119 protein-coding genes and 1 tRNA gene (2 of these 120 running past the window's edge) are annotated in these 111,513 nt (G+C 58.9%); 82 read left to right on the top strand and 38 right to left on the bottom strand.

Annotated elements, in window-relative coordinates; translation table 11 throughout:
- On the top strand, positions 1-72 hold the 3' portion of the coding sequence (locus tag QRN20_RS00780; protein WP_285359867.1) for a hypothetical protein. 702 nt of this gene lie to the left of the window's left edge; 72 of the gene's 774 nt are visible here — the last part of the coding sequence; the start codon falls outside the window, past its left edge; its stop codon occupies positions 70-72.
- Between the two features lie 137 nt (positions 73-209).
- On the opposite strand, the gene QRN20_RS00785 is transcribed toward QRN20_RS00780, so the two are convergent.
- From QRN20_RS00785 to QRN20_RS00825, 9 genes are all read right to left on the bottom strand, one after another.
- On the bottom strand, positions 210-668 hold the full coding sequence (locus QRN20_RS00785; protein ID WP_285359868.1) for a hypothetical protein: 459 nt from the start codon (positions 666-668) through the stop codon (positions 210-212).
- Positions 665-904 (bottom strand): hypothetical protein, encoded by a 240-nt coding sequence (locus tag QRN20_RS00790; RefSeq protein WP_285359869.1) that lies wholly within the window; start codon positions 902-904, stop codon positions 665-667. Before QRN20_RS00790 ends, QRN20_RS00785 begins: the two co-directional genes overlap by 4 nt.
- Entirely contained in the window at positions 901-2,562 is a 1,662-nt protein-coding gene (locus QRN20_RS00795) for a YqaJ viral recombinase family protein (protein WP_122498908.1), read from the bottom strand. The genes QRN20_RS00790 and QRN20_RS00795 overlap by 4 nt, the downstream gene beginning before the upstream one ends.
- A complete protein-coding gene (gene recT, locus QRN20_RS00800; protein WP_285359873.1) occupies positions 2,559-3,446 on the bottom strand; it encodes a recombinase RecT in 888 nt (295 codons plus the stop codon). Before recT ends, QRN20_RS00795 begins: the two co-directional genes overlap by 4 nt.
- 165 nt (positions 3,447-3,611) lie before the next feature.
- Positions 3,612-3,806 (bottom strand): hypothetical protein, encoded by a 195-nt coding sequence (locus QRN20_RS00805; RefSeq protein ID WP_122503143.1) that lies wholly within the window; start codon positions 3,804-3,806, stop codon positions 3,612-3,614.
- Positions 3,803-4,018: a hypothetical protein gene (locus tag QRN20_RS00810; protein WP_285359876.1), complete on the bottom strand. Its 216-nt coding sequence runs from the start codon at positions 4,016-4,018 to the stop codon at positions 3,803-3,805. Before QRN20_RS00810 ends, QRN20_RS00805 begins: the two co-directional genes overlap by 4 nt.
- Positions 4,015-4,419, bottom strand: a complete 405-nt coding sequence (locus QRN20_RS00815; protein ID WP_285359878.1) for a hypothetical protein — start codon at positions 4,417-4,419, stop codon at positions 4,015-4,017. The genes QRN20_RS00810 and QRN20_RS00815 overlap by 4 nt, the downstream gene beginning before the upstream one ends.
- A gap of 313 nt (positions 4,420-4,732) precedes the next feature.
- Positions 4,733-4,954 carry a hypothetical protein gene (locus QRN20_RS00820; protein ID WP_122439833.1) on the bottom strand — a complete coding sequence of 74 codons (222 nt, stop codon included), beginning with the start codon at positions 4,952-4,954 and terminating at the stop codon, positions 4,733-4,735.
- Positions 4,955-5,405: 451 nt separating this feature from the next.
- On the bottom strand, positions 5,406-5,591 hold the full coding sequence (locus QRN20_RS00825) for a hypothetical protein (RefSeq protein ID WP_285359882.1): 186 nt from the start codon (positions 5,589-5,591) through the stop codon (positions 5,406-5,408).
- Positions 5,592-6,252: 661 nt separating this feature from the next.
- On the opposite strand from QRN20_RS00825, the gene QRN20_RS00830 reads away from it, so the two are divergent.
- Complete coding sequence (locus tag QRN20_RS00830) at positions 6,253-6,858, top strand: hypothetical protein (protein ID WP_285359884.1); 606 nt, start codon at positions 6,253-6,255, stop codon at positions 6,856-6,858.
- Positions 6,859-7,063: 205 nt separating this feature from the next.
- Here the strand turns inward: QRN20_RS00830 and QRN20_RS00835 are convergent, their stop codons facing one another.
- From QRN20_RS00835 to QRN20_RS00850, 4 genes are read right to left on the bottom strand one after another with little or no spacing between them, the layout of a single operon-like run.
- Complete coding sequence (locus QRN20_RS00835) at positions 7,064-7,603, bottom strand: hypothetical protein (RefSeq protein WP_285359885.1); 540 nt, start codon at positions 7,601-7,603, stop codon at positions 7,064-7,066.
- The gene (locus QRN20_RS00840) at positions 7,600-8,691 is read right to left on the bottom strand and encodes a hypothetical protein (RefSeq protein WP_285359886.1); all 1,092 of its coding nucleotides are present in this window, start codon (positions 8,689-8,691) and stop codon (positions 7,600-7,602) included. Before QRN20_RS00840 ends, QRN20_RS00835 begins: the two co-directional genes overlap by 4 nt.
- Positions 8,692-8,751: 60 nt before the next feature.
- A complete protein-coding gene (locus QRN20_RS00845; RefSeq protein ID WP_285359888.1) occupies positions 8,752-8,985 on the bottom strand; it encodes a hypothetical protein in 234 nt (77 codons plus the stop codon).
- Positions 8,986-9,025: 40 nt separating this feature from the next.
- Positions 9,026-9,658, bottom strand: coding sequence for a LexA family protein (locus tag QRN20_RS00850; RefSeq protein WP_502942000.1), 633 nt, complete (start codon positions 9,656-9,658; stop codon positions 9,026-9,028).
- A gap of 126 nt (positions 9,659-9,784) precedes the next feature.
- On the opposite strand from QRN20_RS00850, the gene QRN20_RS00855 reads away from it, so the two are divergent.
- The 9 genes from QRN20_RS00855 (at position 9,785) to QRN20_RS00895 (ending at position 14,501) form a co-directional block, all read left to right on the top strand.
- Positions 9,785-9,970: a hypothetical protein gene (locus tag QRN20_RS00855; protein WP_016567845.1), complete on the top strand. Its 186-nt coding sequence runs from the start codon at positions 9,785-9,787 to the stop codon at positions 9,968-9,970.
- 128 nt (positions 9,971-10,098) lie between these two features.
- Positions 10,099-10,521, top strand: coding sequence for a phage regulatory CII family protein (locus QRN20_RS00860; RefSeq protein WP_285359960.1), 423 nt, complete (start codon positions 10,099-10,101; stop codon positions 10,519-10,521).
- A 33-nt stretch (positions 10,522-10,554) separates the two neighbouring features.
- A complete protein-coding gene (locus tag QRN20_RS00865; protein ID WP_285359890.1) occupies positions 10,555-11,532 on the top strand; it encodes a phage replication protein in 978 nt (325 codons plus the stop codon).
- A complete protein-coding gene (locus tag QRN20_RS00870; RefSeq protein ID WP_285359891.1) occupies positions 11,519-12,316 on the top strand; it encodes a hypothetical protein in 798 nt (265 codons plus the stop codon). Before QRN20_RS00865 ends, QRN20_RS00870 begins: the two co-directional genes overlap by 14 nt.
- Complete coding sequence (locus tag QRN20_RS00875) at positions 12,313-12,558, top strand: phiTE_015 family protein (protein ID WP_285359892.1); 246 nt, start codon at positions 12,313-12,315, stop codon at positions 12,556-12,558. The genes QRN20_RS00870 and QRN20_RS00875 overlap by 4 nt, the downstream gene beginning before the upstream one ends.
- The gene (locus QRN20_RS00880) at positions 12,555-13,025 is read left to right on the top strand and encodes a hypothetical protein (protein WP_285359893.1); all 471 of its coding nucleotides are present in this window, start codon (positions 12,555-12,557) and stop codon (positions 13,023-13,025) included. The genes QRN20_RS00875 and QRN20_RS00880 overlap by 4 nt, the downstream gene beginning before the upstream one ends.
- Positions 13,022-13,345 (top strand): hypothetical protein, encoded by a 324-nt coding sequence (locus tag QRN20_RS00885; RefSeq protein WP_285359894.1) that lies wholly within the window; start codon positions 13,022-13,024, stop codon positions 13,343-13,345. The genes QRN20_RS00880 and QRN20_RS00885 overlap by 4 nt, the downstream gene beginning before the upstream one ends.
- Positions 13,336-13,923: a recombination protein NinG gene (locus QRN20_RS00890; protein ID WP_192061980.1), complete on the top strand. Its 588-nt coding sequence runs from the start codon at positions 13,336-13,338 to the stop codon at positions 13,921-13,923. The genes QRN20_RS00885 and QRN20_RS00890 overlap by 10 nt, the downstream gene beginning before the upstream one ends.
- Positions 13,920-14,501, top strand: coding sequence for a hypothetical protein (locus QRN20_RS00895; RefSeq protein WP_285359895.1), 582 nt, complete (start codon positions 13,920-13,922; stop codon positions 14,499-14,501). The genes QRN20_RS00890 and QRN20_RS00895 overlap by 4 nt, the downstream gene beginning before the upstream one ends.
- Before the next feature lie 125 nt (positions 14,502-14,626).
- Here the strand turns inward: QRN20_RS00895 and QRN20_RS00900 are convergent, their stop codons facing one another.
- Positions 14,627-14,983 (bottom strand): hypothetical protein, encoded by a 357-nt coding sequence (locus tag QRN20_RS00900; RefSeq protein WP_285359896.1) that lies wholly within the window; start codon positions 14,981-14,983, stop codon positions 14,627-14,629.
- Between the two features lie 169 nt (positions 14,984-15,152).
- Between QRN20_RS00900 and QRN20_RS00905 the strand changes: the two genes are divergently transcribed.
- The 3 genes from QRN20_RS00905 to QRN20_RS00915 all read left to right on the top strand — a co-directional run bounded on the left by QRN20_RS00905 (position 15,153) and on the right by QRN20_RS00915 (position 16,830).
- On the top strand, positions 15,153-15,524 hold the full coding sequence (locus tag QRN20_RS00905) for a DUF3450 domain-containing protein (RefSeq protein ID WP_025995758.1): 372 nt from the start codon (positions 15,153-15,155) through the stop codon (positions 15,522-15,524).
- Positions 15,524-15,862, top strand: coding sequence for a hypothetical protein (locus QRN20_RS00910; RefSeq protein WP_025995759.1), 339 nt, complete (start codon positions 15,524-15,526; stop codon positions 15,860-15,862). Before QRN20_RS00905 ends, QRN20_RS00910 begins: the two co-directional genes overlap by 1 nt.
- Before the next feature lie 521 nt (positions 15,863-16,383).
- A complete protein-coding gene (locus tag QRN20_RS00915; protein ID WP_285359897.1) occupies positions 16,384-16,830 on the top strand; it encodes an Ntn hydrolase family protein in 447 nt (148 codons plus the stop codon).
- 22 nt (positions 16,831-16,852) lie between these two features.
- Here the strand turns inward: QRN20_RS00915 and QRN20_RS00920 are convergent, their stop codons facing one another.
- Positions 16,853-17,107 carry a hypothetical protein gene (locus QRN20_RS00920; RefSeq protein ID WP_241090374.1) on the bottom strand — a complete coding sequence of 85 codons (255 nt, stop codon included), beginning with the start codon at positions 17,105-17,107 and terminating at the stop codon, positions 16,853-16,855.
- Positions 17,108-17,439: 332 nt separating this feature from the next.
- On the opposite strand from QRN20_RS00920, the gene QRN20_RS00925 reads away from it, so the two are divergent.
- From QRN20_RS00925 to QRN20_RS01060, 28 genes are all read left to right on the top strand, one after another.
- A complete protein-coding gene (locus QRN20_RS00925) occupies positions 17,440-18,063 on the top strand; it encodes a putative metallopeptidase (protein ID WP_285359898.1) in 624 nt (207 codons plus the stop codon).
- 31 nt (positions 18,064-18,094) lie between these two features.
- Positions 18,095-18,556 carry a DUF2280 domain-containing protein gene (locus QRN20_RS00930; protein WP_010430521.1) on the top strand — a complete coding sequence of 154 codons (462 nt, stop codon included), beginning with the start codon at positions 18,095-18,097 and terminating at the stop codon, positions 18,554-18,556.
- Positions 18,543-19,844 (top strand): terminase large subunit domain-containing protein, encoded by a 1,302-nt coding sequence (locus QRN20_RS00935; RefSeq protein ID WP_122863861.1) that lies wholly within the window; start codon positions 18,543-18,545, stop codon positions 19,842-19,844. Before QRN20_RS00930 ends, QRN20_RS00935 begins: the two co-directional genes overlap by 14 nt.
- A complete protein-coding gene (locus QRN20_RS00940) occupies positions 19,841-21,262 on the top strand; it encodes a DUF4055 domain-containing protein (RefSeq protein WP_285359899.1) in 1,422 nt (473 codons plus the stop codon). Before QRN20_RS00935 ends, QRN20_RS00940 begins: the two co-directional genes overlap by 4 nt.
- Complete coding sequence (locus QRN20_RS00945; protein ID WP_285359961.1) at positions 21,237-22,328, top strand: minor capsid protein; 1,092 nt, start codon at positions 21,237-21,239, stop codon at positions 22,326-22,328. Before QRN20_RS00940 ends, QRN20_RS00945 begins: the two co-directional genes overlap by 26 nt.
- 490 nt (positions 22,329-22,818) lie before the next feature.
- On the top strand, positions 22,819-23,547 hold the full coding sequence (locus QRN20_RS00950) for a beta-N-acetylhexosaminidase family protein (protein ID WP_025995769.1): 729 nt from the start codon (positions 22,819-22,821) through the stop codon (positions 23,545-23,547).
- Positions 23,548-23,559: 12 nt separating this feature from the next.
- Positions 23,560-24,510, top strand: coding sequence for a major capsid protein (locus QRN20_RS00955; protein WP_122414423.1), 951 nt, complete (start codon positions 23,560-23,562; stop codon positions 24,508-24,510).
- A gap of 45 nt (positions 24,511-24,555) precedes the next feature.
- Positions 24,556-24,984 carry a CTP synthase gene (locus QRN20_RS00960; protein WP_285359900.1) on the top strand — a complete coding sequence of 143 codons (429 nt, stop codon included), beginning with the start codon at positions 24,556-24,558 and terminating at the stop codon, positions 24,982-24,984.
- Positions 24,985-24,987: 3 nt separating this feature from the next.
- Positions 24,988-25,488, top strand: a complete 501-nt coding sequence (locus QRN20_RS00965) for a DnaT-like ssDNA-binding protein (protein WP_285359901.1) — start codon at positions 24,988-24,990, stop codon at positions 25,486-25,488.
- 36 nt (positions 25,489-25,524) lie between these two features.
- The gene (locus QRN20_RS00970; RefSeq protein WP_285359902.1) at positions 25,525-25,728 is read left to right on the top strand and encodes a hypothetical protein; all 204 of its coding nucleotides are present in this window, start codon (positions 25,525-25,527) and stop codon (positions 25,726-25,728) included.
- Between the two features lie 45 nt (positions 25,729-25,773).
- On the top strand, positions 25,774-26,142 hold the full coding sequence (locus QRN20_RS00975) for a hypothetical protein (protein WP_285359903.1): 369 nt from the start codon (positions 25,774-25,776) through the stop codon (positions 26,140-26,142).
- Positions 26,139-26,795 carry a hypothetical protein gene (locus QRN20_RS00980; protein ID WP_285359904.1) on the top strand — a complete coding sequence of 219 codons (657 nt, stop codon included), beginning with the start codon at positions 26,139-26,141 and terminating at the stop codon, positions 26,793-26,795. Before QRN20_RS00975 ends, QRN20_RS00980 begins: the two co-directional genes overlap by 4 nt.
- On the top strand, positions 26,792-27,202 hold the full coding sequence (locus tag QRN20_RS00985) for a phage tail terminator-like protein (protein WP_285359905.1): 411 nt from the start codon (positions 26,792-26,794) through the stop codon (positions 27,200-27,202). Before QRN20_RS00980 ends, QRN20_RS00985 begins: the two co-directional genes overlap by 4 nt.
- A 397-nt stretch (positions 27,203-27,599) precedes the next feature.
- Positions 27,600-28,253, top strand: a complete 654-nt coding sequence (locus QRN20_RS00990) for a phage tail protein (RefSeq protein ID WP_122569947.1) — start codon at positions 27,600-27,602, stop codon at positions 28,251-28,253.
- A gap of 3 nt (positions 28,254-28,256) precedes the next feature.
- Complete coding sequence (locus QRN20_RS00995) at positions 28,257-28,640, top strand: phage tail assembly chaperone (protein ID WP_122498939.1); 384 nt, start codon at positions 28,257-28,259, stop codon at positions 28,638-28,640.
- A 62-nt stretch (positions 28,641-28,702) separates the two neighbouring features.
- Positions 28,703-28,951, top strand: coding sequence for a DUF1799 domain-containing protein (locus QRN20_RS01000; protein WP_285359906.1), 249 nt, complete (start codon positions 28,703-28,705; stop codon positions 28,949-28,951).
- Between the two features lie 10 nt (positions 28,952-28,961).
- A complete protein-coding gene (locus QRN20_RS01005) occupies positions 28,962-32,447 on the top strand; it encodes a phage tail tape measure protein (protein ID WP_285359907.1) in 3,486 nt (1,161 codons plus the stop codon).
- A gap of 2 nt (positions 32,448-32,449) precedes the next feature.
- Complete coding sequence (locus QRN20_RS01010) at positions 32,450-32,788, top strand: phage tail protein (RefSeq protein ID WP_217669421.1); 339 nt, start codon at positions 32,450-32,452, stop codon at positions 32,786-32,788.
- A 9-nt stretch (positions 32,789-32,797) separates the two neighbouring features.
- Positions 32,798-33,547 (top strand): phage minor tail protein L, encoded by a 750-nt coding sequence (locus tag QRN20_RS01015; protein ID WP_285359908.1) that lies wholly within the window; start codon positions 32,798-32,800, stop codon positions 33,545-33,547.
- 2 nt (positions 33,548-33,549) lie between these two features.
- Positions 33,550-34,323, top strand: coding sequence for a C40 family peptidase (locus QRN20_RS01020; protein WP_285359909.1), 774 nt, complete (start codon positions 33,550-33,552; stop codon positions 34,321-34,323).
- 450 nt (positions 34,324-34,773) lie between these two features.
- Positions 34,774-35,121: a hypothetical protein gene (locus QRN20_RS01025; RefSeq protein WP_122863870.1), complete on the top strand. Its 348-nt coding sequence runs from the start codon at positions 34,774-34,776 to the stop codon at positions 35,119-35,121.
- 54 nt (positions 35,122-35,175) lie between these two features.
- Positions 35,176-35,763 carry a tail assembly protein gene (locus tag QRN20_RS01030; RefSeq protein ID WP_032632986.1) on the top strand — a complete coding sequence of 196 codons (588 nt, stop codon included), beginning with the start codon at positions 35,176-35,178 and terminating at the stop codon, positions 35,761-35,763.
- A 57-nt stretch (positions 35,764-35,820) separates the two neighbouring features.
- Positions 35,821-39,621 (top strand): TipJ family phage tail tip protein, encoded by a 3,801-nt coding sequence (locus QRN20_RS01035; protein WP_285359910.1) that lies wholly within the window; start codon positions 35,821-35,823, stop codon positions 39,619-39,621.
- Between the two features lie 8 nt (positions 39,622-39,629).
- Positions 39,630-39,938, top strand: coding sequence for a hypothetical protein (locus QRN20_RS01040; RefSeq protein WP_122418411.1), 309 nt, complete (start codon positions 39,630-39,632; stop codon positions 39,936-39,938).
- Positions 39,938-40,618 carry a hypothetical protein gene (locus QRN20_RS01045; RefSeq protein WP_285359911.1) on the top strand — a complete coding sequence of 227 codons (681 nt, stop codon included), beginning with the start codon at positions 39,938-39,940 and terminating at the stop codon, positions 40,616-40,618. The genes QRN20_RS01040 and QRN20_RS01045 overlap by 1 nt, the downstream gene beginning before the upstream one ends.
- Positions 40,619-40,642: 24 nt before the next feature.
- A complete protein-coding gene (locus tag QRN20_RS01050; RefSeq protein ID WP_285359912.1) occupies positions 40,643-41,971 on the top strand; it encodes a tail fiber domain-containing protein in 1,329 nt (442 codons plus the stop codon).
- Positions 41,972-42,068: 97 nt separating this feature from the next.
- The gene (locus QRN20_RS01055) at positions 42,069-42,614 is read left to right on the top strand and encodes a glycoside hydrolase family 19 protein (protein WP_285359913.1); all 546 of its coding nucleotides are present in this window, start codon (positions 42,069-42,071) and stop codon (positions 42,612-42,614) included.
- On the top strand, positions 42,611-43,156 hold the full coding sequence (locus QRN20_RS01060) for a DUF2514 domain-containing protein (protein WP_285359914.1): 546 nt from the start codon (positions 42,611-42,613) through the stop codon (positions 43,154-43,156). Before QRN20_RS01055 ends, QRN20_RS01060 begins: the two co-directional genes overlap by 4 nt.
- A gap of 147 nt (positions 43,157-43,303) precedes the next feature.
- Here QRN20_RS01060 and QRN20_RS01065 read toward each other — a convergent pair whose 3' ends face one another.
- On the bottom strand, positions 43,304-43,870 hold the full coding sequence (locus QRN20_RS01065; protein ID WP_285359915.1) for a hypothetical protein: 567 nt from the start codon (positions 43,868-43,870) through the stop codon (positions 43,304-43,306).
- Positions 43,871-43,898: 28 nt separating this feature from the next.
- Positions 43,899-44,420 carry a hypothetical protein gene (locus QRN20_RS01070; RefSeq protein WP_285359916.1) on the bottom strand — a complete coding sequence of 174 codons (522 nt, stop codon included), beginning with the start codon at positions 44,418-44,420 and terminating at the stop codon, positions 43,899-43,901.
- A 534-nt stretch (positions 44,421-44,954) separates the two neighbouring features.
- Between QRN20_RS01070 and QRN20_RS01075 the strand changes: the two genes are divergently transcribed.
- The gene (locus QRN20_RS01075) at positions 44,955-45,371 is read left to right on the top strand and encodes a hypothetical protein (RefSeq protein ID WP_285359917.1); all 417 of its coding nucleotides are present in this window, start codon (positions 44,955-44,957) and stop codon (positions 45,369-45,371) included.
- Positions 45,372-45,429: 58 nt separating this feature from the next.
- On the opposite strand, the gene QRN20_RS01080 is transcribed toward QRN20_RS01075, so the two are convergent.
- The 3 genes from QRN20_RS01080 to QRN20_RS01090 all read right to left on the bottom strand — a co-directional run bounded on the left by QRN20_RS01080 (position 45,430) and on the right by QRN20_RS01090 (position 47,148).
- Positions 45,430-46,125, bottom strand: a complete 696-nt coding sequence (locus tag QRN20_RS01080) for an SOS response-associated peptidase family protein (RefSeq protein WP_043303668.1) — start codon at positions 46,123-46,125, stop codon at positions 45,430-45,432.
- Positions 46,126-46,137: 12 nt separating this feature from the next.
- Positions 46,138-46,878 carry a hypothetical protein gene (locus QRN20_RS01085; protein WP_285359918.1) on the bottom strand — a complete coding sequence of 247 codons (741 nt, stop codon included), beginning with the start codon at positions 46,876-46,878 and terminating at the stop codon, positions 46,138-46,140.
- A 184-nt stretch (positions 46,879-47,062) separates the two neighbouring features.
- A tRNA-Leu gene (locus QRN20_RS01090) sits at positions 47,063-47,148 on the bottom strand.
- 435 nt (positions 47,149-47,583) lie between these two features.
- Here QRN20_RS01090 and QRN20_RS01095 point away from each other — a divergent pair.
- On the top strand, positions 47,584-47,979 hold the full coding sequence (locus tag QRN20_RS01095) for a helix-turn-helix domain-containing protein (RefSeq protein ID WP_029242159.1): 396 nt from the start codon (positions 47,584-47,586) through the stop codon (positions 47,977-47,979).
- Positions 47,980-48,004: 25 nt separating this feature from the next.
- Here the strand turns inward: QRN20_RS01095 and QRN20_RS01100 are convergent, their stop codons facing one another.
- The 4 genes from QRN20_RS01100 to modA all read right to left on the bottom strand — a co-directional run bounded on the left by QRN20_RS01100 (position 48,005) and on the right by modA (position 51,689).
- Entirely contained in the window at positions 48,005-49,060 is a 1,056-nt protein-coding gene (locus QRN20_RS01100) for a DNA topoisomerase IB (protein WP_122467808.1), read from the bottom strand.
- An 88-nt stretch (positions 49,061-49,148) separates the two neighbouring features.
- Positions 49,149-50,237, bottom strand: coding sequence for a molybdenum ABC transporter ATP-binding protein (modC, locus tag QRN20_RS01105; protein WP_285359919.1), 1,089 nt, complete (start codon positions 50,235-50,237; stop codon positions 49,149-49,151).
- 3 nt (positions 50,238-50,240) lie between these two features.
- Positions 50,241-50,921: a molybdate ABC transporter permease subunit gene (gene modB / locus QRN20_RS01110; RefSeq protein WP_004881900.1), complete on the bottom strand. Its 681-nt coding sequence runs from the start codon at positions 50,919-50,921 to the stop codon at positions 50,241-50,243.
- The gene (gene modA / locus QRN20_RS01115; RefSeq protein ID WP_122436473.1) at positions 50,922-51,689 is read right to left on the bottom strand and encodes a molybdate ABC transporter substrate-binding protein; all 768 of its coding nucleotides are present in this window, start codon (positions 51,687-51,689) and stop codon (positions 50,922-50,924) included.
- Positions 51,690-51,911: 222 nt separating this feature from the next.
- Here modA and acuR point away from each other — a divergent pair, with 222 nt between their 5' ends.
- The 13 genes from acuR to QRN20_RS01180 all read left to right on the top strand — a co-directional run bounded on the left by acuR (position 51,912) and on the right by QRN20_RS01180 (position 67,691).
- Positions 51,912-52,556, top strand: a complete 645-nt coding sequence (gene acuR, locus QRN20_RS01120; protein ID WP_057410172.1) for an acrylate utilization transcriptional regulator AcuR — start codon at positions 51,912-51,914, stop codon at positions 52,554-52,556.
- A gap of 46 nt (positions 52,557-52,602) precedes the next feature.
- Positions 52,603-53,598 (top strand): acrylyl-CoA reductase (NADPH), encoded by a 996-nt coding sequence (acuI, locus tag QRN20_RS01125; protein ID WP_029242153.1) that lies wholly within the window; start codon positions 52,603-52,605, stop codon positions 53,596-53,598.
- A gap of 429 nt (positions 53,599-54,027) precedes the next feature.
- Entirely contained in the window at positions 54,028-54,993 is a 966-nt protein-coding gene (locus QRN20_RS01130) for a site-specific integrase (RefSeq protein ID WP_029242552.1), read from the top strand.
- Positions 54,994-55,502: 509 nt separating this feature from the next.
- A complete protein-coding gene (locus tag QRN20_RS01135) occupies positions 55,503-55,895 on the top strand; it encodes a cupin domain-containing protein (RefSeq protein ID WP_285359920.1) in 393 nt (130 codons plus the stop codon).
- Entirely contained in the window at positions 55,888-57,387 is a 1,500-nt protein-coding gene (locus QRN20_RS01140; RefSeq protein ID WP_285359921.1) for a methionine--tRNA ligase, read from the top strand. The genes QRN20_RS01135 and QRN20_RS01140 overlap by 8 nt, the downstream gene beginning before the upstream one ends.
- 14 nt (positions 57,388-57,401) lie before the next feature.
- Positions 57,402-58,544 (top strand): NAD(P)/FAD-dependent oxidoreductase, encoded by a 1,143-nt coding sequence (locus QRN20_RS01145; RefSeq protein ID WP_058432771.1) that lies wholly within the window; start codon positions 57,402-57,404, stop codon positions 58,542-58,544.
- A complete protein-coding gene (locus QRN20_RS01150; protein ID WP_502942003.1) occupies positions 58,541-59,518 on the top strand; it encodes an ABC transporter substrate-binding protein in 978 nt (325 codons plus the stop codon). The genes QRN20_RS01145 and QRN20_RS01150 overlap by 4 nt, the downstream gene beginning before the upstream one ends.
- Positions 59,519-59,571: 53 nt before the next feature.
- Positions 59,572-60,894 carry a lysine N(6)-hydroxylase/L-ornithine N(5)-oxygenase family protein gene (locus QRN20_RS01155; protein WP_285359922.1) on the top strand — a complete coding sequence of 441 codons (1,323 nt, stop codon included), beginning with the start codon at positions 59,572-59,574 and terminating at the stop codon, positions 60,892-60,894.
- A gap of 5 nt (positions 60,895-60,899) precedes the next feature.
- On the top strand, positions 60,900-62,909 hold the full coding sequence (sbnB, locus tag QRN20_RS01160; RefSeq protein WP_285359923.1) for a 2,3-diaminopropionate biosynthesis protein SbnB: 2,010 nt from the start codon (positions 60,900-60,902) through the stop codon (positions 62,907-62,909).
- Positions 62,910-62,995: 86 nt separating this feature from the next.
- The gene (locus tag QRN20_RS01165; protein ID WP_285359963.1) at positions 62,996-64,717 is read left to right on the top strand and encodes an FAD/NAD(P)-binding protein; all 1,722 of its coding nucleotides are present in this window, start codon (positions 62,996-62,998) and stop codon (positions 64,715-64,717) included.
- A gap of 14 nt (positions 64,718-64,731) precedes the next feature.
- Positions 64,732-65,376, top strand: a complete 645-nt coding sequence (locus QRN20_RS01170) for a LysE family transporter (protein ID WP_025993601.1) — start codon at positions 64,732-64,734, stop codon at positions 65,374-65,376.
- 17 nt (positions 65,377-65,393) lie between these two features.
- Positions 65,394-66,548, top strand: a complete 1,155-nt coding sequence (locus tag QRN20_RS01175) for an iron-containing alcohol dehydrogenase (protein WP_285359924.1) — start codon at positions 65,394-65,396, stop codon at positions 66,546-66,548.
- A 3-nt stretch (positions 66,549-66,551) separates the two neighbouring features.
- Positions 66,552-67,691: a serine hydrolase domain-containing protein gene (locus tag QRN20_RS01180; protein WP_257118160.1), complete on the top strand. Its 1,140-nt coding sequence runs from the start codon at positions 66,552-66,554 to the stop codon at positions 67,689-67,691.
- A gap of 64 nt (positions 67,692-67,755) precedes the next feature.
- Here the strand turns inward: QRN20_RS01180 and ftrA are convergent, their stop codons facing one another.
- Positions 67,756-68,709 (bottom strand): transcriptional regulator FtrA, encoded by a 954-nt coding sequence (gene ftrA / locus QRN20_RS01185; RefSeq protein WP_004881915.1) that lies wholly within the window; start codon positions 68,707-68,709, stop codon positions 67,756-67,758.
- Positions 68,710-68,841: 132 nt separating this feature from the next.
- Between ftrA and QRN20_RS01190 the strand changes: the two genes are divergently transcribed.
- The 4 genes from QRN20_RS01190 to treS all read left to right on the top strand — a co-directional run bounded on the left by QRN20_RS01190 (position 68,842) and on the right by treS (position 72,878).
- Positions 68,842-69,447 (top strand): DJ-1/PfpI family protein, encoded by a 606-nt coding sequence (locus QRN20_RS01190; protein WP_029242560.1) that lies wholly within the window; start codon positions 68,842-68,844, stop codon positions 69,445-69,447.
- Between the two features lie 301 nt (positions 69,448-69,748).
- Positions 69,749-69,997 (top strand): LysR family transcriptional regulator, encoded by a 249-nt coding sequence (locus QRN20_RS01195; RefSeq protein WP_025993605.1) that lies wholly within the window; start codon positions 69,749-69,751, stop codon positions 69,995-69,997.
- Positions 69,994-70,614 (top strand): LysR family transcriptional regulator substrate-binding protein, encoded by a 621-nt coding sequence (locus QRN20_RS01200; RefSeq protein ID WP_080663320.1) that lies wholly within the window; start codon positions 69,994-69,996, stop codon positions 70,612-70,614. Before QRN20_RS01195 ends, QRN20_RS01200 begins: the two co-directional genes overlap by 4 nt.
- A gap of 197 nt (positions 70,615-70,811) precedes the next feature.
- A complete protein-coding gene (treS, locus tag QRN20_RS01205; RefSeq protein WP_004881919.1) occupies positions 70,812-72,878 on the top strand; it encodes a maltose alpha-D-glucosyltransferase in 2,067 nt (688 codons plus the stop codon).
- A gap of 327 nt (positions 72,879-73,205) precedes the next feature.
- Here treS and QRN20_RS01210 read toward each other — a convergent pair whose 3' ends face one another.
- Positions 73,206-74,963 carry a sigma-54-dependent Fis family transcriptional regulator gene (locus tag QRN20_RS01210; protein WP_122606780.1) on the bottom strand — a complete coding sequence of 586 codons (1,758 nt, stop codon included), beginning with the start codon at positions 74,961-74,963 and terminating at the stop codon, positions 73,206-73,208.
- Between the two features lie 278 nt (positions 74,964-75,241).
- Between QRN20_RS01210 and QRN20_RS01215 the strand changes: the two genes are divergently transcribed.
- From QRN20_RS01215 to QRN20_RS01225, 3 genes are all read left to right on the top strand, one after another.
- Positions 75,242-76,723, top strand: a complete 1,482-nt coding sequence (locus tag QRN20_RS01215) for a benzaldehyde dehydrogenase (RefSeq protein ID WP_058432437.1) — start codon at positions 75,242-75,244, stop codon at positions 76,721-76,723.
- Positions 76,724-76,781: 58 nt separating this feature from the next.
- Positions 76,782-77,549, top strand: coding sequence for a coniferyl-alcohol dehydrogenase (locus tag QRN20_RS01220; protein ID WP_029242564.1), 768 nt, complete (start codon positions 76,782-76,784; stop codon positions 77,547-77,549).
- Between the two features lie 85 nt (positions 77,550-77,634).
- On the top strand, positions 77,635-78,582 hold the full coding sequence (locus QRN20_RS01225) for a SphA family protein (RefSeq protein WP_122412061.1): 948 nt from the start codon (positions 77,635-77,637) through the stop codon (positions 78,580-78,582).
- Between the two features lie 526 nt (positions 78,583-79,108).
- Here the strand turns inward: QRN20_RS01225 and mhpT are convergent.
- The gene (gene mhpT, locus QRN20_RS01230) at positions 79,109-80,317 is read right to left on the bottom strand and encodes a 3-(3-hydroxy-phenyl)propionate transporter MhpT (protein ID WP_058432438.1); all 1,209 of its coding nucleotides are present in this window, start codon (positions 80,315-80,317) and stop codon (positions 79,109-79,111) included.
- Positions 80,318-80,648: 331 nt separating this feature from the next.
- Between mhpT and QRN20_RS01235 the strand changes: the two genes are divergently transcribed.
- Positions 80,649-81,971 carry an OprD family porin gene (locus QRN20_RS01235; protein ID WP_058432439.1) on the top strand — a complete coding sequence of 441 codons (1,323 nt, stop codon included), beginning with the start codon at positions 80,649-80,651 and terminating at the stop codon, positions 81,969-81,971.
- A gap of 54 nt (positions 81,972-82,025) precedes the next feature.
- Here QRN20_RS01235 and QRN20_RS01240 read toward each other — a convergent pair whose 3' ends face one another.
- Positions 82,026-82,514 (bottom strand): MarR family winged helix-turn-helix transcriptional regulator, encoded by a 489-nt coding sequence (locus QRN20_RS01240; protein WP_029242568.1) that lies wholly within the window; start codon positions 82,512-82,514, stop codon positions 82,026-82,028.
- Positions 82,515-82,723: 209 nt separating this feature from the next.
- On the opposite strand from QRN20_RS01240, the gene QRN20_RS01245 reads away from it, so the two are divergent.
- From QRN20_RS01245 to QRN20_RS01265, 5 genes are all read left to right on the top strand, one after another.
- Entirely contained in the window at positions 82,724-83,554 is an 831-nt protein-coding gene (locus tag QRN20_RS01245) for a p-hydroxycinnamoyl CoA hydratase/lyase (RefSeq protein ID WP_004882372.1), read from the top strand.
- Between the two features lie 100 nt (positions 83,555-83,654).
- Complete coding sequence (locus QRN20_RS01250) at positions 83,655-85,103, top strand: aldehyde dehydrogenase (protein ID WP_096766872.1); 1,449 nt, start codon at positions 83,655-83,657, stop codon at positions 85,101-85,103.
- A gap of 152 nt (positions 85,104-85,255) precedes the next feature.
- Positions 85,256-87,142, top strand: coding sequence for a feruloyl-CoA synthase (locus QRN20_RS01255; protein WP_122606784.1), 1,887 nt, complete (start codon positions 85,256-85,258; stop codon positions 87,140-87,142).
- Complete coding sequence (locus tag QRN20_RS01260; RefSeq protein WP_122467775.1) at positions 87,139-88,374, top strand: thiolase family protein; 1,236 nt, start codon at positions 87,139-87,141, stop codon at positions 88,372-88,374. Before QRN20_RS01255 ends, QRN20_RS01260 begins: the two co-directional genes overlap by 4 nt.
- A 148-nt stretch (positions 88,375-88,522) precedes the next feature.
- Positions 88,523-88,885 carry a hypothetical protein gene (locus tag QRN20_RS01265; RefSeq protein WP_029242572.1) on the top strand — a complete coding sequence of 121 codons (363 nt, stop codon included), beginning with the start codon at positions 88,523-88,525 and terminating at the stop codon, positions 88,883-88,885.
- A gap of 20 nt (positions 88,886-88,905) precedes the next feature.
- On the opposite strand, the gene QRN20_RS01270 is transcribed toward QRN20_RS01265, so the two are convergent.
- Positions 88,906-89,313 (bottom strand): RidA family protein, encoded by a 408-nt coding sequence (locus QRN20_RS01270; RefSeq protein WP_029242573.1) that lies wholly within the window; start codon positions 89,311-89,313, stop codon positions 88,906-88,908.
- Between the two features lie 142 nt (positions 89,314-89,455).
- Between QRN20_RS01270 and QRN20_RS01275 the strand changes: the two genes are divergently transcribed.
- Positions 89,456-90,373: a LysR family transcriptional regulator gene (locus QRN20_RS01275; protein WP_122501691.1), complete on the top strand. Its 918-nt coding sequence runs from the start codon at positions 89,456-89,458 to the stop codon at positions 90,371-90,373.
- Here the strand turns inward: QRN20_RS01275 and QRN20_RS01280 are convergent.
- Complete coding sequence (locus tag QRN20_RS01280) at positions 90,370-91,287, bottom strand: LysR family transcriptional regulator (RefSeq protein ID WP_122428253.1); 918 nt, start codon at positions 91,285-91,287, stop codon at positions 90,370-90,372. The two genes, QRN20_RS01275 and QRN20_RS01280, sit on opposite strands and share 4 nt — an antisense overlap.
- Positions 91,288-91,416: 129 nt before the next feature.
- Between QRN20_RS01280 and QRN20_RS01285 the strand changes: the two genes are divergently transcribed.
- The 3 genes from QRN20_RS01285 to QRN20_RS01295 all read left to right on the top strand — a co-directional run bounded on the left by QRN20_RS01285 (position 91,417) and on the right by QRN20_RS01295 (position 94,133).
- Entirely contained in the window at positions 91,417-92,175 is a 759-nt protein-coding gene (locus tag QRN20_RS01285; RefSeq protein ID WP_004882364.1) for a 5-oxoprolinase subunit PxpA, read from the top strand.
- 114 nt (positions 92,176-92,289) lie between these two features.
- The gene (locus tag QRN20_RS01290; protein ID WP_122501692.1) at positions 92,290-93,162 is read left to right on the top strand and encodes a 5-oxoprolinase subunit B family protein; all 873 of its coding nucleotides are present in this window, start codon (positions 92,290-92,292) and stop codon (positions 93,160-93,162) included.
- A complete protein-coding gene (locus tag QRN20_RS01295; RefSeq protein WP_285359925.1) occupies positions 93,159-94,133 on the top strand; it encodes a 5-oxoprolinase subunit C family protein in 975 nt (324 codons plus the stop codon). The genes QRN20_RS01290 and QRN20_RS01295 overlap by 4 nt, the downstream gene beginning before the upstream one ends.
- Positions 94,134-94,198: 65 nt before the next feature.
- Here the strand turns inward: QRN20_RS01295 and QRN20_RS01300 are convergent, their stop codons facing one another.
- Positions 94,199-94,771 carry a TetR/AcrR family transcriptional regulator gene (locus QRN20_RS01300; RefSeq protein WP_122428257.1) on the bottom strand — a complete coding sequence of 191 codons (573 nt, stop codon included), beginning with the start codon at positions 94,769-94,771 and terminating at the stop codon, positions 94,199-94,201.
- A 165-nt stretch (positions 94,772-94,936) separates the two neighbouring features.
- Between QRN20_RS01300 and QRN20_RS01305 the strand changes: the two genes are divergently transcribed.
- The 3 genes from QRN20_RS01305 to QRN20_RS01315 all read left to right on the top strand — a co-directional run bounded on the left by QRN20_RS01305 (position 94,937) and on the right by QRN20_RS01315 (position 97,222).
- Positions 94,937-95,725 carry an SDR family NAD(P)-dependent oxidoreductase gene (locus tag QRN20_RS01305; RefSeq protein ID WP_122428259.1) on the top strand — a complete coding sequence of 263 codons (789 nt, stop codon included), beginning with the start codon at positions 94,937-94,939 and terminating at the stop codon, positions 95,723-95,725.
- 62 nt (positions 95,726-95,787) lie between these two features.
- Positions 95,788-96,171: a hypothetical protein gene (locus tag QRN20_RS01310; RefSeq protein WP_122606788.1), complete on the top strand. Its 384-nt coding sequence runs from the start codon at positions 95,788-95,790 to the stop codon at positions 96,169-96,171.
- Between the two features lie 49 nt (positions 96,172-96,220).
- Positions 96,221-97,222, top strand: a complete 1,002-nt coding sequence (locus tag QRN20_RS01315) for an NADP-dependent oxidoreductase (protein WP_122606790.1) — start codon at positions 96,221-96,223, stop codon at positions 97,220-97,222.
- Between the two features lie 40 nt (positions 97,223-97,262).
- On the opposite strand, the gene QRN20_RS01320 is transcribed toward QRN20_RS01315, so the two are convergent.
- Both QRN20_RS01320 and QRN20_RS01325 read right to left on the bottom strand, forming a co-directional pair.
- A complete protein-coding gene (locus QRN20_RS01320) occupies positions 97,263-98,537 on the bottom strand; it encodes a glucarate dehydratase family protein (RefSeq protein ID WP_122606792.1) in 1,275 nt (424 codons plus the stop codon).
- Positions 98,538-98,556: 19 nt separating this feature from the next.
- Positions 98,557-99,900: an MFS transporter gene (locus QRN20_RS01325; RefSeq protein ID WP_285359964.1), complete on the bottom strand. Its 1,344-nt coding sequence runs from the start codon at positions 99,898-99,900 to the stop codon at positions 98,557-98,559.
- A 139-nt stretch (positions 99,901-100,039) separates the two neighbouring features.
- On the opposite strand from QRN20_RS01325, the gene QRN20_RS01330 reads away from it, so the two are divergent.
- Entirely contained in the window at positions 100,040-100,942 is a 903-nt protein-coding gene (locus QRN20_RS01330; RefSeq protein WP_122430408.1) for a LysR family transcriptional regulator, read from the top strand.
- Positions 100,943-101,092: 150 nt separating this feature from the next.
- On the top strand, positions 101,093-101,776 hold the full coding sequence (locus tag QRN20_RS01335) for an ATPase (RefSeq protein ID WP_122499085.1): 684 nt from the start codon (positions 101,093-101,095) through the stop codon (positions 101,774-101,776).
- A 15-nt stretch (positions 101,777-101,791) separates the two neighbouring features.
- Here QRN20_RS01335 and QRN20_RS01340 read toward each other — a convergent pair whose 3' ends face one another.
- Together QRN20_RS01340 and QRN20_RS01345 are read right to left on the bottom strand one after the other, a co-directional pair.
- Positions 101,792-103,555, bottom strand: coding sequence for a S8/S53 family peptidase (locus QRN20_RS01340; RefSeq protein WP_285359926.1), 1,764 nt, complete (start codon positions 103,553-103,555; stop codon positions 101,792-101,794).
- A gap of 123 nt (positions 103,556-103,678) precedes the next feature.
- Complete coding sequence (locus QRN20_RS01345; protein WP_122606798.1) at positions 103,679-104,683, bottom strand: nucleoside hydrolase; 1,005 nt, start codon at positions 104,681-104,683, stop codon at positions 103,679-103,681.
- 346 nt (positions 104,684-105,029) lie between these two features.
- Here QRN20_RS01345 and QRN20_RS01350 point away from each other — a divergent pair, with 346 nt between their 5' ends.
- Positions 105,030-106,973, top strand: coding sequence for a putative bifunctional diguanylate cyclase/phosphodiesterase (locus tag QRN20_RS01350; protein ID WP_122414659.1), 1,944 nt, complete (start codon positions 105,030-105,032; stop codon positions 106,971-106,973).
- Between the two features lie 87 nt (positions 106,974-107,060).
- Positions 107,061-107,771, top strand: coding sequence for a GntR family transcriptional regulator (locus tag QRN20_RS01355; RefSeq protein ID WP_029242589.1), 711 nt, complete (start codon positions 107,061-107,063; stop codon positions 107,769-107,771).
- Here QRN20_RS01355 and QRN20_RS01360 read toward each other — a convergent pair whose 3' ends face one another.
- From QRN20_RS01360 to QRN20_RS01370, 3 genes are all read right to left on the bottom strand, one after another.
- Positions 107,772-108,722, bottom strand: a complete 951-nt coding sequence (locus tag QRN20_RS01360; protein WP_058432945.1) for a PDR/VanB family oxidoreductase — start codon at positions 108,720-108,722, stop codon at positions 107,772-107,774.
- Between the two features lie 14 nt (positions 108,723-108,736).
- Positions 108,737-109,801 carry a Rieske 2Fe-2S domain-containing protein gene (locus QRN20_RS01365; protein ID WP_058432944.1) on the bottom strand — a complete coding sequence of 355 codons (1,065 nt, stop codon included), beginning with the start codon at positions 109,799-109,801 and terminating at the stop codon, positions 108,737-108,739.
- Positions 109,802-110,379: 578 nt separating this feature from the next.
- A complete protein-coding gene (locus QRN20_RS01370) occupies positions 110,380-111,255 on the bottom strand; it encodes a LysR family transcriptional regulator (protein WP_122606801.1) in 876 nt (291 codons plus the stop codon).
- 134 nt (positions 111,256-111,389) lie between these two features.
- On the opposite strand from QRN20_RS01370, the gene QRN20_RS01375 reads away from it, so the two are divergent.
- Positions 111,390-111,513, top strand: the 5' end (the start) of a protein-coding gene (locus QRN20_RS01375; RefSeq protein WP_096766884.1) for a gamma-glutamyl-gamma-aminobutyrate hydrolase family protein. It continues 638 nt past the right edge of the window; 124 of the gene's 762 nt are visible here — the first part of the coding sequence; its start codon is at positions 111,390-111,392; its stop codon lies off the right edge, out of view.

Here is a 111,513-nt window from a genome sequence, read left to right on the forward strand (position 1 = left end):
CCTGTCTTGCTCGCGGGCTTCGCTTTGTTTCACTTAGTTGAAAGCGAAGAGATTTTGAAAATTATTTTTTAATCGGATTGGCGCTGCCATTCAGCTCGGCGGTGTCTGTCGGTTTGGACATGGGCGTTGCTCCGTGGGCGTTATTCCGCTGGGTGGGATGTTGAGTTGGAGGGGGCGTCGGCGCTGATGGGGGCTTGAAAGCATCCTCCTCATGTCGCTTTCACCTGATGCCAGGCGCCGGCCTTGTAGAAGAGGTTTGCGGCTTGCGCTTCATTCAGGGAAAGCTCGGCAGGGATAGCAATCCAGCCCGAGGCCACGAACTGGGTCTGGTTGCAGCTCTCGCGCAGCTCCAGGTAGTAGTGCTCGATCGCATCGGCCAACTGTTCGACTTTGTAAAAGCCAGCTGGTGATATCTCCACAGATTTCACGTATTCGCCGCTGCGGCCGTCCCGGCACATGGCGCTGAGATAGATGGTCCAGTGATAGGAAAAGTCGAACAGTGCATTGGCGATCGCCAAGCTCCGGATCTGCTTGCAGCTTTTCCAATTCACCATGATCTGGGACCCGGTCGGATCGATGTTCACCACGGCGACATGGTTGGTGCTGAGCAGGGCTCGACAGTTGCGTTGGGCGCGGACGAAGCAGTTGTTCGCTTTGCGCCGTTTCATACTGAGGACGCCAGCTTGCGCAGGGTGACTCCCTCAGCTGGAGTGATCCGCGCTGGGCGGCGCCTGAGCACGGTTTCTGGATCAACGTAGTCTTTGCGACGGGGTGGCGGTGTTGGACGGTAGCCGCTCACGACCGCAATACGGCCGCCTCGGCTTTCAAATTCCGCCATTGCCTCAGCCAGCCGCGCCGACTCCACTTCATTTTTCTGGATTGCACTCAGTTCAGTGGTCATCATGCTGCGACCTGCTCCAGGGTAACCCCCGGCATCGTGAATGCAGCTCCCTGCGAATCAACGAGGTCGTCTAGGTTTTGCCAGTTGACTGTCAGGACCGAGATCGGAGCTTTACCGGCTGCGACGGCCTGCACCAGCGCTTCCAGATCCGTGACGTTCGCCTGAAGCTTCGTCGGTTTCGGCAGCACCTTCGCGGAAGGCGGCACGGCGGTCATCCTCGCGGCCGTTTTATTTACCGGTGTGGCAGCGATAACGGGGGCTACAGCCTTGGCGTTAGCTTCGGCTTCCGCTTCCGCATCTTTTCGCTTCGCCTCTGCGGCCTCCTTGAGTTTGACCGCTTCCTCTTCACGAATGCGCTGGCGTTGAGCTTCTTCCTTTTTGGCTTCAGTCTCCTTGTGCTCATTGATTCGGACTTTGATCAGCGATACCAGGTCATCATTGTTCTTGAGGACGATCTGCTGGGCATCGCTGAACAGAAACGGATACTCGGCGGCGAGCGTGCGCAGGCTTTCGAGATTGGCCCTGATGCTATCGCCGATCTGGCTGGCATCAATTTTCGCGCGGGCCAGCTCGGAGTCGGCTGCATCGCGCAGACTGGATACAGTCTTCTTGCCCTTGATCGCTCCCGCGAAGTCAGCGGGGATGTCAGGTAGCCGGACCTTGCCGCCGAATGAAGCGTTGATCTTGTCCAGGTGATCCCGCAGCGCAGCTTTTGCCTTCAGGACGATCTCGTCACGGATGGCGACCTTGCGAGCTTTCACGAGCTTGTCCAGCTCAAGACGCTTGCGACGCGCCTGCTCCGAAATTTCATCAATCGTGCGGAAGAGGGCGTCGATACTTTCGGTCTGGCTCAGCGCGTGCTGCTTGGCTGCCTCAAGCCGCTCTTCAACCTCGCCGCACCATTTGACTGTCTTCTCAGCATCAGCGAAGTGCTGATCGGTCTGCAGGTCGGTGTTGATGCTTTCAAAGACCGCGAGTGAGTGCGCCTTAAACTGCTCAAGGTTGCTGGCCGTGACCATGCCGGTGACTTCGATGCGCAGGGCGGGAAGCGCGTCGGGCGTTTTGCCCACGGCTTCGATCACTGCCTCTGTCGGCACGAATGCCTCTAGGTCAGCTTCGAACTGTTTCCAGCCGGCGACCAACTTCGCCGCCCGACCTTTCACCGGGAAGTACTCCATGGACACGAAGTTCTTTTCGGTACCGTCCGAGCAAACGAAAATCACCTTCTCTGCGCCAGATACCAGCAGTTGCTGTTCGAGCTGCCAGTAGTAATGAGCGTCAAGATCACCGGCGCGCACATCTGCGGCCAGTTGCTCGTTCCACATTTTATGTTCGAAGACGATCTCGCCCATCATGGTGCAGCCGTCCAGCGAAGCCAGCAGGTCGCCTTCAGTACCGACGACCGGGAACAAGTCTTCGCCGATGCTCGCCTCCAAAATCGGTCGGGCCAGAGCTTCGGCTTCATGGCCCTTGTCGAACAGGTACTTCTGGACCCACCACGAAATGTCGCGGTCCAGTCCGGTCTTTTTGGCATGGAGCAGCTCGGTGCGCTTCATCTGCTTGGAGGCGCCCATCATTACCGGCGCTTCCGATGCGGTGTGGTAGTTCGCGCGAAGGGCGTGCCACTCGACGCTGCCCTGGGTCACTTTATGGGTCTTCATGCGGTTTCTCCGGGAATGGGTGCCATCTTGTTGATGCGATCGAGCTGATCAGCGCTGAGGGTGTATTTCGATTCGAGGAAGGCGATCAGGCTTTCGGTGTCAGTCTTTCCGGTGTCGATGCCTTCCTGCCACTTTGGAAGCATGGTCTTGAACTTCTCTTCGTCGTAGGCCGGAAGCTCCGTTCCCGACTCCTCGCGTTGCGGCGAGACGTCTCGAAATCTCGGCGAGCTTTCTTCCAGCTCATCAGGGCTGTAAACGCCGAGGATGACGTCAGGGCAATACAGGCGAGACCAGCGCTTGGTCGCCAGATAGGCAAGCTGCTGGCGCGGATCGTCGGCCCACAGCGTGCTGTTGCGCGTCCGGGCCTGAGCCAGCAGGAGCTCCAGCACTCGCGGTTCGTCTTCACCGCGGAACGTTGCCCACACCTTTACGCCCAGGCCTTCTTCGTCGGCCAGCTTCCAGCCCGGTTGGCGGTATTCGCCTTTGTCGCCGGTCTTGATCACGAACCTGCCGATGACCTTGTCCCAGTCGCCGTACCACTCGTAATGCAGGCGATCGACGACCGGCGCGCAGGTGGTGATCACCGCGTTGACGAGCTGGGCCTCGTAGCCGAGAACACCATTCACCAGGTGCGTTTTCTGAGCGACAGCGAAGGGGTTCATCTTCCACTGCATGGCCTGCATCACGACGGCAAGACAATCAGCAGAGTTGCCGTTGAAATGCTTCGGCAGAGTGGCGCGGCCGGTGGCCATGACATCGGCCAGACGCATCATCTTGTCGAGGCTGTCGCCGTCCAGCACCAAGGCACTGGTCGACGTCGCGGCATGCGGCAGGACATGCAGGTGTTGCTCGTGCGTTACGGACGCAACGTTTCTTGCAGACATGGGAAATCCTCGCGCTCCGTGCGGGGCGCTGCGGTTGAGTCGAGAAAGGGGGTTATTGCGTCAGGTGCGAAGCGTAGGCGCTGGCCAGCATCCAGAGCGTTGTGAGGAGCAGAGCGACTCCTGATCCGCGCCAGTAAGCGATTCGGCGAGCTCGCTGGAAGCGGGTCACGACCGAACCCTCACAGCAATCCTGCGGCCCTTCATGGTCGGTGCCAGACGCTGCTTCAGATCGCACACCGGCATTTCTCGAGGCTTACCGATGACTTCGTTAAACGGCAGTCCGAACCCGAGGATGGCGATCTTGTTCTCGATCTCGTCGAGCTGCTCGTCGATCAGGGATTTCAAGATGGGCGTGGTCATGCAGCGACCCTCTTCAGATACGCGTTACGCTCGACGAACTTTGCGTCCAGCGCATCTCGGTAACGGTTGGCGGTATGGGTGTCAATCGATCCAGCGAACTCCGCCATTTCAATCATTCCCATCACGAAGGTGCGGTCAGGTCCCGGAGTCCAGGACCGCTTCATCCTTGCGATTTCGAGGCCCAGTCGGGCAAGGGCGGCTTGCGTATTCACTGCTCATCCTCCGCTTGGGCGATAAGTCCGTCGGCCGCCAATGGACGCAGCAAGCTCTCAGCAATCTCAGTAATTGCTCGTTTGCAGTCCGGCAGGCCAAGCGCTTCGACGAGGCCGTCCCGAGCCATCGAGACATTTCCGGTGATCACGCCGTGCATGACCATGCCCAGCGACCAGTTGCTGGAACCTGTTCGGCTCAGGCGCTCCATGAGCAACTCATCCAGTGCGTTGTGGAAGCGCTCCAGCGTGACGCCTTGTTCACTGTGCATGCGGCGCTTGAACTTCACATCCGCGCCCCTCATCAGGTATTCGGCGTGATTCTCGATCCACTGTTGCTCAGCGGGCGTGCACGGTTTTGCCGGCCTTTCCGTCAGAGGAAGGACCTTTGTTGCTGCATTCATGATCGCCTCCAGAGAGTGCGCAACCGCATTGGCCAGATGCCAGGCGCGGGTGACCAAACCCAGCCGTGAGACTGGCCTGGCACCTGCCGATGCGGTCGTATTGGTTTAGGGGAGGGGTGATGCAGGGGACCGACTTAACGGCTTGTACTCATCCGCATCGGGGTGTGATCTGCGCTTGTCATCGCAAGGACGCCCATTCAGTACCGGCTCAAGGCCTCAGCGCGCTGACAACGCGCCCGGTATGGAGTCGCCTTTCCAGATCACACTCCGATGCAGCCTGGCGATGGGGTGCCAAGGTATCGGGCAGTTTTCGTCAGGCTGACGCTGGTGCTGGTTGTTCTGGTGTGCGTTCCAGTTCACAGCATTGCTCGTAATGGGCCAATGCCATTGGCATGTGGTAGCTATCCAGCGGCCACTTGCTCACTTTGCAGCCTTGGCCTGAAGGGCAATGGAAGACAAATAGCTCGCAGGCTTCTTTGTCCATCTGCATGCTTACCTTGGCGCCGCCTGTGAAGTCGTCTTCGATGATGACCATCTGGTGTTGCTCCCGGTTGATAAGCGGTATCAGTAAATCTGTGGGTGTTGCACCGCGACTCGCTACTTGCGTCGGTCGCGGCATGAAATCAGGCGCCTGTTTTTGCAGGGTCAGGCTCCCTGTATCCTCGCTTTCCACAGTCGAGGGAAACCCATATGCTCCGGCCTCCACAGTCGAAACAAGGAATGTATTAATGGCGGAATTTATGGTGCGTGTTGAAATCTTCAAAGCTAACAGCGAAGACTACACAGGCCTTCACGAAGACATGGAAGCGCTTGGGCTTATGAGAACAGTCCAAGGCAACGAGGCTTTGAGCAGGATGCCGCCCGGGACCTATTTCGGAGTAAGCTCGCTAAGCGCTTATGCCCTCCGGGAAAGGATCAGGGTGATCGCCTTGCCTTTCTCAAGCCCGGTCGAGCCCTCGGTATTCGTCGCTCAGGTTAGCGATTGGTCAAGCTGGCTGCCTACGGCCTGATGATGAGCCGCCGCCAGATGCTTGGCGTCCCTTTGGCATTTCGCTCACCCAGTAAGCCAAGTGACTCGACGCGATTGCGAAAGCCTCATCAAAAGTAACCTTCTCGTCCGTCGAAATCTCTTGAACGATCTGACGAAACCGGTCGATCTGTTTTTCGTTCATCTCACTCTCCTGCTTTCCGCGTGGTCCTGAATAGGGACCACCTGGAGAGCATCCGGTCAGCACATGGCTGACCGGCAATCTCAGAATCTTTCTCACTGGCCGCGATTCACTCCGCCAGAACACTATTTTTGATCGCTTTACGCTGCGCGTCTTGGGTAGTGGCCACCCATCTGAGCCGTTAAGGCCGACTCATCGCTGCCTTCGAATCTGGGCCGGTGGTTATCCGGCAGGTCTGGTGCGGTGTGACTAAAGAGCTGGTCGATCCGCTGGGCCTGTTGAGTGGCTGATACGTGTCGATGAGCAAACAATACGCATACGTATTAATTTGGTCAATGCGTTGGCGTATTATTTTTTGCGCGCCCAGAAAAAAACGCTCAGTGGAGGGTTGGGCCAGATCGGGAAAGTTGTCTTCAGGGTGGGTTCAACTGACGGCTAAGGGGCGCTGATCGCTGAGGCAGGGCGGAAGCCTACCAAGGAAAGATCTCGTCAGCGGCGCCGGCCATGAGCGCGATAACGACTGGCAGTGCGAACATTCCGACCAACAAGGCTGTGGATTCAGTCCATGAACACTGGATAGGGAGTGAAAAAGACCGTCCGGTGGGGAGCACGGAAGCCAATCTCGCTCTGATACAATCGATAAACTCGGATTTTGGAGCTGGACATGAAACGGATGATCGCCTTATTGACGGCGGGCCTTGCTTTAGGTGGATGCGCGGGCTCGGTATGGAAAGCCACTGGCAGCACCGACGAATTCACAGACAAGAGCACCATGATAGTGACGACCGGTGACTTTTCTGCGGGTAGCAGCATCATCACGAGCACGCTGAAATTCTATCCAGTTGTGCGAAAGGAGGGCGGCCAAGTCTATGTAGGTGTGATGTCTGGCGGCCGGTTTAAGATCCCTGTAGGTACAGTGCAACTGCGGATCGATCAGAACGAAGCCTGGACTATCACGCCGCAGGAGACGCCAGTCAGTCTAATGCCCGCTGCGCCGCAGTACTTGCTGAACCTGCTACCGGAGCAGGCGGCCATCGTCAAAAATGCACAAGAGCAGGCCATGATCAACGCCGCCCAGATGATGAGCCCATACACGATTACGGGCGGCGATAAGGCCAAGAAGATTCTCAGGCAGATGCTTGCGGGAAAAGTTCTCAAATACCGGACCGTAGGCGTTAACCAGGCGGCCTCGACAACTGGCGAGGTTGCGCTCGATCCATCTCTGGCCGAATCCCTAAGGCTGGCCGGCATAGACGCTGCGTCGTTGTAGTGATTAAACGAGGCTGCTCATTGAGGAGCGGTTTAGATTAAAAAAGGGTGGGGCTTGAACGAAAAAGCCCGGCGCTTGGCCGGGCGATTCATGCACCTCACACTCGGCCGGTCTTCAGCTAGCTTGAATGTAAGCCGAGAAGAACGGCTGCCAGACAGATGCAAAAAAAGCCCTGTGCCGGGATAAAGGTAGGGGCCTAATGCTTCTACGATTTGCTTTCAAGGCGTTTAAGCAACGCTGCCTTCGCTTTACGCTCGGTGCTTCTATTGGTGATTTTCACTTCAAAGTTGTTTGTTTCAATTGTTTCCATCAATACGATGATAGATGTGGATATTGCAAAGCCTAGAAAAGCTCCCGCCACCCTTAGAGTAAACAGCGCAGTAATTGCACCATCAGGAATAGATGACGCGAAAAATAAGATGCCAATAGATGCTGCTGAGATGAAATAAATGAAAATAAGTAATAGGATTCTCAGTGTTTTAGCTTTTATGATGCTGCCGATCCTTCTTTTCTCGTCCCTGTTTAGGCCTTTTAACTTTTTTATATCTATTAGCTTAAATATTAAAGTTGTGGAAAGAGTTATAGGTGCTAGAAATATTGCCATTATGGTTATCGGCATTACTGGTTTGTCTATGGGCACTAACGGGGCTAAAAGCCCCAGCGCATAACCTCCAAGCACGCATAATAATATGGTGCAAGAAAAGCCCCATATCATCATGCCGTCTTGTCGGTTGCTGTTTCTCACTCTGCACTCTCTGTGGTTGCGTCTATTTCGGTAGTTGATATTTTTGATATCAGCCAAGTATGCATTTCATGAAAAAGTACACTTTCGTCTATCAGGCCATTCTCTAGGAACTTTACGCTTATGTTACCAGAAAGTTTTAGCTCGTCGCCTCTAATTTTCCCACCCCCCTGGAGATTGATTACGACGTCTGATTCAGGACTGTGGCGAAGGGATGTAGCTACCGAATCTATGATTTTTTGCCCGGCTTTGCTGGTTTTACGTAGGTAGGTAATCTCCAATGCTACGTGGATGTTTGCTTCGTCTAGGGAGTCTTCCAGATCAAGCTTCTCCAGAAATCCGGACGGAAGGGCAGCCCTTATCAACGATGCAGCCATTCCATGGGGAACGAATCTAACCTTGTTCGCGTGAGTTACCTCCTGATTAGGTGCGTACGTCGCCTCCTTTTTTGGGGTGGATGGGTCTGTATAAACCTCGGTTGTAAGCGGGGCCCCGATTTGAATGCTTTTTACCGGCTTGATCTCCATTTTTTTATAAACAGATTCTGCCGGCTTATCTCTTAGAATGAGCATTGAGTTTGGCGAGACGGCCGAAGAGCAAGTACCTAGAAGCCAAGATAAGTGAGCTTCCAGCTCTCTGCTCTTGAGGGCAGAGGACTGCATGATTATCATGTGATTGTCCAAAACACCAAAATACAGTATCGATTCTATAAATTCGCGCCGCTTTTTGGCGGAAGCTTCTTTTTCCAGCTTAGTAGTGCCTTGTTTCTCATCATCGATTTCCGGGATTTTTTCGGAGGATAGCGAACTTATTGAGTAAAATTCTGCCTCGTCATCAACGGTAATAAAAGTTTGTTTTTTACCTGATTCTAAGATAACAAGCTGACCAAAAGACATGCCGTTGTGTTTTTTAAATTTATTGATGAATATAACAGCGCTGTCGTCATCGTTTATTTTCTGCTGACGCTGACTAGGCTTAGCTATTTTGCTTGAAGAGCTAAGCGCTAGATCAAGAAGTGCTTGGATATTAGGCTCGCCACTTATGAATACGCTTTTATAATGGATAGCTTTAGATTTTGAAGTGCTTTTCATTTTGTAGGCTTCCGTTTCCTATTAATTGATATCCTGATTATTTGAGTTGTTACATTTTTTTTAAACCTTCACCCTGGCGATCAGCCCAGCCTTTACCTCATCCGCATACCCAGCCAGCTTGTCCTCGCCAGCATGGGACCCAGTGATTATCTTGAAGATGGCCTGAGCGTCAGGCTCATTGCCTACAAGGCTCAACCGCTCAGCGATCTGCATCAACTCTACCGACCATTTGAGGTTGGAGGCGAGGCCCTGCATGTCGCGTGCGAGTTCTTGATTCGGTTTTGTCAGCCCCATGTGATGCTCCTACAAATTCCCTCCGCCAGGTTGTTTACCATCATGCAAACTTCATCAGCGACCTAACCACCACCCCAATGATCCTGCAGTCGTCCGCGCATTGCACCGTGGGGTAGGCCGGGTTAAGGGGCTTCAAGAATCTGATGCCGCCATCTTCCACAAGCTTCTTGAAGGTCGCCTCATTGCTACCGGCTAGCTTCGCGATCACCAGCTTGCCTGGGCGCACGTCTGCGCGGGTGTCCACAAGGATCTGCGAGCCCTCTGGAATCGAAGGGGCAGTAGATGCCGTCATCGAGTCTCCTTTGACCTCCAGCCAGAATGCCGGGCCCTTGGCCTTGTATTCAGAAGCCTCGTAGTCGTCATAAGCTCCGGGCGCAAAAGGCTCAACCGCTTCCGACCACCCACCGGCCGTGACCCAGCTCACTACAGGGTAGCTGTACATGCGCGGTGGCTGGTCAACGTGAGCGACATTGGACTGCTCTGCTGATTCTGACGCCGGTCGCGGCCCGCCGTCCCATAGCCATTTGCTCGGAACACGCAAAACCTTCGCAATCCTCTCGATGTTTTCACGCTTAGGGGATTTTGATTCGCCAGTAATTATCCTGTGGATAGTCGGCTGCGTCACGCCAGCCTGACGCGCCAGCTCTCCCTCGCTCCAGCCGCGAGCATTCATCTCCGAGAAGACTCGGTCCCCGATATGCATTTTTCACCAATAAGAAAACGTATTACGGGAGTGTATTGCCTGTACCAATACGTACGCGTATTATTGACTCAATGCGTCGCCGAATTGGAGGCACCTATGACGATTCAACAGATGCTTACCGGCTTGTTCGCCATGGGTTTTTCCCAGAAAGCGATCGCCGAAAAAGCTGAGACCACTCAGCCAACTATTCACCGGGCCAGTAAGGGTGCCGGGGTTCGCTACGAGACAGGGAAAGCTATTGAGACCCTGTACGAAGAAGCCATTCAGAAATCAGCCGCTTAAACCCTTTCATCAGCTACGCGCCCTTGGCCTAAATGACTGATGAGATGTCGTTGGTCCGCCGCTTCAATGAACAAATATTGCCCTGCATCAACGCCAGGCACTACGGAAACAGAATCGAGGTTTTACGAATGGAAAATTTCTTGCGGTCCTGCCAGAGCGCCGTCCTCGAAAACGAGGCCAAAAGCTTGGCGGCGAAAATGGGGGTTGCTCACGTGAGCCTGCTCCAGCGCGCGAACCCGGACAACGATGCTCACCACCTGACCATTGAGCACCTATTCGGGATTCTGCTGCACGCGAATGATCTGCGACCGCTGAAGGCCCTTGCTGACGAGTTCGGCTGCGATGTCGTTGCACGCCTGCGGCCAGCGCCTAAACCACTGCTTGCGGCCTTGGCGCATCTCGCCGCCGAGTCCGGCGACGTTAAGCGCCTGATCTATGACGCCACCGTCGACAACCATATCAGCCAGCACGAGAAAGCGCAGGGCGACAAGGCCATTCAGGAGGCGATCGACGCGCTCCAGGTGCTTCGCGAATCGCTGAAGGCTGCCTGATGAACCGGACCAAGACGGTCGGGAAGTCCTGATATGCAATACACCGTCACAATAAATCAGGTGAAAGCGCTGGAGTGGGGGCTGAATTCTCAGCAGGCCCTTCTGTTCGCGTTCGTCTATGGATGCCCGAGCTGGACCAAGCCAGTCAAGACCGATAGCGGGATTTACTTCGCGTTGAGCAAGGCAAAGATCATTGAGGAGCTTCCGCTGCTTACTGACAAGCCTGATACCGCGTATCGCATGTTGAAAGCGTTGGAAGAGGCCGGTTTGATCGAGCTTTCTAGCACGTCAAACATCACGCTTTTTCGTCTGACAGCGAAGGCCGTCGAGTGGAATCAGAAACTCGATGGGTCGGAAAAATATCCGACCCTACCAGACGGCAAGGCTCGGAAAAAAATCCGAGCTACCTCGGAGAAAAATCCGATCAAGGTCGGAAAAAAATCCGGGCAAGGGTCGGAAAAATCTCCGACAAATCAGGATACAAGTAATCAGGATACCAATCAGGGTACAAGTCAGAGTTTGCAGGACGCTCCGGACGAGCCGGTTCAGTCCCGACACATGACTTCGGTTGATGGGCTCACGGAGGCACCCCGGGTTGAGATTCCCGCCGACATGCCGGGACCGAAAGATCGAACCTGCAAAACGTTCAAGGTCTGGGCGAATTATGCGATGGCCTATCGCAAACGCTACAGCGCCTGGCCTGTTTGGAACGCCAAGGTCGGCGGTCAGCTAGGTCAGCTGGTCGACCGTCTCGGCGCCGACGTCGCGCATCACGTCGCTGCCCACTTCCTGAAAACCAGCGATGCCGCCGTTCTGCGCAAATGTCACAGCCTAAACGAGCTGCTGGCCAACGCGGAGAGCTATCACACCCAGTGGGTAACCGGTCAGCGCGTCAACGGCACAACCGCACGCCAGATGGAAAGAACCGAGGCGAACCTGTCCGCAGCCGAGCAGGCCTTCCAAACGGTTCTCGCCAAACGCCAAGCAGGTGACCGCAATGAATACCTCTGAGATGAACGACCAGCAGGTTGCCGGGCTAGCGGCCGCTATTTGCGCAACAGCCGAGGCCATGGGGCAGGAAATGAATCCAGGCACCGCCGCGATGATGGCGGAAGACCTTTGCGCTTACTCGGTGCCGGTGGTGAAAGCCGCGCTCAAGGCCTGCCGTTTCGAGGTGAAGGGAAAGCTGGCAATGGCTGACATCCTCCAGCGCGTGCAGTCCTCTGACGGTCGCCCAGGCAAGGACGAGGCTTGGGCCATCGCGCTGACGACCAATGACGAATTCGAAACCGTGGTGCTGACCGACGAAATCCAACTGGCCCTCGCCGCGGCAAAGCCGGTTCTTAACGCCGGCGACCAGATTGGTGCCCGCATGGCCTTCATGAGTGCGTACGAGCGTTTCGTAAAGCTGGCCCGTGATCAAGCCAAGTCGGTTAGCTGGCACGTCTCTGTAGGTTTCGACGCCAACCGCCGAGTCGAGGCCATCACCTCCGCCGTGCAGATGCAGCGCATTCCGCAAGAACGAGGACAGTTGTATCTGGCGGATCTCAATGTGGCGCCCATCACGCAGGACGGCGAGGCCATTGCTGGACTGCTTACCGGACAGGTCACCAACCCAAGCCCAGATGTGCGCGAAAAACTCCAGGCCGTGAAAGACAGCATGCACGAGATGAGAGCTGCCTCCGCCGAACGCAAGAACGAGCTGAAGATCAAGGCCGCCAATGCCTTGGCCAATCGCCTAGCGCTGCTCCAGCAGCAGGCTGAAGAACTGGAATTGAGGAGGGCGGGGCAATGATCAACGACAAGGTGCGAGAACAATTTGAGGCGTGGGCACTGTCTTGCAACCAGATGATCGACAAGGCGAACGGCGTCTACCTGGTGCGCTCGGTCGATTGCCTATGGGTGGCATGGCGGGCTTCCCGCGAGGCGCTGGTGATTGATCTGCCTGACGCATGGCATCAAGACCGGCAACGTCTCATGGACGCGGATGAGGTTTCGGAAACCATCCAAGCTGCAGGCTTGAGGATTCAGCCATGACCGACAAGATCAGTGTCAACTGTCAGTCCAAGCTCACCGAAGCCGTCACGCGCATGACCGCGATGTTCCGCGAGAAGAAGTTCGTCGTCGTGTCGCTGCGCCCGGGCAAGGACCGCACGCTCGACCAGAACGCATTGTGGTTCGCGTTCTACAAGCGCATCTCCGAAATGACCCAGATCGGCGACGCCAGTGAGGCCCGCAAGTACTGCAAGCTGCACCACGGCGTCCAGATCCTGATCAACGAGGACGAGGATTACCGCGCAGCATGGCACCGGACCACCAGGCACCTGACCTACGAGGAAAAGCTCGGACTGATGGGCGACAGCAAGTTGCTCGGGCCGGACGGATTTCCGGTCACCAGCATGTTCAATCGCGCCCAGGGTGTGGCGTACACGGACCGCATCCTGACTGAGTTCTCGGCGCTGGGCGTCTTCTTCGGCGATCTGATCGGCGAGGTGGCGGCATGAATCATCAATTCAAGTCTGGCGACCTGGCGGTGATCGTTGGGTCTAGCAAGGGTATTTCTCCAAATATTGGAATGGCTGTGGAGTTAGTGCAGAAGCGGGCTACGAACGAGGCTTTCGGTCTTGCAGATGGCAGGCGGTTTTTAAATCGAGGCACGGAGAGCTGGTTGGTACAGGCCTCCGGACTGTCCGCAAATCTCCATACCGGGGGCTGGCTAGATGTTGGCGGCGTAGCCCTGGTTGAGGAGCGTCACTTAATACCCCTGCGCGGCGACTTCGCCCCTGAGCAGCAGAAATCCAAGGAGGCCGAGCCATGCGCATGAGCCTCCAAGCCAAAACCCCCAAGGCGAAGAAATGCCGCGTACCTGAGTGCGGGGCCTCATTTGTCCCGCAGAAACTCGGGCAGGCGGTATGCAGTCCGGCCTGCGCGATCGTGGACGCACCGAGGAATCAGGCCAAGGCCCACAAGGCGCTGGCTCAGTTCGAGCGCCGGGAAATCAAGATTCGCAAAGAGGCCCTGAAAAGTCGTTCAGAGCACATGAAGGACACCCAGCAGGCGTTCAACGAGTGGGTTCGTCACCGCGACGCTGCGCTGCCTTGCGTGAGCTGTAGTCGGCACCACGAAGGGAAGTATGACGCTGGGCATTACCGGACTGTCGGGAGCAACCCTGCGCTGCGCTTTGAGCCGATGAACTGCCACAAGCAATGCGTGCCCTGTAATCAACACAAGTCCGGAAATGTCGTGGAGTATCGGCTCGAGCTGGTGCGTCGCATCGGCATAGTTAATGTGGAATGGCTCGAAGGCCCTCATGAGCCCCAGAAATACACTATCGAAGAATTGAAAGCCCTGACAGGCAAGTACCGGGCACTGACAAGAGAATTGAAAAGGGCAGCAGCATGAAAATCCACTCAGCACGTCAGGCGTGGCATGACTGCACCTATATTCCAGCTCCTGGTCAGTCCTCTGACGTCGTTCAGCTCGGCGTGGTAGTGCAGGGTACGGAGCGAGGTCCAACGGCCAACCATGCGATGCACAGCACACTGGCCGGGCATATCCAGTCGGCTATCGCCAAGCTGCACCCGCAGGTACGTGTGTTCGGGGAATACATGTACGCCGCCAACCGTGACGACGACATCAACGAGGCGGCAGAGGGCGTGGTGTTCGGTATGGTCATGTCGAAGTCCAAGCGCATGACGGCCGGCAAGCGTGAGAAGCTGCAGTACGTGGTGAAGGGCGTGATGCGCCGATATCGCTACATGCATCAGGGCGGCCAGTCGGCCAATGAAGATCCGCTGATTAAGCCTGAAGCGTTTCGATCGTGGCTGATGGGTGAGTTCGGGGTGAAGCTGGAATCTTGTAACTGGGATCGGGATTGGGAGTGCTTCGTGCGCCTTTCCTTCGAATGCTGTGAGGACGTGGACCGGATGGCGTTGAGTCCGGTTGGAGCGGTCATTTATAAGATGAGAGAAGCCGCTTGACTTCCCGTGCGGCTGAGGGCATCATTTTGCCATATTGAGTATTTTGCCTACGGCAATTAAAGCATAGTATCTAGAAGGCCCGACCTTGTTGTCGGGCTTTTTTATGGACGATTGAATCGCGAGCTTTAATAAAATAGGAATAAGCTAGGGATAGATTCCGTCGCTGAAGCTATGATTATCGCCATTACAATTAAAGTAACGGTGCCGAGAGCAATTAGGCTGAGTCTAAACATAATCGGCCAAGCAGGTTTTTCCTTAAAGCTAAAACACAGCCAGACGATAGCGAGCGTTGTAAAACCGCTCGCAACCAACATTCCGCTGGTGTTTATTATTTGTCGGATTTCGTAGCTAATGCCGAGGTTTTCCATAGGCGCTTGGAATTCCTTTAGCCCCACTGCAAGCGCTGCACAAAGCGCTAAATTCTTAACGCCATCGAACAGGGTTTTGATGTCATCAAGACCGGATTTGTTTCGGTTTTCCATCCCTCACCCCTAAATTTAGTTAAATACTTGTTCGTGATATTCCTCATATTATTGGTCTATGTCACTGGCTAGTACAGTAAAGATGTTTTGGTGGTTGAGCGCGGCGTTAGATATCAGCATGCATTCTGAGGCTCACCGTTCTGGCGAGTTTTTCATTACTGGAGAAAAAATGGACCCAACCGACCTCGGCCCAGGCACAGCTACCTGGCTGGGCGGTACGGGCACGATCCTACTTGGTGGCTTCCTGTGGTTGAGGAAATTCCTCTCCAAGGATGCAGCCGACCGCGCGATGGACAATGCCGACATCGGCACCGTCCGCCGGCTGAACGAACTGCTCGACTCTGAACGTGTGGCGCGCAAAGAAGCCGAGACCCGCGCTGACCAGTTCGCCAAAGAGCGCAATGAACTCGCTGCTGCCGTCGGCCGCATGGAAGGGAAGATCGAAGCCCTGACCAGCCACATCGTGCAGCTCACCGACAAGGTCACCAGCCAGAGCGCTGAAATCGCTCGTCTGCGTGCGCAGCTCGGAGGAAACAACTGATGGATAGATGCGCAATCAATTTCGTCGCCCGCCACTGGTGGAGAAGAGTAGAAGTTTGGTTGATGGCTATCCTGCTGATAGCGGGAGGCGCAATGCTCGGCTTTCAGGTTGCCCAGTGGCAGCTCGCAAGCTGGTACAGCGTGCAGCTTGCCGAAGCCCGCCGTGGTTATGACGAGGCCACCATTCAGCGCGACATGCGCCTCAACAAACTTGCCAAGTCCGCGACTGAAGCAGCTGTGAAGGTTGAGGGCGCAGCGGGGAAGGCGACACAGGCCGCAGAGACCGCAGGGAAGGCTGCCGATAAAGTTCATGAGGCGCTGGAGCGGCAAACGCCGTAGCGCACCATAAGCCCAAGCGCTGACATTTGTTGGTTCAGAATCAATTTAAGGTTTGGCGGTGTTCTTTAACGGCAAGGTTTGGAAACCCGATTGGCCTTGCGCCCAATCGGGTCTGAAGCTTCACCGATAGCTATTGAAAAGGCATGGCACCAGTGGTTGGCCTACAGCCGAGCATTCACTACCTTTGTTGTATAGAGGCTGCATCAAGGACCCCATGACGAAGCCAAATACGATGGCCACTACTAAGTAGGCTTTGGCTCGTTCCTTCGGTTTATCAGTGTTGTCCATCCAAGCCCCGAGGGTTCGTAGCTGGCGGCCAGCGAGGTAGAGGAGGCAAAAAGCCAGAGGAAGGGCAAAGCTCAAGATTCCGATTTCAAAGCCTGGTTTCATGTTCAGATCCTCATATTTGGATCCAATCTTATAAACAATCTGTTCTTCTCTTTCAACCCGATCTCCGCGAAGCGCTCATCCGCAAGTGCCGTTGCCGGGGCATATTGGCGCGCGGCACATTGGAGTAGTACATGACGACCATAGCGTACAAAGACGGCGTGATCGCCTATGACTCCCGCCAGACCAGAGGCGGAGCAATCGTTTCCGATGATTGCCTGAAGTGCGAGATCGTAAACGGCGTGAGCTTCTTCTTGTCTGGATGCGTGTGCGATGAGCAGGCACTGATCGCGGCCTACTTCGGCACCCCTTCAAAAGATCCCGTGGAGTGCTCAGGTTTCGTCGCAGATAACGGCAAACTCATGATGGTCGGGCATGACGACAAGACAGGTATCTGGAAGCAGCCGCTCGATCCGGCTAACGCTGACGCTATTGGGAGCGGATCTGCCTACGCCTTGGCAGCAATGGATATGGGGGCTAGCGCAGATGAGGCGGTCCGCGCCGCGATGAAGCGTGACATCTACACGGGCGGGACCGCTCGGACGATGGTCATTCGCGAAGAGGGTGTGCCGCAGGTTTAGTGCGGCACGGGCTGACGGTTAATCACGGTCGCTTAAGTGCGTCTATGAGACCGAATATACCGCTTGGCTGCTCGTTCATACGGGTGTCGGAGAGCGGTTCAAATATAACCTGCGCGCTGACTATTATCTGATCGTTGAGTGTGAGCTTACAAAAGGTCTCGCGCGCTGCATCGGTAGATGCTTGTTGCAGTGGATCGCATTTGAGAAAGCCAAAATGATCATTGATGCGCACCTTTGCTCCTTGAATCGCATCGCTGAGTTGAAACTTGGCGGGCATTCGATTGCCAATCCCGGCCCATATCTGGGGTTGATCGTCAAAGGAAAAACCTGAATGGGACCTAGCGCACAAATTCACGCTGGTGCGCTTCCCGTCAATGATCTGAGCGTCGGTGTAGCAAACATAGTGCCTTGTCACGACGTCCACCTTTCCGGGGCCATAGTTCGTCTTGGTCTCCTGTGGGTATGAGGCACACCCGCTGAGTAACAGAGATGCTAGTGCCGTAACTATGGTGAGGCGGGTGCTTGCGAGCGACATTGGGCAGCTACCTTGCTGTAAAAAATTGGCATTAATACCGGCTAATAGCCATCATTTCAAGCTTTAGGTGATTTATGGGAAGGCCATATCCGCCATCTTCTCTTCTTGAGCTGTCGGATCTATCCGGCTTCGGTATACGCCTGACTCCTGCGCCCGAGGTGTGGAACTGGCTCCAGTCCGAAATCCTCGCTGATACAGGCAGCATCCACAACGAAGAACACGCCCATCTGATCGATGCTGACATCTGCGTCATGTGGGCGTCATCTGCATTCACGAAGCAGGGTCGCACAGTACTGGGCCAGGCTGAACAGGTCGCCTTCCGAGCAGGCGGGTGGCAGAAGGCACGGATGGAGCAACAGATGCGTGACTGGTTCGGCTACGTACCGGGCTACATCATCACCCTGGCCGCAGATTACTGCTCGCAATGTCCGGACGATGACTTCTGCGCACTGGTCGAGCATGAGCTGTACCACATCACCCAGGCGACCGATCAGTACGGCGCACCCAAGTTTACCCAGGACGGGTTACCCAAGCTTGAGATGCGTGGCCACGACGTCGAAGAGTTCGTCGGTGTGGTCCGTCGCTATGGGGCAAGCCCGGACGTCCAGCTGCTGGTCGATGCTGCAAACAAGCCCGCTGAGGTGGGCAAACTCAACATATCGAGGGCCTGCGGAACCTGTCTGCTCAAGTCGGCCTGAAATTTGACAGGCATTAGACGGAATCCAACCTATGGCAGCCCTGAAGCATGAGGTGAAGAGCTTCATCGTTCAGGCGTTGGCTTGCTTCGACACTCCCTCGCAAGTCGTAGAGCAGGTCAAACAAGAATTCAGTATTGAGATATCCCGCCAGCAGTGTGAGTCGCACGACCCAACAAAGCGCGCCGGCGTGAACCTTGCGGCCAGATGGGTGACGCTGTTCCATGACACCCGTAAGCGTTTCCGTGAGGACACAGCAGAGATTCCGATCGCCAACCGCGCTTATCGGCTTCGCGCCCTCGGTAGGATCGTTGAGAAAGCAGAGGGCATGCGTAACCTGGCGCTGGCCCTCCAGGTGCTGGAACAGGCTGCCAAAGAATCCGGCGATATGTACGTCAACCGACATCGCAAGGACGAGGCGGGCGACGAACCGGCGATTCCGACTCGCATCCAGGTCGACGTAGTGGATGCGAGGAAGCCTGATGCCCAGCCTTAATGTCCCGCAATCGAAATTCCTGCTGCTGCCCCACAAGTTCCGTGCATTCGTTGCCGGGTTCGGCTCTGGAAAGACCTGGGTCGGTTGCTCGGCGCTGAGCAAGCACTTCATGGAGTGGCCAGGCGTCAACGCCGGTTACTTCGCACCGACGTACCCTCAGATCCGCGACATCTTCTATCCGACGATGGAAGAGGTGGCTTACGAGTGGGGCCTGAAGACAAAGATCAACCAGGCGAACCATGAGGTTCATATCTACACAGGTCGGCAGTATCGCGGCACGGTGATTTGCCGGTCGATGGAGAAGCCTCAGACCATCGTTGGCTTCAAGGTCGGGCACGCTCTGGTCGATGAGCTGGACGTTCTGACCTCGATCAAGGCGCAGCAGGCATGGCGCAAGATCATTGCCCGGATGCGTTACAACTTGCCCGGCCTGAAGAACGGCGTGGATGTCACCACAACGCCGGAAGGCTTCAAGTTCGTGTTCCTGCAGTTCGTGAAGCAGTTGCGCGACAAGCCAGCGCTCAAGGATATGTATGGCCTCATCCAGGCCAGTACCTTTGATAACGAACTGAACCTGCCGGACGACTACATACCATCGCTGATGGAGTCGTATCCCGAGCAACTGATCAGGGCGTACCTGAACGGTCAATTCGTCAACCTGACTTCCGGGTCGATCTACCACGCTTATGACCGCAAGCTTAACCAGTGTTTCGACACGGTGCAGCCGGGCGAACCTTTGTTCATCGGCATGGACTTCAACGTGGGCAAGATGGCTGCGATTACCCATGTGAAACGGGACAAGGGGCTGCCTCGCGCCGTGGACGAACTCATGGACGGGTACGACACGCCCGACATGATCCGACGCATCAAGGAACGCTACTGGCGCCACGACGGCGACAAGTACATCAAGACCTGTGAAATCCGAATCTACCCAGACGCATCCGGCGACTCGCGCAAGTCAGTCAACGCCAGCGTTACAGATATCGCCATGCTCAAGCAGGCAAACTTTACGGTGATCGCCCCAGCTGCGAACCCGCCGGTGAAGGACCGCATCAACGCGATGAATGCCATGTTCAGCAACGCCCGAGGCGAGCGGCGCTATCTCGTGAATCCGTTCACCTGTCCCGCATATGCGGATGGACTGGAGCAGCAAATCTGGGCAGCCAACGGCGAGCCGGACAAGTCTCAAGGCAACGACCACGCGAACGACGCGGGCGGTTATTTCATTCACAAAGAATTCCCGATCGTTAAACCGGTCGCCTCTCTCAATCTGGGATACGCCCGATGACCAACGACGTTTCGTTCAAGCGGCCTGAATACATCGAGGCGCTGGATCGCTGGCTGACTGTGCGCGACGTCTGCGCTGGCCAGCACCGTGTCGTCGACCGGTTGCCTTACATCAATCGGCACGACAAATCAGAAGAGAACGTCGAGCGCAACAAGTCGTACCGTGAGCGCGCAGTATTCAAGAACGCCACGGGCCACACCCGAAACGGTCTGATCGGCTTGGCTTTTCACAAAGACCCAACGCTGACCGTGCCTGCAAAGCTCGTATACCTCCAGGACAATGCCAATGGCGCAGGCGTCAGCATCTACCAGCAGTCTCAGGGCTCGCTTGAGCGCGTGCTGGAGACTGGGCGGCACGGCCTGTTCGTGGACTTTCACGAGGACGGCGGCATTGGCGGGCACTCAGTCATCCTGACGTACGCCGCCGAGGACATCATCAACTGGCGTACGGGAATGGTTGAAGGGCACAACGTCCTCACCATGGTCATCCTGCGTGAGATGAATGAGGAAGCCGACGGCTTTGGACTGAAATGCACCGAGCAGTTCCGGGAACTGGCGCTGGGCGACGACGGACTGTACGTCTGCCGGGTCTGGCGTCGAAAAGGCCCGCGCGGTGGTGGCCCTCTGGAAGTGGTCGAAGAGTACGAGCCAAAAGGGAAGGGCGGACGGCTGAAAGAAATCCCGTTCACCTTCATCGGCGCCCAAAACAACGACCCGAGTATCGACGAGTCACCGCTGTACGACATTGCCATGATCAACCTCGGGCATTACCGGAACAGCGCCGACTACGAGGACAGCGTGTTCTGGTGTGGTCAGGCTCAACCGTGGATCAGCGGGGTGGACGAGCAGTGGCTTGAAATGGCGCGCAGAGAGGGCGTTTACGTCGGCTCTCGGGCGCCTATTCCGGTTCCAGCCGGTGAGACGTTCGGCTTTGCCCAGCCTCAGCCCAATACGCTGGTAAAAGAGGCGATGGCCGACAAGAACCAGATGATGATTGATCTGGGCGCGCGGATGGTTGTTGCATCGCTTACCGCCAAGACTGCCACGGAGTCGCGTGGCGACCAGTCAGCATCGACTTCAGTGCTCGCGATCTGTGTCGCGAACATCAACGAGGCCTACACCCGTGCCTTGGGCTGGTGCGCTCAGTTCCTCGGCGTTACCGGGAAGACGGCCTACCAGGTCAATCAGGAATTCGTCGAACTCAGCGCTGATCCGCAGATGATCACGGCCCTTGTCGGGCTATGGCAGAGCGGCGGCTTTGCGAAGGCTGACCTGCGTGGCTACCTGCGCAAGCTCGGGCTGATCGCTCCGGAGCGAACAGACCAGCAGATTGACAGCGAGCTCCAAGAGCAGACCGACAACCTCGGCCTGGATGACGACGAGGGCTTAAATGATGGCCGTCAACCAAGCGGTACTTGATGCCACGATCAGGCATTCAGTGTTTCTGGAGCAGTTGAAAGCAGGAGAAGTCGAGAAATTCGCGCCGTTCTTGAAAGAAATCGACCGGGCGGTGCGCGAGCAGCTCACCAGAGCAGACCTGACTGAGTACAACATCCAGCGACTGAACAAGCTGCTGGACGAGGTTGACAGTCTGTTGCTCGGCATCTTTGATCGGTACACCGACACGCTGAACCTCGACCTGATCGACTTGGCCAGCTATGAGGCGCAGTTCGAGGCGACCGCTTTGAACCGGTCGGCGCCGGTGGGCGTAACTTTCGACGCAGTGATTCCCCCATCACGTGCCATCCGGTCGGCAGTGCTTAACAACCCGCTGAGCGTGCGTGGCACCGGTACCGGCGGCGGCAAACTGCTCAAGCCGTTCATAAAGGATTGGGCGTCAACGGAACGGGAGAGAGTCAACGGTGCAATACGCCAAGGCTTCTTCGAGGGGCAAACAAATTTCCAGATCATCCGCAAGATCCGCGGCACCAAGACGGCAGGCTACAGCGACGGGATTCTCGCAACGACTAAGCGCAATGCGAGTGCGGTCGTGCACACGGCTGTGCAGCACGTCGCCTCACAGGCGCGGATGGAGACCATCAAGGCCAACCCTGATGTCGTCGCCGAGATAGAGATCATCGCCACGCTCGACAGCAAAACGACTCAGACCTGTCGGTCCATGGACAAACGTCGCTTTCCGGTCGACTCCGGCCCACGACCACCGTTTCACATCAGGTGCCGGACGACATTCGTACCCGTGACCAAATGGACCAGGCTACTCAGCAAGGACGGCACACGCGCCTCGGTAGGGCCGAATGGCGGAGGCCAGGTCGCTGCCGATCTCAGCTATTACGACTGGCTCAAGCTCCAACCTTCGGCGTTTCAGGACCAGGCGCTTGGCCCGACCCGCGCCAAGCTGTTCCGTGATGGTGGGCTGACGCTTGAGCGCTTCTCTGAGCTGCAGCTCGACCGCAATTTCAATCCGCTGACGTTGGAACAAATGAAAAAGCTCGAGCCGCTAGCCTTCGAGCGAGCTGGAGTATGATTCATAGAAATCTATACGCAAAAGGATGTGCAGGGTGTTGAGTTTTATTCCTGAAGCTGAAAGAAGCGAGCTCTCTGAGTTACTGGTTATTGCGTTTTACCCAAGTTGGTCGGACAACGTAGGTGAGAAACTGGCTATTCGCAGACGAGCAATCAGCTGGATACGATCCTACCGTAAAGGAGGTTCTATCGAGCACTCAGCGGCAATCAACCTTGTACTGGACTGCGTCCTCACTCATAGCTGGCTAAAGAAAGAAGTTCGCAATTATTCCGTAGGCATAGCGGATAAAGAGAGCTCGTCGTCGGTGGTCGATCAGTCCAGGAAAGATCTTCTGTGTCTCACTGATCAGATCTACCAATTCGCGACTAGCGATGAGGGGCTGTGCAGCTTGAGGATGGTTCGGTACTAAGTAGTTACAACCAATCAACCCGCTTCGGCGGGTTTTTTTATGCCTGCAAAGCGGGCGAACAAACCCAAGGGGTGCATCACCGTGGCAGAAGAAAACGAAATCGACCTGGAAAACCCGGCAATCAAGGCCGCTATCGCGTCTGCCGTTGAAGCATCCGTTTCGGGTCTGAAAACCAAAAACACCGAGTTGCTCGGTAAGTTGAAGGATACCTCTACCAAGCTGACTCAGTTCGAAACCCAATTCGAAGGCATCGACATCGACGCCGTTAAAGGACTGTTGAGCCGCGCCGGTCAGGACGAGGAAACCAAGCTTCTGACTGAGGGCAAGGTGGATGAAGTGTTCAACAAGCGCACCGAGCGCCTGCGCGGGGACTACGACAAGCAGCTCAAGGCCGTCACCGAGCGCGCATCGAAAGCCGAGGCATTCGCCGCGAAGTTTCAAGGCAAGGTGTTGGGCGATTCGGTGCGCGGTGCCGCTCTGAAGGCAGGTGCCCTCCCGGAAGCGACTGACGACATCATTCTGCGCGCCAAAGGCGTGTTCTCGCTGAACGAAGAGGGCGAAGCGGTCGCCGTCGACGAGTCTGGTCAGACCATTCTCGGCAAAGACGGCAAGACCCCTCTGACTCCACTCGAATGGGCGGAATCCTTGCGCGAAAGCGCTCCTCACCTGTGGCCAAGGGCCTCGGGTACGAATGCCCCGGGCGGGGGTGGCGGCCAGGCTGCACTGAAGCGCTCCGAAATGACAGCCACGCAAAAGCGCGACTACCAGCGCAAGCACGGCCAAACCGCATACCTCAATTTGCCCAAGTAAGGGGATTCACCCATGGCAACAACTGTGAACAGCGATCTGATCATCTACAACGATGAAGCTCAGACCGCGTACCTGGAACGTGTTCAGGACAATCTGGACATCTTCAACGCGTCCTCCAATGGCGCAATCATCCTCGACAACGAACTGATCGAAGGTGACTTCCGCAAGCGTGCCTTCTACAAGCTGGCGGGTTCGCTCGATCACCGTGACGTCAACTCCGAAGCCAAAGTCGTCGCCAAGAAAATCGGCGCCGGTGAGGCCGTAGGCGTCAAGGCTCCGTGGAAGTACGGGCCGTATCAGACCACCGAAGAGGCGTTCAAGCGTCGCGGTCGCCCGGTAGATGAGTTCTCCCAGATCATCGGCCAAGACGTCGCAGACGCAACCCTGGAAGGCTTCGTCCAGTACGCCACTGCCGCGCTGCGCGCCTCCATCGGCTCCAACCCTGCGATGGTGGTCGAGGCCAACATCGAAACAGATGGCAAGAAGACGCTGACCCGTGGCATGCGCAAATTCGGCGACAAGTTCGGCCGGATCGCGCTTTGGGTCATGCACTCGTCGGCCTACTTCGACATCGTCGACGAGGCGATCACCAACAAGCTGTACGAAGAAGCGGGCGTCGTCATCTACGGCGGCCTACCGGGCACCCTCGGTAAGCCTGTGCTGGTCACTGACACGGCGCCGACTGACGTGATCTTCGGTCTGCTGCCCAGCGCCGTCACCATCACAGAATCCCAGGCACCTGGCTTCCGTTCTTACGAAGTGAACGACGAAGAAAACCTTGCGATCGGCTACCGCGCCGAAGGTGTCGTGAACATTGATGTTCTGGGCTACAGCTGGAAGGAAACTGCCGGCGGCGCGAATCCGTCGCTCGCTGCTGTCGGTTCCTCTGCCAACTGGGTCAAGCACTCTGCCAGCGACAAGGTCACTGCAGGCGTAATGATCGAACTCACTCCGGCTGCATAAGCCATCCGACAGGTGCGGTCAGAAATGGCCGCCAGGGAGAACATCATGGAACTCGTTTACAGCAACCAGCGCGGCGACTTCGATCCCAACAAGCGCTATCGCAACCCGGATCTGTTCCGGAACGTCGAACGCGGCGTGACCAAGGTCACCGTGGTTGGCGATTACCCGGAAATCGTCAATGCCTATGAGACGGTCGAGATTGACGTAGAGATCGAAACACGCAAGACGCCGGTGAAAGGCAAGGGCAAGGCCGCGGACAAAACTCCTGCAAAGCCGGGCAAAGGCCCAACCAAGCCTGAGTCCAATGGCACCCAGAAGGATGGCACCAAGGAAGAGCCGGTCTACATCCCCAAGCTGGAAGCGGACAACCAATGGATCATCATCACCCGTGACGGTGTACGATTCAGCGACTTTGCGGGTGACGAAGCCCAGGCTAAGGCCGAGGCTGATCGTCTGAACGACATCAAGGAATAACCCATGCTCATCATCGAGGACGGCACCGGCGTGGCTGCTGCTGAAAGCTACGCGACTGCTGAAGAACTGGCTCGCTACGCCCTGAAATTCGGTGCAACGATCCCGGCTGAACAGGTTGCTCAGGAGGCGCTACTGCGCCGTGCCGCCTTGGCGATGGATGGGATGACCTGGAAGGGTAGAAAGTCTTCAAGCGAGCAGGCACTTGCCTGGCCTCGCCGGGAGATCCGCCTTGATGGGGAAAACAAGCCGGAGCGTTACCTTCCGGCACGCATTCAGTACGGTCAGATGGCTCTGGCCGCAGAGATTCATGTCGACGACATTGATCCTATCGACAAGCGCAAGGGCGCGGTCACGAAGGAAAAGGTCGACGGCGTGGTGGAGCGTGAATACGCGACCATCAGCAACATGAGCAAGCGATTGCTGCCCGCTGCGCCGGATCGGCCCAGCGCCACCCAGTTCGCGGATTATCTTCTGAAGCGTGGGTTGTTTGCTGTCCGCGCATAGTGATAGCGTTGCGCCTTCACTAACGGAGATACATAAATGTCGGATGAAAGAAAACTGTTTGCTGATGAGGCTGCTGCCTGGGATCAATATGCATCTGCCGCACTGGGCGCGACAATCGCAGCAAGCCAGTCACCTGAGCAGGCTGTAGAGGTCGCAGCTGATTTGGCTGACGGACTGTTGCGCGAGCGTAAAAAAAGAACCAAAGCTGCGGGTGATTTTATATCCGGCAAGACGAAGTAAAGAAAGCCCAGCTATAGCGCTGGGCTTTTCACAATTGGAGCCACCATGGCCTTCTACGAAGATATGGCCGTGATGGCCCTCGATCTGATTACCGAATACGGCCAGGCAGTCACCATCCGCGATGCGGTGAAGGGCGGCTATAACCCGTCTACCGGCACCACAGCACCAGAGACGGTCACGGAGCGAACCGCCCAAGGCATCCTGCTCGACTTCACCGGTCAGGAGTTTCAGACCAATACCCTGATCAAGGTTGGCGACAAGAAGCTGAAAATTGCCGCAAAGGGCCTTGAGCATCCGCCGACGCTGCTCAGCAAGGTGGTGGTCCAGGGTCGCACTTGGTCGATCATTCCACCGCTGAAAGAGACCAACCCTGCGGGCACACCACTGCTCTACGAGCTGCAGGTGCGCTCATGAGCCGCGCAGGTGCTGGTCAGTCCGGCAGCTTCGCCTTCGATCTCGCCAAATTTGCCGAGCAGGCGAAGGAAGCGGTCGATGTCAGTCTTCGCGAGATCATCATCGAGATCGGCAGCAGCGTCATCCGGATGTCTCCGGTGGGCAATCCTGAGATATGGGCGGCCAATCTGGCATTTCGCGATGCGAACACCCGCGCAGCCGACGACTACGACTTCAAGGTTTCCCTGCGGAATACCGCCATCAACCTGACAGAGTCGAACTTCACGAAGTCCGGCAAGCTGAAGCGAGGCGTGAAATACGCCAAGCCGTTGACCAAGACCGAGCGTGTCCAGAACTTCAACGTCAACGGGCTCGTAGCTGGCCAGGATTACGTCGGCGGCCGATTCCGTGGTAACTGGATGTTCGGGATTGGCGCGCCAGATGGCACGACTACAGAAGAGGTCGACCCGACTGGCAGCAAATCCACGGCGCGCATCGTCAACGGTGTGCTGGAATTCCACGCCGGCGACGTCGCCTACATCACCAACAGCCTGCCATACGCCATCCCGCTGGAATTTGGGCATTCGACCCAGGCACCGGGCGGCATGGTTCGAATCACCGTGGCGCGCTCCCAGCAGATCGTTGAGGCGGCCATCAGGAATAACCAGGTATGAGCCACAAAATAATCCGCTCACTTTTCGAGCAGAGACTCACAGCGTGGGCAGGCGGGCGCAAACTAAGGATCGCTTATCAGGGTGTCAGCTTCACGCCAGAGGCAGACGAGACATATCTGGCAGCGTTCATGCTTCCGGCCGGAACCGGTACCGACACCTTGGCGGGCGATCACCGCGTCTATACCGGCGTGTTTCAGGTCAACGTTGTCACCCCAGCAGGCATTGGGACTGGCGAAGCTGAGGGCCTTGTCGACGACATTGCCGCTCTGTTCCCTGCCTATCTCAGGCTCAAGCAAGACGCATTTGAGGTGCTGTTGCTCACGCCGGTGGAGTCTGGGCCGCCGATTACCGGTGACAGCACGCTGACAGTCTCTGCCTCGTTTCAGTATCGCGCCGACACCAACTGAACAGCGCCCCGCTAGAATGGGTTTCTGCTAATACATTAACCGGAGGCCATGCCGTGGATGACCAAATAAAAGCGCGCTTACAGTGGCTGGATGAATCGGCTGATGACCATTCATGGAACAACCGTGATGAAATTGGTGCCAGCGATCGATGCATCTGCACCGCATGCGGGATGTGGTCTGCTCCCAGTGAAATCCTAAAATGGCACATGGATAAACACGCGTGCTGTCCTCATTGCGGCCTAACCGGCGTAGTTATCGGCTCGAAGTCGGGATTGCCGCTTGAGGAATACCAAAGCAACCGCATTCCTCAGTAGCGACTCTCAACTAATTCGCCCATTGGGCAAACCCAAAACCCGCCAGTGAGCGGGTTTTTTATTTCTGAAAAGAGGAAACACCAATGGCGTTCAAACTACCCAACGGCGCGGTTCTGGAGATCGGCGCGGTATTCAGTGCTGCAGCGCTGGCCTCGGCCATTTCCAATGCGAATCCCGCTGTTGTAACCGCTGCCGGTCACGCCTTCGACGATGGTGATGTTGTCGTCGTCACCTCTGGCTGGACGCGCCTGAATGACCGCGTTGCGCGTGTCACCGCCTCTGCGGCTGATTCGTTCTCTCTGGGCGGTGTTAATACGTCTAACCCAGAAGTTTATACCGCAGGCGCTGGCGTAGGATCCGTTCGGGGCGTCTCAGGTTGGGCTCAGATCTCGCAAATCACCTCGGTTGCTACCAGCGGCGGTGATCAGCAGTTCACGACCTTTGGCTTCCTGGAAGACGATGACGACCGCCAACTGCCGACCACAAAGTCCCCGACCAGCATGACTGTCACTGTCGCTGACGATCCCCTGCTGGCATACGTGCCCGTTGTCGAGGCTGCGGATGAAGACAAGCAGTCCCGTGTCGTTCGATTGAAGTTGCCGGGCGGCTCGGTCATTTACTACAACGCCTATGTTTCGATCACTTCGACCCCAGCACTCGACCGAAACAACGTCATGACCCGTGTCATCACTCTGTCGCTGGCAGCCCGCCCGACACGCTATTCGGCGGCGGTGTAACCAATGGCCAAGATCAAGATTGCTCAGAATCCAACGTTCAAAGCGCCGGTGATGGTCCCTCGCATCGGTGAGGCACCTGTGAAGGTGGAGTTCGAATTCAAGTACATGGACCGCAAGGCGCTTGCCGAAATGTTCGAGCGCTGGAACACGGCCCGCGCCGATCTGAACGCGAAGCGCATTGACGACGGCATCACCTGGCAGGAAGTGACCGCGTCTGAGATCGCGCTGCAGGTCGAGCAGATCAAAGACGTCGTGACCGGCTGGACCTTCGACGACAAGTTCACTGACGAGGCCGTTGCCGCACTGGTGACCACTTGCGTTGGCGCGCCTCAGGCTGTGATCGACGCATACCAGTCGGCCTACGACCCTGCACGCCTGGGAAACTGAAGGCGGCGGCCCGGGCGCTGTACGAGCCTGGACCGTCGGAGCAGGAGCTCGCCGCCTTTGGCATGACACTGGCTGACATTCCCGTCGAAGAGGTCGAGGTCTGGCCGGACTCATGGAAGGCATTCCGGCTGTTCGAATCGCTCTCCACTCAGTGGCGGACCGGGCCGGGCGGCGCATCCGGTCTCGACTATGCCGCAATCCCTGTCACAGCTCACATGGCCGGCATCAAGCGCAACGAACTACCTGGCATCTTTTCCGACCTCCGCACGATGGAAGTCGAAGCATTGCTCGTGATGAGCGAATCGAAATAACGGAGCGCTCATGACGACCATTGCAGAACTCGGAATCAAGGTTGATTCCGGCGATGCCGTGCAGGCCGCTACCGATCTGGACAAGCTGGCTGCTGCTGGCAGTCGTGCAGAGAAGGCAGCCGAGGGCGTCTCGTCAGGCTTTGACAAGGCCTCTACATCGGCCACAGGGCTGACTACGGCGGAAACAAAGCTCAACGAAACAACCGAGCAGGCGATGACGCGACTCACAGCGATGGCCAAGGCCTCGCTGGATTCGAGTGAGTATTACCAGCGCCTGACGACCAGCGTTACCAGCAATACTTCGGCTGTGGACGCCTCAAGCTCTTCTGTCAGCAGCCTGGCAGCGCTCCGGCGTCGATTGCAGGCTGATTCTGATGCGCTGGTGGGGTCGACCGACCAGCTCGCTGAGTCGACGAAGAAGGCAGCGGCCGCTACCGGCGTTGAGGCCGAAGGTTTGCAGGCCCTTCTGGGCAAGATCAACCCCACTCTGGTAGCCCTCAGTAAGCTTGATGAGCAGCAGGCACAGCTGCAGAAATACAAGAACTCCGGGCTCATCGATGCCGATACGTTCAAGGAGTACTCCAGCCGTATTGACGCGTCCCGTCAGAAGCTTGGAGATTTCAGCGAGACGCTCAAGAAGACCAGTTCATCGTCGGCTCAGACTGAGCAGGCGCTGAAACAGCTGCCCGAGCAATTCACAGATATCTTCACCAGTATCATTGCAGGACAAAGCCCCCTGCTGGTTTTGCTTCAGCAGGGTGGGCAGATCAAGGACTCGTTCGGTGGCATCGGGCCGACACTCGACGTGCTGGGCAGCAAAATCAAATCCATTCTCGGCATAGGCGGGGGCATAAGCGCGGTAGGCGAAGCCTTCGAAAGTGTCGGGACCGGCGCTAAGGCGGCCGCCGACGGGGCAGAAGCTGCCGGGGCCGGTCTTGGCGCAATGGCTGAGGGCGCAAATACTGCGGCTGATGCGGCGAAGAACGCCAAGGAGGCTGCCGGAGCCCTTAACGCTGCGACCCCGCCACTCACCATCGGCTTTGGTCTTGTCGTGGCGGGCGCTGTTGCTGCTGCCGCAGCTATTGGGGCGCTGATCTACGGGTACAGCCAGGGCAGCAAGGAAACTGACAACTTCAACAAAGCCCTGATCCTCACCGGGAACGTCGCCGGCACAACTTCTGGCAGCCTCTCTGTGATGGCTCGGCAGGTAGCCGCAGTCAATGGGACCGTCGGAGAGGCCGCAGCATCTCTGGCGCAAATCGCAAACAGTGGCAGCATCGCATCGGGAAGCTTCAAGACGGTAGCTGATGCATCTGCAGCGATGGAGGACGCTACCGGCAAGGCAGTTGAGAAAACCGTTTCCGAGTTCGTAAAAATAGGGAAAGACCCTGTAGCTGCCGCAAAGGAATTGAACGATCAGTACAACTTCCTCACTGCATCCGTTTACAGTCAAATCGTGGCGCTCAAAGAGCAAGGCGACACGATAGGCGCGGCCAAGCTTCTTACCGATGCCTACGGTGACGCTATCAATGATCGCTCAGGCGACATCACGAAGAACCTCGGTCTTTGGGAGCGCGGATGGAAGGCAGTAGGCGACTCGGCAAAGGCGACGCTCGACTCGGTTAAGAACATTGGCCGAGAGCAGGACGACGCACAAAAAATAGTCGAGCTGCAGCAACAGGCCGCCTATGCGCAAAGCCAGGTCAATTACGACCCGACAGATACCGATGCGGCCCAGCGTCTCAACGCTATGAAGCAGGAGCTGGCTTTCCTCACTCAGCAGCGCGAAACACAGTCGGCGATCGCAGCCGCCAAAGGTAACGAGGCCCAGCGCCAGAAAGAGGGTATCGCCGCCGAGCAGCGTCTCAAGCTGATCAGTGACTCCAACCTCACCAATGCTGAGAAGCGCGACAAGCTGACCAAGGCCTATCTGCGTGATGTTGAGGTTCTGAAAAAGGCCAATCCGGACGATCCCAAGGTTCAGGCCGACTATGTTGCCAAGACCCTGCAAAACATTAAGGACAAGAACAAGGATCCTGCAAAGCCGGCCGGATCTGTTGACCTGACTGCCTTCAATGCTGCGCAAAATCAGCTGAAGTCGATCACCGGCTACTACGATATCGCTCAAAAGGAACTGGACGCATCGCAGAAAGCTGGACTGGTGTCTGCTGAGTCCTATGCCAGCCAGCGCGCAGCGATCATCGAGCAGCAGAAGGGCGACGTGACATTTGCCTATGAGGCGGAGATAGCGGCACTTGAGGCTGCTCGCGGAAAGGCGTCTACCAGCGCCGAGCAGCGCATTCAGCTTGATCAGAAGATCGCCGATGCCCGCACCTCCATGGTGGAGGCGCAGAAAAAAGCGAACAGCGAACTGTCGGTTTTGGCCACCAGCGAGCAGGGCAGGCTCAAGAAACAGGAACTGGCGGTATCGACATACACCAGCGCGCTGGAACAGCAGGTCAAAACCTTGCGCGAGCAGGGCCAGCGATCTGCCGCCACTCTCGGCATGGGTGACCGGCAGCGCGGTCTGGCCGATCAGCAAAACTCTGTTGATGATCGCATGAACCAACAGAAGGTCGAGCTGGCAAACCAATACGGTGACGGCTCACGGGGCATGAGCCTTGACGAGTACAACCTGAAACTGGCGGCGCTGAGCAAAACGCAGCAGGATTTGCGCGACACCGTGCAGGCGAATTACGACGATATGACCGTCGCCCAAGGAAGTTGGAGTGTCGGTGCGTCCTCTGCTTTCCAGAACTACCTCGAATCGGCCAGGGACGTTGCCGGGCAGACGAAGAGCTTGTTCACCAACGCCTTCAGCAGCATGGAGGACGCTGTCGTCAACTTCGCCTTGACTGGAAAGTTTTCGTTTGCGGACTTCACCAAGTCGATTCTGGCGGACATGGCCCGGATCGAAGCACGCAAAGCAGGCTCGGCGCTTCTCGGCACACTGGTGGGTGCCGCGACAAACTACTTCACCGGTGGCGGCAGCAATGGGCTGGCGTCCGGTTCTGCCGGCGCTGTGTCGTCGAATGCTGGCGCGAGCGCGGCCGGGTATAGCGATTCGGTTCTCAGCGGCTGGTCCGGGATTGCCCAGGCCAAAGGCGGTGCCTGGTCTGGTGGCGTCCAGATGTTCGCCAACGGCGGGGCCTTCACCAACAGCATCGTCAGCAAGCCGACCGCTTTCGGTATCGCGGGAGGTGGAGTGGGGGTCATGGGGGAGGCGGGCGAAGAGGCAATCATGCCGCTGACCCGCACCGCAGGCGGCCAGCTGGGCGTGCGGGCACTGGGCAGCGGCGGCGGTAACAGCAACACCTACAACTTCCCGGTTGCCGTATCAGTCCAGACTTCCGGCGGGACCAGTGGCGACTCTCAGCAGGCATCAACTGAGCTTGGCAAAGGCATACAGCGTGCAGCGAAAGCTGAGGCTGAAACTGCGATTGCCCGCGCGCTGCAGCCCGGTGGATCAATCTGGCGGCTCACAAATGGCAGGTAGTCATGACGATTGAAACCTTTACTTGGCCGACTCAACACGGGGACACACCCGATATCTCCTATCGGGTGCGCACCTCTCGTTTTGGCAGCGGCTATAAGCAAGACGTCGGCGATGGGCCGAACAACAAGGAGGACTCATACCCGATCACGTTCACCGGCACCAAGGAGAGAGTCTTGCAGATCATGGAATTCCTTGATCGGCACGCGGGAGCGAAAGCATTCCTATGGACCACGCCGCTGGGACAGCTAGGTCTTTTTACATGCAAAAATCCTGTTCCCACCCCCATGGGCGGCAACGTATTCAAATTGACGGCCACGTTCGACAGGGCCTTTCACCCCTGAGGACTTCACATGCCACTGATTGCCGATATCCAGACACTCGAGCCCGGCAGCGAGGTTTTGCTATTCGAGCTGGACGGATCCGAATACGGCGCAGATGTGTTGCGCTTCCATGGCCACGCCATACCCCACACATCGGCCGAACTCATTGCAGTTGGCCTGGACGCAGATCAGCTTCCCGCGAAGCCGATCTGGTGGCAGGGGAACGAGTACAGCGCTTGGCCGATTCAAATCGACGGCATCGAAGCCAATGGAGATGGCACAGCAGTGCGACCGGTTTTCTCCGCAGGCAATGTCAGTGGGCGGATCACGGCGCTATGTTTGGCTTTTGAGGATCTGCTCGAATTCAGGTTGACCATGCGGCATACGCTGGGCCGATATCTGGATGCCGAGAACTTTCCCGGTGGAAATCTCGACGCCGATCCAACTCAGGAAACCATCGAGATTTGGTACCTTGACCAGAAAACCAACGAGGACGGCGAAACCGTCAGCTGGGAACTGGCCAGCCCGGGCGATGTTGGTGGCGAGTCGGTCGGCCGCCAAATGACAACCCTTTGCCACTGGTGCCTCACCGGCGGATATCGCGGGCCGAACTGCGGCTACACCGGGCCATACGTCGACAAGGACGGGCAGCCCACCGATAACCCTGAACTTGATGTCTGCGATGCCACGTTGACGCGCGGCTGCACGCCGCGCTTCGGGGCTGGAAACGAAGTACCTTTCGGCGGTTTCCCCGCCGTGTCCCTGATCGCGCGGAGCTGACCATGCTGAAATACATCCTGGCTGCCGTGCAGGCGCACGCGGCAGCGGAGTACCCGCGCGAGTGCTGCGGACTGCTTCTAGGCGTGGGGCGAAAGCAGCAGTACTTTCCCTGCACCAATACGGCGACCGATCCAAAGGAGGAGTTTCGCATCAGTCCTGAGGATTACGCGGCTGCGGAAGACGTGGGCGCCGTGATCGGCGTTGTCCATTCGCACCCGGACGCAACCAGCAGGCCGTCACCTCGCGACCTGGCTATGTGCGAGGCAACCGAACTGCCATGGCATATCCTGAGTTGGCCTGAGGGCGATCTGCGCACGATCGTGCCCGTCGGCAATACCCCGCTCCTGAAGAGGCCATTCGTCCATGGGGCTTGGGACTGCTGGCAGGTCTGCGCCGATTGGTACAAACGCGAATATGGTTTGGATTTCGAAGCGTTCAAGCGCACCGACGGCTGGTGGGAAAGTTCGGACGCGGAAAGTCTGTACGAATCCAACTACGAGGCGGCCGGTTTTGTCCGGGTTGATCAGCCGCAACGCGGCGACATGATTGTGATGGAGGTCGGGCGGACAAAGCACCCGAACCACGCTGGCATCTATCTCGGCGCGGACGCTTCGCTGACCGGTGAAGAAAGCGGGGTATTCGGCCCCGGTCCTTTCCTGTTGCACCACCTGTACGGCAGACCGTCGGAAATCATCGTTTTCGGTGGTCCGTGGTTGGACAGGACACGTCTTATCCTTAGGCATAGCCAGATTAATACGGCGGTAGCGATAAATTAAACGGATGTGTCGGGGAAGATTGAACTGGTAGCCTTGCGTTTTTGTACTGCTAGACCTGAGTTTAACCAACAGCACATGTCCCCTGCACGGAGCGGCGTTTTGAGGAAATTACCAAGGACACCTTTTCTAATATCCCTCGTCACAGCGAGCTTAAGCGCCCACGCGGCTGCGCCCAGCGAGGCCGTTCTGCATGAATGCACCAGTCTTTCCGAGATGGCCAAAGGAATCATGGAGGCTCGCCAAGATGAGGTATCTATGGCGAAAATGATGGCTATCAAAACCGGAGACCAGTACACAGATGACCTGACTGCCGCTTTGGTTGAGGACGCCTATTCAAAGCCTGTGTACAGTAGCCGCGCGAATAAAAAGTCTGCCATGAGCGAGTTTGAGAACAAGTGGTTTGCTGCATGTTTAAGGTCTAAATCTTCCTGAATATACCGAGGGATCACCATGCGAATTCTGATAGGGACACTGGCTTTGGCGCTGCTGGCTGGATGCTCGACGCCGTCGGATTTGATGGCAGAAAAACCGCAACTGACAACAACCTCGACGAAGGCCCCGAAAGCAATAGCGCTTTGCGTGTACCCCGCATGGCAGGATTACCGGTCAAGTTCTGTGATGAGTGAGACCGTTTCGGGATACCGCATCGTCGCTGGGAGCGAAATGAATCGACAGACGGATGATGTTCTGAATATCGAGAAGGCAGGCAGCGGCAGCATCGTGAAATTGTACCAGCGTGTAGCCTGGGCCCAGATAGGGCGCGGTGTGCTTAGAGACTCGTTGAACCGCTGCCTCTGACCAGCAAAACACATTAAACCGCCTCCGGGCGGTTTTTTAATGTCCGGAGAAAACATGACCGCAGCCCTGAATTACACGCCTACGACCACCATTCTGCTTTCCGGCTCACTTGCCAGAAAGTTTGGTCGAAGACATCGGCGATTGATTGACACCGGACAAACTCAGGAGGTGTTCAAGGCGATGAATGCCACGGTGATAGGGTTTGAAGACGAGATCAAGCGCCTAGACAAACTTGGTATGCGATTCGCAATTTTTCGTAACGGGCGAAACGTCGGCCAAGAGGCGCTATCTCTCGGAGGCTCACGGGAAGTAAGGATCGTTCCGGTGATTGGCGGCAGCAAGAGGGCCGGGCTTTTCCAGACCGTAATTGGCGCTGTGCTGATTGCCGCATCTTTCATACCGGGTTTTCAGGTGCTGATGCCAATCGGCATTTCTCTGGTGGCTGGCGGTGTAATCCAGATGCTCAGCCCTCAGGCCTCCGGACTGAAACAGAGCGCATCACCGGAAAACTCCCCTTCCTACGCTTTCGGCAGCGCGAAGAACACGACGGCCAGCGGAAACCCGGTAGCGATCTGCATCGGCGATCGGCGCTGGGGCGGGGCGATCATCTCTGCATCGATATACGCCGAAGACAAAACGTAATCACGTTCGTAAGACCAAGCCGCCCGAGAGGCGGTTTTTTTATGCCTGGAGAAAAGCATGGGCGCAGCACTGAATATCGATATCCACGGTGAGAAAGGCGGAAGCAGCAACCCGAAGTCGTCGACCGAGGCATCCGATAGCCTGCGCTCAACCAACCGGGCGAAGCTGCTGATTGCAGTGGGTGAGGGCGAGTTCGAGGGAACACCTACCGACGCCGATATCTATCTCGATAACACACCGCTTAGAGATTCCAGCGGCAATCTCAATTTCCAGAACGTCAAATGGGAATGGCGTAGCGGCTCTGTCGATCAATCCTACATCCCTGGCATTCCTTCTATCGACAACGAGACGACCGTCAACGTCGAGTTGCGCAACGACTCGCCCTGGGTGCGTTCAATCACCAACACCCAGCTGTCTGCCGCGCGCGTGCGCTTGGCGTGGCCCGCGCTCCAGAAGCAAGACGATAATGGAGTAGGCGGCTACCGGATTGAATACGCCATCGACGTTGCCACGGACGGCGGCAGCTACAGGGAAGCGCTGCTGGAGGCCGTGGACGGCAAGACCACTACCCGTTACGAGCGATCGCGCCGCATCGACTTGCCCGTCGCGACATCAGGCTGGCAGATCCGCGTCCGCCGCCTGACCGCGAACCAGAATACCAACAAGATCGCCGACACCATGCTGGTGGCTGGCCTGACAGAAGTAATCGACGCAAAGCTGCGCTACCCGAACACAGCGCTGCTCTACATCGAGTTCGACGCCGAGCAGTTCACCAACATTCCAGCCGTCACCGTGAAGTGCAAAGCGCGGAGATGGCAGGTGCCGAGCAATTACGATCCGTTCAGCCGTACTTATTCGGGCGTCTGGGACGGCTCCATGAAAGAGGCCTGGACCAACAACCCAGCTTGGGTGACTTACGGAGTCTGCACGCAAGATCGGTTTGGCCTCGGCAAGCGCATCAAACCGTGGATGGTCGATAAATGGGAGCTGTACCGCATCGCGCAGTACTGCGACCAAGACGTTCCGAACGGCGTCGGTGGCGTAGAGCCTCGCTTCCTGTGTGATATGAACCTGCAGGGCAAGGCCAACGCCTGGGCGCTACTGCGCGATATCTCCGGCATTTATCGCGGTATGACCTATTGGGCACAGGGGCAGCTGGTGGCACAGGCTGATATGCCTCGCAGCCAGGACTTCGACTACGTATTCACCCGCTCTAACGTCATCGACGGCAAGTTCAAATATGGCAGCGCCTCGGCAAAGACACGCTACACCCGGGCGATTGTTGGCTACGACAACCCTGACAACAACTATGACACCGATGTTATTCCGTTCGCCGATCCTGTCCTGCAGCGTCGATTTGGCGACAAGCCAACTGAGCTGACCGCAATTGGCTGCACGCGCGCTTCGGAGGCGCAGCGCCGCGGTAAGTGGGTCGTCATGAGCAATAACCAAGATCGCACGGTCAGCTTCAGCACCGGCATGGAGGGCGCGATTCCTCTACCTGGCTACATCATCCCAATCGCTGACTCTTTGCTGGCTGGACGCGAAATCGGTGGGCGTATCTCCGGCGCCGCTGGCCGTGTCGTCACGCTCGACCGGGACACCCTCGCGAAAGCGGGCGATCGACTGATTGTGAATTTGCCCAGCGGCAAGGCTGAGGGGCGAACGGTTCAGTCAGTGGCAGGCCGCGAGATAACCGTCACGGTTGCATACAGCCAAGCTCCGACGAGCCAGCTTCAGTGGGCGCTGGATGCCGATGACTTGGCTATCCCTCTGTACCGGGTCTTGAGCGTTAAGCGCGGCGGGGAAGGCGAGTATGCAATCACCGCCCTGCAGTACGAGCCGAGCAAGTTCGGTTACATCGACACTGGCGCGCGACTCGAAGAGCGGCCGATCAGTGTAATTCCGATCACCGTCGTCCCAGCACCTTCCAGCGTATCGCTGACGTCAACCACCGCCGTTGCCCAAGGCCTTGCGGTCACGACAATGACCATCAGTTGGCCTGCGGTGACCGGTGCTGTTGCTTACGATGTGGAGTGGCGCAGAGATAGCGGAAACTGGATTAAGGTTCAGCGCACTGGCTCCGCCAATATCGATATCACGGGCATTTACGCTGGAGCGTATTTGGCTCGAGTACGCGCCGTCAGTGCCTTCGACCTCTCGTCCAACTGGCGCAGCTCTGTGCTGACGCAACTCAAAGGCAAAGAGGGATTGCCGCCAGCCGTGACTTCGCTGACGGCCGAATCACTGCTTTTCGCGATTGGTCTGAAATGGGCTTTCCCATCAGGTGCAGAGGACACGCAGCGGACAGAAATTTGGTACGGCCCTACGACCGATCTGGCCAAGGCCACGAAGCTCAGTGACTTGGCGTATCCGCAGGCCCATTACGTCATGCAGGGGCTGCAGGCGGGCGTCAGGTTCTTCTTCTGGGCGCGCCTGGTAGACCGGACCGGAAATATCGGTCCTTGGTACCCGGTCGGGAACGGAGTCATGGGGCAGGCCAGTAGCGACGCCACTCCTGTTCTTGGCCTGCTGACGGGTAAGTTGACGGAAAGCCAGTTCGGCGAGCACCTGCTTGGCCGATTCGATCTGATCGACGGCGATGGTCCGGGATCGGTCAACGAGCGCCTGGAAGACCTCAAGGCCGAGATCGGCGAAATCACCGATGCGTTGGTGTACGTGCCGACTGATGCCTACGTGCGGGACAACACCGTGCGCGTGGGCGACAACCTCTGGACGGCCATCGTGAACGTCCCGGCGAATGCCAGCGGCGCGAACGGTCCGCCGAACCCGGCGTACTGGGTGAACAGTGGTCAGTCGATCCGCACGGCCAATGCGTTGGCGGCCCAGGTCACGAAGAACACCGCAGACATCACCACCGTGGACGGAAAGACCACGGTTACCGCCGCGCAGATGCAGGCGGTGCAGGCAGCATCACGACAGGACACTGGGGAAGGCGAGCTACTGGACGCGCTTCTCGGATGGGACAGCGAGGCCAGCGCGGCACAGGAAGTGAAGGTCAGGACGGCAGAGAACTTCGCACAGGCCGAGCGAACGACGTCGCTTCAGGCGCGCGTCGGCACCACCGAAGCGCGGATCACCACCGTCGAGACGACGACTGCCACGGATCGTGAGGCAACTGCCCAGCGGATTACGGCAATCGATTCACGTGTCGGCGCAAGCGAATCGAAGATCACCACCATTGAGTCGACCGCGAACACTGACCGAGAGGCCAGCGCGCAGCAGGTTGCGACACTGAAAGCTGGTGTCGCGGCGAACGAGGCTGCAACACGGTCTGAGGCCAGAGCACGAGCGGACGCAGACAGCTCGCTATCCTCGCTCGTCGAGACGGCGCAGGCCAAGGCGAACGATGCGTCCGTTGCCGTGCAGCAGACAACCAGCGCACTGGCCAGCACCAACAACAAGCTGGCTGGAATCTGGTCGGTGAGGATGGAGCTCACACAGAACAACATCCCATATGCGGCTGGCTTTGGGCTTGGGCTTGAGAGTGGGGCGGCTGGAACAATCTCACAGTTCGTGGTGCGCGCCGATACCTTCCTGGTCATGAACACAAGCTCGCAATCGCCTCAGTCGTTTTTCGGCATCACGGGTGGTCAGACCTTCATTCAGTCGGCGTTTATTCAAGACGGCACGATAACCAACGCCAAGATCGGCAGCTACATCAGTTCGACCAATTACCTGGCAGGGCAGAGTGGCTGGATTCTCAACAAAAACGGCACGCTCGAAATCAATGGCATGGTCGCCGGCGGGGGCCGACTGGTGATAACAAACCGTTCTGTCCGTGTGTATGACGTGAACGGCGTTAAACGAGTACAGCTCGGAGATTTGAGCGAATGAGCCATGGCATGAGGACATGGGGCGCAGACTCTGCGCCCCAGCTGGACGAAACATCCTTCACGATCCGAGTTTCACTCAGCACGCTTGTGACGTTTTCCGGTAGCGCTAAGACCAGTCAGGACTTTCCCGTTCCGGGGGTAGGGCCGTCTAACGGTGTCGCTATTGTCGTTCCGGTAGGGGCATACGATAACAATCAAAAGCAGCTGGAAACCGAGTTATTGGAAGGGGTGGCACGGGTCTATAACCACACCAGAACTTATGGATCAAGCACTGTGGCCTCGGGGACGATGAGACTTATTGTTATGAGGTTTTCCTGATGACATATGGCTTGGAGTTTTCAAATAACAGCAATGTCGTGGTCTTGGATTCGGAATACGCTCGTTTGATGGTTATCGCGTCTGGGCGCTATCAACCAACCGAAGAAAGCGGACTTGGCTCCACCACTTACTTTGCACGTCCTGTTACATCGCAAGAGCCACCACTGGTCTTTGTTCGGCCGGATACAGTGAATGCGATTGCGGGGCTTTGCAGGATGAGGCTGATAGGCTCGGCCGGTAACTGGACTGGTTTTTACGTGCGGGCTTATAACGTAAACACCGCGCAGCCAAACGGTCGATATTTTGTCGCGCAGTTCGGAGCTCAATCTGTTGCTGACTATGGAATGCGTCTATGGGATGGAAGCACAAAGCTGCTTTTCGATTCAGGCACAGCAAACGCCAATTTCACTCGATCATTCCAGAGCTGGACCTATGTTGGGGCAGATCGTGACGCACAAGGGCTCACGCGTTGCTATTACTCGGTGCCATTCAATTTCCCGGAGAACGAATATCTTTTGATAAATTCGTTCGGGATGCCGTTGAATGCAGGTAGCGCGATTCCACGTGATCTTTATTGCTGGTGGGACTTTCCAAATTCCACTTTATATGCGATCACGGTCGCATCTTCTAATCCAATTGCGTTCTTCTTGCCTGCCGTTTTCGCAAAAATGAATGTTTAAGTAAATTTAATAGAGTGAATAACTATGCCATGGCTTAGAGGCGGGACCGTGTCCGTTACAAACGGATCAACTGCTGTAGTTGGCGTGAACGCCGGATTTGATGCAAGCGCGCGTATCGGAGATGCCTTCATAGGCCCAGACGGGCTCAATTACGAAGTTACGAACGTGGTCAGTCCCACAGTGATTTCAATTCTGCCTGCTTACAAAGGCCCGACCGTCAACGGCTCGGCCTATGCGATCATGCCGGTGCAGGGCTACCCCAAGTTGTTGGCTGATGCGTTCAATCAGCTCAGGCTCCAGTTTGGCCCCCAGTTGGCGGCGCTGGGCACGACCGGCAACTACGACATTCTGCCAGTCGAAAAGGGCGGGACCGGTGCCACAACAGGCGTAGCAGCATTGAATAGCCTCGGCCTGAGAGGCGGCGCTTACGATATGCTCATCAAGAGCATGGGCTTGCGCGGCGCTCCAGTTGGCTACAACGTCCAAGGCTTCTATGTCGGTTGGAACGGGAACGGGAACGGCGAAGTAAACTACATCTGCAACCGGGGTGGCGCGCTGGGCGGGCACACGTGGTGGTCGGTGAACTCCGACAACACGGCTGCCGGCCCGGTAATGACCTACTCTTACGACGGCATTCTGACTGCGCCTACCAAGGTCATCACCAAGGAAATATCGGGGCTGACCACTGCGCTTTCAGTTGAGCAGGGCGGTACCGGTGGGAAAACTCAGGATGCGGCCAGGAGAGGTCTCGGTCTCGGGCCAACCGACGCAGTCACCATCAGGGCATTGGAGCTGACCCACACCACGCCGTGGGTAGACTTCCACTTCAACAACACGGCGGCCGATTACGACGTCAGATTGATCAACGACATTACCGGCACGCTTACTCTGGACGGTCGCTTCGCCTCGCGTGGCACCTGGTGCAGAACCGGCCTGAACGGATCAAGAAGCACGACCTCTTACAACTTCAACTGGACCGGCTCGTATGTTGACGTTTACATCGACGCGACTTATATCGGGTCGATGACGCTGTTCCAGTCCGACTATCGCCTCAAGAAATACATCAAGGATTTCACGCCGACTTCGTTTCTGGATCGAATCGACGCCTACCGCATCGTCACTTATCAACGGAAAGTGTTCGGCGACGTTTTCCGTGGCGACGGCACCACCTATCAGGGTCTGATTGCCCATGAAGCCAAAGAGGTGAACCCGCTGGCGGCATCGGGCGAGAAGGATGGCATCGACGAAAACGGCAACGCTCGAATCCAGCAGCTTGATCCGATGGCGCTGATCACCGATCTGATGGGCGCCGTCAAAGAGCTGCGCGCGGAGGTGATCGCGCTCAAGGCTTAAATGCAGCCTGCGCCGGAGCCTGCCACAGCGTAACCACAGAACAGCAGCACCCGCACCCCGCCATCGAGCGGGTATTTTTTTGCCTGGAGAAACCTGAATGCCCATCACCGCACAGCAACTGCTGAAGATCCTCCCGAACGCCGGCGCTAAAGTCGGCGTTTTTGTTCCTGCCCTGAACACCGCCATGGGCAAATACCAGATCATCACCCGGGAGCGCATCGCTGCGTTCATCGCCCAGATCGGCCATGAGTCGGGCCAGTTGCGTTACGTGCGCGAGCTGGGCGGCAGCGAGTACCTGTCGAAGTACGACACCGGCAAGCTGGCTGAGCGCCTGGGCAATACGCCCGATGCGGACGGCGACGGCCAGTTCTACCGCGGGCGCGGCCTGATCCAGGTAACCGGCCGGGCCAACTATGCCGAATGTGGTGAGGCGCTGGGCCTGGACTTGATCAGTCATCCGGAATTACTCGAGCAACCGGAGCACGCCGCGATGTCGGCCGCGTGGTACTGGAGTAGCCGAGGCCTGAATTCGCTGGCCGACAAAGGCGACTTTCTTCAAATTACCCGCAGAATCAACGGCGGCACCAACGGACTGGCAGATAGGCAGGCGCTGTACGACCGGGCGCTGAAGGTGCTGGCGTGAACGGCCTTTATGCAAGGCTCGGCGGCGTGCTGCTGATCCTTCTGGCCGTGGCCGGCGCGCTGTACGGCGCATACCGACACGGCGCGAACGTCACGGATCTGGCATGGCAGGCGAAGTGGGCCGAACAGGTCAGCACCCAGTCGCGGGCCGTGGCCACCACCACGAACGAATACCGAACCGAAGAACAACGCCGCCAGAAAGCGGCCAATCAGGTGGCAAATGATGCGAGACAAGAACAGACCGCTGCGATCGCTGATGCCGCTGGCGCTGACGCTGCTGGCGACCGGCTGCGCAGTGAAGCAGGAAAGCTGGCAGCCTCCGCCAGTTGCGTGCCCAGCGATCCCGGAATTGCCGATCGAGGCAAGAATGCCACCCGCGCCGCCATGGTGCTCTCCGACCTGCTCAGCCGGGCTGACGCGCGAGCGGGAGAGCTGGCGCGCTACGCTGATCAGCTCAGAGTAGCGGGGCAGGCGTGCCAGGCTTTCAACAATGCACCAAGCCGAGTAGCGAGCGGTGAAAGCGGCAGACTTTCGAGGCGTTGAGGGTTGTTTCAAACCCTCGTCGTGAGCGTCGCGCAGTCCCCGGAGAAACCGAGCCCAGTACTTGGCCTCTATGGTTGAATCGGTGGATTTACAAACGCATCTGGACCGTGCAGACCGGAATTGCAGACTCAAAGCTGGCGCAAACTGTCATTTCGCCTCGGGTACATCAAAGGGCGAGTCAGCAAGTGATTGGGTAAGCCGGTCCTTTTCAGCGAGTAAAGCCTCCCTGCTCTTAAGCAGCGAAGCGCGCTCAGCTATTTTGTTAGCCATTGTTGTTTGCCAATCTGTTGCGTGCCTAAGCAAAATCTCATCCTGCAGTAACGATGCTTTCAGCATCTTACTGGTTGCCCGAAGGCTGCGTAAGCTTGCGGGCTTCTCTTGGGCGTACAAACTGGCATGAGTGCGATTCCGGTCATTAAAACGCTTCTCTATGTCATCCGAGAGTTCGATAATCAGGTCTTTCAAAGACACGAGGTCAGGTGTGGGCTCCCAAAGCCCCTCCATCTGTACCAGCATTTTTTTTGAAAGTGAGGAAGTTTGAATCATGAGATTAAGGCTCTTCGCCGCAAGCTCAAAATTACTGTCATGCAGTTCGTACTTTTGCACTCTTGACGCTTTTACCTCTTTGATAAAAAAGACAAGAGCCGTTATTGCTGCGCCGATGGTAGCCGCGATAAGTTTTTCACCTGAGAGTAGCGAGCTTGCAATATCCATCAAGGCTCTTTCCTGCTGAGATAATTTTTTAAGAGGGCAAAGATTGAAATGATATTTGCCTATCTGCTTTTTTTGTCGCACTTGCAGATATCATCGGTTGGGCAATTAGATAGTCCTCAAAGCGACTCATGGAGTCTATCAGGCGGTCTGCTAGCCAGAAATAATCGACGAACCGTACCCGCTCTGCAGAAACACCCAGTTCGTCAAGCATAGGCTTAATGAGCTCTAGTACCACATCATCTGCCCGTTCCTCTTTAACCTTATAGTAAATGAGATTAGCATTGTTTTTTCGATAATCCCGCGACTCCGCTGCACCCGTATGAAGCAGGCCGCACCTCGCGGCCCATAGGTCGTTAGAGTTAAAATTAAAGTGTTCATCTACGATCAGGAACTGGTCCGTCCACTTTTTAAAGTCAGCGGAAGTACTTTCTTCAGACGCCGAGATCAGCCATGCCATGCGGTCGATAGACGCGTATATTGTTGCGAGAGCATGAGATTCGAGTCCAGCCTTAAGGAGGATCGCAATTGCTCTAAGATCCTCTTTGGGCATGAACATTATTCTTTCTGCGCGATTCACTTCCTAGTGCTCCTTCCAAATTAGTCAACAGCTTTTAGCTTTCGTACCTGCGCCAATACTGGCGGAGGGCGGCCAGCACACGTGAATCCGGGCGATCGTTGACCTGTCAGAATAGCGTATCGGTTTCGCTACCCACATAAGGTGCTTTCCAGTCGACAGCATCATTGACGCATAAGTATGTCGGGTTTGATAGGGGTGGCGATATCGAGTCTTGCCTTCGTCATTGAGGGAACCCATATTATCCTTCGGATCAGCCTAACACCCGGGCATCGTCCAATTTTGCAAGCATTCTGAAACATCTCCGTATCAGCGATGAATGTATTGACCTCCTGTGCCATTCAGACCTTCGGCAGCCCGCTGTTCAGACGGAAGGACGCGATGGTGGCAGGGTAGCGGGGCGAATAAGCGAATCGGCGCGCGACTCCTTATAAATCAAGGCGGATGGTTATACCGACAGGAGGTAGGCACCCTGATCGTCAAATACTTGATGCCAGATAACCGTGGGTCTTGAATGGAGAAACTGATTTTCATCAGTGGGGCAGCCGCAAGGTGGGGCTGTTCCTGACCCACGACTCGGGAGCGATCATGGATATGACTGCAGATGGAGTGTATTGCAACACGCTCGTTGCCGTGTTTCATGCGGCATTCCGGCTTGGCTTTGATCCGTACGCTTTGGCGGTACAGGCCAAGCTTGATGTGGCGAGCTATCTTGAAATGCCACCGATGCTTTTGTTTGAAAGCGCAGAACGGGTGATTGATGAATCACTGCTTGTCGCAAAGCTGATCAACGAACGGTGGCCGAACAGCGGTTCCAACCACCAAGATGATGAGCAGCAACATGGCAGAGGCTTACACACTGGCGATGATAGGAGTAATCGCGACAACGACGCTGATTGGATTGGCGGTCGCCCTGTTTCGGGGTGATGACTGAGCTGTACGCGGGTGTCCGCATTCTCCCGCGTTGCTCTGGCTACGTTCCCATTCAGGGCCTGGCAACTGGCTCGATTAGCTCCGCACCTTGGTTGCGCACATTTCCCACCTCTTTGCCCACCGGAAACCATTCGAAGTCTTCAACCGGCCGGCAGCATTCCTTCGCAATTTCTTCTGCTCTGATCGCATCCGTGGACGGATCCATCCACTCTGTGGCCAGCTCCGGCGACAATACCAATGGCCGGCGGTCGTGAATGTCCACCATGCCCTGGTCGCTCGCTGCGGTGATGATCACGAAACCGTCATCGTCTTGCTGTTCAAGACCAGGCGTGACGTGGGCGAGGGCGCCGTAAAACATCGGCGCCTGGCTTTTCAGTCGGATGAAGTAAGGCTGTTTCTTTTTCGGATCGTGTTCGTCCTTGACCCACTCGAACCACCCATCACTGGGAACAAGCGCTCTGCCGTTCGGCCAGAGCTGTTTGAAAAACTTCCCCGTAGCAACCGTCTCGACCCTGGCATTGATCGGGTCGGGCCGCTTCCCCTTCGCCCAGAAAGGCGCCCATCCCCATTTGACCGGGTCCACATAGACCGCGTCGTCTGCCACTCGCAGGATGTTGACCTTTGTCGTCGGCGCCACGTTGTACCGTCCGATAGGTTGGCCATCGTAGCCACTCAGTATCCGAAAGCGCGGCGCCAGCTCGCTGAAGTACTCCGGCATTCCTGCCTTCTGAACAATCCTTCCACACATGACGTTCACCTGCTAAGCGGCGTTTGTCTTATGTTGACAGCCCCAGCTGCGCGGAAGTTTGCTCGGGCATTGCGGGTCCTCAACAAACCCGCGCCCAGAACAGTCGGTACAGTCATCGCGCAGCTCGAAGCGATCACAGCACCGTGAGCATTGGCGGTAGACGGAGAAGTTTTCGCGCTCCCACAACTTGATGTACTGGGCCAGGTCTCCGGACTCAAGCGCAAGCGTTGCAGCTTCGATGATGGTCCGGTACTGATCAGGATCGTCTATTCGCGTGCGGATCACACCTGAAAACTGCCGGTTCAGCTCGACCAGCACCACCCTCTGACCGGTCTCGGTTTTGATATACCGGTCGTCCAGGCGTCCGTAAAGCTGATGCGTGTGAGTCAGCAGCGTGTTGTCATCTCGCAGGATGGCCAAATAGGCTTTGTGGTCCGGTTCGACGTCAGGGCCGTGCAGGATATATCTGCTGCCTAGCAGTGTTCCGACCCGAATACCTGCCTCGTTGAAGATCGCGTAGTTGGAAGCAGGGCAGCGCCATTCTTCAGGGTTCGCCTCGACGTGGTAACAAAATGCCGCGCTTGCCAGTTCCATCATTTCGAAACGCTCCATCGGGTCGATTGCTGCCAACGCATGAAGCCGATCAGCGATCGACATGAGGTATCGGTAGCAGGAGGCTGGCGACTGCCAGGTGCTCTCTGAATCTAAAAACTTGTGCCAGTCCTCCAAGAGCTGGCTCACTTTCTGGTCCATAGTAGGTACTTCTTGAGTGCTGTATGTGCATACAGTAGTCGAGCATTTGGAATTTGGGGAGTGGTGTTCGTCGGCAGGACGCCGGGAGGGGGGGGATCAATAATTGCGGCAAGATTGCCGAATTGCGGCAATTTCAAAACAAAGGGCCTGCGCACTGAAAGCACGCAAGCCCTTGTTTTATATGTGGTGCCCCGAGCCGGGGTCGAACCGGCACGTCCAGAGGACGAGGGATTTTAAGTCCCTTGCGTCTACCAATTTCGCCATCGGGGCGGTAGCGCCAAGAGCGGGGAATATATACATCTCGCCATCCCTAAGCAAGCTCGCACACGCTTCTACGCGTACAAGATGTGACACAGGCGTCGAAAAAATCCTTCGAGAAATCATGGGGCTACGAGGTGCTGCCCGTGTGACGGGCGGCGCAGCGGCGAGGGTAGCAATCGTCCAGGCGCTACCGAACGTCAATTGAGCGGTCGCGATTGACATATATCTCGACACTTTTGCCTGTTCGCCAGGGTCGATCCGATAAGCGCCAGTTGAAATCCTCCAGGCGTTATAGGAGAAAAGTCTGTGCGTGATGAGAAGTGAGGCGGGCGCTTGAAGGCGCTGACGAGCGGTGGTGAGTGAGTCCGCTCGGGCAGGCTCGGGCGATCCATGGACGATTCGATTTGAGAATTGATTTTCACAGAGGGACGGACGGTCAGGGCCATGAGCGATATAGGCACGAGATTGAAGCAGGAGCGCAAGCGCATAGGGCTTTCTCAGCGTGAACTGGGACACTTCGGCGGCGTAGCTGCCAATGCACAGGGGAAATATGAAAGCGGCGAACGGGTCCCAAGGGCCGACTATCTGGCTGCGGTTGCAAATGTAGGCGTGGATGTTCTGTATGTGCTGACCGGCAGGCGCATGGGCGGTGCCGAACTGGAGAGCATTGTTCAGCGGATCACCTGCGCGGGCGTCGCGTCGGATGACATCTTTGTGGAGGTTCAGCATGCGGTGCGTCACCTTGTGACGACCATCGAAGAGCTGTCTCACGTTTACGACACAGTGGACAGGCAGCCCCAGAGCGAGCCTTTGGGGCTGCCGGTTACAGCGGAGCAGTGACCGACGGGGCTGAGTGGCTGCAGGCTCAGGCTTTGACCTTCTCAACCTCAGCCTCGATGCGGTCCGCCAGCGTGCGCAAGTAACTGGCCAGCGCGACCTCTTCGAGGCGTAATCCCTTGCGCTGCCTGAGGCGCGGGAGTTTGGCCAGGTTACCGAGCAGGAAGCCCTCGAGCACCGCCGGATGGATGTAGCATTTGCGGCAAATGGCGGGGGTATTGCCCAGCTGTTTCGAGACGGCTTTGACCATGTCGACGATGTGCTTTTTCGCGTCGGCTTCGGGCTCCCAATGCAGCTTCTGGAGCGTGGCGAGAGCCAGCGCGCTTGCGGCCCAGGTTCGATAATCCTTGGCGGTGAAGTCCGAGCCGGTCAGGCTTTGCAGGTAAGCATTGATGTCCGATGAAGTAACGGTGTGACGCACGCCGTCATTGTCCAGGTACTGAAACAGGTTCTGGCCGGGCAGCTCCATGCAGCGTTTGATCACGTTGGCCAGGCGCCGGTCTTTCACTGTGACGCTGTGTTCGACGCCGCTCTTGCCGCGAAACTCGAACATGATCTGTCCGCCTTTCACTTCGACGTGCTTGTTGCGCAATGTCGTCAGGCCGTAGGAGCGGTTTTCCTTGGCGTATTGACTGTTGCCGATGCGGATCAGCGTCGCATCGAGCAATGAAACCACTGTCGCCATGACCTTCTCCCGACCCATGCCAGGCTGGGCGAGCTGTGCCTCGATCTGCTTGCGTACCTTGGGCAGGGCATGGCCGAACTCGATCATGCGCGAGTATTTGTCCTGATCGCGTATCTCGCGCCAACGCGGGTGATAGCGATACTGTTTGCGACCGCGTGCATCACGCCCCGTCGCCTGCAGATGGCCGTTGGGGTCGGCGCAGATCCAGACGTCGGTGTAGGCGGGCGGCACAGCCAGCGCGTTGATACGCTTGATCTCCGACTCGTCCTTGATGCGCTCGCCCTTGGTATTGAAGTACGCGAACTTGCCGCGCAGGACCTTGCGCGTGAACCCCGGCTGGCTGTCATCTACGTAATGCAGGTCGCTGGCGAGTGGGCTGATGATGGTCGAGTCAGGCATGGCGGAATTCCGGAGGCAGTTAAAAACACTGACCGCGACGTTTTGCGGTGGTGCCGTTTATTTGCGTCTGGTTTGCGGCCGATCGCCATTACGCGAGTACCGCCACTGCCTTGATCTGCGCCCACAGCGATTGGCCGCGATGCAGTTTGAGGTGATCGCTGGAATAACGGGTGATGCGGGCCAGCAATGGCGTCCCGCCTGCGTCCAGCCTGACCAATACGTGCGCCGAGTTGTCGGCGACCATTTCCTCCATCACCACCACCGGCAAGCGGTTCAGAATGCTGCTCTGGTCGTCAGGCTGCAGACTGAGGCTGACATCCCTTGCCTGCACCTTGATGCGCAGCAGCGTGCCCGGTTGCATGTCGGCGTGCGCGACGCGCATCGAGAGTTTGCTGTCGGGCAGGGTGATGGTCAGCAGTTGATAGTGAGGATCGTAGGCGCTCACCGTGCCTTCGATCACCACGCCTGCATTACCGCCCATGGCCAACGGTAGATCAAGACGCGCCAGGGTTTCCCGGATCGGCCCGCTGGCCAACACGCTGCCCGCTTCAAGCACCACCAGATGATCAGCCAGACGCGCCACTTCGTCCTGGGCATGGCTGACATACAGCATCGGGATATCCAGCTCTCGATGCAGGCGTTCCAGATAGGGCAGGATTTCGCTTTTGCGGCGGCTGTCCAGCGCTGACAGCGGTTCATCAAGCAGCACCAGGCGCGGACTGGTCAGCAGCGCGCGGGCAATGCCGACACGTTGACGCTCGCCGCCGGAGAGATTGTCAGGGCGCCGTTCGAGCAAGTGATCGATGCCCAGCAACTCGGCAGCCTGCTGTAGCTGAATGCTGCGCTGATTGCGGGTGATCCGCTTGAAGCCGAATTCCAGGTTTTCCCTGACTGACAGGTGCGTGAAGAGGCTGGCTTCCTGAAACACATAGCCGATGGGACGTTTGTGGGGCGCAACAAAGACGCCCTTGTCGCTGTCCTGCCAGACTTCATTATTGACCCGGATAACGCCCTGCGGGGCTTTTTCCAGGCCGGCGATACAGCGCAGGCAAGTGGTCTTGCCGGAGCCGGAAGGGCCATAAAGCGCGGTTACGCCGGAGCCGGGCAGCACCAGATCCAGGTCCATGCGAAAGTCCGGGTAGCTCATGTGCAAGCGCACTTCGACAGGCGAGGCCATCGATCAACTCCATCCCGTTTTGGATTTGCCGCTGGAATAAAGCGCCAGCAGAACCAGAAATGAGAACACCAGCATCGACCCGGCCAACCAGTGTGCCTGCAGGTACTCCATGGATTCGACGTGGTCGAAGATCTGCACCGACACCACGCGAGTCTTCTCGGGGATGTTGCCACCGATCATCAATACCACCCCGAATTCACCGACTGTGTGCGCAAACCCTAAAATCGCCCCGGTAATAAAGCCGGGTTTTGCCAGCGGCAGAATGACATGAAAGAACGTGTCCCAAGGGCCGGCCCGCAACGTTGCGGCGACTTCCAGTGGGCGCGTGCCGATGGCTGAAAAAGCGTTCTGCAGTGGCTGTACCACGAAGGGCATCGAGTAGAGCACCGAGCCGATGACCAGCCCGGTAAAACTGAACGTCAACGTTCCCAACCCCAGACTCTGGGTCAACTGACCGACCGCACCGTTGGGGCCGAGCAACAGCAACAGATAGAAGCCGATGACGGTCGGCGGCAGAACGAGGGGCAGGGCGACGACGGCACCGACCGGACCCTTGAGCCACGAGTCGGTGCGCGACAACCACAGCGCGATGGGCGTGCCGATCACCAGCAGGATCACGGTGGTCAGCGAGGCGAGCTTCAGTGTCAGCCAGATCGCCGCGATGTCGGCGCTTCCCAAAGGCATTTACAGCTGATATCCGTACGACTTGATGATAGCGGCCGCTTGCGGACCTTTCAGGTAGTCGACCAACGCCTTGGCGGCGGCGCTGTCCTTGCCTTTGTTGAGGATCACCGCGTCCTGCCTGATCGGGTCATGCAGGGCTGCCGGAACGATCCATGCCGAGCCGCTGGTCAGTTTGCCGTCCTTGTAGATCTGCGACAGGGCCACGAAGCCCAGTTCCGCGTTACCCGTAGAAACGAACTGGTACGCCTGGGTGATGCTCTGGCCTTCAACGATTTTCGCTTTGGTGGTATCGGTCAGGCCCAGCTTGCTCAGTACCTGGGTAGCGGCCAGCCCGTAAGGCGCGGTCTTGGGGTTGGCGATGGACAGGTGCTCGTATTGATTGCCCTTGAGTACGTTGCCTTGATCGTCGACATAGCCGTCTTTCGGCGACCACAGCGCCAGTGTCCCGACCGCGTAGGTAAAGCGCGAACCCTTGACGGTGTCGCCTTCCTGTTCGAGCTTCGCAGGCGTGGTGTCATCGGCGGACAGGAATACTTCGAATGGCGCGCCATTCTTGATCTGAGTGTAGATCTGGCCTGTGGCACCAAACGCAGCGACGAGTTTGTGGCCGGTGTCGCGCTCGAAATCCTTGGCGATAGCCTGGATCGGTGCGGTGAAGTTGGCGGCTACAGCGACCTGGACTTCGTCAGCCAGGGCGGAAGTAGCACTTGAAATGGCAGCGACAAATGCGGTGAATTTCAAAAGGTTTTTAAGCGGGGACGCTTGCATGCAGCCACTCCGGAAGATTGAAGGCACGCCACCGGACTGGAGGCGTTTCGCTATATATTTAAATATATAGCGATGTTCCACCTTTCTGAAAGCGATGTTTCAAGCTCGGTTCAAAATGCCCAGTGTGCTGTCCTCCAGTTTTCGGGTCAGCTCACCCGATGTGAGCGAGCACCTGCCCAATGTTGGATTGACATAAAAGACGATCGGTCTAATATCCCCTCCATGACCACATTACTCAATCAGGCTGTCCAGCCGCGCCGTCCCGGGCGTCCACCCAAAGTGGACCGGGACAATCTCGAAACCCGTGAGACGTTGCTGCGCCGCGGCCTTGAAGTGCTGACGGAGCAGGGCTTCTCTGCGACCGGGATCGACTACATCCTCAAGGAAATAGGTGTTCCCAAGGGATCGTTCTATCACTATTTCCCCAGCAAGGAGGCGTTTGGTCGCGCGGTTCTGGACGAGTACTGCCGATATTTCGCGCAACGGCTGGACCGCTGGTTTCTGGACGAAAGCCTGTCGCCACTGGAGCGTCTGGTCGGTTTCGTGCAGAGCGCCAAGGCCGGTATGGCTCGTCACGATTATCGTCGTGGCTGCATGGTCGGCAATCTGGGGCAGGAAATCTGCCTGTTGCCCGAAGCCTTTCGCGAGGTGCTGGAGCAGACACTGCTTGATTGGCAGTCCAGGCTTGCCGTTTGCCTGCGAGCCGCTCAGAAGCACGGCGAACTGGCCTGGGATGCAGACTGCGACGAACTGGCTGCTTTTTTCTGGATTGGCTGGGAGGGCGCCGTGCTGCGTGCCCGGCTGGTCAAAAGCGATACCCCGTTGAACACATTCATTGCCGGTTTTCTTCGCGGATTGCCGCAATGAGCTTTCTGATCTATTTAAAGACGATCGGTCTAAATTGGAGGCGCTCATGCCTGTAAGCACATTCAACGCCATTGTGATTGATAAGGACGAGTCGGGTTACCGCGTGAAACTGACTGCGGTGAACGAGGCAGACCTGCCCGAAGGCGACGTCACCGTGCGCGTTTCCCACAGCACGCTCAACTACAAGGATGCCCTTGCTCTGACCGGCAAGAGCCCCATTGTTCGCAGCTTTCCCATGGTGCCGGGGATCGATCTGGCGGGTATCGTCGAGGAGAGTCAGGCCTCGGCGTTCAAGGCTGGCGATAAAGTGCTGCTCAATGGATGGGGCGTGGGTGAAGGGCACTGGGGCGGTCTCGCGCAAATGGCCCGGCTGAAGAGCGAGTGGCTGATTCCGCTGCCGGATGCGTTCACGCCCAGCCAGGCGATGGCCATCGGCACGGCAGGTTACACGGCGATGCTGAGTGTGATCGCGCTGGAAAAGCATGGCGTGAAGCCCGAACACGGCGAGGTGCTTGTCACCGGGGCCAATGGTGGCGTGGGCAGCTTCACCATCGCCATTCTGGCGAAGCTCGGTTATCAGGTCGTTGCCTCGACAGGACGCGTTGCGGAGAGTGACTACCTGAAACAGCTGGGCGCTGCGAGGATCATCGACAGGGCGACGCTCTCCGAGCCGGGTCGTCCTTTGGCGAAAGAGCAGTGGGCCGCTGCGGTGGATTCGGTGGGCAGCCACACGCTGGTCAACGTCTGCGCCGGGATCAAATACCGTGGCATCGTTGCTGCCTGCGGTCTGGCGCAGGGTATGGATTTCCCCGGATCGGTCGCGCCGTTCATTCTGCGCGGCGTCACGCTGGCCGGGATCGACAGCGTCACCCGGCCTCAAGCCGATCGTCTTGAAGCCTGGTCCAGACTGGCCACCGATCTGGATACTTCGTTGCTGCCACTGATCAGCCGCGAAATTGGCCTGAGTGAGGTGATCGATATCGCGCCGCAACTGATTGCCGGTCAGGTGCGCGGCCGCGTGGTGGTGGATACGGGTCGATAGGGAAATGGGCTGGACCTTAAATGAAGTCCCGGAGTGGCGAAAAGGTGACTTGAGCCATGCGCTCGGCTTACTGAATTCTCAGTCTGTGCCATTTGTGACGCGGAGCGTCACGGGAGGCATGCCCACGCGGAGCGATGGGCACGATCAGTGTCGAGGCGGACTTGTGTATAACGATGAGCGCGGAGCATGGGCACGATCAGCGTCGGGAATATCATCGTTACCACGCTCCAGCGTGGTGACGCCTCTCAGGACGCTCCGCGTCCGGCCGTGATGTGACGCAGAGCATCACGGGTGGCATGTCCACGCAGCGTGGGCACGATCAGTGCGCTTGAGATCCTTGATCGTTTACTGCGTGTTAAAGTGCTTCGAATTGATTGAAAAGTGCAGGGCCGTTTCGCCTGCACTTGCACCACAAAGGCCTTGCCCGACATGTCGCACGATCCATCCTCCGACCAGGCTGCAAGCCCCCGGCAATCGCCTTCGCTGCCGGATGTCAGCAATCCGCTGCAGCTCTATCTGGCGCGTCTCGCTCCTTCCAGTCGCCTGACCATGAAGTACGTTCTGCAGGACGCTGCTGACCGATTGGGAATGGCCGACGTCGATATCTTCGATATTCCCTGGCACACCCTGCAACCCGGTCATGTCACCGCGCTGGTTTCGGCGCTGCGTGAAGACGACTACGCACCCAACACCACGTCGCTGTACGTCAACGCCATTCGCGGTGTGATGAACGAGGCGTGGCGTCATGACCTGATCAGTCACGATCAGTTGTTGAAAATCCGCTCGATCAAGCCGGTCAACGGTACGCGTCTGGCCAAAGGGCGGAACATCAGACGCACGCTGATCCGTGAGTTGATGGACGTCTGCGCCGCCGATCCCAGGCCGCAAGGTCGGCGGGACGCGGCGATCATCGCGATTCTCTATGGTTCTGGGATGCGCAAGTCGGAATCGGTGAATCTGGACCTGGCTCAGGTGGACTTTTCCGAGCGCAGCCTGCGGGTGATGGGCAAGGGCAACAAACAACTGATCAAATACGCGCCCGAATGGGCATTCGGCGCGTTGAATGACTGGCTGGAGCTGCGCCGCTCCTGCTTGCCACCGGGACAGGACGACGACCCGTTCCTGTTCAACCGGATTCGCCGGGGCAGCAACATTACCCGTGAGCGCATCACCAAGCATGCGATCTACTTCATCGCCAAACAGCGCGGGCAACAGGTGGGCGTCAACATCATGCCCCACGACTTCCGACGCTCGTTCATCACGCGTGTCATCGAAGAATACGATTTGTCGATCGCTCAGAAGCTGGCGCATCACACGCACATCGCAACCACTGCCAGCTACGACATGCGCAGCGAGAACGAGCGACGCAACGTGGTGGACCGCTTCGACCTGTAGCCTGAATCACAGGCAAAAAAAAGCCACCTCACTGGGGTGTGGGGTGGCTTAAAGATCTAACCAAAGGAGTGATGAAGAAGAGCAGGTATTCATCAGCATCGCGATGCGGATTCGCGCCGCCGGGAAACATGTTCATTCATCGACGGCAACAGTAACACTGGCCGCCAAAAATCGATTATCAGCATTGTCGATAGTGACTATCACCGTCCATAACGTGCTGAAACTTGGGCAATGTCTAAGTCTGTTGAGCTACTTAAAAGCGCTGACATGTCCACTAACTTTAGGATGCACTAAGGCTGCGAGAAAGCTTTGGCTGCATCGTTCTCCTCCAAGTTTCTCAGTCTCCCAAAGCGAATACCTGGCATGGCTTCCAGTGCGTGCCTGCGGCTGTTTGCGCGCCCAGCCATCCAGAAATTCGATTCGACCGCTGCGACCTATCAAGGGATCGGATAGCCAATTGTTGCAGCGAATTTCATGCTTTGCCCCACTCACAACACACGGGTCTGAGCATGGAAAAGTTCGATATACACCGTAAAACCGACTTCGACGCCCTGGTACATGAGTATGGGCTCGACGGCAGTCGTCTGTTGCCCTGGGGAGGCTACCCGATGCCGTTTGCAGGCGGCTGGTGTGTGGTGCGTCCGGGCACCTGCAGCGAGGCGCATACCCAGATCGACCAGGAGATCTTCATTGCCATCAAGGGCAGTGCCCGGCTGGTGGTGGGCGACAAGGTCATGCCGTTCAACGTGGGCGACATAGCGGCCATTCCGAAACATACCAACCATTACGTCATCAATGATTCCGATGAGAACTTTCATTTCTACGTGGTGTGGTGGGACATGAACTACGTGAATGCGTTTGTCGAGCAGCACTGCGAAACCACGGGGTGCCTCGATGACTAAGTTCATTGTCACCATCACGCCACCTACGCCCAACGGTGATTTGCACATCGGCCATATAGCAGGTCCGTTTCTGGCTGCCGATGTCTTCACCCGGGTGCAACGCCAGCGCGGCCACGAGTGTGTGCTGCTGTCCTATTCGGACGACTATCAGTCCTACATGTTGCGCAAGGGGCTGGAGACCGGGGTGGATCCGGTAGAGCTTGCCAATCGCAACTCCGACCGCATCGAAGCCTCGCTGGCCGCGATCAACATCCAGCCGGACAACTGGATGCGCCCTCACGACAACCACTGGTTCGCCGACTCGGTTGCCGAGGTGTTCGGCAAGGTCCGCGACGCAGGGCTGATCGAATTTCGCGATTCCAGCGAACCTTATTGCCCTGACTGCGACGTCTGGGGTTACGAGGCGTTTGCGCGGGGCAATTGCAACTATTGCGGTGTCGAGTCTGATGCCAGCCAGTGCGAGAACTGCGCGCAGGCACCTGACGCGCCGTTGATGACCGGGCTGCATTGCAAGTTATGCAAACAGCCTTCGCAATGGAAAACCGCACACCGCGCGTTCCTGAAACTGGCAGCCTGCAAGCCCGCGCTGCGTGACCGGCTGCTGGATCGCCAGTGGCGCAGTCCGCTGAATGCCTGGCTGCGCGACACGCTGGAGCACATCCACGACTGGGGCGTCACGCGTCCGCACGATGGCGGGCTCGATCTTCAGGCAGACGGCTCGTGCCGCGTGCACACCTGGTTCATGGGGCTGCCCGGCTACATGGCTGCGTTTCGCGAATACGCCGATCGCATCGGTCGTCCGGAGCTGTTCCGTCAGTACTGGCAGTCGGGGCAGGGCACGCTGGTGCACTTTCTTGGCTTCGATTGCGTATTCAGCCACGCGGTCGTCTACCCGGCGCAGCTGTCGGTGATGGATGGCATTCGGGTTCAGCAACGTTTCGTGCCCAATCAGTTTCTCAAGCTGGACGGGCTCAATCTGTCGACCAGCCGTAACCACGCCATCTGGGTCGGGGACCTGGCGCGCGAAGCCTGCGCCGACAGCGCTCGTCTGTACCTGGCGAGCATTGCGCCTGAGGAGAGCGAGGGCGACTTCCGTCTGCAGCATTTCCTGCAATGGCGCGCGGACGTGTTCGGAGCGTTTTTCCCGGCCTTGCTTGCAACCGGTGCGCAGAACGACACCAGTTGGTGGAGTGGCGTGTGCGGGACCGATGCCGGTTTGCTGGAAGCGCTGCGTCTGCAGTGGAGCAAAGCATGCGAGCCGAATCACTTCTCCATGAAAGGCATGGCGCAGGTGCTGCTGGATGTGATCGCCATCACCCGCACGCGGCTGGCGGAAGGTCGACCGGTCAGCCATCTCGCAGCGTTCATTGCGGTCATCGGCAAGGCGCTGATTCCCGAGATGTCGGCGCGGATCGTCAGCGCCTTCAATCTGCCCGAAGCGCGGGTCAATGCCACGGTCATGTCGGGCTCTGCTGCCGAATACTCCATCTGAACGGACTCTTCACGATGTTCATCGAACATGAAATAGCGGTCATTGGCGCTGGAATCACCGGTGCCAGTATCGCGGCGAAGCTATGCAGCGCAGGGATGTCGGTCGCGCTGATCGACAAGGGTGCAGCAGGCAGCCTCGGGGCCAGCGGCTACTCCGGGGGGCTGGTGCGTCTGTACGATAACGACCCGCTGTTGATGGACCTGGCGGCTTATTCCATCAGCAAGATGGAAGAGGGCGTGTTCGCCACCACCTACCATCAGGCGTTAAGGCGCACCGGCGTGATCTACCGGGCCGCACCCGATCAACTCGACAACCTGTGCCGCGCCATCGAGCACTACGGCAGCGAGCAATACCCCATGCGCCTGTTGAGCAATCGCGAGCTGGATGGCGGCCGTTATCCGCGGTTTACGGACGAAGAGCGGGTCAATCTGTTCGAGCCGCAGGCCTGTGTCGGCAATGTGCGTCAGGCGGTGGCCGCGTTGTGTGGCGTGGTGCGCCAGCACGGCTTGCTGCTGGAGCATCGCGAGATAAAGGCCATCGATTGCCGGTCCCGTGACCTGGTGCATATCGAACTGGGTGATGCGACCTTGCGCTGTCGCGCTGTGGTGGTGGCCGCCGGAGCCTGGAGCCAGCTTCTGGTGCCGCACCTGGCGCTGGAAGCACGCTCGATTCCGCTGGCGCGGGTCATGACCGACAGCGAGTGGTCCATGCCGGTGATCGATGCCGTTACCCAGAGCTACGGCATCCCGCTGACCCGCAACATCGTGCAGACCGGTTGCGGCCTGCGCGACAGCGGTGTGTGGCCGGAGCATTTGGCACTGCCGGACGCACGCCATGTCGAGGACGCTCGCAAGCGCGTTGCGCAGTTGTCCGACGCCTGGGCGGCGCAGGTTCGTGTGCTGGACGTTCTGCCGGGCTTCGACAGCTACAGCGCGGACGGTCGCCCGGTGCTGGGCTTTTGTGACGAACAGAGCCCGATCTATGTAGCGGCCGGCATGTCCGGGCTGGGCTTCAAGTTCGCGCCGGGCATTGCGCATATCGCGTTCGAGCAATTGCGTGAGCGCGTTTCCGGACAACGTGCGTCGTGTAATGGCTGGTCCGCACTTGCGCCGGATTCGTTGCAGCGCAGCGCGGTTCGGCAGGGAGTGCAGCCATGAGCGTCATGTTGCAGGCGCCTGAAACCTTGCGGGTCGGCGTCAGTGCACTGTTCGACCCGGATGACACGCCCCATGCGCGCACTTTTCTCAGGGCGCTCGCCGTGGCGCGCAACGTTATTCCGGGACTGGGCCGCGTGCAGTGGCACTTTCTCGACGACGGTGCCAACGCCCGTCGGGGTGCCGAGGTGGCGCAGCAGATGATCGACTGGCGGGCGGATCTGGTCATTGGTCATTTTTCGTCCGATGCCGCCATCGGCGCGGCTCCGCTTTATCAACGGGCGGGTATGGCACTGCTGACACCTGCGGCGACGATTGATCGACTGACGGTCGAGCACCCCAATGTATTTCGGTTTTGTCCGTCCGACCAACAGCTGGCCCTGGACCTGACGGCCTGGCTGTCGGCACGCCGTTGGCGCTCGGTGCACCTTCAAGCGGATGACAGCGCCCATGGCCAGGCATTGGTCGTGGCGATTGGCGATGCACTTGAAACCGCTGGCCTGCAAATCGTGAGCGAGCGCGAGCACGCCGATGTGGAAGTGTTCGCCGGGCGTCTGCGCGCCAGCCGCGAGCACTGGCAGGCACGACGTCAGGCTGGCAGTACGCGGCCGCTGGTCCTGACCGACGACGCAGCCTCGCCGCATCTGGGCTGCGCGCCTGCCCATGACAGCAACACCTGGGTCGTCGGTTTCGGCGTGCCGCCCGGCCCGCAGCAGAACGACACATCGCACGCACTGCACCGGTCGCTGTTCGGCGTCCTGCCGCAGACCTATTACCGGGAAAGCCTGCTCATGCTTTACGTGCTGGCAATCCTGGCCAACAGCGCGTGGCGCAGGGAACAGCTGCTGGATGTGCTCAACCACACCACCTTCAACACGCCGCTGGGCGCGGTCAGCTTCGATCAGGGCGAGTACCGAAGTGCATTCAACAGCGTCTGGAGAGTCGGTCCCGAGGGGCTGATTGCAGAACCTCTTTGATCTTCACGACCGCTTTTTCAAGGCTTTATGCCAACTCTAAGGATGGGAATCTCATGGGTCATTCAACACCACACCCTTATCAATCGGACGCCGTGTGCATCGGTTTCGGCCCGGCGGGTATCGCTCTGGCCTGCGCCTTCGAAGATGCGCGGGAAGATAACAGCCCGCTGGCGGCGCTTTCGGTGCGATTTCTGGAAGCCGCAGCGGACACCCAGTGGCATCGGGAGCTGCTGCTCGCCGGGACTGACATCAATCACCATGTGTTTCGCGACCTGGTCACGCCGCGCAACCCGCGCAGCCGCTTCTCGTTCGCCATGTATCTGAAGAGCAAAGGCCGGATGTTCGACTTCGGCCTTCTGGGCCGGCCTGCCAGCCGACATGAATGGTCGGATTACGTGGCCTGGGTGTCGCAGCAGGTCGATAGCGATACCCACTTCAATTCGCAGGTCACCGAAATCGCTCCGGTACTCCGTGACGGCCGGCTTTGCGAGCTGAAAGTCCGCACGCAGGATGCCTGTTTCACCACCCGCAACGTCGTGTTGTCGAGCGGCAGTGCGCCGCGCATTCCAGTGATGTTCCAGTCGCTGATCGGGCCGACGCTGTTCCATACCTCGCAGTTCCTGACCCGTCTGCAAGCTTTCGGTGAAAACCTGCCCAAGCGCTGGCTGGTGCTGGGTTCGGGGCAGAGCGCCAGCGAATCGGTGCTGGAACTGGTGGGGCGTGACATGGGCATCGAGGTGCACTCGGTGCACCGTTCTGCCGGTTTCAAACTGACCCAATTGGGACAGTTCCCCAACCGCGTTTTTGCGCCGGATCACGTTGATTACTTCCACAGCCTCAACCACGCAGCGCGGCATCGCTTTCTCGACTGGAGCCGTTCGACCAATTATGCGGGCATCGACCCGGACGAAAGCCAGAAGCTGTTTTCACTGATCTACGAGGACGCCATTGCCGGACGCAAACGTCTGCAGACCTACGGCTACAGCGTCGTTTCGTCCATCGAGAAGGTCGAAACCGGTTATCGCGTCGAAGTCACCGACACCTTCAGTCAGCGCACCCAGGTGCTGGAAGTCGACGCTGTGGTGCTGGGCACTGGCTACGAGCAATACCTGATTCCGCCGTTGCTGAGCGGTCTGCAACCCTGGCTCAAGGCGGACCTGGACGGCGGCCTGCTGATCGACCGGGATTACCGCGTCGCGATGGACGAAGACTGCGACGTGAACCTCTGGGTCAACGGCCTTTCCGAGCGCAGCCACGGTATCAGCGACAGCCAGTCGTTTTCCCTCATGGCCCTGCGCGCCGAACGCATCGCCAATGCCCTTGAACAGGCCGTCGAGTGCGCGGCCGATGCACCGTTACTGGCACAGTGGAAGTGACCCCCATGTACGACACCATTTGCGACATTATTCACGACCGGACCTTTCTCAAGGTCTCGGGGCTTGGACATGACTTCTTCCTGAAAATGGAATCCCTCAACCCGGCGGGTTCGATCAAGCTCAAGACCGCCGTAGGCCTGGTGGATGACCTGCAATCACGCGGCCTGATCGGCCCGGACACGATTCTGATCGAATCGTCGTCGGGCAACCTGGGTGTGGCGCTGGCCATGCTCTGCGCCGAACGCGGGATTCGTTTCACCTGCGTGGTCGATCCCAACAGCTCCAACCACAACATTCGCATGATGCGCACTTACGGCGCCGAGGTCATCCGGGTTGAGACGCCGGACGAAAATGGCGGTTTCCTCGGCACGCGCATCGCGCTGATTCGCGAAAAAATCGGCAGCGATCCGCGTTACGTATGGCTCAACCAGTATGAAAACGCTGCCAATCCACGAGCCCATGCACGCACCACGGCGCGCTCGATCAGCCAGCATTTCGGGCATGTCGATTACCTGTTCGTCGGCGCAGGCACCACCGGCACCCTGATGGGCTGCCTTCAGCATTTTCAGCGCCATCATCCGACCACCAAAATCATTGCCGTGGACAGCGTCGGCTCGGTGACTTTCAACACCCCGGCCAGCCGTCGCTATATTCCGGGTCTGGGCACCAGCCAGCGCCCGCCGATTTTCAATGCCGACGGTGTTCATGCGCTGGAGATGGTGCCCGAGTCGCGCACCGTTGCCATGTGTCGGATTCTGGCTCGCACCAAAGGTCTGCTGGTCGGCGGCTCGACCGCCACGGTAGCGGCGGCGGTTCACGCCTGGCGCGACCGCATCGAACCCGGTTCGGTGGTGGTGGCTCTGTCGCCGGATTGGGGTGAGCGCTATCTGGACACGCTGTATGACGACCTTTGGGTCGAACGGCATTTCGGCAGCGACGTGTTGAACATGACCCTGGCGGACATGCCGATCATGCCGAGCTGGACCACCTATCTGGCAACCGAGCGCTCGCGTCAGGCGCCGTTCCATGTGATCGACGGTGAAGTGGTCGCGCGGCTGCTGGCGGCGGATCCTCAGGCCTGCATCGATGACGTCGAAGGAGCTTATCTGGCCCATGAAGCAGGCCGGACGATCAATCCAGACAGCTACTTTCTGCGTTTCCCCGAGGCACCGGCCAACCGCATCATCGCGCTGCCCGCCAGCCTGTGCGGGGAACAGCCGGTCAGTGGCATCAAGTGGATTTCCAGTTTCCCGGGCAATACGGACTCGGGTCTGCAACGCGCCTCGGCGGTGTTGATCCTCAACGATCCGCAGACCGGCTATGCCTTTGCCTGTCTGGAAGCGTCGCGAATCAGCGCCATGCGTACCGCAGCCTCTGCAGTGCTGGGTGCGCGCTGGATGAGTCGTCATCACAAACACGTCCCGCGCATGGCGTTCATTGGTGCCGGATTCATTGCGCGCAGCATTCTGGACATGTTCGTCAGCGATGCCTGGACGCTGGACAGGGTGAGTGTGTTCGATCAGCACCCCGATTCGGCGCGGGCGCTGGTCGATCATGCCGCGAACCGGCATCGGCTAGTCAGTGAGCTGGCAGACCTGGACGACAGCCTGCAGGCCGATGTGGTGGTGTTCGCCACCACGGCGCCGAGTCCTTATGTGTTGGAGCCGGTGTTCCGGCCGGGCCAGTTGGTATTGAACATCTCGCTGCGTGATCTTGGCCCCGAGGTGATTGCCTGCGCCAACAACATTCTGGATGACGTCGAGCATTGCCTGAAGGCTCGGACCTCGCCTGACCTGGCGGTGCAGCAGTATCAGGACCGCTCGTTCATCACCGGCACGCTGGCGCAACTGATGACCGGGCAAGTGGAATTGAGCCCGGATCGGGTCTCGATCTTCTCGCCGTTTGGCCTGGGCGTACTCGACCTGGCTGTAGGGCAGCGGATCTACGGGCAGGCCGTGGCCGAGGGCAGCGCTTTGCCGGTGCCGCAGTTCTTCTTCGAATCGAACCGCTGGTGACCGACATGCAGACACGTTCTCTTGATCGGGTCGAACTGCCTGTCCGGCAGTTCGAACCTGAGCCGTGTTCGATCGCGATCATCGGCATGGGCTCGCGTGGCCTGAGCGTTCTGGAACAGTTGATCGGTTTGAGTCGCAAAACGGATGCGCAACGGCTGCGCATCGAGGTATTCGATCCTCGGACGCCCGGTAGCGGCCTGCACCTTGCCGAGCAGCCCGATTACCTGATGCTCAACACCATGGCGGGTCAGCTCTCGGCGTTTTCGTCGGCCTTTCCCGTCTCAGAACCTGCGGGCTGGACCTTTTTACAGTGGTGCCAGGCCAAGGGAGTCATGCTCGATGAACGAGGCCATGTCAGTACGGACGGGAAGGGCAGGCCGGTTGCGTTCGGCGACTTCGTGCCGCGCAAACTGCTGGGGCGTTATTTGCAGGACAGCTATCGATTTCTGCTGAAGCAATGCCCCGCGCATGTCGAAGTGCGCCACCACGCCGAGGTGGTCACTGGTTGTCGTGAACGGGCTGTCGATGCAGGTTTTCGCCTGCAAACGACGGTTCGCGAACTGGATGTCGACGCAGTGCTGCTGACCTGTGGCCACTCGTCAGCGGCAGATGAGCGATCTGCCATCGGCGAGTCGGTATTGATCGAAGGGCTGGGCCTGACTGCGATGGACACACTGGCGCATCTCACTGAGGGGCGCGGCGGGCGCTATGTGCCTGATCCAGGCCATGCGGGCTGGCGCTACCTGCCGTCCGGGCTGGAGCCGAGGATAGCGCTGTATTCGCGCTCAGGGCTGCCGTTTCACGCCCGGCCCCAATGGCATCCTTCTGTCCATGCTGCGCTGCCGAGAACGTTCTTTACCGCTGAAGCCATTGTCGAACTGCGCCAGCAGAGCGCGACCGGACGGCTCGATTTCGAGCGTGACGTGCTGCCGTTGATCAAGGACGAAATGTGCGCGGTGTTCTGGCAGGCCAGAGTCCGACTCGACGCGCCCCGGGAGTTGCAGTTGCTGCAGCAGAAGCTCGGTAACGCGACTGATCGGGTTTCACTCCACAGGTTGTTCAAGGCGCTGGCCGAACAGTGGGGCGAGTTCGAGCCCGAACAGTGGCTGGTCACCGAGCGCTGGTGCGGCGATGAAGAATCGTATGCGCAGTGGTTCGAACGCTGGATCGCGCGTGAGCTGGCGTTGAGTCGCCTGGGCACCGCGAGCAGCCCGGTTCGTCAGGCGCTGGAGGTGTGGCGTGATTATCGCGACCTGCTGCGGCGTGTGGCGGATCGCGGCGGCCTGAGTGACGCATCGACACTGGCGTTTTATGGCCAGTGGGCCGGGCTGTCGAATCGACTGGTCGGCGGCCCGCAGAAAGAGCGTTACGAAGACCTCCTGGCGCTGATCCAGGCCGGTGTCGTGACCGTCCTGCCGCCCATGGAGGATGCCTCCAGTTCGCCCGTGCCGTTTGACACACTGATCCGGGCGCGTGTGGCGCACCGCGGTCTTTCTTCCAGTCGCGATCCGCTGTTGAACGACCTGCTGCGTCAGGGCCTTGTTCGTCCCGCTCATGCGTATCCGGCTGACGGAGTGACGACGGACCCGTCTGGGCGCGTCGCGCGTGCCGACGGCGGCGTTCATTCGCGCCTTTGGGCACTGGGGCCGATCGTCGAAGGCTGCACCTTCTACAACCACTACGTGCCCACGCCAGACCCGACCTGCCGGGCGCTTATCGAGGCGTGGCAGGTGGCCCAGACGTGCCTCGATGCGCTGTCAGCCAATCGCTGCGACTCCCTTTCCATCACCTCTTTTTCAACCCTCTAAAAGGAATTGGCTATATGTACGAGATCACTCTGCTGACGGCGCTCGCCGGTGCTTTCATTGTCCTGATCATCAGCCCCGGCCCGAACTTTCTGGTCATCACCCAGTTGTCGTTCAGCCAGTCCCGGCAACAAGGCATCTGCGCCGGACTGGGTGTTGCTTCGGGCAGCATCCTCTGGGCATTGCTCGCAGCCACCGGGCTGGGCCTGATATTTCAACAACTGCCCTGGCTGCAACCGGCCCTGCAACTGCTGGGCGGGGCGTACCTGACCTGGCTGGGCACCAAGAGCCTGCGCAGCGCGGGCAGCCAGCCCAAACCTCGCGACATTGGCGCGCTGGGCATTGGCAGTCTCAGCCGTGCCTACCGTTTCGGCCTGTTCACTAACCTGACCAACCCCAAGGCGCTGGCGTTCTACACCAGCGTATTCACCACCGTGACCACGCCGGGCATGCCGATGTGGGTGCGCACGGCCGGGGTGTCGATCATTGCCATTCTGGCGATCTCCTGGTTCGTGCTGCTGGCCACGCTGTTCTCGATTCCGGCGGTGCAGGCCCGTTATCAGCGGATGAAAAAGGCCATCGACATCGTGACCGGGCTTTTCATGATCGCGTTCGGTATTCGCCTGCTGATCGGCCTGTTGCCGGCCGGTCTGATCAACTGATTTCAAGGAACGACACCATGTACAAGAATGACTGGTATTACCCGACCTCCATCCGCGCAGGCGCCGGGCGCGCCGCAGAGCTGGCTGACGCTTGCCGTGTGACAGGCATCCAACGTCCACTGCTGATCACTGATCGGTTTCTGGGCAGTACGGACATGATCCGCAGCGCTGTAGAGGACTGCCGACAACAGTTGGGCCATTGCGGGCTGTTTGACCGGGTCAAGGGCAACCCCACCGGCACCAATGTCGCGGACGGGCTTGAAGCCTATAAAGCGGGCGACCACGACGGTGTGATTGCCTTCGGCGGCGGCTCAGCACTGGACGCCGCCAAGGCTGTGGCACTGATGTCAGGGCAGACCCGACCGCTGTGGGACTTCGAAGACATCGGCCAGAATCATCTGCGCGCCAACCCTCTGGGCATCGCCCCGGTTATCGCACTGCCAACCACTGCGGGCACAGGCTCCGAGGTGGGCCGTGCGTCGGTGATCACTGACGAGCAGGCGCAGGTCAAACGTACCATCCTGCACATCCGCATGATGCCGCGCATCGCGATTCTGGATGCCAACCTGACGCTGGATCTGCCCACGCACCTGACCGCTGCAACCGGCGCCGACGCGCTGACGCATTGCATGGAGTCCTGGTGCTCGCCGGCCTGGCACCCGATGGCTGAAGCAGTGTCGGTGAAGGGAATGCAGATGATCAAGGCGTACCTGCCTCGCGTCGTCGCGGACGGACAGGATCTGGAGGCGCGCCAGCAGATGCTGGTGGCGTCCAGCCTGGGCGCGGCGGCGTTTCAGCGAGGGCTAGGTGGTGTGCACGCCATTGCGCAGAGCCTGGGCGCGCTGTACGACCAGCATCACGGCTTGCTCAACGCCATCCTGCTGCCGTATGTACTGGAGGCCAATCGGTCCGCCCTGTTGCAGCAAATGGACGATCTGGCGGTTTACCTGCGTCTGCCCACGCCCGGTTTCAGTGGCGTGATGGACTGGGTACTGAGCCTGCGCGAGCAGATCGGCATTCCCCATACGCTGGCTGACATCGGCATCCATGATCAGGACGCCGAGTTGGTGGGCCAGATGGCATTTGCGGACGGTTGCTCGCACACCAATCCGATTCGGCATTCGGCCGAGGCCTACGCAGGGGTATTCAGGCGAGCGGTGAGGGGGCAGTGATTCATGGTGCAGGTGGATGAACGGGCGGTTCAGCGTCTGGCCGAGGTCTGGCAAGGCTGGGTCGATTCCGGGCACATCGTAGGCGGTGTATTGCTGGTGGCGCAGGGCGGCGTGCTGCGCTACGTCAGAGCCAGGGGCTGGGCGGATCGGGAGCGTCGGGTGAGTGTGACTCGCGGTACACGTTTTCGCCTGGCGTCGCTGACCAAACTGCTGACATCGGTGGCGGTGTTGCTGCTTTGCGAGCAAGGCATGTTGAGCCTGGATGCGCCGGTAACGGACTGGCTGCCAGCGTTTCGGCCCCGTCTGAGTGATGGCCGGGAGTCGGTCATCACCCTGCGTCATCTGCTGTCGCACAGCTCCGGGCTTGGTTATGGCTTCGAACAGCCGCCAGGTAACGCTTATGAGTCGGCGGGCGTGTCGGACGGGCTGGACCGTGTGGCGTTTGATCTGCAGGAAAACCTGACTCGTCTGGCGAAGCTGCCGTTGCTGTTCGAACCCGGCACTGCCTGGGGGTATTCGCTGGCGACCGACGTGCTGGGTGCGGTGATTGAGCAAGGCACCGGCCGTGCGTTGTCGCAGGTCATCCACGAGAAAGTCACCCAGCCCCTGGGCATGGGTTCTACCTCGTTCAGGCAGGATCAGGGTCGGCTGGCGCGTGCTTATAAAGACGGTGCTGGCGCTCCCGAGCGTATCGGTGATGGCGACGTGCTGGTTCTTGAAAGTGGAACGGCCAGGGTGTCGTCGGGCCGGGTCTACGGTGCGCAGGCCTATGAATCAGGTGGCGCCGGCATGCTGGGGACCGCCGATGATTATCTGAAGCTGCTGGAATGCCTGCGTCTGGGCGGCGCGCCTTTGTTGAATTCCGTAAGTACGGCGGCGTTGCTGAGTAACGCCATTGGCAAGGTGACGCTCAAGGGCAGGGGCGCCGGCTGGACGTTCGGCCTGGGGCCGGTGATCCTCGCCGACCCGCTGGCCGCCGGGCAGCGACAGGGTGCTGGCACCTGGTCATGGTGTGGTGTGTATGGCAGTCATTACTGGGTCGATCCGGTATCGGAGATCAGTCTGGTTGTGCTGACCAATACCGCTGTGGCGGGCGCCTGGGGCAGGTTTGCGGATGCGTTGGTTGAGGCGGTTTATTCATGAACGGAAGCTGATCGTGTCCCCCGTGGGGCACTCAGCGTTATACATAAGTCCGCCTTGACCCTGATCAAACCCGCGCAAACTGTTTGCGGTAGCTGCTCGGGCTGACGCCCACCAGATTACGGAAGTGCCGCCGGAACGACTCTTCGGAGCCGAAGCCGGTTCGGTCCACCACTTCGTTCAGCCGCAACTTCGATGACTCCAGCAGTTCCTTGGCATACGCCACACGCTCACCCAGCAACCAGTCATAGGGTGTAAGCCCCGTACTTTCCATGAAGCTGCGGTGCAAGGTGCGGGTACTGACTGCGGCACGTGAAGCCATTTCCTTGATGGTGTGCGGGCGATTCAGGTCGCTGCGGATCCAGTCCATCAGATTGGAAATCGGCCCGTCGCTGGCCGACACCAGTTGCCGCGAGGCGTATTGCGACTGTCCGCCTTCGCGATGGGGCGGGATTACCATGCGTTGCGCCACCATATTGGCCACACGCGAGCCATGATCGTTGCGCACCAGATGCAGCATCATGTCCAGTCCGGCCGCAGATCCTGCCGCCGTGACGATGCTGCCCTGATCGACATACAGCTCGTTGGGCTGAATGGTCAGCCCCGGATACATGGTGGCCAGCAGGTCGGTGTAACGCCAGTGAGTGGTGACCTTGTGACCGTCGAGCAACCCCGCAGCCGCGAGCACGAACGCCCCGGTGCAGATCGAGCAGATACGCGCACCACGGGCGTGGGCGGCCTGAAGCTGTTCGATGAGGCGCTGTGGCACCTTTGATTCAACCCCGCGCCAGCCTGGCACGATGATGGTATCGGCGTTTTCCAACAGCACATCGCCCGGCGTCGGCACGATAGTAATGCCCCCGGCGGCCGTGATCGGCCCGTCATCGACCGGGAACGTCGCAAATTCATACCAGGTGACGCCCAGCTCGGGCCGTTTGAGGGCGAATACCTCGACCGTGCAGCCAAATTCGAAGGTGCAGAGCTGGTTATAGATCAAGGCGACAACGAGATGATTTTTCATGGCGCGATGTTACCGGATATTGGCATTTCGGACAGTAGTTCGTGCTGATGCTACTGGGTAATCTGAAGCCTGTCACTCAGGTGAATCCTTAACCCTGCATGTGGTCCGGCAACCGGACCCAGGAGCCATTTCGTGTCCCTCAATATCGGTATCTACGTGTACGACGACGTCGAAGTTCTCGACTTCGCGGGCCCTTACGAAGTGTTCACCACCGCTACTCGAATGCATGCGCGCAACAGTCGTGATGACAAGCCGCTGTTCAATGTCTTCACCATCGGCCGCAGCACTGCCTCTGTGCGTGCGCGGGCCGGTCTGAAGGTCGACCCGGACTTCTCGATCAATGATCACCCGGCCATGGACTGCCTGATCGTTCCGGGTGGCGTGGTCAATGCCGAACTGGAAAAGCCGGACGTCATTCGCTGGATCAGCGACCAGTCGGAACCGGGGCGCGTCGTTGCGGCGGTCTGCACCGGCGCATTCATGGTTGCCAAGACCGGCAAGCTGGCGGGCAAGCAGGTCACCACGCACTGGGAGGACATTGCCGATCTCAAGGAAATGTTCCCGTCGGTGGATGTTCTCAGCACCCTGCGCTGGGTCGACGAAGGATCGTTCGTGACGTCGGCGGGCATTTCCGCCGGCATTGACATGAGTCTGCATCTGGTCGAACGTCTGCACAGCCGCGAACTGGCCGAGCGCACCGCGCTGCAACTGGACTTCGACTGGACCGAGAACGACTGATTCAGCTCCATCGCTCAACGCGATCTGTACCGCTTTACGGGTACATCGGATTTGATATTCCGGGTGACTGACAGATTTTCTGCCTTGTCTGGGGTCCTGCTGCCGGGCCATGCGCGCTGACGCATCTGTGCAGGACCCTTTCCAGAAACTCCAGCGGTTGCATGCACCCCCGACTGACCGATCTCTTTGTGCTGCCGATAAGCGAGCACAGGGGCATGTCATCGGGGGTTCTTGTATTTCCGACTCTTTCCCGTCAGCGCCAGGTCGTGCCTACCATCGCTTTATCCAGAGTGCAGGACAGATGAAAACCCATTTCTTCAAAATCGTTCAAACCGTTGCCCAGCACGGTTCGTTCTCGGAAGCTGCTGCCATTCTGGGGTGCAGCCAGTCGAACATCAGTTACGCGATCAAGGAAGTCGAAGATTTCTTCGAGAAACGCCTGTTCATCCGCAGTCGCTCCGGCTGCACACTGACGCCTGACGGCCGGGTGATTTCCCAGACCCTGGGCAGCATCATGGCGACGCTTGAACAACTAAAAAAAATGGGGTGAGCGGCAGTGTAACGATCCACTACTACACGCACATTCAAGAGACCAGCCTTGGCACTTCACTCGATTTTCTGGCCCGGCATTACCCTGACATCCATCTCAATGTGCTGCACGGCAGCGAACAGAATCCGTCGCTGGAGCCGTTGATAAAAGAAGCAGCCGATATCCTGATTCTCCCCAGCACCGTGCTGGGTGAGCACTACGTCGAGCATCATCACTGGTCCGATCACTACGTATTGGTCACCGCCAAAGGCAAGCACACGCAAACCCGCACCTTCACCGAACTGTCGCAGACTTCGCGCTATGTTGCCTGGCGACATCCCGGTGTGGACCGATTGCATCAGCAACTGGCGTCCGCGCAGGTCCGGCTCAGCCATCGCGGTGAACTCAGTTGTCTGGAAACCCTGCTGGACCTGATCGCCCGACAGCATTGCATCTCGATTCTGCCCAGCGCCTTGCTCAACGGACACTTGCGGGAAGTGGAGCAAGTACCGTTGCCGGGAACGATCATGCGCCACATCAGTGTGGTGGCCCGTCCGACCTCGCTGCTTTCCAATGCCGCCAGTGCAGTGATTCAGGCTCTGAAGAAGCCGCGAGTGCTGGCGGTTCAGCGGTATTGAGCACACACACAGGGCTGCGGGAACCGTATTCCGTGCGGCAGATGGCGGCGCGCTTTACGGATGCAGGTCCTGTCTGGTGAAAGCTACAGCCCGATGCAACGAATTGCCCCCATTAGGCTCATACCCATAGGTAATACATTCGGGGCGCTTGTTCGCAAGCGTCCAACGCCGCCGATTCGAGAGGAAGACTGGACGCTATGACGATACCGGACAAGCAGTATGTGGACTGGCTGGTCGAGCAATCGATGCTGAACGCTGCCAGACAGCGCGCCAAGACCTACTCGGGCCAGGGAAGACTCTGGCAACGGCCGTTCGCACAGGCCCGTCCAAGGGACGCATCCGCCATTTCTTCGGTCTGGTTCACCGCGTATCCCGCATCGATCGTCACCCGTGAGGGTTGCTCGGTGCTTGAGGCGCTGGGTGATGAAACGCTGTGGCACGCCTTGTCGGAAATCGGCATCCAGGGCATTCACAACGGCCCGCTCAAGCTGTCCGGCGGTTTGCAGGGGCGTACCCGCACGCCCAGCATCGACGGCAATTTCGACCGCATCAGCTTCACCATCGATCCTGAACTGGGCACTGACGCTCAACTGCTCAGCCTGACGCGCATTGCTGCGGCGCATAACGCTGTGATCATCGATGACGTCATTCCGTCGCACACCGGCAAGGGCGCCGACTTCAGGCTGGCCGAGCTTGCGTATGAGGACTATCCCGGTCTTTATCACATGGTCGAGATCCGCGAAGAAGACTGGCAGCTCTTGCCCGATGTCCCGGCGGGCCGTGATGCGGTCAATCTGACGCCCGAGGTAGTCGATCAACTGCGCGACAAGCATTACATCGTGGGTCAGTTGCAACGGGTTATTTTCTTCGAGCCTGGCGTCAAGGAAACTGACTGGAGCGCCACTGACGTGGTGCAAGGCGTCGATGGCAAGGCCCGGCGCTGGGTGTATCTGCATTACTTCAAGGAAGGTCAGCCTTCCCTGAACTGGCTGGACCCCAGCTTCGCCGCGCAGCAGATGATCATTGGTGATGCACTGCATGCCATCGACGTCTCTGGCGCACGCGTACTGCGGCTGGATGCCAACGGATTCCTGGGTGTGGAGCGTCGCGCTGAAGGCGCGGCGTGGTCGGAAGGGCATCCGCTGTCGATCACCGGCAACCAGTTGCTGGCCGGTGCGATCCGCAAGGCCGGCGGTTTCAGTTTTCAGGAGCTGAACCTGACGCTGGACGACATTGCCTCCATGGGCAATGGCGGTGCTGACCTGTCCTACGACTTCATCACCCGTCCGGCCTATCAGCACGCGCTGTTGACCGGTACAACCGAGTTCCTGCGGCTGATGCTGCGCCAGGTTCATGCGTTCGGTATCGATCCTGCGTCGTTGATCCACGCGCTGCAGAACCACGATGAACTGACACTAGAGCTGGTGCACTTCTGGACGCTGCACGCCCACGACACCTATCACTATCAGGGCCAGACCTTTCCCGGCAACATCCTGCGCGAGCACATCCGCGAAGAGATGTACGAGCGGCTGACCGGCGAGCATGCGCCCTACAACCTGAAGTTCGTCACCAACGGCGTGTCCTGCACCACGGCGAGCATCATCACCGCCGCACTGGGCATTCGTGACCTGAGCACGATCACTGACGCGGATATCCAGCAGATCCAGCACATTCACTTGCTGCTGGTGATGTACAACGCGATGCAGCCTGGCGTGTTCGCGCTGTCCGGCTGGGATCTGGTCGGTGCGCTGACCTTGCCGGCCGAGCAGGTCCAGCACTTGATGCAGGACGGTGACACCCGCTGGATCCACCGTGGCGCGTACGATCTGGCCGACCTGGATCCGGAGGCGGAGCTGTCGGAAGGCGGCATGCCGCGTGCGCAGTCGCTCTATGGCAGCCTTGTCAGCCAGCTCAAGCGTCCTGACTCGTTCGCTTCGCAGCTCAAGAAGATTCTGGCGGTACGCCGCGCGTACGACATTGCTGCCAGCCGCCAGATTCTGATTCCTGATGTGCAGCATCCGGGTTTGCTGGTTATGGTGCACGAGTTGCCAGCAGGCAAGGGCACTCAGATCACTGCGCTCAACTTCAGCGCCGAGACCATCGTCGAAACGCTGCACCTGCCGGACATCGCGCCAGGGCCTGTGGTGGACATCATCAACGAGCGCGTTGAAGGCGACCTGACCGAGCAGGGTGAGTTCACCATTACGCTGGATGCTTACGAAGGTCTGGCGCTGCGTGTCGTGAGCACCTTGCCGATGATCTGAGCATCGGGGTCGTGATGCAGTCTGTGCCATCTGTGACGCGGAGCGTCACGGGCTGCATGCCCACGCGGAGCATGGGCACGATCGGTGTGCTTGAGGTCTACGATCGTTCCCACTCTGCGTGGTGACGCCTCCCAGAACGCTCCGCGTCCGCTCTTGAATGCGACGCGGAGCATGGGCACGATCAGTGTTGATGATGATCGTTCCTACGCTCCGCGTGGGAATGCCGCTCAGGACGCTCCGCGTCCGCTGTCGAATGCGACGCAGAGCAATGGGCGTTATAAGTGTCAGGCACGCCAGACTGTTTACAGGATACCGCTGCGTCCTCGCTCAGCCGTTCTGATGCTTCTTCATTCTGTAGGCAAACTGCGCACGGCTGAGCCCCAACAGCCGTGAGGCGGCTGCCAGATTTCCCTGACTCTTGGCCATTGCTTCACTGATGAGGCGATGCTCAAGGTCGTCGATGGAAAACCCTTCAGGCTGGCCCAGCGTGTCCAGCAGTGTGGATGCAGGTTCCGTATCGGGCTTTGAGCCCAGCGAAAGTCCTCCCTCGTGGTTCAGCGAATACGATTCGACCGGCATCGGTTCATTGCGAAAGATATGGATCAGGTCGATGGGCTGGCCATCTTCGCTGGCGATCAAGCCGCGTTCGATCAGGTTCTGCAGTTCGCGAACATTGCCCGGAAAGTCGTAGCGCAACAGGGTCTTCAAGGCGCGCATGGTCAGCCCGGCCGGGGTGCGGCCATATTCGTTGCAGAACCTTCTGAGAAACGCATTGATCAGCAGCGGCACATCATCCCGGCGTTCACGCAGCGGGGGCAGGGCGATGGGGTAGACGTTCAGACGATAGAACAGGTCCTCGCGGAAATCGCCATGCGCCACGGCCTGGCGCAAATCGATGTTGGTTGCCGCGACCACACGCACATTGACCTTGATGCCGCTTGATCCACCGACCCGCTCGATTTCCCTTTCCTGCAGGGCGCGTAACAGCTTGCTCTGTCCCGCAAGACTCAGGCAGGTTATTTCATCGAGAAACAGGGTGCCGCCATTGGCGCGCTCGAAACGTCCGGGCCGCGAGTGGGTGGCGCCGGTGTAGGCGCCGCGCTCGACACCGAACAGCTCGGATTCGATCAGGTTGTCCGGGATCGCTGCGCAATTGAGCGCCACGAAGGGTCCGTCCCGATGGCGACTGAACTGATGCAACTGGCGAGCGAACATTTCCTTGCCCACCCCCGATTCGCCACTGAACAACACGGTAGCGGGAGTCATGGCAACACGTTGCAGTGCCTGGCTGGCGGCATTGAACGCGGCACTCGCGCCAATCAGCGGATGCTCGGTACCCGTAGAGAGCGCTTCGCTCCAGGGCGCCGCCGAAGGTGCAGGTGGATTGTGCGGCGAGCTGGAGGAGACGACGCTCAGGTAGCCGAGGTCGCGTTCGACATCGCCCCATTGCTCGGCGGTCTTGCCGATCACCCGGCAGCAGTTGTGGCCCATGCCGCGGCATTCCACCTCACGGAATATCACCATCTGCCCGAACAGCCCGCTGACGAAACCGGTGGCATAACCGATTTCGGTCCAGCACACCGGATCCTGGCTGATGCCATGGGACGCGAGATGCTCATCGGCTTCACAGGAGTGGTGCCAGAGGAACTCACCTTCGTAAAACCCCGACTTCGCATCGAATTTGAAATGCAGCGGTTCGACCTTGGCCATGCCCTCAAGGGTGTGCAGGTGTGTGCCAGCGCGGAAAACCGCCGTGGCATCGGCGTGGGGCCAGCGCGCCCGGATCAACCTGGCATCCCGCGCGCCGGACAGATAACCCGCCCGGGTGAACATGCCGCGCGCCTGCTCCAGACCCAGGCGTTCGATGATCTCCCGACGCAAGGTGCCGAATGAAGAACTGTGCAGCAGCAGCATGCGCTGGTCGTTAAGCCAGATGCGGCCGTCATCAGGAGAAAAGAACAGGCAACCGGTCAGTTCCTCCGACGTGGGGGATTGACCGGGATTCAACCCGGCGCTGTCACCTTGCGGCGCAAAATGCTGGGCGGCGAAATCCTGATCGGAAAGATGGCGAAGAGGGTTAGTCATTGTTATGCCCCAGGCCGAGAGTGATCGAAATGATGAAACGCTCAGATAGTTATAAAACATAACTTAATCAAATGAACAAGCCCGATGAGACATGCATTCGTTCGAATGTGACGTCCGACATATCAAAATAGGGCTCAAGCGTTGGATCCAGAGCGGTCGCGCAAAAATATGACCGTTCGATGGCAAAACCGGCACAGCGCTTGCTGAGGACTGAACACGGCGCAAGCGACCGTTCTTCTGGGCGCGGCGATTACAAACATAAAAGCCGGAGTTTCACCATGTCAGTGTCTGAGCCTGTGTCTTTGCTGCAACCTGCACTTGTAGCCAACTGTATTTTCAACGGTGACTGGGTACCGTCATCAGCGCCTTTGCGTCCGGTGATCGAGCCCGCCACCGGTGAATTGCTGATGAACACTGCGATGGCGGATGCCGCCGATATCGCAGTTGCCTGTCGTGAAGCCGCCCTGGCCCAGCCCGCCTGGGCCGCGATGGGACCTCGCGAGAAAGCCGAAATATTTTTACTGGCCGCCGATCTGGCGGTCTGCTCGTTCGATGAATTGTCGTTGTATGTGGCTCGCGAAACCGGCGGCAGCCTGCCCAAAGGCGAACACGAAGTGCGTGAGGCCATCGTGTTGCTGCGTCAGGCGGCCGGTATGTTGTCTCAGGCGCATGGTCATGGCCTGATGCTGCCAAGCGCAGCGGGACGTTTGTCGTACGCACGTCGTGTACCGCATGGTGTGATCGGGATGATTTCACCGTTCAACTTTCCATTGGTCCTGTCGTTGCGCACGGTTGCGCCTGCACTGGCGGCGGGGAACGCGGTGGTGCTCAAGCCGGATCCGCAGACACCGGTCAGCGGCGGTTTCCTGATCGCCCGTCTGTTCGAACAGGCCGGTCTGCCCAAGGGCCTGCTGCATGTGTTGCCAGGCGCTGCGGATGCGGGCGAGGCCCTGTGCCGCGACCCCAACGTGCAAATGATCACCTTCACGGGCTCCACTGCTGCAGGCCGCAAGGTCGGCGAGACGGCGGGGCGCAACCTCAAGAAGGTCTCGCTGGAACTGGGCGGCAAGAACCCGCTGATCATTTTGGAAGATGCCGATCTGGATCTGGCGGCTGGCAACGCGGCGTTTGGCGCATGGCTGCATCAGGGCCAGATCTGCATGGCGACCGGGTTGATTCTGGTCCACGAATCCATCGCCGCAGCGTTCACCCGTAAGCTGGCCGACAAGGCGCGAGCCTTGACCGTGGGCAACGCCGCGCGCGGGGAGGCCGCACTGGGGCCGCTGATCAATGCGCGCCAGGTGCAGCATGTGCATGGGCTGGTCAGCGAGAGCATAGAGGGGGGCGCGCAGTTGGAAACCGGCGGCGAATACGATGGCCTGTTTTATCGTCCGACCGTGCTCAGCCATGTAAAACCGGGTATGCGGGTGTTCGAAGAAGAAGTTTTCGGGCCTGTGGCGGTTGTCGTGTCATTCTCCACGGATGAAGAGGCGATCGAGCTGGCCAACCGCAGCGAGTACGGCCTGGCGGCGGCGGTGATCTCGCCCTCAGTGGGCCGGGCGATGGCTATCGGTGATCGCCTCAAGTGCGGCTTGTTGCATATCAATGATCAGACCGTGGCGGACGAATGCATCAACTCCTTTGGTGGGCGCGGTTCATCAGGCAACGGCAGCAGCGTCGGCAGCCCATCCGACGGGGACGAATACAGCCAATGGCAATGGGTCACGGTCAAGAACCAGCCGCCGGCTTATCCGTTCTGAAGGCTGTCGACAGTTTGAGAAACACAGGCTCAACCCACAATAACAAGAGCGCGCAACTATGAACCTGAACAACAAAACCCTGATTGTGACTGGCGTGTCTTCCGGTATCGGTGCCGAAGTGGCGAGGCTGGCCCGCTTCCAGGGGGCCAGAGTGATCGGTGTTGACCGGCACGAACCGCAACTGACCCTGGACAGCTTTTTTCAGGCCGATCTCGGCGACCCCGCCAGTATCGATGCGCTGATCGAAAAATTGCCCGTCCACATCGACGCGCTGTGCAACATCGCAGGTGTGCCGGGCACCGCGCCTGCCGAGGTCGTGGCCAAGGTTAATTATCTAGGGTTGCGCCATCTGACTCAGGGCTTGCTGCCGCGCATTGCGCCTGGCGGCAGCATCGTGAATGTCGCCTCGGTTCTTGGCGCGCAATGGCCGGAACGTCTGGAACTGCACAAGGCGCTGGCCATGACCGAGACTTACGCCGAGGGGCAGGCGTGGCTGGCGGCCAACCCGGTGGCGCAGGAGACCTGCTATCAGTACTTCAAGGAAGCGCTGATCGTCTGGACGTTCCAGCAGTCACAGGCCTGGTTCAGAGATCAGTCGGTCCGCATCAACTGCGTGGCGCCGGGGCCGGTGTTTACGCCGATTCTGGGAGACTTTGTCACCATGCTGGGTGAAGAGCGCATCGCCAGAGATGGCGCGCGCATGAAGCGTCCGGCCCAGGCCGATGAGGTCGCCGAAGTAATCGCATTCCTGTGCTCCGACGCGTCGCGCTGGATCAACGGGGTCAACCTGCCGGTGGATGGAGGGTTGGCGGCGACTTACGTGTGAAGGGATTCGGTTGATGTAAACCCCGGTCCTGCGTTCGCGTGATCGGGGCCTTGAAAACAACAATAAGAACCAAAGGAATTACAAGATGCAGAAGTCTATCTTGCGTACCGTCGTGGCCGCCTCATGGGTCGCCTTGTCTTCAACCGCTCACGCTTATGACTTGCCCGGTCTCAATCTGGGCAACACCAGCTTTTACGATGGTTCTCCCGCGCCGGACGGGCCGGGCTGGTATCTGGAGGAGTACGCCAACTTCGCCAAGGCCGACCGTTTCAATGACGTCAATGGCAACAAGTTGCAGTTACCCAAACAGGAAGTTGAAGTACTGGCGCTGACCACCCAGCTCATCTACGTCGCACCCCCTCTGGCCAATGGCGCGATGCCCGGCATTACGGCGATCAACACGTCGTTGGCGCACGTTGACGTCGATGACGGTCTGGGCAACTCGGCCCTCAGCTCCAGAGCCGGGTTTGGTGATTTGATCATCGGCCCGTTTCTGCAATTGCCGACGATTTCAAATGCCGACGGCAGTCCGCTGCTGACCCAGCGGGTCGAGGCTGACATTGCGATTCCGGTTGGCGCTTACGACCGCAATCGATCGATCAACCCCGGTAGCAACTTCTGGTCGTTCAACCCTTACTACGCCGCGACTTACTGGTTCTCGCCAAAATGGTCGGCCAGCGGCCGCTTCATGTACCTGTGGAACGGCAAGAACGACGACCCCCAGGCTGGCTTCGGCAACGCCTCCGACACCCAGGCCGGACAGGCCCTGCACGCCAACCTCACTTTGCAGTACGCGGTCAGCGAGCAACTTTCCGTGGGCCTCAATGGTTACTGGCTCAAGCAGTTCACCGATACCCAGGTGGACGGGCACGACGTGAGTGGCCGCAAGGAAAAGGTCTGGGCCATCGGGCCGGGGTTTCTTTACGCGTTCAGCAAGCAGAACGTGCTGACGGTCAACAGCTACTTCGAGCAGGGCGCTGAAAACCGTACAGAAGGCAACAAGGTGGTGCTGAACTTCCTGCACAAGCTGTAACGAAGAAAGGCGTCCGGTAAAAGGGACGCCTTGCCGGCAGTAGCTTCAACTGAGTGGCTGGCCGCTACTGAAAATTTTTTTGTGGGAGGCTCCACCACGTCTTCGACGTAGCGCTGTCGCGCAGCAAACTAGGTGGGAGCGGACTTGTCCGCGAATGCAGTATTTCAGCCACTGCATATGCGTCGGATGTACCGGCCTTTTCGCGGACAAACGGAACGCCGCCCGGTCCGCTCCCACAAAATCGCGTTTCTTCAGTAAGTTACAGGTTGTTTGATAAGAGATATCTCCACGTCTTCGACGTAGCGCTGTCGCCCAGCAAACACCGGACTGTGGGAGGCGGCTTGCCGGCGATCTGCCGGGAACCGGCAGCAAAATCTGCACACGCGGTGTATCAGATGCAACCTGGGGCTGCTGCGCAGCCCATCGCTGCCGTCGTAACCTCCGAGAGCTCCTACGCCCTCCGGGCAGAAGCAGGTGTGCGTGCATATCAGTAAATTATCTGGCGGGGATTCGCAAACACTGGGCTTTAACTCGCCTTCTTGAGTCTCGCCACCCCCGTTGAACGGGACAACACGGCAATCGCCGCAAGCGCCGCAATCACAAGACCCGGGGAGGTCGCCAGCAGCACACCGGCCGTTCCGGCTCCAGCCCCCAGCAGTTGACCGGCAGCCAGGGGACCTGCCACCGAGCCCAGACGACCGATGGCCACCGCAGCGCCCACGCCTGTTGCCCGTACGGCGGTCGGGTAGGCGGGCGGGGCCAGCGCATACAGCACCAGTTGCGCGGCCATCACGAACACGCCTGCCGCAAAGCCGGCCGCTGACATCGACACGATGCCCACCGAAAAGCCGACACCGGCCAGCGCGGCAAGCAAGCCTGCGTAGACAAACATCACGACCTTGATCCCGTTGCAGCGATCCAGCAGCATACCGCCGAGCAACGAGCCCAGGGCGCCACCGATGTTGAACAGCATCTGCACCATACCGGCCTGGGGTTTGCTGAAACCCTGGGCAATCAACAGGGACGGCAGCCAGTTGAGCAGCATGTACATGACGGTCAAAGTGAAAAAATAGCCCAGCCACAAGGCCAGTGTCGTGCGTACCCGGTCCTCGCCGAACAGCGCACTGGCGGTGGAATGACGCGCTTCAACTGCGTTCGTCTGTTGGCGAAATACACTGGATTCGGGCAACAGCACCATCATCAGCGGCACCACCAGCACAGGCACCAGGCCGCCGATGATAAAGGTTGTCTGCCAGTGCTCACTGGTGAACATCGCCACTACAGCTGCGAGCGCGCCGCCCAGCGGCACTCCCGAATACATGACACTGATCGCGAGCCCACGATGCCGCTCGCCTACGGCTTCGGCGCACAGCGCAATGAGGTTGGGCAGGGCGGCCCCCAGTCCCAGTCCGGTCATGAAGCGCACTGCCAGCAACCCGGAAAAGGTGTCGACGTAAGCGGTTGCCAGCGAGAACACGCCGAACAGCAGTACGGCGCTGATCAGGATCTTCTTGCGGCCGATGCGATCGGCAATCCAGCCACCAAAGAAGGCTCCGGGCAGCAGGCCGATGATGCCTGCGCTGAACACCCAGCCCATCATTTTCGGGTCCAGGGCGAAGGTCTGGCGCAGGCCGGCTGCGGCAGTGCCTGCAGCCTGCAGGTCGAAACCTTCGATGAGTGCGACGATAAAACACAGGGCGATGGTGAGCGTCGAACGACGCGATGGGGTGTTCATGGCGAGCCTCACTGTTGTTTTTGTTGTGGTCAGCGGCCTGACAGCCGTGGTCAGTTGGTCCACGAATCGGGTGACGATTAAGGTAACAAAAATAACTAAAAAAAGAACAGGAGGTGATTTCGAGCTAAAAAATGGGGTTTAGTCTCTCTATCTCAAGGGTTTCTGGCGTTTCGATCCGGTTAATCAAAAAGTGATTAATGATATTAATGTTCGATTATCGGTCAGTCTGGATTGACGGCTGACTGGGTATGTCCCAATCCTTTGTCCACGACTCCTCGTTGGCACGATGAGAGTCGATGTCGAAAACAACAACAATAAGTGGACAACGGATATGCCAAGACTTCCCGGGGATGCTGAGAGGGTTGTACCTGCCTCATCTAATTCAGGCAAAACGTACACACTGGTGCTGGGGTTGATGGGAGTCAGCATGATGCCCGCTTCGCTGCTGGCCGAGGGGCTGGTCGCTGACAGCCATGGCACGCTGACCTTGCGCAATTACTACATGGATCGCGATTACAAGGACGATGGCGCAAAAACCGCCGCCCGAGAGTGGGCGCAGGGCTTCATTATGAATGTGGAGTCCGGATTTACGCCCGGCAAGCTGGGGTTCGGCCTGGATGCACGCGCTCTTGTCGGCGTGAAGCTCGATTCATCGCCTGACCGAAGCGGCACCGAACTGCTGCCGGTATCTGCCCGGGACGGCCGTGCCGCCGATGAGTATTCGCGGCTGGGTCTGACCGGCAAGATGCGCTTCAGCCAGACCACGATAAAAACCGGCGACGTTTCGATCTTTCTGCCTTTCGCGTTCGCCAGTCCGTCCCGCCTGCTGCCACAGACCTTCAGAGGCACCACGATTTCCTCGAAGGAGCTGGAGGGGCTGACGTTCAATGCTGGCTATATCGACCGGGTCAACAAGCGCGATTCGAGCAATTATCAGCCACTCGCCATTGCTTCGCCGAACCGGCGCTTCAACGGCGCCGCCACCTCATCACACATGGCCTATGCCGGCGGCGATTATCAGCTAAGCCGACAGCTCAGCCTGCGCGCCTATCACGCTGAAGTGGATGATCTTTACACTCAGAACACGCTGGCCTTGCTGCATCAATTGCCGTTGGGAGATGGCACGCTGACCACCGATCTGCGCAGTTTCTTCAGCCGCGACACCGGCAGCGCCAAGGCGGGCGAAGTGGATAACCAGAACCTCTCTGCGCTGGTGGGTTACAAGCTGGGCGGGCACAGCGTCAGTCTGGGCTACATGCATTCCAGCGGCGATACCGCGACACCTTATCTGTCAGGCACGGAACTCATGGGTCTCAGCGAGCTGACCATGAGTTCGGATTTTCTCAACGCCAAAGAGCGTACCTGGCAGGCCATCTATGATTACGATTTCACTGCGGTCGGCATCGTCGGGCTGCGCAGCCGTTTGCGTTACGTGCGCGGCGACAACATCGAACTGGCTGCCTTGAACGCTGACGACCGCAAGGAACGGGAGTTTCAGATGGAGTTGGGCTATGTGATTCAGAGCGGACCGTTGAAAAACGTCAGCCTGCTGGCGCGAAAGTCGATCTACCGTAACGACTTTCCGGCAGGGGCAGCATTTCGCGATGAGAACCAGACGCGCTTTGTCGTGCAGTACGCGTTGCCACTCTGGTGATCGTGATTGATCAAAAGAGCGCCGACGACGCAGGCACGTCGTCGGAGGCGTGTGTCAGGCCTGATAGACCTTTTTCAGCAACCGGAGCAGTTCCTCACGCTCCTGGGTATCGAGTGCCGAAGTGGAGTCCAGGTCGCTTTCAGCGGCGATCTGTTTCAGTTCCTTGAGCAGGGTTTCGCCGGTCTTGCTGAGGAAGATCCCGTAGGACCGCTTGTCCGGTTTGCAGCGCAGACGGACCGCCAGCGCGCGGCTTTCCAGCTTGTTCAGCAGCGGCACGACCTGCGGCGGCTCGATGGCCAGCGCCTTGGCCAGGTCGGCCTGCATCAGACCCGGATTCTTGTCGATGATCGCCAGCGCAGAAAACTGCGCGGGTCGCAGGTCGTGACTCGACAAACGTGCGATGAGGTTCTGGAAAAGTTTGAGCTGTGCCCGGCGCATGGCGTAACCGATCAGGTCATCCAGTGCGGAGTCCATAGGCAACGACGCCTCGGTAACCTGTGCCGTGGTTGGGCAGAGGGTGGCGATGTCGGATGGCTTGGCCATTGAAAATCCAGTCCTTTTGGGTTGATGAGCAATGTTTCCGGCAGTGTGCCGGTGTTCGCGAGCGAAGGCCATGGGCATTCACAGTTGTGACCAGCATATCCGAATGGAGTGCGGTAAATGTTAATTAAGGTTAATAACAGTTAATTGACATAACTAATTTTCCAGTTTACGTTTGATTCATCTTCCAATCAAAACAAGAGAGCACTGCGATGAGCACGTATGAAGGCCGCTGGACCACCGTCAAGGTCGAAATCGAGCAGGGCATTGCCTGGGTCATCCTCAATCGCCCGGAAAAGCGCAACGCCATGAGCCCGACGCTGAACCGGGAAATGATCGATGTGCTGGAAACGCTCGAACAGGATCCTGAAGCCGGCGTACTGGTCCTGACGGGTGCTGGCGATGCCTGGACCGCCGGCATGGACCTCAAGGAATATTTCCGTGAAGTGGACGCCGGTCCGGAAATCCTTCAGGAGAAGATTCGTCGCGAGGCTTCCCAGTGGCAGTGGAAACTGCTGCGCATGTATGCCAAGCCGACCATCGCCATGGTCAACGGCTGGTGCTTCGGGGGTGGTTTCAGTCCGCTGGTGGCATGCGACCTTGCGATCTGCGCCGACGAAGCCACTTTCGGTCTTTCAGAAATCAACTGGGGCATTCCGCCGGGCAATCTGGTCAGCAAAGCCATGGCCGATACCGTGGGCCATCGTCAGTCGCTTTACTACATCATGACCGGCAAGACCTTCGATGGCCGCAAGGCTGCCGAGATGGGCCTGGTCAACGAAAGCGTGCCGCTGGCGCAACTGCGTCAGGTGACCATCGATCTGGCGCTCAATCTGCTGGAGAAGAACCCGGTCGTGCTGCGCGCCGCCAAACATGGCTTCAAGCGTTGCCGCGAACTCACCTGGGAGCAGAACGAGGATTACCTGTACGCCAAACTCGATCAATCGCGTCTGCTGGACAAGGAAGGCGGTCGCGAGCAGGGCATGAAACAGTTCCTCGACGACAAGAGCATCAAGCCGGGCCTGCAGGCCTACAAGCGCTGACTAGAATCCGGCATGGCCCGCTATGCCGGATGACCTGTTGAAGCTAATGTGATCAAACGCTGCGCTGTATTCCCGATAAATAGAATAAAGAGGAATCATCATGCTGGACGTGCCCCTGCTGATCGGCGGCCAGTCGTGCCCCGCCCGCGACGGACGTACTTTCGATCGTCGCAATCCCGTGACGGGCGAAGTGGTTTCGCGCGTCGCCGCAGCCACCCTTGAAGACGCCGATGCGGCAGTCGCCGCCGCTCAGGCTGCGTTTCCGGCCTGGTCAGCAATGGCACCCGGTGAGCGCCGTGCCCGTCTGATGCAGGCGGCCGAGCAATTGCAGGCGCGCAGCGCCGAATTCATCGCTGCTGCTGGCGAAACCGGTGCGATGGCTAACTGGTACGGCTTCAACGTGCAACTGGCGGCCAACATGCTGCGTGAAGCCGCGTCGATGACGACCCAGATCAACGGCGAAATCATTCCCTCGAATGTGCCCGGCAACTTTGCCATGGCCCTGCGCCAACCATGTGGTGTGGTGCTGGGCATTGCACCGTGGAACGCGCCGGTGATTCTGGCCACACGCGCCATCGCCATGCCGCTGGCCTGCGGCAATACCGTGGTGCTCAAGGCCTCCGAACTTAGCCCGGCCGTGCATCGCCTGATCGGTCAGGTGCTGCAGGACGCGGGACTGGGCGACGGGGTTGTCAATGTAATCAGTAACGCACCGGCAGATGCGCCCGCCATCGTTGAGCGGCTGATCGCCAACCCGGCGGTGCGTCGGGTCAATTTCACCGGTTCCACTCATGTGGGACGCATTATCGCCGAACTCTCGGCCCGTCATCTGAAACCGGCCTTGCTGGAACTGGGCGGCAAGGCCCCGTTTCTGGTGCTGGATGATGCCGATCTGGACGCTGCCGTAGAGGCGGCTGCATTCGGTGCCTACTTCAATCAGGGCCAGATCTGCATGTCCACCGAACGCCTGATCGTAGACCGCAAAGTAGCCGATGCCTTTGTCTCGAAACTGGCGGCCAAGATCGAAACGCTGCGGGCAGGTCCTCCGGACGACAGCACGTCTGTGCTGGGTTCACTGGTCGATGTCGGCGCGGGAACGCGTATCAAGGCGTTGATCGACGACGCCATAAGCCAGGGCGCAAAACTGATTGCTGGCGGACAGCTCAAGGGCAGCATCCTGCAGCCCACCTTGCTGGACGATGTCACCGACAGCATGCGTTTGTACCGCGAAGAATCCTTCGGGCCGGTTGCGGTGCTGATTCGCGGGGAAGGGGACGAGGAGCTGCTGCGCCTGGCCAACGACTCGGAATTTGGCCTGTCGGCGGCGATTTTCAGTCGTGACACCACTCGCGCTCTGGCACTGGCGCAGCGGGTCGAGTCGGGCATCTGCCACATCAACGGACCGACGGTTCACGACGAGGCGCAGATGCCTTTCGGCGGGGTCAAGTCCAGCGGATATGGCAGCTTTGGCGGCAAGGCATCGATCGAACACTTCACTCAGTTGCGTTGGGTGACGTTGCAAAACGGGCCGCGGCACTACCCGATCTGAACCGTTCACGTTGGCGCGGGCGGCCTTGTTTGGAGGCGTCGGTGCCGATCAGTCAGGCACAACAATAACAAGGCCGCAGCCAGCCGCTGCCACGCCCACCACGAACTGCCGTGTGCGGTTCGGTGTGCGCGTGCCTTGACGGAGAGACGCTCGTGAGTTCCGAACCAAGATCCTCAACGCCGCACACCGAAGTCAGCCCGCCACGCTACCGTCAGGTGAGCATTGGTCATCCTGCCGTTGAAGTGCTCGAAGAGCGGGGCGTTCTGCACATGCGCTCGCTTGAACCGCTGGCCGAGTTGCCCAGGCGCTTGCTTGACCGGTTGGTGCACTGGGCCGATGTTCGTCCGCAACAGACGTTTGTCGCCGCCCGCGACAGCCTGGGTGGCTGGCGCACTGTCAGCTATGCCGAGATGCTGGACAGCGTGCGCGCCATTGCCCAGAGCCTGCTCAAGTATGAGTTGTCAGCCGAAAAGCCGCTGGCGCTGCTGTCGGGTAACGACATCGAACACCTGCAAATCGCCCTGGGAGCGATGTACGCAGGCATTCCCTACTGCCCGGTGTCGCCTGCCTACTCGGTGCTGTCCCAGGATTACGCCAAGTTGCGCCACGTTTGCGGCGTGTTGCGGCCGGGTCTGGTATTCGTCAGCGATGCAGCGCCTTTCCAGCGTGCCATCGACGCGGTGATTCCCGCCGATACGCCAGTCATCACCGTGCGTGGTCAGCTCGCCGGGCGATCCCATATCCGATTCGACAGCCTGCTGGTACAACCCGGCGGCGCCGAAGCCGAGGCTGCATTCGACGCCACCGGGCCGGACAGCATCGCCAAGTTTCTGTTTACCTCAGGCTCCACCAAGCTGCCCAAGGCCGTGGTCACGACCCAGCGCATGCTCTGCGCCAACCAGCAAATGCTGCTGCAGACCTTTCCGGTGTTTGGCGAAGAACCTCCGGTGCTGGTGGACTGGCTGCCGTGGAATCATACCTTTGGTGGCAGCCATAACGTCGGCATCGTGCTCTACAACGGCGGCACCTTCTATCTGGACAACGGCAAACCCACGGTTCAGGGCTTCGCTGAAACCCTGCGCAACCTCAAGGAAATTTCGCCGACTGCCTACCTGACCGTGCCCAAGGGCTGGGAGGAACTGGTCAACGCGCTGGAGCAAGACGCCGAGCTGCGCGACCGATTTTTCTCGCGTATGAAACTGTTCTTCTTCGCCGCCGCCGGATTGTCGCAAAGCATCTGGGACCGGCTCGACCGGGTTGCCGAGCTGCATTGCGGCGAGCGCATCCGCATGATGGCCGGGCTGGGCATGACCGAGGCCGCGCCGTCCTGCACTTTCACCACCGGGCCGCTGTCCATGGCCGGTTACATCGGCCTGCCAGCACCGGGTTGTGAAGTACGACTGGTGCCGGTGGACGGCAAACTGGAAGGCCGTTTTCGCGGGCCGCACATCATGCCGGGCTACTGGCGTTCGCCGCAGCAGACCGCCGAGGTGTTCGACGAAGACGGCTTTTACTGCTCCGGTGACGCGATAAAACTCGCCGACCCGACAGCGCCAGAGTTGGGCCTGATGTTCGATGGTCGTCTGGCGGAGGATTTCAAATTGTCGTCCGGGGTGTTTGTCAGCGTCGGCCCGATGCGCAACCGCGCGGTACTCGATGGCTCGCCCTATGTGCAGGATGTGGTCATCGCCGCGCCAGATCGGGAATGCCTGGGCGCGCTGGTGTTCCCGAGGCTGCACGACTGTCGCCAACTGTCGGGGCTGAGTGCCGATGCCAGTGATGCCGAGGTCCTGACCAGCGCACCGGTGCGCCAGTGGTTCTCTGACTGGCTGGCTCGCTTGAACCGTGATGCCACCGGCAACGCCAGTCGTCTTGAATGGATCAGCCTGCTGGTCGAGCCTGCGTCGATTGACCGTGGTGAAATCACCGACAAGGGCTCGATCAACCAGCGTGCCGTGTTGCAGTGGCGCGCAGCGATCGTCGATGCGCTGTATCGCGGCGAGGAACCCGACGTGCTGCGTGCCGGCCCTTTGAAATGAACGGGCAGTATTCGGCCTTCAGCGACGTGGCGATCATCGAGTCGGTGCGCACGCCGTGGATCGATCTAGGCGGCGCGCTGGCGCAGGTGTCGCCGATCGATCTGGGCATAAAGGTCGGCCGTGAGGTCCTGGCTCGGGCCGCTATCAAGGCGGAGCGGGTCGATACCGTGCTGGCCGGATCAATGGCGCAGGCCAGTTTTGACGCCTACCTGCTGCCCAGACACATCGGTCTGTACAGCGGCGTGGCGCAGAGCGTTCCGGCACTGGGCGTGCAGCGCATCTGTGCGACCGGTTTCGAACTGCTGCGCCAAGCTGCTGTGCACATCGGTGCAGGCGGACAGCTCGCGCTGTGTGTCGCAGCTGAATCCATGTCGCGCAATCCGATTGCCGCCTACACCCATCGCGACGGATTTCGCCTGGGCGCTGGTGTGCAGTTCAAGGATTTTCTGTGGGAAGCGCTGTACGACCCGGCGCCGGGCATGGATATGATCTCCACCGCCGACAACCTTGCACGGCGCCACGGTCTCACTCGTGAGCAAGTGGATGGCTATGCGCTCTTGAGCCATGAGCGAGCGCTTCAGGCTCAGGTCAGCGGCAGGTTGAGCACAGAGATTGTTACCGTCACGCCCGAGCAGTTCGTGCTGGACGGTTATCAGCCCAAAGCCATCGAGTTGCCGCGCGGCGTGGACAGCATGTCGCAAGACAGCCATCCACGCGCTACTGATATGGCGGGGCTGTCGAGGCTGCGCTCCATCCATGCTGACGGTGTGCAGACCGCAGGCAACAGTTGCGCGGTGGTCGACGGCGCAGCGGCAGCGCTGGTGGGCAGGGCGTCGGAAACGAACGGTCCGGTTCTGGCGCATCTGCTGGCTAGCGCCGTGGTGGGCGTGCCTCCCGAATTCATGGGCATCGGCCCGGCCCCGGCCATTCAGTTGCTGTTGCAGCGAAGTGGCTTGGGTCTAAACGATATCGGACGGCTGGAAATCAACGAAGCACAAGCCGCTCAGGTGCTCGCCGTTGCCCAGACGCTGGAGCTCGACAGGGACCGCTTGAATGTCCACGGCGGATCGCTTGGCCTTGGGCATCCACTGGCTGCAACCGGGCTGCGGCTGGTCATGACGTTGGCTCACCAGTTGCGCGACGCCAATCTGCGATACGGCATTGCCGCTGCCTGCGTCGGCGGCGGGCAGGGGATGGCATTGTTGATCGAAAATCCTGCGTTTGAGGGTTAGCGTTTCCACGACCCATAGAACCTGCTCTAACAACCCGGCCAAGGCCTGCAGGCCCCGGTTTCTATGGCGCTTATCATACCTTTATATAGCTTGACCAAACGCTGGCGAAGCGCGAATCTCGCAGGCTCAGACAACACGGATTGCATCCATGCGTACCCTCGCCGAACTCTCTTTCGATTTTATCTGGCATTTGATGTTCACGGATGAGGATCAACTCGAGCAGGATCTGGCTGTCCGGATGCTTGAAAATACGTGTGATCATCTGATGAAGATGACGGATGAGGAGAGAAGGGCGTTCATCACTGTGGCCATCGAACGGCGTGCCATCTGGCTGGCGAACGCAAGCGCCGGCTCTCGTTCGTCCAGGCAACGCGTTGCTGACGAACAGAAGCAGTTTCTCGAGGATGTGATATCCGGTCAGTTCTTCAGTCAGTTCGAAGAGCCGACGGTCCCCGACGACCATGACCGTGTCGTGCCTATCCGCAGTTATCGAAAAGGCGGCCAGCGCTAGTCTGGCCGCTGCTTACTCGATCAGTTCGCTCCGCCGTCAGGCAGCTTTGCAACCACCTTGATCTCGAATTCAAAGCCATAAAGCCAGGTCACGCCAACGGCGGTGACGGTCGGATAGGGTGCCTGCCCCCAGTACTGCGGCACGACTGTGTTCCAGATGTGCTCGAATTTCTTCTCCGGATCGACGATGAACAAGGTGACGTCCTGTACATCGCTGAATGTGCATCCGGCCGCCTCCAGCACGGCATTCAGGTTGCAAAACGCGAGTTGCACCTGCTTGTCCGGATCGGGTTCCGGCGAGCCGTCCTCGCGACTGCCGACCTGACCGGAAACAAACAGAAGACCATTGGCGCGCACTGCTGGCGAATAGCGATTGCGTTCATAAAGGGCCTGGCGGCCTGTCGGGAATACCACGTCACGCTGTGTCATGAGCTTTCTCCATCCAAAGGTCGCAGTGACCTGTCATTCAAGATGGATCGACTTTAGGCGCTTGCGCTGGACGGATAAACGCGCAACTGTAGTCATCACTGTTTGGTAATCCCAAACAATCAGGCATAAACACGGGGCGAGAATGGATCGGTTCGATGCGATGCAGGCGTTTGCGCGAGTGGTGGAGACTGGCAGCTTCACCAAGGCCGCCGGCACGTTGCACATGAGCAAGACCAGTGTGACGCAACTGGTGCAGCAGCTTGAGGCCCGTCTGCGGGTCAAGCTGCTCAACCGCACCACGCGCAAGGTCAATGTTACGGCTGATGGCGCAGCGTATTACGAGCGTGTGATACAGCTGCTGGCAGACATGGACGATGCCGAGACCAGTCTGTCCAGTGCCGCGGCATTGCCACGGGGCCGACTACGGGTGGATGTACCCAGCCCCTTCGCCAGCCTGTTGCTGATGCCGGCATTGCCTGCCTTTCACGCGCGCTATCCCGACATCCAGATCGACCTTGGCGCCAGTGACCGGGTCATCGATCTGGTTCGAGAGAACGTGGACTGTGTGCTGCGCGGTGGCGAGATCACCGATCAGTCGCTGATTGCACGACGGGTCGGGGATCTGCGGCTGGGCATTTACGCGACGCCCGGCTATCTGCAGCGGATGGGAACGCCGGACCATCCGAAGGACCTCGAGAACTCGCATCACCGTATCGTCGGCTACCTGTGGGCGCGTACCGGCAAGGCGCTGCCTTATGCCATGCATCGTGGTGAGGAAAGCGTTCATGTCCACGGTCGTTATGTGCTGGCGGTGGACGACGGCAATGCCTATCTGGCTGCCGGGCTGGCAGGAATGGGTGTCATCTGGCTCCCCGATTACATGGTCCGGCCTCATCTTGGCAGTGGTGATCTGGTGCCGCTGTTCGAAGACTGGCGTATGGACTCGATGCCGATGTATGTAGCTTTTCCGCCGAACCGGCATGTCAGCGCCAAGGTGCGTGTGTTCATCGATTGGGTTGCGGAACTGATGGCCGAGCATGCCCCGGTCAATGCGCGTTAACGGCGCGCCGACAGCTGTTGCGGGGCCAGAAAAGCGTCGTGAAAGTACTGACGAAACGCCTGCATCGCCGGACTGAAACCCCGCTCGCGATGCCAGGCAAGGCCCACGCTCATGGGCGTGACCTTGTCGGTCACCGTGATGGTTTCGATGCGTTTGCCTTCCAGCGACCAGGGCCGGTGCACCAGATCCGACAGGATGGCCACGCCGCTGCCGTTGGCAACCATGCTGCGCACCGCCTCGACCGAACTGGTGCGCACCCGCACGTTGGGTTTCTGGCGGGCCATCTCCCAATAGCGCATGGCACTCTGCTCCGCTTCGTCGACGGTGAGCAGGATATATGGCTCTCTGGCCACATCCGCGAGGCTCACCACATCACGCTGGCACAACGGATGATGGCTGGGCAGCCACAGGCGACGCTCGGAATTGAACAGCGTTTCGGAAACGATATCCGGGTGAGTGATGTTCTCGGTGAGCACCACCGCCATGTCGAAACAGCCCTCCAGCAAACCTTGTTCGATGGCCTGACGTTCCTGCTCATGGACCTGAATGGATACGTCCGGATGCCAGTGTTCCAGCCTTTGCAGGTGGTGGGGCAGGAAATAGCCGATCACGGTGTAACTCGCGGCCAGGCGCAGCAGCCCGCTGGCGCGCACGTCAGGCAACGGGCTGTTCAAGGCATCGTCGACGCTGCGCAGGATCACATAGGCACGGTTGAGAAAATGCCTTCCGGCGTCAGTCAGCGTCATGCCCTGTGCCGAACGCTGGAACAGCAGACTGCCCAGAATGTGCTCCAGCTCCTTGATTGCTGTGGTCACCGCGGACTGGGAGATGTTCAGGTGAATGGCCGCCTGGGATATCTGGCCGATCTCTGCAGTGGCGACAAAATAGCGAATCTGGCGAAGGGTGAGGGACATCGTCTTTCCTTCAGGCAGGCCATCTGATTTATAGATAAAGGGTTATCTGTTAATAGATCTACCCAAGGGGTCAGGAGAAATCTAACGTTGTCTGCGTCAGATCGCAATTTCATGTCAGGAGGGTGCGACATGCGGACAGTCGATTTCAATTCGGACATGGGTGAGAGCTTCGGTGCCTGGACCATCGGTGATGGGGTGGACACCGAGCTCATGAAATTCATCAGTTCAGCCAATGTGGCCACCGGCTTTCATGCGGGCGACCCCGGCACCATGCGTCGTACGGTCGAGCAGGCCAAGCGTCTTGGAGTTGCCGTCGGGGCGCATCCGGGGTTTCACGACCTGGTCGGGTTCGGTCGTCGTCATATTCAGGCTCCGGCGCAGGAACTGGTGGACGACATGCTCTACCAGTTGGGCGCCTTGAGAGAGATCGCTCGCGCGCAGGGCGTAACGCTGCAACATTTCAAACCCCACGGCGCACTTTACATGCACCTGGCCCGTGACGAGGAAGCAGCCCGTTTGCTGGTCGAAAACCTGCAGCGCGTAGAGCCTGCGTTGTTGCTTTACTGCATGCCAGGCTCGGTCATCTGCAGAGTCGCGCAGGAACTGGGGCAGCCGGTCATCCGTGAGTTCTACGCCGACCGCGCTTACGATCTCAGCGGCTCGATTGTCTTTACCCGTAACGTGCAGGCTTACGATCCGGCGAAAGTGGCGGCGCGGGTGCTGCGTGCCTGTCAGGAAGGCGTGGTGCAGACCGTCGAGGAAGAGGATCTGGCCATCGAGTTCGACTCCATCTGCCTGCACAGCGACACGCCAGGTGCGCTGGATCTGGCCGAAGCCACACGCAGGGCGCTGGACAATGCCGGTATTCTGGTGAAAGCGCCCCGATAAACCTGCAAGGACACCGGCACACAGATGCCGGGTCCCGTTACCGTTTGCCTGCCGTTCTCCAACCCATCCAAGAGGAACAGACATGGCCGACTATCAATCCAGCGGAGGGCGGGCATGAACGATCCGATTCGCTACAGTTTCGGTGCCGACGAACACCTGTTTGCCGAGGTCAGCGAAAGCATGTCGCTGGAAGCCTTCTTCAAGGGCATGGCGGTGACCCGTGCTGTGGAGCGCCTGCAACTCGATGGCGTGCTGGACGTGTGTCTGGCCAATGCTTCATTCCAGATCCGCTTTGATCCGGACCGGATTGCGCCCCATGCGTTGCTCGATGCCGTCAGAACCGCAGAGGCAGGTGCGGTCGCAGAGCGCACGCTGCAGACCCGCATCATCGAGATTCCGGTGCTTTATAACGATCCCTGGACCCACGAGACCCTGATGCGCTTTCGCGACCGTCATCAGGACCCGAGCTGCACGGACCTGGAGTATGCCGCACGGATCAACAATCTGGCCGACGTCGATGCCTTCATTGCCGCTCACAGCGGCGCGCCGTGGTTCGTGTCGATGGTGGGCTTCGTGGCCGGGCTGCCATTCATGTTTCAGATGGTCGAGCGCGAGCGTCAGTTGCAGGTTCCCAAATACCTGCGTCCGCGCACCGATACGCCGAAACTGACCCTCGGTCATGGCGGATGTTTTGGCTGTATCTACTCGGTGCGCGGCGCAGGCGGCTACCAGATGTTCGGCGTCACGCCAGCCCCGATCTACGACCCTCAGCAACAATTGGCGTATCTGAAAGAGCACATGGTGTTTTTCAGACCCGGCGATATCGTTCAGTTCAAGCCCATCGATCGTGAGGCGTACGACCTTGCTGTTGCCGAAGTGGACGCAGGTCGATTCGATCTGCGCATCCGTCCGGTCGAGTTCTCTCTCGACAGCTTTCTCGCCGACCCGGCCGGTTATCCGGCTTCGCTGCAGGAGGTGCTGGCATGATCAAGGTACTTAAACCGGGATTGGCGACTTCAGTTCAGGATCTGGGCCGCGAAGGGTATTACCACCTGGGCATTCCGCCTTCCGGCGCACTCGACCAATACGCGCTCAGCGCTGCCAACCAATTGGTCGGTAATCCCCCAGGCGCTGCGGGTTTGGAATGCACGCTGGTAGGGCCTGAACTGGAATTTCAGTCCGACGCATTGGTCGCGGTATGCGGCGCGCACATGACGCCTCGGCTGGATGGCATCGACATGCACCACGACACCGCCTTTGCAGTGAAAGCGGGACAGGTGCTGCGTTTCGACTTCCCCAAAGACGGCGCTCGCGCTTATGTGGCGGTGGCAGGCGGTATCGATGTGCCTGTGGTGCTGGGCAGTCGCTCGACCTACACGCTGGGCGCGCTGGGCGGTTTTGAAGGGCGACGTCTGGCTGCCGATGATCAACTGCCCATCGGCGTACCCAGTGGCAAAGGCCGGGCGGGAGCCAGTCTGCCGATGGCCTTGCGTCAGTCGCTGGGCGGTGAGGTGTATCTGCGCTTGGTGCCGGGGCTTTACTACGAGCGCCTGACGGAATACGCGGCGACCAGCTTTTTTTCCGAATCCTGGACGGTGGGTTCCGAGGCAGACCGCATCGGCTATCGCTTCAAAGGCGGCAAGGCGCTGACCTTCCAGCCACGCGAGCAACCGTTTGGCGCTGGCTCCGATCCCTCCAACATTGTCGACAGTTGTTATCCGATCGGTTCGATTCAGGTGCCGGCCGGGCTGGAACCCATCGTGCTGCATCGCGACGCGGTGTCCGGCGGCGGCTACGCAATGATTGGCACGGTGATCAGCGCCGACCTCGACCTGATCGGGCAGATGCAGCCCAATCAGAAGGCGCGTTTCGTTGCCGTCACCCTTGAAGACGCCTTGCAGGCTCGCAAGTCGTACAAAAAGAAGCTGGCGTGCCTGAGCCGGTTATTTGAATCCTGACGGGTCGGGTGTTCCGGGCGGCCGGTTTAGTATCGCCGGCCTTGCCCAGCTGAAGCAGGAACGTCTCAAGACAATTTTTCGGCCTGGACGAGCATCGTTGCCCGGCAGGCTTCGAGTATTTCGTCTGCCAGTTTCGAATCGTTCGGCACGGCGCGTGACAACATGATCGCGCCCACCGCATGGGCCAGCATGTCCAGCAGCGCTGCCCGTGATGCCTTGGGGTCCGCTTCCTGCGCCGCCGCATCAGGCACCATGTTTTTCAGCAACTGTTCAATGCCGTTGGCGAAGGCGTTTTTGACGTCGTCGGACTGGCGCGATGCATCGCCGCCGAGAGCGGCCATTGTGCAGCCGGTCGCAACGTCATCTCGATGCTCCCGGCTCAGGTAGTACTCAAGGAAGCGGGCAGGGCTGACGTCCGCCGACTGTTCCACGATTTTCGACATGCTGCAGGCAGCCGCTTCAGCCATCAGGTCGGACTTTGACCCGAAGTGCTTGTAGAACCCGCCATGGGTGAAGCCTGCAGCGGCCATCAGGTCCGCCACTCCCACCCCGTCATACCCGTGCTCGCGAAACTGCACCGATGCCGTTTCGACAATGTGCGCGCGGTTCGCTTGCGCCTGCGCTTTGGTGACCCTCATGAGATGCCTCTGTGTGTATGCGATCCAATATGCCCGCACTATAGCATTGATGTTAACCGTCATTAAAGTTGTTGACGGATAAGATGCCGATCATCATCATTGTGGCAAGTCCAGGCGATCATCGCTTGGGCACCTCAATGATTCTTTCTGCAAGAGAGCACTCCCATGACCGCACTTCCTTCTGTTCTCATCACTGGCGCATCCACCGGCATCGGCGCTGTGTACGCCGATCGTTTCGCAGGCCGCGGTCACGATCTGGTGCTGGTCGCCCGTGACAAGGCGCGCATGGACATTCTCGCGGCCCGTCTGCGTGAAGAGCACGGCGTCGCCGTCGATGTGTTGCAGGCTGACCTGACCCGCAACGATGACGTGGCCGCCGTCGAAACACGTCTGCGCGATGACGCCCGCATCGGTGTGCTCATCAATAACGCTGGTGTTGCCCAAAGCGGTGGTTTTCTGGATCAGACGTCCGCCAGCATCGATCAACTGGTCACCCTCAACATCACGGCGCTGACCCGGCTGGCCAGCGCCATTGCGCCACGGCTGGTGCAGGCGGGTGAGGGCGCCATCGTCAACATCGCCTCCGTGGTCGGCCTTGCGCCGGAGTTCGGCATGTCGATCTATGGCGCGACCAAGGCGTTCGTTGTGTTCCTGTCCCAAGGCATGAGCCTGGAACTGGCGGACAAGGGGATCTATGTGCAGGCCGTACTGCCTGCCGCCACCCGCACCGAGATCTGGGAGCGCGCAGGTATCGACATCAACACCCTGCCGGACATCATGGAAGTGCACGACCTGGTGGATGCGGCGCTGGTCGGTTTCGACCGCCGTGAACCGATCACCATCCCGCCGCTGCGTGACGATGCCCGCTGGGATGCACTGCAGGCTGCGCGTCAGGGTCTGCTCGGCGAAATCCGTCAGGCCGAGGTCGCGCAGCGTTATCAGACCGCTTCCTGATGCCTTGCGCCGGGAAGACCGTGCATTCGATTTGTCAGTCATCAACACATGAGTAAACAACCATGAAGTTTCGTCATCTCGCGGCGATCAGCGCCATTGTGTTCTGGGCGCTCGCAGTTGCCTGGATGTTTGTGCCTGCGCAGATGCTGGCGAATTGGGGAGTCGGTTTTTCCAGCGAGGCCGGCCTGGTGAGCCGTCGTGCAGCCGCTTTGTATCTGGGCTTGGGCGTGATGCTCTTTCTGGCCAGAAACGCTGCGCCTTCGGTGGCACGTTCGGCGTTGGTCGCAGGCTTTGTCACGGCCTGTCTGACCCTCGCCGCACTGGGCGTATTCGAACTGCTATCAGGGCATGCGAATCCGGGAATTCTGGCGGCGGTGGCGATCGAAGTGCTGTTTTCGATGGCCTTTCTGTTCGTCCAGCGTCGTGAAAGACACCTCGCGCAATGACGCCCTGTAAGCAGCCGAGCCATTTGTATTCAAAGAGAATTGAACACCCATGAAAGCATTCATCATCGACCGGTATGGAAAGAAGGAAGTCGGTCGGATTGGCGAGAGGCCTGATCCTGTCATCGGACCAAAAGACGTATTGGTCCAGGTTCATGCGGCCGGCGTGAACATGCTGGACGTCAAGATCCGCAACGGCGAATTCAAACCGATCCTGCCTTACAAACTGCCCTTGGTGCTGGGCAACGATGTGGCGGGCATCGTGGTGGCCGTCGGGCCAGACGTCAAAGGTTTCAAGCCTGGCGATGAGGTGTATGCGCGGCCCGAGGAGGAACGCATGGGCAGTTTTGCGGAGTTGATCTGCCTGCGCGAAGATTCCATCGCGCTCAAACCTGCGCACCTCACCATGGTGCAGGCGGCATCCGTTCCGTTGGTGGCGCTGACCGCCTGGCAAGTGCTGGTGGAAACCGCAAGGCTGCAGCCAGGCCAGCGGGTATTGATACACGCGGGTTCTGGTGGCGTCGGCACCATTGCCATCCAGCTCGCGAAACACCTGGGCGCCTTCGTTGCGACCACGACCAGTACTGCCAATGTCGAGTGGGTCAAGGCGCTGGGCGCCGACGTGGTGATCGACTACAAGACTCAGAGATTTGAAAGCCTTTTGCAGGGCTATGACGTGGTGCTGAACAGCCTGGGCACCGACGAACTGGAAAAATCGCTCAAGGTGCTCAAGCCGGACGGTCATCTGATCTCCATTTCCGGTCCGCCCACACCGCAATTTGCTGAAGAACAGAAACTGAACGGGGTGTTGAAGCAGGTGATGCGCCTATTGAGTTATGGCATCCGCAGAAAGGCCCGTAAACACGGTGTTGCCTACAGTTTCGTGTTCATGCGCGCCAATGGCGCCCAACTCAAGGAAATCACCCGACTGATCGAAGCAGGGATCATCAAGCCGATTCTGGACCGTACCTTTGCTTTCCAGCAGACCGCCGAGGCGCTGGCGTATGTCGAGCAGGGAAGGGCCAAGGGCAAGGTCGTGGTGCAGCTCAGGTGATCAGGCCCCGGAGCACGGGGCCTTCAGACTTGCCTGTCTCTCAATAGCGCGGCTTCACAGCCTTCCATTCCGGTTTGTATTTCTGCATCTGCTTCACGTCATCGCGCTGGCGGATGCCGCAACTCAGGTACTGGTCGTTGAGCTTGCCGAGCTGGTCATAATCCAGTTCCAGCCCCAGACCCGGTTCGCGAGTGAGTTTTACGCAACCGTCGACGATGGGCAACTTGCCGCCCTTGATGACTTCCTCGTCCGGCTCCTGCCATGGGTAATGCGTGTCGCAGGCGTAGTCGAGGTTAGACACGGACGCAGCGACATGGGTCATGGCCATGAGGCTGATGCCCAGATGCGAGTTGGAGTGCATCGATACACCCAGCCCGAACGTGTCGCACATCTTTGCCAGTGCCTGGGTGTCGCGCAGTCCGCCCCAGTAGTGATGGTCGGCCAGCACGATCTGCACGCTGTTCAACGCAACGCTGCGGCGGAACTCGTCGAAGTCGGTGACCACCATGTTGGTCGCCAGCGGCAGGCCGGTGCGTTCGTGCAAATCGGACATGCCGTCCAGACCCGGCGTCGGGTCTTCGTAGTACTGCAGGTCGTCGCCCAGCAGTTCGGCCATGCGGATCGAGGTTTCCAGCGACCAGTTGCCGTTGGGGTCGATGCGCAACGGATAGCCGGGGAAGGCTTTCTTCAGGGCCTTGATGCAGGACACTTCGTGCTCCGGGTCCAGCGCGCCCGCCTTGAGCTTGATGCTCTTGAAACCGTAAGCCTCGATCATGCGCCGCGCCTGAGCGACGATCTGTTCCTCGCTCAGCGCTTCGCCCCAGCTGTCCGGTGCGTAAGGCGAATCGGCGTGCTGCGCATACTTGAAGAACAGGTACGCACTGAACGGCACCTGGTCACGAACCGCGCCACCGAGCAGATCCACCAGCGGTACATTGATCGAACGCGCCTGCAGGTCAAGAAACGCCACTTCGAACGCTGAATAGGCGTTGCTCACGGCTTTGCTGGCGTGGGAGCCGGGCGCCAGTTCAGCACCCGCCAGACTGGCCGGTTTGTGGGCCGCTACAGTGGCCTGAACGATGCTGCGCAACTGGCTGAGGTTGAACGGGTCGAGGCCGATCAACTGATTCTGCACCTGTTGCTGAATCGCCAGTGCCGGGGCATCGCCATAGCTTTCACCCAGACCGATGTAACCATTGTCGCTTTCGATTTCGATGATTGAGCGCAGGGCAAAGGGTTCGTGTATGCCGCTGGCATTGAGCAGAGGTGGATCGCGAAAGGCGATGGGAGTGACGGTGACACGAATGATTTTCAAAGGACTGTCTCCCGGTTGATCAGGGTTTGATGCTTGTGTGGGTGCCGAGCGGGGCGGTCGCATGCGAGGTCGCCGGCTCAGCCCTGGACGGGCGGCGCGCATCACCTCGCGGGGTGGTGCGGGCAAAGAAGATCACGATGGCCGCCAGCAGCGAGGTGGCCGCAAGCCCGTACAGACCGCCTTGAATGGAACCGGTAGTCTGCTCCAGAAAGCCGAACGCAGTGGGTGCAACGAAGCCGCCCAGGTTGCCGATGGAGTTGATCAGTGCAATGACTGCGGCGGCGATACGGGCATCCAGATAACCCTGTGGAATCGGCCAGAACAGCGCCGACGCAGCCTTGAAGCCAATCGCGGCAAAGCAGATGGCGACGAACGCAAAGACCGGCCCGCCGGTGGTGGACATGAACATGCCGAACGCAGCGATCACCAGCGTCACGGCGACCCACGCCTGCTGATGCTTGAAGCGCGCAGCCAGAGCAGCGAAACCGTACATGGCGACAATCGATATGAGCCACGGCACCGAGTTGAACAGCCCGACCTCGAAGTCGCTCAGGCTGCCCATCTTGCGAATCATGCTCGGCAGCCAGAACGTGGCGCCGTAGATGGTCAGGGCGACAGAGAAGTAGATGAAGCAGAACAGCATGATCTGCCGATCCGCCAGCAGCTTGAACACTGAAGGGCGGACGGTTTGCGTGGCTTCCCGAGCGCGCTGCTCCTCGGCGATGGCGTTGACCAGCGTGGTCTTTTCTTCCTCGGTCAGCCATTTGGCTTCATGAGGGTGCGACTGCAGCCAGAACCAGACGAACCCGCACAGCACAATCGAGGCGAAACCTTCGATCAGAAACATCCACTGCCAGCCATGCAGGCTCAGGCCGCTGATGCCTAGCAACGCTCCGGACAGCGGCCCGGAAATCACCGAGGCGATGGCCGAACCGCTCAGAAACAACGCCATGGCCTTGCCACGGTCACTGGCAGGCAGCCATTGGGTGAAGTAATAGATGATCCCGGGAAAGAAACCCGCCTCGGCGGCACCAAGCACGAAACGCAGCACGTAGAAGCTGGTTTCGCCCTGAACGAAGGCCATGGCCATGGCGGCCGCACCCCAGGTGAACATGATGCGGGTCAGCCAGGCGCGTGCGCCGTAGCGTTGCAGCAGCATGTTGGAAGGCACTTCAAACAGCGCATAGCCTACAAAGAACAGACCGGCGCCTAACCCATAGGCGGCTGCGCCGATGCCTAGATCGGTTTCCAGGTGGCTGCGCACAAAGCCGATGTTGACGCGGTCGATGTAATTGACGATGAACATCACCACGAACAACGGCAGCACGTGGCGTTTCACCTTGCTGGCCGCACGGGCAAGCACCGTAGGGTCCGAAGCGTGAGGGACGGTATTCAAGAGGCAACTCCCATTCATTGTTTTTTTGGGGATGAGCCGATCATGGACGCTGGGATTATTCCCGTCTAATCTAGATATTGATTTGATTGATACCTGGAATGAATCAATGTTCGAGCTGGCCCAACTGCGCTGTTTCACCACCGTCGCCACGGAATTGAATTTTCGAAGAGCGGCCGAGCGCCTGAACATGACTCAGCCGCCGCTGAGCCGACAGATCCAGTTGCTTGAGCACAATCTGGGCGTGGATTTGTTCACGCGCAGCACCCGCAGCGTGGCGTTGACCGCTGCGGGGCGTGCATTTTTCATCGAAGCGCAGACACTGCTGGAGCGCGCGCAGCAGGCGGCCATTTCGGCCCGGCGCTTCGCCGAAGGCGATATTGGCTCGGTGACGATCAGTTTCGTTGGCAGCGCGGTGTACGAGTTCCTGCCCAAGGTGATCGCCGAGGCGCGGCTCAACCAGCCTCAGGTCAAGATATCCCTCACCGAAATGAATACCTACCAGCAGCACGAAGCGCTCAGGGCGCGGCGCATTGATCTGGGCATCGTGCGGGCTCCGTTGTTTCAGCCAGGCTACGAGACCGAGTGTCTGGTGCGCGAGCCATTCGTGCTCGCGGTGCCGGGCAACCACCCGCTGGCTCGGGCTTCGACGGTCGCGGTTGAAGATTTGGACGGCGCCCCATTCCTCATGTACTCACACTCGGCCTATCCGCCCTTCAACGAGCTGCTGACCGGCATGTTCCGTTCGGCCCGTGTTGCTCCGGATTATGTGCAGTGGCTCGGCTCGTCGCTGACGATTCTGGCGCTGGTGAACGCCGGTATGGGCCTGGCGCTGGTGCCGCGCTGCGCGACCAATGTGGTGTTCAAAGACGTGGTGTTTCGCGAGATCGACTTGGGCGAGGGCGTGCAGAGCGAACTGCATCTGGTCTGGCGGACCGACAATGACAATCCGGCGTGCATGATGCTGCTTGAGGCCATTCGGGCAGCGGTGAAAGTCGATATGAATATTTGAAGTATTTATGCAGAAGACGCCCGCAGTTCATGGCCGTCTACTATCATTCGTTCAATCGATAGTCACCATCAAGAAAGGCAAGTTCTGTTTTTTCGGCAAAGGAGGAGGATGGCGTCATAGCCACTTGCTCCGTACAGAAGGAAACGAACGATGAAAATTTTCAACCTGCTGACTTTTGTCGCTGTCTTGATCAGTGCGCCTCTGGCCACGTCGTCCGTTTCCGCTGCCACTGCTCTCGATAACGCCCAAGCTTGCCACTTCCAGCCGGTAGCGGACAGCCCTGCCAGCCTTCAGCATTCGCAGTCGGTCGGCGTGCTGTACAGCGAAAACACAGTCAGTAATCTCGAGTACCTGAACAACTATCATGCCGTTGCCCAGCGCTCTGCGCGAAACCCTGCGCTGGATTCGCGCATTCGTGACGCCTTCATCAACAGCTCCGACCCGAAGTTGGCCATCGACTGGCTCACCGGCTCGCTGAAGAAAGAATTCGCCTCGGTGACCGTCTACGACAACCTGAACGCAGTGATGCAGGCGCGGCCTGACGTGGTGGTGATGCTCGACACTTACAACCAGTTGGTGAGCAAGCGCAACAATCAGGTGGAAGCCCGTTATCTGGCGCGCTTCTACGACGCCAACCTGCAGTACATCGGCAAGGCAGAAGGCGCAACCGGCCAGGCAATGCCTTCAGTCTGGGTCAAGGGCAAGGCCGCTCCTGAAATCGCCGCGCAGATCGACCAGCAACGCGAACTGCAGGTCACTGCCCTGAAACAGTTCGACGCCTCGCTCAAGGCGCTGGTCCTGCAGGCTGAGCGGGATCAGGTGGCTGCAAACTGATCCCCGCCCGGTCACTCATCTCACGCGATCAAGGCTCTGCACCGAAAGGTCCAGAGCCTTTTGCATATCGAGCCGCGCCGAGCGACCCACGTCCTTGTCATGCAGCTTGAATTCCCGCTCAGACGGCAGGATGGGTGCAGTCAGGTCGTCGGCGCCCACCGGTTCGAAGTCATAGTTGCTGCCGATGGTCATGGCACTGCGACGCAGCAGCATGCGGATCTGTTCGGGCGTGAGCCTGGGGTTGATCGACAGCATGGCAGCCACCATGCCCGTGACCATGGGCGTGGCGTAGGACGTGCCGCAGTGCACCGCACCCTGTTCGCCAGCCTTGGCCGTTGACGCGCGGGTGCAGGCGGACGCCATGATGTCGACGCGCATATCGACATTGGAGGATTCGCGCTTCTCGACATAGGCCGGGTCATCCACGGCCACGTCATCGCGTTCGGTGCGCTGATGCCCGCCGACCACCAGCAACTGATCGGTAATAAATGAGGAGGGCAGGCGGTATTCGTCGGTGCTCGAGAACGACGAGCCGTTGCCTGCCGAGTTCACCACCAGCACATCCGGGTGTTTCTCGCGCAGCCAGAGAAAGAACTCCTCCAGCAGTTCTTCATAGCCGGACATGGCGAGTCCTGAGCGGATCAGCGAATCGACATCATCCCCCTGGATATTCTTCGCTCCGATCCGGTGAATGCCCCAGCTCCAGTTCAACACCCTGACGCCGTCTTCGACCAGATTGACCGAGGCCGCCACGTTGGCGGTGATGCCTGCGTCGGAGTTGCGCTCCACGATGACGTCGAAGCCCTGGCTCGCGCCGTCCAGCGATTTGAGAAAGCCGGTGTTGCCACCCTCGGCGGTATTGGCCGCCAGAATGCCGGTCACTGTAGTCCCATGCCCGTCAGGCTTGCGAGCGTCTCGGGCAAACACGCAGGTGCGTGGTGCGCCGCTGTGGCAGTCGCCTCGGTAATCGGCAAAGTCCGGCGTGTCGAAATCCACGTTGCGCTCGATGATGCCGACGCGAATCGGTACAGGCTTGATGGGCGATACCTTGCCCGGAATCCGGCGCTGGTAGTAATTCACGGCGTCCATGAAGCGGTTGGCCGTCCATTGTTCGCGCGTCGGTTTTTCCTGCTTGTCGTCCGAAGGCGGTGCTTCACCTTCTGCGGCCTCGGCCTGGGACTCTTCTATGACGACGGCGTCGACACTGACCTCGCTGCCCATGCGCAGCACCATGGCGTCGCGCTCCACCAGATTCTTTGTCGGCAGGCGCAGTTGCCAGGTGTTGAGCGGTGCAATCGAGCCGACGACAGTTGCGCCAAACTTCTGTGCAATTCTCTGCGCTTCTTCATGGCCGTCGAACCGTTCTTCGATGATCAGGCTGATCAGGTTTACATAGGTGGTCAGCCCATCCATGTTTTTCGCGACTTCATCCGGCGTAGCGGCCAGTACGTGACTGCCTGCCATGCTCAGCCAGACCGCATTGCTGCTGTTGCCGTCCTGCTGCAGCCACAGCGGGCCGCTCTGCCAGTCGGCGTATTTCAACTGCACCCGCAGGCGATCGCCGTCACGCTGGATGGCTGCGTCTGGAAGGGTTTTGCCGCTCAGCTTGATTTCTATCGGGGCTGAGCCCATGCCTTCTGCACTGAGGCAGAACGTCTGCTGTTGGCGGTCGAGCAGGTCGTCACTGCGTTGCAGGCGCTCGATGCGCAGTGTGTCGTTGGCGGACGCGAGTGATGAGCAGGTCAGGGTGGCAGCGACAAGCAGGGTACGGCTGAACATGCGGATGTCCTGGGCAGGGCGTGAAGTAGCCTTCTGACTGCCGGGCGTCGTACATGGTTCAGGGCTGCCAGGAGCCATCTGTGTTGCCGTGCCCGCGCGGAATGCCTGGGCACGGCAATGCTGTCAGTTCAGCGGGCAGTTGATCACTTGCGCGAAATTGTTGGCGAAAGCGGTTTGTGACACGCCAGTCACGAACGAGACGGGCCTTGAGCCGTCTTTCTTGACGACAACCTGTCCGCAGTGGTTGTCGTGTTCGGAACTGATGGTGTTGACCTCTAGGTACTCGGCATTGGTTTTGGTGGCGCTAATACCACCCGCCATCAGTAGCGTCGCCAACGGGTCGAAAATAGGGACTGGCAGGTTGCCTTCGGCATGAGTGCCGGACTTGACCTCAAGCACCTTGCGCACCAGGGTCGCCACAGGATCGGTCGCGGTGATCCGCGTCGAGTAGGTCGGGTCGAGTATCACCTGATTGCACGCGTCCAGCGGCACCAGCGTCAGGGGCAGCGTCGAGCCGAATACGCTGTCGGCCGCCACGGCATCCACAAATACATTCCACTCTGCATAATAGTTGCTGCTATAAGCAGGCCCCTGATCCCAGGCAGGCTGTGCGTTGTTCAAACCGGCGACGTTACCGTCGACATAAACGGCACCCGCCATTGCATAAATGTTGTCGAGGTTGGCAAAGTCGCTCGGGTGTGTGCTCAAAGACAACATCTTTGCAATGTTGGTAAAACCGCCCAGCGAAAGAAGGGTGATGGGGACAGTGCTGTTGTTGATTGTTTCAAACAGAAACGTCCAGGCGGGCGTATCCGAGAGCGCAGGAAGTTGTGCAGGGTTCAATGTCCCCAAAAGCCCCATGACATCGTTCATGTCGTTCTTGAAGTCCTGGGGGAAGCGGTAGTCATGCTCCAGTGGTGTATCCGTGCCACGGGCAACGACGGTATCAAGCCGGTTGCCGATCCCCAGCAAATGCCGGGCGATGATCACGCCCCAGCCCAGATCCGTTTCGCCACAGCCGGTGACCGTAATGCCGACGATGTCGATATCCGGGCGTTTCATCAGATACGCAATGGACAGCACATCGTCCCAGCCCATATCCGTGTCGATAATAACTTTCCTGTTCATCTTACTTCTCCGTGTATTCGTAAAGGGCCGGGCGTGGCACTTAGTGACTGAAAACAAGCGCGCTTGCTAAAAAGCGTGTGTGGTGAGTTCTTTTCTACGTTTTGGTTCAATTCGCGGGGATTTTAAATCGCCCTGATATATACAACAGCTACCGGTCTGCGTCGAGTCGGCGCAGACCGGTAAAGTTGGAAACTATTCAACTGGAAATCCGCTTGAAAGTCGTATTTTGTGTTAAAGAAAGAGTTCGCCTGGCCGAGAGCATGACAAGCGAGCCGCACGTTGCCCGGCCCGCATGAAATACAGCAAGCCACGTGCGCTTTGACTGTGGTAACAGAGAAGCCTTGCGATGCTGAAAAACCTGTTGGGTACGCTGCGTACCCTGATATCAGTGCCCACCGATCAACCCCGGCTGCTTCAGGCGCAATACATAGCGTTGTCCCGTCAACTGCCGTTGATGTACTTCGTGTTGCTGGTCAACACTTGGGCGCTCGCGTTCACGCATCGGTCCGCGCCGATGTGGCTGACCCTGCTGGTACCGGGATTGCTGACACTGGTGTGCGGCATTCGCGCCCGTATGTGGTTGCGCACGGTCAATCGGCTGCCATCCGAAGCGATGATCCTCGCCACCTTGCGCAGCACCAATGGCCTGGCGGGAATCATTGCCGCTGCATTTGCGGGTTGGTCGCTGGCGCTGTACCCCTATGGCGGCGCCTACGCTCAGGCCCATGTGGCCTTTTTCATGGGCATCACAGTGATTGTGTGCATCTTCTGCATGATGCACCTGCAGCCTGCCGCGCTGACGACGGCGGTGATTGTGAACGCGGCCTTCGTGGTGTTCTTCGCCTCGACCCATAACACGATCTTCATCGCCACGGCAGTAAACATCGTGCTGGTGTCGATCGGCATGCTGATCATTCTTCGTTATCAATACCGCGACTTCACTCGCCTGGTGACGGTACAGGTGCAGACCGAGCGACTGAGTAATGAAAACCTGCTGCTGGCCAACCAGGACAGCCTGACTGGATTACCCAACCGGCGTCAGTTTTTCCAGACCCTGGATCTGGCCATGACCGAGGCGCTGGAGAAGGGCGCGGGGCTTGCAGTCGGCATACTGGATCTGGATGGTTTCAAACCGGTCAATGACCTTTACGGTCATCGTACGGGCGACCAATTGCTGGTCATGGTCGCTGATCGCCTGAGGCAGGTGGCGAGCGATACGGTGCACGTGTCGCGGCTGGGTGGCGATGAATTCGCCCTGGTCATCAAAGGCGACATCAGTCGAGAAGCCTTGCTGGCCTTGGGCAAACGCCTGTGCGATCAGATGCATGAGCAGTTCGAACTGTTGGAAATGCCGATCCAGATCGGCGCCACCTTTGGCATTGCGACCTACCCGACGACGGCCGACAACGCCACCCAGTTGTTCGAATACGCGGACTACGCGCTCTATCAGGGAAAGCATCACAATCCCGGTTCGACCTGCCTGTTTTCTGCCAGTCATCGTCAACAGCTGCACGCCGATGGTGTCACTGAGCAGGCGCTGCGCCGGGCTAGCCTTGAGACCGAGTTCTACGTGCTGTTCCAGCCCATCATGAACAGCCGGAGCCGGGAAACGGTTGCATTCGAAGCGCTTGCCCGCTGGAACAGTCCAGAACTGGGCGCGGTGTCGCCTGCGCGCTTCATTCCCATCGCCGAGCGCATCGGCATGATCAACAAACTGACTGCGCCATTGCTGACACATGCCCTGCAGAAGGCGCTGTCATGGCCTGCGCCCATCAGATTGTCGTTCAACCTGTCGGCGCATGATTTTGCCACGTGCGAGAGCGTCAATCTGATCGTGGAGATCATCGAAAACAGCGGTTTTGAACCATCGCGACTGGATCTTGAAATCACCGAGACGGCCGTCATGAAAGACATCGCCCAAGTGCAACAGGCGGTCAACCAGTTCCGGCAACTGGGATGCGGGATTTCGCTGGACGACTTCGGTACGGGGTATTCGAGCCTGAGCCAGTTGCACGCACTGGCGCTGACCAAACTCAAGATCGACCGAAGCTTCGTAACAGGCGTTCACGACAATCCGGCCAGCTACAAGATCGTCAAGTCGCTGGTGGCCTTGAGCATGGACATGTCGCTCGGTTGCGTGATTGAGGGCGTAGAGACGCAGGAAGAACTCAGCGCTCTTGAAACCCTGGGCTGCACGCTGGTTCAGGGCTACTTCTACAGCCCGCCGATCAGCTTTGAAGAAACGCTGAAGTGGCTCGACACGCCGAATGACGAACGCGGCTTCGGGTGACTGTGCCTTAAGCAGCGCGGGGAGCTTGATGAGCGCTCGGCGTGGGGCCTGTTATGATGCATGCCTCCATTCCCCGGAACCCCGTTCATGAGCAAACCCGGCCAGACCGTTCTTGTATCACTGCGCAAGATGATCGCATCAGGCGAGCTGGCGGCCGGAGAGCGTTTGATGGAAGTGCCCACCGCCGAGCGATTCGGTGTGTCGCGTATGCCGGTGCGCATGGCCTTTCGCACGCTGGAGCAGGAAGGGCTGCTGGTGCCTTTCGGGGGGCGCGGTTTTCAGGTGCGTTCGATCAGCCCGCATGAAATCGCCGGAGCGGTTGAAGTTCGCGGCGTGCTTGAAGGTCTGGCCGCGCGGCAGATGGCTGAAATCGGCGTCAGTCAGGAGGCCCGGGACGAACTGGAAACCTGCCTGGTGCAAGGCGATGCGCTGTTCGCCAAGGGCTTTGTCACCGAGGATGACCTTGAGGTCTATCACGACCTGAACATGCGTCTGCACCGGGTGATCGTCGAAGGCAGTGGCAACCCGGCGATTGCCGATGCGCTGGCGCGTAATGATCACTTGCCGTTCGCCTCGGTCACCGCGCTTGCCGTGGATCGCAATGACCTGGTGCGTGAGTTCCGGCGCTTCAACTTCGCGCACATGCAGCACCACGCAGTGGTGGATGCGTTAATCAATGGCCAGAGTGCACGTGCCGAAGCGATCATGCGTGAGCACGCCAACGCGACCTTGCGTTATGCCGAGGTATTCGGCGCTGGCGTTCATGAGCGCATGAAGGTGATCCAGCGCTCCGAATAGTTAGATGTCGAGTACCAGCAGCGGTGTTTTCGAGCGAGAGCAGCACGGGGTGAACTGATCATTGAGCGCCTGTTCGGCCTCGGTCAGAAACAGGTCCCGATGATCGGGAATGCCTTTGAGCACTCGAGTCAGACAGGTGCCGCACACACCCTGTTCGCAGGACAGGGGAATGTCGATGCCATTGCTTTCCAGCACCTGAGCGACGGTCTTGTTGGCCGGCACGCTGAGCACTTGGCCGGTGCTGACGATTTCCACCGAGAAGCTGCCGTCGTTGCTGGTGTCCACGGGCGCTGCGCTGAAGTATTCGCGATGCAGCTGATGCTCCGGCCAGCCCTGGGCGTGAGCCGTGTCGAGAATATGCTGCATGAATCCGCTGGGGCCGCAGACGTACACCTGCGCATCGGCATCGGGGTCGGCCAGCACTGTCAGCGCGTCCAGCCGGGTTTCCGGGCGATCATCGAAGTGCAGGCTGACCTTTTCGGCGAATGCGGACTGTTTCAGGCGTTCCACGAATGCTGCGCGGTCTACCGAGCGGGCGCAGTAGTGCAATTCAAAGGGCTGGTCGTTTTGCGCCAGATGCTCGGCCATACACAGGATGGGCGTGATCCCAATACCACCCCCGAACAGCAGGGTACGGCTTGCTCGCTCGGCGAGCGGAAACAGGTTTCGCGGTTCGCTGATGCTCAGGTGAGTGCCCGGATGAATCTGCTGGTGCAGGGCGCGCGAGCCGCCCCGTGAAGCCGGATCGTTGAGCACGCCAATCAGGTAGCGATGGCGCTCTGTGGGCGGGTTGCATAAAGAGTACTGGCGAATCAGGCCGTCCGGCAGGTGCACGTCGATGTGCGAACCGGCAGTGAAGGGCGGCAGCAGTCCGCCGTCGGTTCGCACCAGTTCATAGCTGCAGATGTCCAGCGCTTCGTCCGTGCGCGATAACACAGTCACGTCGATCATGTCGCACCTCGGGTTCAATTCAGGTTAGCCGCAGGAATCTGGTCGCCGCTGGCGGCCTGTTCGCTGGCGATCAGTCGCTCGATAATCTTGCGGGACTGCACGCCGCCCGCATCGATGTTGAGCTTGAGCAGCTTGCGGTGCGGATGCTGGAGCAGGTTCTGTTGCTGGCGCTCGAGCATTTCCAGATCCTCGGTGAAGATCTTGCCCTGGCCTTCGCGAATGCTTGCCGTCAGGGCTTCGTCCTGCGGATTGAAGTTGCGCGCCATGCCCCAGAAGTACCAGATGGACGTGTCGGTTTCCGGGGTGATGAAGTCTACGACGATGCTTGAGGCCTTGAATTCGCGAGGGGCGTTGTAGCCACCTTTTCCGGCATGGGCGACACCCACCTCAATATGAACGTGGCTGGGCGGTGTGAAACGGCAGATCTGCCAGCGGTCCACCGGCACGTCGTCGGCCAGGTTGTTGCCACGCAGCGCCATCTGCCAGAACGGCGGCGGCATGATGTTTTCCATGTGCCGGGCCGTTACAACTTCTTCGCCTTCGACGGTGGTCACCGGCGGCGCCTCGTCGATTTCCTTCTGGCCGATGCTGGAGGCATGGACGTAGGTTTCGTGAGTGAGGTCCATCAGGTTGTCGATCATCAGGCGGTAATCGCACTGAATGTGAAACAGCCCTCCGCCATACGCCCATTGATCACTCACAGCCCACTCCAGATGAGGAATCAGGGCGGCATCGGCCTTGTCCCGCTCCCCCGGCCAGACCCAGATGAATCCGTAACGCTCGATGGCGGCAAAGGTCTTGTTGCAGGGAAAGCCCCTGACACGCTGACCGGGCATGGCGACCGTCTGGCCATCGCCACCCATCACCAGACCGTGGTAACCGCAGACCAGTTGCCCGTTCTCGACGAATCCCAGAGAGAGCGGGGCACCGCGATGCGGACAGAAGTCCTCGAGGGCCACGATCTGCTGATCCTGATCGCGGTAGAACACCATCTTCTCATTGCAGATTTGCCTGCCGAGCGGCTTGTCAGTGACTTCATCCGCTGCACAGGCCACGTACCACGTATTTTTCGGATGCATGAGGGTTCTCCACGGTTCGGTTTTGTTGTTATGGATCCATCAGGTTCAGCCAGAAATGTGGCTTGAGCTATTAATGCCACAAGGAGAGGGAAAATAAAATGATTAAATTTGTTAACTATTATTTAGTGGATCCATTAGGGTTTGCGAATGACATGGAAAAGAGCCCTTCCAGAGGGCTATGTGATCTGGCCCGGGCATAAAAGTTGTGTGATCAGACCCAATGGGACGCGGAGCGTCCCGGGCTGCATGTCCACGCGGAGCGTGGGCACGATCGGTGTCGAGCAGACTTATGGTGATCGTTCACCCAGGACGCTCCGCGTCCGCTCTCGAGTGCGACGCGGTGCGTGGGTGTGATCAGTGCGCTTGAGATCACCCTGATCGTTCCCACGCTCCAGCGTGGTAACGCCTCTCAGGACGCTCCGCGTCCGCTCTCGAGTGCGACGCGGTGCGTGGATCTGATCAGTGCGCTTGAGATCCCCCTGATCGTTACCATGCTCCAGCGTGGTAACGCCGCCCAGGGCGCTCCGCGTCCGCTCTCGAATGCGACGCAGCGTGTGGATAAGATCAGTGGATATGAATCAGGGCTGCAAGGCATCGCGCAGCAGGGGCGCGAGTTCGTCCAGCAGGGTCTGGACGGAACGCAAGGCGCGGCAGTCGGGGCGGGTCAGGAGCCAGAGGTCGGTGCTGCAGCCCTCCAGTGGCGCGCTCAGTTTCTCGACGCCTGAAAGTCCGCGAGCGGTGAAGTCTGTCAGCGCCGCGACACCGAGCCCGGCAACGACCAACTGCGACACAGCGGACATGCTGCTGCAGCGATAACGTGGCACGACGTCCGGAAAAGCCTGGTTGCGCCAGATCACTGAGGTGTGGTCTGGCATCGAGTCGTCAGGGCTTATCCATGGCACAGACGATGGCGCTGTTTGCAGTGCATCACGAAAGCCGGGCACTCCGCAGATCACATATTCGGCCGTACCGATTCGTCGACCCACCAAGTGTTCCGGTGGGGTATTGGTCAGGCGCAACGCGATATCAGCGTCCCGACGGCTGAGGTTGGCGAAGGAATTGGAGGTTGCCAGTTCCAGTGTGAGCGCCGGGTAGCTGGGCATGAAGCGGGCGAGGGCGGGCAGCAGCAGGTTGTGCAGCACAGCGTCGGTGCAGGTCAGGCGCACGGTGCCGCTCACCACGTTCTCGCCTTGCTGCAAGGCGATACGCGCTGCGTTCAACGCAAGCTCCGCGCGTTCTGCCTGCTCGGCCATGGCACTGGCGGTATCGGTGGGGATGTAACCGCGTCGGTTCTTTTCGAACAGGGCGATGCCCAGCGCAGCCTCAAGGCGTTTGATTGAACGGAATGCCGTGGAAATATCGACGTTCAACAGCTCTGCGGCGCGTGCGAGGGTGCGGCCTCTGATCAGCGCAAGCACCAGAGAAAGATCCGAATGGCTGACTTCATATTGCATTGCTGCACAGTTTCCTTGCCTGATTGCCCATGTAGATTGCGTAGCTGACTATCCTAGACTGGTTTCAATTGCACTGGATAGCGGCTTATTCATCTCAAACCCAGTGCGCAACCTTTCAAATCAGGACCTGAATCATGTCTCGACTCCCCTTGATCGGCGTCACCGCTTGTCGTCAGCAACTGGGCAAATACTCTTCGCACACGGCCGGCGACAAATATGTCGAAGCGGCGGGTTTTGCAGGCATCCCAGTGATCCTGC

This window comes from Pseudomonas sp. fls2-241-TYG-175 (assembly GCF_030209155.1).
In the GTDB taxonomy this organism is placed as follows: Bacteria; Pseudomonadota; Gammaproteobacteria; order Pseudomonadales; family Pseudomonadaceae; genus Aquipseudomonas; species Aquipseudomonas viridiflava.

Excerpts from the sequence above, each read along its gene's own strand:
- QRN20_RS01130 (WP_029242552.1), top strand. The coding sequence starts at position 54,028 with ATGTCGCACGATCCATCCTCCGACCAGGCTGCAAGCCCCCGGCAATCG.
- QRN20_RS00970 (WP_285359902.1), top strand. The coding sequence starts at position 25,525 with ATGTCGGATGAAAGAAAACTGTTTGCTGATGAGGCTGCTGCCTGGGAT.
- QRN20_RS00990 (WP_122569947.1), top strand. The coding sequence starts at position 27,600 with ATGGCGTTCAAACTACCCAACGGCGCGGTTCTGGAGATCGGCGCGGTA.
- sbnB (WP_285359923.1), top strand. The coding sequence starts at position 60,900 with ATGTACGACACCATTTGCGACATTATTCACGACCGGACCTTTCTCAAG.
- QRN20_RS00865 (WP_285359890.1), top strand. The coding sequence starts at position 10,555 with ATGCAATACACCGTCACAATAAATCAGGTGAAAGCGCTGGAGTGGGGG.
- QRN20_RS00840 (WP_285359886.1), bottom strand. The coding sequence starts at position 8,691 with ATGAAAAGCACTTCAAAATCTAAAGCTATCCATTATAAAAGCGTATTC.
- QRN20_RS01040 (WP_122418411.1), top strand. The coding sequence starts at position 39,630 with ATGAGGACATGGGGCGCAGACTCTGCGCCCCAGCTGGACGAAACATCC.
- QRN20_RS01355 (WP_029242589.1), top strand. The coding sequence starts at position 107,061 with ATGAGCAAACCCGGCCAGACCGTTCTTGTATCACTGCGCAAGATGATC.
- QRN20_RS01020 (WP_285359909.1), top strand. The coding sequence starts at position 33,550 with ATGCTGAAATACATCCTGGCTGCCGTGCAGGCGCACGCGGCAGCGGAG.
- QRN20_RS00980 (WP_285359904.1), top strand. The coding sequence starts at position 26,139 with ATGAGCCGCGCAGGTGCTGGTCAGTCCGGCAGCTTCGCCTTCGATCTC.
- QRN20_RS00855 (WP_016567845.1), top strand. The coding sequence starts at position 9,785 with ATGACGATTCAACAGATGCTTACCGGCTTGTTCGCCATGGGTTTTTCC.
- QRN20_RS01305 (WP_122428259.1), top strand. The coding sequence starts at position 94,937 with ATGACCGCACTTCCTTCTGTTCTCATCACTGGCGCATCCACCGGCATC.
- recT (WP_285359873.1), bottom strand. The coding sequence starts at position 3,446 with ATGTCTGCAAGAAACGTTGCGTCCGTAACGCACGAGCAACACCTGCAT.
- QRN20_RS01065 (WP_285359915.1), bottom strand. The coding sequence starts at position 43,870 with ATGGATATTGCAAGCTCGCTACTCTCAGGTGAAAAACTTATCGCGGCT.
- QRN20_RS01005 (WP_285359907.1), top strand. The coding sequence starts at position 28,962 with ATGACGACCATTGCAGAACTCGGAATCAAGGTTGATTCCGGCGATGCC.
- QRN20_RS01140 (WP_285359921.1), top strand. The coding sequence starts at position 55,888 with ATGACTAAGTTCATTGTCACCATCACGCCACCTACGCCCAACGGTGAT.
- QRN20_RS01220 (WP_029242564.1), top strand. The coding sequence starts at position 76,782 with ATGAACCTGAACAACAAAACCCTGATTGTGACTGGCGTGTCTTCCGGT.
- QRN20_RS01260 (WP_122467775.1), top strand. The coding sequence starts at position 87,139 with ATGAACGGGCAGTATTCGGCCTTCAGCGACGTGGCGATCATCGAGTCG.
- QRN20_RS00895 (WP_285359895.1), top strand. The coding sequence starts at position 13,920 with ATGAAAATCCACTCAGCACGTCAGGCGTGGCATGACTGCACCTATATT.
- QRN20_RS00915 (WP_285359897.1), top strand. The coding sequence starts at position 16,384 with ATGACGACCATAGCGTACAAAGACGGCGTGATCGCCTATGACTCCCGC.
- QRN20_RS00845 (WP_285359888.1), bottom strand. The coding sequence starts at position 8,985 with ATGGGGCTGACAAAACCGAATCAAGAACTCGCACGCGACATGCAGGGC.
- QRN20_RS01365 (WP_058432944.1), bottom strand. The coding sequence starts at position 109,801 with ATGCATCCGAAAAATACGTGGTACGTGGCCTGTGCAGCGGATGAAGTC.
- QRN20_RS01345 (WP_122606798.1), bottom strand. The coding sequence starts at position 104,683 with ATGAACAGGAAAGTTATTATCGACACGGATATGGGCTGGGACGATGTG.
- QRN20_RS01235 (WP_058432439.1), top strand. The coding sequence starts at position 80,649 with ATGCCAAGACTTCCCGGGGATGCTGAGAGGGTTGTACCTGCCTCATCT.
- QRN20_RS01250 (WP_096766872.1), top strand. The coding sequence starts at position 83,655 with ATGCTGGACGTGCCCCTGCTGATCGGCGGCCAGTCGTGCCCCGCCCGC.
- QRN20_RS00785 (WP_285359868.1), bottom strand. The coding sequence starts at position 668 with ATGAAACGGCGCAAAGCGAACAACTGCTTCGTCCGCGCCCAACGCAAC.
- QRN20_RS01340 (WP_285359926.1), bottom strand. The coding sequence starts at position 103,555 with ATGTTCAGCCGTACCCTGCTTGTCGCTGCCACCCTGACCTGCTCATCA.
- QRN20_RS01280 (WP_122428253.1), bottom strand. The coding sequence starts at position 91,287 with ATGTCCCTCACCCTTCGCCAGATTCGCTATTTTGTCGCCACTGCAGAG.
- QRN20_RS00795 (WP_122498908.1), bottom strand. The coding sequence starts at position 2,562 with ATGAAGACCCATAAAGTGACCCAGGGCAGCGTCGAGTGGCACGCCCTT.
- QRN20_RS00805 (WP_122503143.1), bottom strand. The coding sequence starts at position 3,806 with ATGACCACGCCCATCTTGAAATCCCTGATCGACGAGCAGCTCGACGAG.
- QRN20_RS00790 (WP_285359869.1), bottom strand. The coding sequence starts at position 904 with ATGATGACCACTGAACTGAGTGCAATCCAGAAAAATGAAGTGGAGTCG.
- QRN20_RS00930 (WP_010430521.1), top strand. The coding sequence starts at position 18,095 with ATGGCAGCCCTGAAGCATGAGGTGAAGAGCTTCATCGTTCAGGCGTTG.
- QRN20_RS01055 (WP_285359913.1), top strand. The coding sequence starts at position 42,069 with ATGCCCATCACCGCACAGCAACTGCTGAAGATCCTCCCGAACGCCGGC.
- QRN20_RS01035 (WP_285359910.1), top strand. The coding sequence starts at position 35,821 with ATGGGCGCAGCACTGAATATCGATATCCACGGTGAGAAAGGCGGAAGC.
- QRN20_RS01170 (WP_025993601.1), top strand. The coding sequence starts at position 64,732 with ATGTACGAGATCACTCTGCTGACGGCGCTCGCCGGTGCTTTCATTGTC.
- modA (WP_122436473.1), bottom strand. The coding sequence starts at position 51,689 with ATGCAAGCGTCCCCGCTTAAAAACCTTTTGAAATTCACCGCATTTGTC.
- QRN20_RS01165 (WP_285359963.1), top strand. The coding sequence starts at position 62,996 with ATGGGCTCGCGTGGCCTGAGCGTTCTGGAACAGTTGATCGGTTTGAGT.
- QRN20_RS01095 (WP_029242159.1), top strand. The coding sequence starts at position 47,584 with ATGAGCGATATAGGCACGAGATTGAAGCAGGAGCGCAAGCGCATAGGG.
- QRN20_RS00870 (WP_285359891.1), top strand. The coding sequence starts at position 11,519 with ATGAATACCTCTGAGATGAACGACCAGCAGGTTGCCGGGCTAGCGGCC.
- QRN20_RS01070 (WP_285359916.1), bottom strand. The coding sequence starts at position 44,420 with ATGCCCAAAGAGGATCTTAGAGCAATTGCGATCCTCCTTAAGGCTGGA.
- QRN20_RS00975 (WP_285359903.1), top strand. The coding sequence starts at position 25,774 with ATGGCCTTCTACGAAGATATGGCCGTGATGGCCCTCGATCTGATTACC.
- QRN20_RS00875 (WP_285359892.1), top strand. The coding sequence starts at position 12,313 with ATGATCAACGACAAGGTGCGAGAACAATTTGAGGCGTGGGCACTGTCT.
- QRN20_RS00905 (WP_025995758.1), top strand. The coding sequence starts at position 15,153 with ATGGACCCAACCGACCTCGGCCCAGGCACAGCTACCTGGCTGGGCGGT.
- QRN20_RS01295 (WP_285359925.1), top strand. The coding sequence starts at position 93,159 with ATGATCAAGGTACTTAAACCGGGATTGGCGACTTCAGTTCAGGATCTG.
- QRN20_RS01270 (WP_029242573.1), bottom strand. The coding sequence starts at position 89,313 with ATGACACAGCGTGACGTGGTATTCCCGACAGGCCGCCAGGCCCTTTAT.
- acuI (WP_029242153.1), top strand. The coding sequence starts at position 52,603 with ATGCCTGTAAGCACATTCAACGCCATTGTGATTGATAAGGACGAGTCG.
- QRN20_RS01025 (WP_122863870.1), top strand. The coding sequence starts at position 34,774 with ATGCGAATTCTGATAGGGACACTGGCTTTGGCGCTGCTGGCTGGATGC.
- QRN20_RS01010 (WP_217669421.1), top strand. The coding sequence starts at position 32,450 with ATGACGATTGAAACCTTTACTTGGCCGACTCAACACGGGGACACACCC.
- QRN20_RS01080 (WP_043303668.1), bottom strand. The coding sequence starts at position 46,125 with ATGTGTGGAAGGATTGTTCAGAAGGCAGGAATGCCGGAGTACTTCAGC.
- QRN20_RS00920 (WP_241090374.1), bottom strand. The coding sequence starts at position 17,107 with ATGCCCGCCAAGTTTCAACTCAGCGATGCGATTCAAGGAGCAAAGGTG.
- QRN20_RS00850 (WP_502942000.1), bottom strand. The coding sequence starts at position 9,658 with ATGAATGCTCGCGGCTGGAGCGAGGGAGAGCTGGCGCGTCAGGCTGGC.
- QRN20_RS00925 (WP_285359898.1), top strand. The coding sequence starts at position 17,440 with ATGGGAAGGCCATATCCGCCATCTTCTCTTCTTGAGCTGTCGGATCTA.
- QRN20_RS01085 (WP_285359918.1), bottom strand. The coding sequence starts at position 46,878 with ATGGACCAGAAAGTGAGCCAGCTCTTGGAGGACTGGCACAAGTTTTTA.
- QRN20_RS01300 (WP_122428257.1), bottom strand. The coding sequence starts at position 94,771 with ATGAGGGTCACCAAAGCGCAGGCGCAAGCGAACCGCGCGCACATTGTC.
- QRN20_RS00885 (WP_285359894.1), top strand. The coding sequence starts at position 13,022 with ATGAATCATCAATTCAAGTCTGGCGACCTGGCGGTGATCGTTGGGTCT.
- QRN20_RS00880 (WP_285359893.1), top strand. The coding sequence starts at position 12,555 with ATGACCGACAAGATCAGTGTCAACTGTCAGTCCAAGCTCACCGAAGCC.
- modC (WP_285359919.1), bottom strand. The coding sequence starts at position 50,237 with ATGGCCTCGCCTGTCGAAGTGCGCTTGCACATGAGCTACCCGGACTTT.
- mhpT (WP_058432438.1), bottom strand. The coding sequence starts at position 80,317 with ATGAACACCCCATCGCGTCGTTCGACGCTCACCATCGCCCTGTGTTTT.
- QRN20_RS01180 (WP_257118160.1), top strand. The coding sequence starts at position 66,552 with ATGGTGCAGGTGGATGAACGGGCGGTTCAGCGTCTGGCCGAGGTCTGG.
- QRN20_RS01135 (WP_285359920.1), top strand. The coding sequence starts at position 55,503 with ATGGAAAAGTTCGATATACACCGTAAAACCGACTTCGACGCCCTGGTA.
- treS (WP_004881919.1), top strand. The coding sequence starts at position 70,812 with ATGACGATACCGGACAAGCAGTATGTGGACTGGCTGGTCGAGCAATCG.
- QRN20_RS01015 (WP_285359908.1), top strand. The coding sequence starts at position 32,798 with ATGCCACTGATTGCCGATATCCAGACACTCGAGCCCGGCAGCGAGGTT.
- QRN20_RS01350 (WP_122414659.1), top strand. The coding sequence starts at position 105,030 with ATGCTGAAAAACCTGTTGGGTACGCTGCGTACCCTGATATCAGTGCCC.
- QRN20_RS01155 (WP_285359922.1), top strand. The coding sequence starts at position 59,572 with ATGGGTCATTCAACACCACACCCTTATCAATCGGACGCCGTGTGCATC.
- QRN20_RS00890 (WP_192061980.1), top strand. The coding sequence starts at position 13,336 with ATGCGCATGAGCCTCCAAGCCAAAACCCCCAAGGCGAAGAAATGCCGC.
- QRN20_RS00955 (WP_122414423.1), top strand. The coding sequence starts at position 23,560 with ATGGCAACAACTGTGAACAGCGATCTGATCATCTACAACGATGAAGCT.
- ftrA (WP_004881915.1), bottom strand. The coding sequence starts at position 68,709 with ATGAAAAATCATCTCGTTGTCGCCTTGATCTATAACCAGCTCTGCACC.
- QRN20_RS01210 (WP_122606780.1), bottom strand. The coding sequence starts at position 74,963 with ATGACTAACCCTCTTCGCCATCTTTCCGATCAGGATTTCGCCGCCCAG.
- QRN20_RS01050 (WP_285359912.1), top strand. The coding sequence starts at position 40,643 with ATGCCATGGCTTAGAGGCGGGACCGTGTCCGTTACAAACGGATCAACT.
- QRN20_RS01245 (WP_004882372.1), top strand. The coding sequence starts at position 82,724 with ATGAGCACGTATGAAGGCCGCTGGACCACCGTCAAGGTCGAAATCGAG.
- QRN20_RS01335 (WP_122499085.1), top strand. The coding sequence starts at position 101,093 with ATGAAAATTTTCAACCTGCTGACTTTTGTCGCTGTCTTGATCAGTGCG.
- QRN20_RS00960 (WP_285359900.1), top strand. The coding sequence starts at position 24,556 with ATGGAACTCGTTTACAGCAACCAGCGCGGCGACTTCGATCCCAACAAG.
- QRN20_RS00940 (WP_285359899.1), top strand. The coding sequence starts at position 19,841 with ATGACCAACGACGTTTCGTTCAAGCGGCCTGAATACATCGAGGCGCTG.
- QRN20_RS01000 (WP_285359906.1), top strand. The coding sequence starts at position 28,703 with ATGACACTGGCTGACATTCCCGTCGAAGAGGTCGAGGTCTGGCCGGAC.
- QRN20_RS01330 (WP_122430408.1), top strand. The coding sequence starts at position 100,040 with ATGTTCGAGCTGGCCCAACTGCGCTGTTTCACCACCGTCGCCACGGAA.
- QRN20_RS00900 (WP_285359896.1), bottom strand. The coding sequence starts at position 14,983 with ATGGAAAACCGAAACAAATCCGGTCTTGATGACATCAAAACCCTGTTC.
- QRN20_RS00985 (WP_285359905.1), top strand. The coding sequence starts at position 26,792 with ATGAGCCACAAAATAATCCGCTCACTTTTCGAGCAGAGACTCACAGCG.
- QRN20_RS01285 (WP_004882364.1), top strand. The coding sequence starts at position 91,417 with ATGCGGACAGTCGATTTCAATTCGGACATGGGTGAGAGCTTCGGTGCC.
- QRN20_RS01240 (WP_029242568.1), bottom strand. The coding sequence starts at position 82,514 with ATGGCCAAGCCATCCGACATCGCCACCCTCTGCCCAACCACGGCACAG.
- QRN20_RS00945 (WP_285359961.1), top strand. The coding sequence starts at position 21,237 with ATGGCCGTCAACCAAGCGGTACTTGATGCCACGATCAGGCATTCAGTG.
- QRN20_RS00965 (WP_285359901.1), top strand. The coding sequence starts at position 24,988 with ATGCTCATCATCGAGGACGGCACCGGCGTGGCTGCTGCTGAAAGCTAC.
- QRN20_RS00830 (WP_285359884.1), top strand. The coding sequence starts at position 6,253 with ATGAAACGGATGATCGCCTTATTGACGGCGGGCCTTGCTTTAGGTGGA.
- QRN20_RS01045 (WP_285359911.1), top strand. The coding sequence starts at position 39,938 with ATGACATATGGCTTGGAGTTTTCAAATAACAGCAATGTCGTGGTCTTG.
- QRN20_RS01225 (WP_122412061.1), top strand. The coding sequence starts at position 77,635 with ATGCAGAAGTCTATCTTGCGTACCGTCGTGGCCGCCTCATGGGTCGCC.
- QRN20_RS00910 (WP_025995759.1), top strand. The coding sequence starts at position 15,524 with ATGGATAGATGCGCAATCAATTTCGTCGCCCGCCACTGGTGGAGAAGA.
- QRN20_RS00820 (WP_122439833.1), bottom strand. The coding sequence starts at position 4,954 with ATGGTCATCATCGAAGACGACTTCACAGGCGGCGCCAAGGTAAGCATG.
- QRN20_RS01310 (WP_122606788.1), top strand. The coding sequence starts at position 95,788 with ATGAAGTTTCGTCATCTCGCGGCGATCAGCGCCATTGTGTTCTGGGCG.
- QRN20_RS00995 (WP_122498939.1), top strand. The coding sequence starts at position 28,257 with ATGGCCAAGATCAAGATTGCTCAGAATCCAACGTTCAAAGCGCCGGTG.
- QRN20_RS01100 (WP_122467808.1), bottom strand. The coding sequence starts at position 49,060 with ATGCCTGACTCGACCATCATCAGCCCACTCGCCAGCGACCTGCATTAC.
- QRN20_RS01315 (WP_122606790.1), top strand. The coding sequence starts at position 96,221 with ATGAAAGCATTCATCATCGACCGGTATGGAAAGAAGGAAGTCGGTCGG.
- QRN20_RS00825 (WP_285359882.1), bottom strand. The coding sequence starts at position 5,591 with ATGAACGAAAAACAGATCGACCGGTTTCGTCAGATCGTTCAAGAGATT.
- QRN20_RS01265 (WP_029242572.1), top strand. The coding sequence starts at position 88,523 with ATGCGTACCCTCGCCGAACTCTCTTTCGATTTTATCTGGCATTTGATG.
- QRN20_RS01290 (WP_122501692.1), top strand. The coding sequence starts at position 92,290 with ATGAACGATCCGATTCGCTACAGTTTCGGTGCCGACGAACACCTGTTT.
- QRN20_RS01030 (WP_032632986.1), top strand. The coding sequence starts at position 35,176 with ATGACCGCAGCCCTGAATTACACGCCTACGACCACCATTCTGCTTTCC.
- QRN20_RS01150 (WP_502942003.1), top strand. The coding sequence starts at position 58,541 with ATGAGCGTCATGTTGCAGGCGCCTGAAACCTTGCGGGTCGGCGTCAGT.
- QRN20_RS00860 (WP_285359960.1), top strand. The coding sequence starts at position 10,099 with ATGGAAAATTTCTTGCGGTCCTGCCAGAGCGCCGTCCTCGAAAACGAG.
- QRN20_RS00935 (WP_122863861.1), top strand. The coding sequence starts at position 18,543 with ATGCCCAGCCTTAATGTCCCGCAATCGAAATTCCTGCTGCTGCCCCAC.
- QRN20_RS01175 (WP_285359924.1), top strand. The coding sequence starts at position 65,394 with ATGTACAAGAATGACTGGTATTACCCGACCTCCATCCGCGCAGGCGCC.
- modB (WP_004881900.1), bottom strand. The coding sequence starts at position 50,921 with ATGCCTTTGGGAAGCGCCGACATCGCGGCGATCTGGCTGACACTGAAG.
- acuR (WP_057410172.1), top strand. The coding sequence starts at position 51,912 with ATGACCACATTACTCAATCAGGCTGTCCAGCCGCGCCGTCCCGGGCGT.
- QRN20_RS00815 (WP_285359878.1), bottom strand. The coding sequence starts at position 4,419 with ATGAATGCAGCAACAAAGGTCCTTCCTCTGACGGAAAGGCCGGCAAAA.
- QRN20_RS01370 (WP_122606801.1), bottom strand. The coding sequence starts at position 111,255 with ATGCAATATGAAGTCAGCCATTCGGATCTTTCTCTGGTGCTTGCGCTG.
- QRN20_RS01275 (WP_122501691.1), top strand. The coding sequence starts at position 89,456 with ATGGATCGGTTCGATGCGATGCAGGCGTTTGCGCGAGTGGTGGAGACT.
- QRN20_RS01360 (WP_058432945.1), bottom strand. The coding sequence starts at position 108,722 with ATGATCGACGTGACTGTGTTATCGCGCACGGACGAAGCGCTGGACATC.
- QRN20_RS01145 (WP_058432771.1), top strand. The coding sequence starts at position 57,402 with ATGTTCATCGAACATGAAATAGCGGTCATTGGCGCTGGAATCACCGGT.
- QRN20_RS01195 (WP_025993605.1), top strand. The coding sequence starts at position 69,749 with ATGAAAACCCATTTCTTCAAAATCGTTCAAACCGTTGCCCAGCACGGT.
- QRN20_RS01215 (WP_058432437.1), top strand. The coding sequence starts at position 75,242 with ATGTCAGTGTCTGAGCCTGTGTCTTTGCTGCAACCTGCACTTGTAGCC.